Here is a 115,343-nt window from a genome sequence, read left to right as displayed (position 1 = left end):
ATTAAGTAAATCAGGTAAGGTTGTTCATAAATGGGCGAGATACTGGTTTTTACAATCACCTAATGGCAACGTTGACCCTCATTGGGAAAGTGAGGTTCGAGAGATCTGGCCTTCCTATTTTTTGATTAGAACAACCGATTTGTAAATAAAGGCGTCTCGTTTCTCGTCATTGATGTTACTTTTTGGCTGATCAACGACTAGTATTCATTAAATGCTCTTTGATAAACTAATTTATACTCATTAACCCGATTCCTCATCATAAAATAAAGCAAACTATTAAGGTTAATGATTTAAGCTTTTAATTTTTAAAAGAGATACTTACGCTTTTTACTTTGTTATTGGCGGTGTAAGTATTCATTTATTGATAACGCCCCCTTTTTTTAGGCTAAAAAACATTCTGTTTTATTTAAACAGATATTTAAAAAGCATTAAAGTATCGTGACAGTGGAACCAATATATATATACTTGATAAATCTATTATTCGTTATGGGTACATTTATTTAGCCTTTATTCGATAATATGCACTAAGATTTAACGAGTAACATTAACGAGTTATTGATTGGATCCCTTCTAATGTAATTCTGTTAAAAATATGAGGTACAACGATTAATGAGCAGTGTCATAAGTCCTCACTTAAAAAGATTTGAAAAGCAAATATTAAGCTTAGTTCCTTATGCCAGCAACGACAGATTAGAGTATCTTGTTAAAAAACTCCTACCTGAAGAAGATGCTAGTCGACACCTCGCTGTTAAGGATGAAATCAAAAAGCTTGCCAAACAAGCAACTAAATCTATTGATTTACGGTTGATTTTTTCTGACTGCGAAATGTTTGAACATAATAAAGTCAAACACTATCTTGACTGTGCAGGCTGGGAGTTATTCAACCAAAAACTTGTTGAATACCAAAATCTTTATACGACAGCGATGTACTATGAAGTTTATGAAGATGCTCAACTTAGGGCATCGAATAAAGATAAAAGTGTCAGTGGAGGGGAGAATGAAAATGAAAGTAAATTTTCAGAGTTTAGAATAGATAAAACTGAACCTAAACCCTTAGTTAATAAAAATAGAATAATTAACGAGTTAAAGAAGCTTAACTCTTCTTGTAAAGTCTTTATCAATCCAATTATGGGGATGACAACGCAAGGAAAAAAAGAAGTTGGTATTACCGCTATTATTGAAAAGATGAATAACCAAAAGGTTATTATTCAAACGTCACATGAATTAAAAAATGTAGATGTTAATAAAGTCTATTTATGGCTATTTGACCATCATACAGAAATCGATTTTACGGATGAACTTGAGCTTGGTTTTTTAATTATTGATAGCCAAAAATCTAAAGTGAATGATAGTTTTGAATATTTGTTAAAATTTTCAAGCCCACTAACCGATCAACAAATGCGTGTTTTATTCGCTCATTATTTACGACAAAAAAAACTTGCCATCGTAGGGCCGACAGAGCGCTTTATCACCCCATTATTTGATTCGGTAACGTCTAAAGGTTACGAGCAACTTTACTTAAATAAAACTCATGATATTCCGTTACTTTGCTATAAAAAAGATAAGATATGGCATGCTAAAGTAGCAATGAAAACCTCAGGTAATGACGAATTATGGAATTTTTTTAGCGATATAAAGCAGAATTTTCATTTACCTGTGCTGCTTGGGAATCAAGATATTCAGCAGGCGTTAAACGAAAGAAATACGGTTGATAAGTATGCTTTATTATTAAAATCTAGTCATAAAGGTAGTTTTACGTATTCACTTATTTGGTACGACGACTTTGTGAATAATAGAAGTGCTAAGTCTGTTTTTAATAATTTTTTCAAAAAAGGTCTTTTTAGGGTAGTCAAAATATCGTCGTCGTTTATTAATTCCGAAGAAGATGCTTATGTACCCTCTGCGTTACCCTGTCATGTTCATCCTAAAATGGCGGTATTAAATAGGGCGATCCCTAAAGCGGCTTTAGATATGATCAGTGATTGTGATCATATGATCACAATTTCAGATATTACCAGCCTTTATGAAACGATATATCAACCAGTGAATGGCAATATTACTGAATTAGAGGATTTATTACCCCTGCGTTATCAACTCAGCGCGATTGACTCACTTGATGACACTGAAATAGTAACGGCTGAAAATGATGACTTAAGAAGTGAGGATCGCTTCGTCTTAGCTTTTAAAATGGCAATTACACGTAGTAATAATGTCGTTACAAATATTCCGGGCATAACTAAAAATATTTCTGTACAAGGGCTATTAGTTAACTTGGTAAAAAAAACTAAATTTAAAGCAGGTGAAGAAATTGAAATTGAATTAATCGTACCTTTTAACGAACAAGAACGTTCATTTAAAAAACAAAAGTATGTTGTCCTAGGTTATGACAGTCATGGCGCAGTCAGGTTATTAATGAACACTATAGAGAGTAAGCATTTAGCCTGTAGAGCAATAAGAAAGTATATTTATCAGCATGTTGATACCCTTGAAGCCTGCGGAAAGCGTGGTAGTCGTATTTATGGCTTGCAAAAAGCGATGAGAAACATATATGCACATAATCACTTCTCTATTCCCTTTTACTTAAAAGCGACGAAGCACCAACAATATATCAATGCGGCGAGCTTTAGTGGTAACTCAGCACTCAAACATCTTATTTATAAAAACGAAAATAGTGAGGAGATTATCCTTAACTTGTTAAGTAATCAAAAATTTAGAGAGTCTTGTTTATCGATTATTGCGGTACTTGCTTATAAAAATTTATCAGCTCGCGCTTTTTATATCCTTGTGTTGCCTAAAGATAAAAATGAAAATGAAGAGTACTCATTCTGGTATCGTGATTTATCTGTATTAAAGAAGTCTAATCAACTAAAAGAATATACCAATAAAGTTTCTAGTCATGGTAAACCTGCAATTTTAAAAGTAGAACTGAAAAAAAGTGATAAAGTACAAAATATGTATTATCGTGACGAAATAAGTTACCTAAAAAGTTTAGATAAAGATTTGGCTCATGACCTTGAAATTCAGTTAGAAAGTACTATTGGTATAGGAGAAGTAACTGATTTAACTGACATCGCCATCAAAATGATCAGCAATACAAAATAAAATAATTATAACCCACCAGTATATGTCTCCTGCTTTTTATGACAATAAATTTCCTGTGTTTAGCTTGTTCACTTCATTACTATTACTTTTAGTCATTGCTTATTATCTTGCAGGTAATAAAGCACAGATGTATTTAAATTGTACTTATATATTGATTGAAGTCTGCTATTAGCAGATGTTTGACCTCAAGCAACCTAAAAGGTTATGGTCTGTCTATAGCGAATAACGTGCTGTAATATTTAAAAATGTGTTTATTAATAGCGACACCTAATAAAGAAGACCCTGAGGTAAAAAAGTGAATATAGATAAATTTAATATCCCAACGAAAACACTCATAACGGTAGCGATTGCAGCAAGCCTATTTTTTAGTTCTGTATATACAGTAAATGAAGGTCACATCGGTATTGTTAAACGATTTAGTGAAGCCAAAGAGCAAGTTAACCCGGGTCTGCATTTCAAAGTTCCTTTTATTGATAGTGTTGAAGAAATAGAAGTCAGAACACGTAAAAACGAAGAAAAAATGGCATCAAGCACCAAAGAGCAAATGCCGGTAACAGTTATTGTTTCTGTTAACTGGACGGTAGATAAAACAGCTGCTCTTGAGCTTTTTCGTCAATATGGTGGTTTAAAGCAATTTGAGAATAGAATTCTTGATCCGCGCTTTAGATCCGCTACCAAAGACGTTATCCCTCAGTATGATGCAGAAAAATTAATACAAGATAGAGCGAGTGCAATACAGGCAATTGAAGCGAGTTTTATCGAAGAAATGAAAGATTTCCCCGTTACTGTTGATAACATTCAAATTGAAAATATTCAATTACCGACTAAGTACTTAACCTCTATTGAAACTAAGCAAACAGAAAAAAATCTAGCTGATGCGGAAAAACATAAACTAGCTCGTCAAAACTTAGAAGCGCAACGTGATGTAAACACGGCTAAAGCTAAAGCTGATGGTATCAAATTAGTTGCTATAGCAGAGGCTGAATCAATTCGAATTAAAGGTTTAGCTGAGGCAGAAGCGATTACCGCTAAAGCTAAAGCGTTGGGTAATAATCCTTTAATTGTTAAACTCACCGAAGCGCAAAACTGGGATGGAAAGCTTCCAGCGACAATTCTAGGCAGCAGTAATATGCCAATATTGGACATGAGAGCAAAATAAAGGTGATGTCAGTATAATATAAGCCGCTTAATTGCGGCTTTTTTTATCCTGTCAGAGTTACTTTTCAAAGGTTAGTGAACAGGTAAATAATGGCCTCAGTTTACCACCTAACGAAGGATAAAATTATGTTACTTCAAAAATGAAATCGCTACTTTGTATTGATGTTTTGTAAAAAATGAGACAATTTCGAGTTTTGAGTGAGCCCTGCAAAAATCGCTTATCAGTCCTTGAAGACGCTGATGGCTAATAACACATAAATTGGATGCCTTTACTGATCTAGGATTGATGGTTGAGGCGTATAGAACGTAAATAATTATTAAATTAACAAGGTTATTATGGATTCATTAACACAAGTTGTCTTGGGTGGCGCGGTCGGTTATGCGGTATTAGGCAACAAAGTTGGCCATAAAGCTGCTATTTATGGCGCTATTTTAGGGACTTTACCTGACTTAGACGTGTTTCTCCCATACAGTGGTGAAGTAGAAGCCTTTACCTACCATCGAGGGTTTAGCCATTCGCTATTAGTACATTTGCTAATCAGCCCTTTTATTGCCTGGTTACTCATTAAATATCATCAAACTACTGCCATTTACAAAAATAAATGGTTCTGCTTGGTTTTCCTTTGTTTATCTACCCATGGGATTTTAGATAGCTTTACCGTTTATGGTACACAATTGTTGTGGCCAATTACTGAGTATCCCTTTGCGGTTTCTAATTTGTTTATTATTGACCCCATGTATACCTTGCCACTATTGTTGTCGTTTATTGTTATTTTTCTGCCTAGTGTTAAGCCTACAAGTGCCTCAAAAATTAATCATTGTGCACTAGTCATAAGCAGCCTTTATATTTGTTGGTCTTTGATGGCAAAATTTTATATAGACGAGAAAGTAGCAGTAGCCCTAAACGATAAGCAAATAAAAGCAGATCATTATTTGAGTACACCAGCACCTTTTTCCACCTTACTTTGGCGAATATTGGTGATGTCGGATGGTCAATATTACGAGGGTTATGTCTCGGTGTTTGACTCGGCATCGGATGTGAGTTTAGTGGCCTATAATTCTTCAGATCTTTTGCTTATAAATCTTCAAGACGACTGGAATGTACAGAGGCTTCAATGGTTCACTAAAGGCTTCTATTCTGTGAAAGAAGAAGATCACAATATTGTTTTATCTGATTTACGTATGGGGGCAGAGTGTAGCTATGTATTCAATTTTATTGTCGGCGCACAAACAAGTACTGGAATTGTTAAGAGTGATATTGAAAAAGTAAGTGATAGACCTGATTTAAGTATGCTTGGCCGTGTTTGGGATAGAATTTTGGATCCTTCAGTATCATTGGCTCCCGTAAAGAAAAACGGTGTGTGTGCCAATAGGGAAAGTTAATTTTATAAGGAAGTTTATAATACGGGAATGTTTAATTATCTATATACCCGTTCCATACTTTATAAAGTCATTACCATCATATAATTATGATTTTAAACATATATTTATTAATAAAATGAATATTTACTTGGAATAGAATTATTGATATTTAACATGTGATTTTTTAAGAGGGAAATTACGAACTTCGGTAAAATGTTTTTATACTTAAACGTAGTTGGTTGTTGGAGCCCATATCTTTAAGAGGGAACTGACGAACTGATATTATACTTATATCTTAAATTGGTTGCGGGAGCCAGATTTGAACTGACGACCTTCGGGTTATGAGCCCGACGAGCTACCAGACTGCTCCATCCCGCGTCCGAATGACCTACAATAAGTAGGAAGCCCTAAAGGTTTTAATTCTCTTTAGAAGAATTGGTTGTGGCAGCCCATATCTTTGAAGAGTGAACTGACGACCTGATTTTATACTTATATCTTAAGTTGGTTGCGGGAGCCAGATTTGAACTGACGACCTTCGGGTTATGAGCCCGACGAGCTACCAGACTGCTCCATCCCGCGTCCGAATGGTTTAAATACTTCCGATAAAGGATTTACTTAAACAAGCCATAACTGTTTTAATTCGTGTTATTAACGAATGCATTTCAAAAACATCTGCCCTTGAAAGCGAGGCGTATCTTAAGGATAGTTACATCATATTGCAAGGCGTTTCTTTAACATTTTTACATCTATCAAAAAACGCCTTTAAATTGCCCTAATTGTAGACTAAAAGCTGCTTTAATGACCTTTTATTACAGGTCAACACCGTTATTGAAAATATTTTAAAATATATATCGGAGAATATGAGTGTTTTATACATGTCTCTATATAAGTAGTTAACGTCTTTGTTTATAATCGCGGTCATAAATCGGTCTGGAAAACACTCATGCAGCAATTTTTAGCATTAACATCTCCTGGTATAGAAATTTTATTAGCCCAAGAGCTAAAAGATTTAAAAGCATCACAAGTCGTGCAAAAGCCTGAAGGCGTATATTTTACAGCGACAATTGAAGAAGCGTACAAAATTTGCCTTTATTGTCGTTTATCAACGCGAATTTTATTAAAGCTTGCCGAAGGCGATGCTATGAATAAAGACCAGTTGTTTGCAACAGCAACAACCGTTAATTGGTCAGAGCAATTTTCGAGTAACCATACCTTTGCTATTGATTTTGTCGGTTCAAGTGATGAAATTAGAAATACACAATTTGGCGCACTGACTATAAAAGATGCTTTAGTTGATCATTTTCGTGATCAAGGCATGGACAGACCTTCTGTTGATAAAAGCGCTCCGGATATTAGTTTCCAAGCACGTTTGTTAAGAGATAACGTCGTTATTTATCTCGATTTTTCAGGGCGTAGTTTATTTAAGCGAGGTTATCGTGAACATTCTGGTGCAGCACCATTAAAAGAACATTTAGCTGCTGCTATTATTACCCGTTCAGGTTGGTTAGACGATACATCTAAGCCGCTTGTTGATCCAATGTGTGGCTCAGGAACTATTTTAATTGAAGCGATAATGATGGCAGCTGACTATGCACCAGGTATCGACAGAGTAAAGTGGGGCTTTGATTGTTGGTTAGGTCATCAACTTTACCCGTGGCAAGCACAGTTGACACAAGCTAAACAAAAATCACATTTAGGCCTTGAGCAATTAAAGACGAAGGTTTTTGGTATAGATATTGACAGTCGAGTGATAAATACCGCACAAGTTAATGCGCGAAATGCTGGTGTACAGAAATTTATTGAGTTTTCATGTAAAGATATTAATGCGCTTAATAATGGTTTTGGTCACAACGGAACGTTTTTACTTAACCCTCCTTATGGCGAACGTATTGGTGAATTACCTGAGCTTGTAGAAAACTTTGTTTTATTAGGTCGTAAACTTAAAGCACAGTTTGTTGACTGGCGTATTGCAATTTTAACAGCGAATGTTGAATTGCTTTCTATGATGAAACTTGCCAGTCATAAACGCTATAAATTTAAAAATGGTCCTTTAGATTGTCAGTTAGCACTTTATAACGTTGATGAAAAACAAGCTTCAGGGCAAAGCAATGATGCCGAGTTTGAAGATAAAGATTCAGATTTTGGCAACCGTTTATTGAAAAATAAAAAGAATTTAAAAAGTTGGCTTAAAAAAGAGCATATTGAATGTTACCGCTTATACGACGCTGATATTCCAGAATATAATGTTGCGGTTGATGTTTACGGTGACTACTTAGTTATCCAAGAATATTCAGCACCTAAGATTATTGAAGAAAGTAAAGTAGCTAAACGTTTGCAAGAAGTTATTTATTTTGCACCTAAGGTACTTGGCGTACCTACCGATAAAGTCATATTAAAAACCCGTGCTAAGCAAAAGGGTAGCGACCAATATCAGCGTGTTGATCAAAGTAAGCAGTCAATGATTATTACTGAACATGGCGCAAAATTAAAAATAAACCTGTGGGATTATCTCGATACCGGCTTATTTTTAGATCACCGTAAAACAAGACAAATTGTTGCTCAAAAATCAAAGAATAAAACATTACTCAATTTGTTTGCCTATACCGGTTCTGTTTCCTTACAAGCAGCACTTCATGGTGCAGCAACAGTTACAACTGTTGATATGTCGAATACTTATTTGAATTGGGCACAAGAAAACTTTGCGCTAAACAAATTGTCTGGTCATAAGTACCAATTTATTCAAGCAGATTGTTTAACGTGGTTAAAAGAACACAGAAGCACTTACGATGTTGTTTTTGTTGATCCGCCAACTTTCTCAAATTCAAAACGTATGGAAGACAGCTTCGACGTACAAAGCGATCATGTTTCACTTATCACTGACGCGATGAAATGTGTTGCTGAAAATGGTGAGCTGATTTTTACCAATAATAAGCGAAACTTTAAAATGGATTTCGACGCAGTAGCCGCTTTAAACTTTGAGGTTAAATCAATCTCTGAGTTAACGCGTGATAAAGATTTTCAGCGCAATAAGCATATTCATAACAGTTGGTTAATTACCCGTAAAAAAGTTAATAAATAATGACCGTATTATTTCACTTATATAGTAGTGAAGGTTGCCACCTTTGTGAGCAAGCTTTAGCACTAATCGCTAATATCATTCCCGAACACCAACTTAGGGTAGTAGATATTATTGATGGCGATGAAGGAAGTGAAAATAACTTAGTAAAATTATACGGTGTTCATATTCCCGTATTAGAGCGTCTGAGTGACAATACAACGTTATTCTGGCCTTTCGAACAATCACAAGTAGTAGAGTTGAGATAGCCCATGGAATTAATCCGAATAGCTCAAGGCGAATTAGCCTTTGGTGAAGACAGTATTTTAGACAAATCAGACTTGACCGTAAAAACGGGTGAAAGAGTGTGTTTAGTTGGTAAAAATGGCGCAGGTAAGTCGTCATTAATGAAAGTGTTAATGGGTAAGCAAAACCTTGACGATGGTCAAATACTGATGTCGAGCAATATTAAGTTAGCGATGTTAGAACAAGATCCACCAGAGTCATCTGACATGAGCGTTTTTGATTATGTTGCTCAAGGTGTTGCAGAAAATGCAGAATTGATTAAGCAATATCATCATATCATTCATATTATTGGCGAAGACCCTTCAGAGAAAAATCTGAATAAGTTATCGAATGTTCAACAACAGCTTGACCAAGCTAATGCTTGGCAAGACGAACAGCGTATCGATAAAGTATTAACCACGTTAGCGTTAGAAGCTGACAAAATGATTTGCGACCTTTCGGGTGGTTGGTTAAGAAAACTTGCACTCGCTAAAGCTTTAGTCAGTGAACCTGATGTGTTATTACTCGATGAGCCTACTAACCATTTAGATATTAGTAGTGTGTTGTGGTTAGAGCAGTTCTTGAAAGACTTTAAGGGCACGATCATATTTATTAGCCACGATAGAGCATTTATTCGTGGTTTAGCAACCCGTATTTTAGACTTAGACCGCGGTCAATTAGTGAGCTACCCAGGTAACTATGATCTTTATATCGAACAAAAAGCCCATGACTTAGAAGTTGAGTCTACACAAAATGCGCTTTTTGATAAGCGCTTAGCTGAAGAAGAAGTATGGATAAGACAGGGTGTTAAGGCGCGTAGAACCCGAAATGAAGGTCGAGTTCGCTCTCTAGAAAAATTACGTGTTGAACGCCAAGAGCGTCGTGAAGTTAAAAAGCAGGGTGATATTAATATATCAACAGGCGATCGCTCAGGTAAGTTAGTGTTTGAATGTGAAAACTTACATATGGCTTTTGGCGATAAAACCATTTTCAATGATTTAGATTTATTGATTACTCGTGGTGATCGTTTAGCACTTATTGGCGCAAACGGCACGGGTAAGTCAACATTAATTAAATTAATCATGGAACAGCAGCAACCATCGTCTGGAAAAATGCGAGTAGGTGTTAATTTAGATGTTGCCTATTTTGATCAACATCGTGATGCATTAGACTTGAATATGACTGTTCAAGATACTGTTGCTGAAGGTAAACAAGAAGTGACTGTTAATGGCGTAACACGTCATGTATTGGGGTACTTGCAAGATTTCTTATTTAGTCCAAAACGTGCTCGAACTCCTGTAAGAGCATTATCAGGTGGTGAGAAAAACCGCCTGTTATTAGCCCGTTTATTTTTAAGACCCAGCAACTTACTTATTCTCGATGAGCCAACTAACGATCTAGATATAGAAACTTTAGAATTATTAGAAGAAGTCGTTGCAAATTATGCAGGAACCGTTATTTTAGTTAGCCATGATCGTGATTTTGTTAATAATTGTGTAAACACTTGCCTTTACTTTGATGGAAGTGGTCAAATAACAAATATTGTCGGTGGTTATGACGATGTTGATAGTTATTTAGTTTACAAAGCTGAGCAGCGTAAGCAGTTAGCAGACGGTGTAAAAACAGCACCGACTTCAGCTAATGAAAGTAAGCCAGCTGTTAATGTGTCAGCTAAAAAAAAAATGTCGTTCAAAGAAAGTCGTGAATTAGAAGCGCTACCTGAACAAGTTGATGAGCTTGAATTATTAATTAGTTCACTGCAAGAACAGGTAAATGATGCTAACTTTTTTGCCCAAGATAGTGATAAAACAAAAAAAATATTGAACCAGCTTGAAGAAAGCGAGTCAAAACTCGAAATCGCTTTCGCAAGATGGCAAGAGCTAGATGAATTATAACAAGAAATGAGAGTTAAGTAGTTATATGAACAAATTTGTAAAATCGGTATTAGTGTTAGGCATTAGCAGTACTTTAAGTGTATCAATGACACATGCAGCTAAATATGAAGTTATCGATAAAGGTGGCATTAACATAGTTAAATATAGTTATGCTCAGCAAGAAAACAACCAAAGTCAAATGGCTATTTCTGGCTCAGATCTTTATAATTTCCCTGTGCAATTTCAATATTTCGATGAAGTAGATTTTGACAATATTGTAAGGCTAGCGGATCTGCAGTATGAAAATGTTTACGCCTTAAATAATATTGAAGATGAAATTGCTTTAAGAGCGGGCACGCCTACTGCAAACGATTTATCTTGGGTTGTTCAATTTTTAAATAGCCAAGCCAGTAGTAGCTTGTATCAAAAAATTGGGGGCATTGTAGCGATGCGCAACTTAACAGGTAATGCCGGTGATACTGAAGATTTTGTTGTATTTGACCAAAACTTTCCTGATACCACAACGTTAACACGCTCAACGGTTAATTTTGTTAATGGTATTACTAATGACGGATGGATTTACGGTAATGGCTCTGCGCCATATATCCCAGTAGATTTTACTGAGAGCGATGGTGATGAAGTTGTGCATTGGGTGCGTGATTTCACTACTCGTGCTTTCTTTTCTCCTGATGCGGGTGAAACTATTATTGAATTAAAGCCACCTACGGAAGATGATAGTATTGCTGAAAACTTACGTTTTGGTGGGGAGTCTGCGATATTAGATATTAGTGAATCTTTATTTGCTGTCGGCTATGCAAGTACCAGCATTGATCAAAATGCCATTGATTTTATCACTGATGAAACAGGTGGTTGTGCTGATCCTAACATACTTGACGATGTTCCTTTTAAGGTGTGTATTCAAGGTGCTATTGATAGCATGTACAATACTGAAGCTATTTTGTGGACACTCAGTGCCGATGGTCCTACCTCGTCAAAAACTTTAGGCCACTTAGTTACTCCAAACCTCGAGGATGAACGTGAATTTGTTAATTACGCCCAAGCGATAAACAATCAAGGTGTCGCTGTAGGTTTTGCTCACGGATGGTGGGATGAAACTGAAACCGAACCAAGTACTAATGAACAACGTCAACTTTATGCAGTTGTTTATAAAAATGGTCAAGTAAAAGATTTTACTGAAGACCATAGCGAATTTTTTGATTCTCGCGCATACGGTATAAATAACGCAGGTATTGCTATTGGCCATGTTAAAACGTTTGTAAATGGTAGTTTACGGACTAAATTTTTCCATGTAGACACCAACGATTTTGATGGTGTTATGGCAATGATAAGACCGGATGATTTCTTTAAAGGTTCATCAAGCACTGCTCGTGCGATTAATGAAAACGGTATTATTGTTGGTGAAGGTGAAGTTGAAACGCATAATGACAGTGCAAATGCTCCTCGTCGTAAACATGCTTTTATGTATGATATTGGCAGTAAAAAGTTTACTGATCTTAATGATTTCTTAACCTGTGCGTCTGATTACACGATTATTGAAGCCCGTGATATTAACGACAACAATGAAATAGCAGCTTCTGCTTTGATTAAAGTTCCGCGTCTTGATTCTAAAGGTCAACCGGTAATTGATACAACAACAGGCGAACAGCTTGTCGAAGATGTGGTTCGTGCTGTTACGTTGAAACCTATAGCGGGTGAGATTGAAGACTGTTCAGCCGTTGAAGAGAAAGTAGAAAGAGAAGGCGCCAGTTTAGGTTTTTTTAGCTTTTTTGCTTTATTAACTTTTGGCTTTACACGTAGGTTTTTTACAAAAAACTAAGTTTAGCTTTAAAATATCTTATGAGGTCTAGATTAGTGATTAATCTAGACCTTTTTTATGCGACACTATTAACTAAAATTTTTACCTTAATCGAAAAATTCACATGAATATCTCTGAAGAAGAAAGAAATGCTGTTTATAAAACTATCTTTTCCCGTCGTGATGTTCGAAGCGACTTTATCAACGAAACAATTCCTGAAGATGTTTTAAAGCGCGTATTAACGGCTGCTCATCATGCTCCTAGTGTTGGTTTTATGCAACCGTGGGACTTTATTGTTATAAATGACAATGAGACAAAACAGCAGATTAAAAATGGCTTTGATCAAGCAAACTTAGCTTCAAAAGCAATGTTTACTGATAATAAGCAAAGGCAGTATCAAAAATTTAAACTTGAAGGTATTTTAGAAGCACCGATTGGTATTTGTGTCACTTGCGATAGAGAACGAAATGGTCCGGTAGTTTTGGGGAAAACCATCAAACCTGAAATGGACTTATACAGTGCGGTTTGTGCAATACAGAATTTATGGCTTGCCGCCAGAGCTGAAAATTTAGGTATGGGCTGGGTAAGTATTATCGAAGACAACATTCTAAGAGACGCTTTAAATATACCTGAAAAAATCGAAATTATTGCCTATTTATGTATTGGCTATGTCACACATTTTAAGGATAAACCTGAGCTAGAAAGTGCAGGGTGGTTGCCAAGACGTACAGTCGATAAAGCAATACACTATAATAAATGGTCAGCCGAAAAAATTTAACATTAAAAATTGGAGCACATCATGGCAGAAGAAACTATATTTTCAAAAATAGTCAGACAAGAAATACCAACCAACTTACTCTATCAAGATGACCTTGTTACTGCATTTAGAGATATAACACCAAAAACAAGTACACATGTTCTTATTATTCCCAATAAATTAATTCCTACGATTAATGATGTAACCGAAGATGATGAACTCACTTTAGGTCGAATGATCACTGTAGCCAAAAAAATTGCCAAAGAAGAAGGCATTGCAGAAGATGGTTACCGTCTTATTATTAATTGTAACGAACATGGTGGCCAAGAGGTTTACCATATTCATATGCATTTAGTGGGTGGGCAGCATTTGGGTAAAATGTTAGCAATATAAACACTCTCTTTATTTTATTTAAAATAAATGAGATAAGTCGCTGAAATGCTACGCTCAATGGCAATGCGTGAAATGCAAAGCTACCCCATAATTATCGTAATATATTCTATTGGTTATACTGTGTGAATTGGAAAGAATTATTAGAAAACAAAAATCGACTGTTTTGGCTGGTACATAGCTCAAGTTGGTTTGGTTTTGCTTTAGTACATTATTTAGGGTCATTGTTACATGATCCTCGCGATATCTTTGTCGTTATTATTTTTTTAAATGCTTATGCCGGCTGGCTCTTTACTGTACCTCTACGGTATCTTTATCGGAAAGTTTGGAATTTTAGCCCCGCAAAAATAGCGGTTATTGTTATCGTTGCGTCTTATCTGGTGGGTGTTCTTTGGCAAGTTGTTAAAAATATTAATCATTGGGAAATATATAAACACGGTTACCGCCCTGATTTTTGGCTGTATTACACAACAAACAGTGTTTATTCATTTTTTATTATTTTGAGCTGGAGTGGTTTATATTTCGGTACCAAATATTATCAAATGCTACAAAAAGAAAAACAAAATGTATTAGAAGCGAATAGTGTTGCTCATCAAGCTCAGCTTAAAATGCTACGCTATCAATTAAATCCACACTTTCTCTTTAATACCCTTAACGCAATTTCGACCCTTATTCTGGTGCAAGAAAATAAAATAGCGAATGGTATGGTGACTAAATTAAGTGAATTTTTACGTTACTCTCTTGATAAAGACCCAATGAAAAAAGTCACTTTAAATAGCGAATTACAAGCACTTAAATTGTATTTAGATATAGAAAAAGTACGCTTTGAAGACCGATTGTGCGTAGAATTTATTGTTGCTGTCGACTGTGAAAGTGCATTAGTACCTAGTATGATATTACAACCGATTGCTGAAAATTCGATTAAATATGCTATTGCTTCTCAAGAAGATGGTGGCACAATTAAAGTAACCGTAACGCGCTTTGCTAATGACTTGCTATTAGAACTTGCAGACAATGGGCCCGGTGCTGAAATTAAAAATGGTAATTTATACCGTGAAAATGGCGTTGGCCTTGCTAACAGTCGTGAAAGATTATCAGCATTGTATGGTAATGATTTTTCTTTGGTTGTTGCCAATAATAAACCAAAAGGTGTTAAAGTGAGCATCCGAATGCCCTATGAACTAGAGACAAAGACATGACAATGCTTCTTTCAACAATCATTGTTGATGATGAACCTTTAGCAAGAAAAGGTCTTGCAGTAAGATTAGCTGATCACAAAGACGTTGATATTGTTGCACAATGCCATAATGGTCGTGAGGCACTCGAAGCAGTCCGTGCCTATGAGCCTGACTTAATGTTTCTTGATATTCAAATGCCTGGGCTCAATGGTTTTGAAGTTGTACAAGCTATTATTGAACAAGGTTTAAAATTACCAATAGTTATTTTCGTTACCGCATTTGATCAATATGCATTAAAAGCATTTGAAGTTCATGCACAAGACTACCTGTTAAAGCCTGCTGACGAAGCTCGCTTAGCTGAGTCGATGAACAAGGTACGACAGAGACTTATCAGTACAGAAAATGCGGTACATAAATCTAAACTTATTCAGTTAGTGAGTGATGTCACCGGTAATGACTGTGAAAAAATTCTAGAAGAGTTAGCAAACAATCAGCCCGTAAGCTTATCGTCTTATTCTGATATTTTGGCTATTAAAGATGCTGGAGAAGTTAGCCGAGTTCCCGTCAAAGATATCTTATGGATTGATGCTGCAGGTGACTACATGTGTGTTCACACGGATACTACCACGCATATTTTACGTAAAACAATGAAACAGCTTGAAGAAATTTTAGACCCTAAACAATTTGTTCGTAGTCATCGCTCTACCATTGTTAATAAAAATTATGTGGATAAATTTTGTAGCCAACTTAATGGCGAATATTATTTAGTGATGAGTAACGGTAAAGAATTAAAAGTGAGCAGAAGTTACAAAGAAAAGGTTAAATACGCGGTAGGGATATAAGCTCAACAATAAAATATAGCCTCGACTTCCCCTAAAAAAAGGCCCTTCATTTTAAAAGGGCCCGATAACAAAACCTGATGTTAACACCAAATTATTTATACTTACTGATGTTTTATAGCACTTGTTGGGTAGCCAAAGAGTACCTTCATTTTAGCTTTGAAGCCTTTAGCATTAAGTGTAGTTTTAATTAAGTAACGCCATTGATGAAAGGTGATCGTCAACGGGTTATTACTCTTCAATTGTCCGACAATGCCATATTTACAAGGTTTTAATGGCTCTTCTTCAGCATAAGTACCAAATAATTTATCCCAAATAATAAGCACGCCTGCAAAGTTTTTGTCTAGGTAACCTTTGTTTATTGCATGGTGAACCCGGTGATGGGATGGGGTATTAAATATTTCTTCAAACCAACCTAACTTATTTACTATTTGTGTATGAACAAAAAATTGATAAGCCAAATTAAGTGCGACGACGGTAAATACCGTAATAGGGTCAAAACCTATTAGTATCATTGGCAGCCAAAATAACCACATGCCTGCAAGTGGGTACATCAAGCTCTGCCTAAAGGCGGTGGAAAAGTTCATTTTGGTAGAACTATGATGCACTACATGTGCTGCCCATAACCAATGAATATGGTGTGATGCTTTATGAAACCAATAATATAAAAAATCTTGTAATATAAATGCAGAAAATACACTCAAGACTGTAAGTTCTATGTCGAATACCCGATAGGTATAAAGCCAATAAAAAAAAGGCATTAATACCAGTAAGGCAACGGCATCCGCACCTTGATGCATAAGGGCGAGAACGGTATTGGCTAAGCTGTCTTTTATATCGTAATAGCGGCGATATTTAATAAATTCAAAACTAACAAAAACAATAAAAATCGGACTCAGTGCAAGCAAAATAATTTCTATTGTCATAGGGTCTTGCCTTTGAAGTGAAGCGCTATTTTTTTAAGAGCTTGAGTGACATCTTTTTTAATAAAAAAGCTCAGCACAAAACTCGGTAGCCACCAGGGAGCTTTACAACTTATATGGTAGGTAACTTCAGTTGTTGGGATAGCCGTTACCTTATTTAAGCAAAAATAAATATCGCCACGGTGGTCGCTAACCGGTTTATTTCCGACTATTTTGTAGTGAATATGTTGGTTATCAGCACTCATTATCTCTTCTTTAAATTTAACACCGAGCATACTTATCTGTCTAATAGCGCCTTTTCCACCTTTTATTTCGCCATTATTTTGGTTTTTTATCAGTGAGAAGTCCGCATCAAAAAAACGATTCAACTGATCATGTTCCAGCAAGATAGTACTTACTTGTGAAGGCGAAGCGATAACGTTCTGTTTTAAGGTTATTGATATCATTTTTATAACGACAACTATCTATAGTTTTCACTAGTATATAAAAAACTTCCGTGGCAGACTTGCTTTTACACGACCATTTTTTAGCTTTAGGCGACAAATGAACACACTTGCCGATCATTACTTTTCAAGAGCCTAGATTACCTTGAAACTCTAGGGCTGAAAAGTCAGCGTGTTTTGCTCGCTATTAATTTTACAGAATACTCCAATAAACAGACACATCAGCTAGCCCCGCGTATTAGTTTAGCGAGCTATAATGCACTTCTTGAGTATGCCCAACAGACCTTAGGTGAGCCATTATTTGGTTTCATGCTAGGTCAACAAATTCGGACTGCTGATTTTGGTGTACTGGGCTATCTAATAGAATCGAGTAATAACTTAGCGAGCGCAATTACAGCGCTTCTTAATTATGACAGTTTGGTTGCAGACATAGGAAAAGCACAATTTGAACAGCAAGAAGATTTTGCTGTTATTCGTTGGTTGCCTGACCCAAATTGTAACCCACAGGTGGTGCTTCGTAATATGACCGCTTGGGTAGGTGTTATTCGTCAATTACTTAACCTGCAGTTATCACCCAGTTGTATTTTTTTTACGCACGCTTGGCATGGTACTGAGCAATTAAGACTCTCTAATTGGTTTAAATGCCCGGTTGAAACGAATGCTCAATACAATCAAATAACATTCCCTAGCAGTTATTTAGCGTTGCCCTTTAAAACTGACAATACACACATTAACCAAGCGCTCAAACAAGTATCGGCACAGCAACTTTCGCGCTTTAAAAGCCAACAACGATTAACTGAAAAAATCAACCATTTACTGATGGCCAAACATGATTTAGACGACTGTAGCTTATTACGTACAGCAAGTGCATTAAACATGACTTCTAGAACAGTTCAGCGCTACTTAAAACAAGAAGAAACCTCTTTCGTTAATTTACTTGAATACGAACGAAAAAGACGACTGTTGCTGTACATAGGAAAATACCCCTTAAGCATCATCGCAAATAAACTAGGCTTTAACGACCAAAGTTCTTTTAATCGTGCATTTCAACGTTGGTATGGGTGTAGCCCATTGTATTATCTTAAGCATAAATTAATAGTGTAGCTAATGCTTAGCTGTTAAAAAAACCTTTGAGATAATAAGAGTTAAACATCACTCTAAGGAACCGCTTGTCTTAGATACCGGCTTGGACCTTATATTAAAAATATTACTTTTTGTTACATGTTGACTAGTTGATTAAGACTCTCTAAATTAGTGACGTATCAAATTTGCACGTAAATAGTGTCGGTTTTTTCGGGTTTTATTACGGAGCATTAAACATTATGGAAGATATAGGGAGGTTTATCATTATTCAATAAAACGTAAGGTATATAAATGAATTATAAAAATAATATGGCAGCTTTATTACTCTGCACTGTTAGTCACTATGCTACGGCAGATGTTACTAATGGTAGTTTTGAAACATGGCTCACTGGCTCTCCTTCGGGCTGGACCACTATTGATTCTGGTATAGGTGTCAACAAGAATACCCGTATCGTTCAAGAAGGTTTGAGCTCCGCTGAAATCACGGTCAATACAAGCACTCAAGGTTCAACCGACATGCAACAGCTTGTTAGTGTTGTTTCAGGTCAAAGTTATGACTTTTCTGTTTGGATATACCACACAGAAGGCAGCATTAAAGCGCGTTTGTACATTGATGGCTATCAGGCCTATTCTGATGAAAGTTTGGTTAATCAATGGCAAAAAATCACCTATAACTACACTGCAAGTGCCACGTCAGATATTGCTGTTGGCCTACGCTTCTATGACCTTGCTGGTTTTGATGGCTCTGAAATTGTTTATGTTGACTATTTTCAACCAACCCAAGCATCAGGTAGTAACAGTTGTAGTAGCAACGATGTTGTTTTTAGTTTAACGACAGACAACTACGGCTATGAAACTAGCTGGTCCTTAACCAACAAGAGTAACCAACAAGTTGCGAGTGGTAATAATTACGAAAGCTCAACAAGCTATAATGAAAGTTATTGTTTAGTTGATGGTGATTATACCTTCATTATTGATGACAGTTACGGTGATGGCATCTGTTGCACCTATGGCAATGGCTCTTATGAATTTTCTCTTGCGGGTACCTCATTAATAAGTGGTAGTGACTTTAGTTCGAGCGAAACTAAAAGCTTCAGTTTAGGCAATACGGGTAGTGTAACGGGCAACTATGTTGGTACTTATTATGATGGTATTACAGCATCAGCCGGTTATCCCTTAAAAACACAGCTTTATAATCTAATTAAAGACCACGCAAACCAAGGTTATTCAGCACTATGGACCTTCTATGAAAACCATTCACTGGATGTTTATTTTGAAAATGATGGTTCAATTTTAGATATCTATTCTGAGGATCCTCTGTCAGCCGACAATTATAGCTTTACTAAGATTACTGATCAGTGTGGTAACTATAGTGGTGAGGGGGGCTGTTATAACCGAGAACATACGTTCCCTAAAAGTTGGTTTGGTGGCAAGGTTGAACCGATGAATTCTGATGTCCATCACATTTATGCAACCGACGGTTTTGTTAACTCAAAACGTGGTGGTTTTCCTTTTGGTGAAGTGGCATCGGCATCTTTTACTTCAACTAATAACAGTAAACTTGGCTCTTCAACAACAACGTTAGGCTATAACGGTACTGTCTTTGAACCGATTGACGAATTTAAAGGTGATTTAGCGCGCGCACAATTTTATATGGCAACGCGATATGAAAATTTGATTAGTAGCTGGCAGAATAATTCAGTTTATGGTGATGCTATTTTAGATGGTAGCAGTAACAGAGTATTTGAATTGTGGCAATTAGACATGTTAATGCGCTGGCATACCAATGACCCTGTCAGCCAAAAAGAAATCGACCGTAATGAGGCTGCACTTGGGCATCAAGGAAATCGTAACCCTTTTGTTGACCATCCTGAGTATGTTGACCGTATTTGGGGAAGTAATTAAAAGGTTTTCTCTATGAAATATTCGACTTAGAAAATAACATAAGGCATTTTATCAAACGGTGAAATGCCTTCCTATTTAGTGATGCCACAACCTTTAAGAATGATCTGAGTGAGGGTTTTGGCCACTTGTTCAAAATCTTCATTGGTTAATTTATCTTTATTCATTGCAGCAGTAACCTGTGGAGAAAAGTCAGCATAATGTTGGGTTGCACCCCATATAGTAAAGAGTAAATAAAGTGGGTCAACGTTATCCATTTTTCCTAACTTAATCCAGCCTTCAATCGTCGCTTTAACTTCATCTACCCAAGTCTTAAAACTCGTTTGTAAGTAGTGTTGTAATCTAGGTGCGCCATGAATAAATTCACTAGCGAAAATACGAGAAGCTTCAGGATTGGTCTTTGAATACATGACCTTAGCAAGAATGTAATCACCTAAAACTTTAGCCGGTTCTTCAGTCGATGTAATAATAGATGAGTCCCATAACGAGAGTATTTCTAATAAAATATCAGAATAAATAGCTTCTTTATTTTTATAATAGTAGTGAACATTTGCGCGAGGGATCCCCGCACGTTCTGCAATACCTTTTATAGATGCTCCCTTAAAACCATGTGCTAAGAAATCTTGTTCGGCGGCTTTTAAAATGATGGATTGATTTTTTTTTCTTACTCGCCCTGCAGATGAAGTGTTTTGGTCTTTATTTTTTATTATTGGCATATTAATCAATCATTTTTGCTCAATCTATTCAATGTGGCAAATATAAGCTATTTCAGCAATAAAGTTAATACTCAATAGGCGGTTTAATTTTATCAAAATCATTTATTACTTGACACTGGTGTCAGCTTATTTCTATTATGTAAATTAAAATAGCTAAAATTTAGTGAAGCTATTGGTAAAAAATGAATGAAAATAAGTAAATAGGCGATATTCTTCTACAAATTAATTCTATGTGCCAGAGTCTTTGTCGTTGAAGTTCTTAAAAATAATAAATTATATCCGCATAAACCTAAGCTTACAGGCTTTATGGTTGCAGTGCTGAGTGAGTTTAAAGGCACATTTTTACTTACTGTGAGGCGCGCTTAAAATGCGCGAAAATATTAGCAGTAAACCGTCAGTTAAAATTTGGTTAAAGAACTAAAGTTACAATAGAAAGTTTGATTAAATTTTGTAATGCATACTTGTAAAGGTTAAAGCACTATGTCAGAAAATAACATTCAATTTTTGCTAAATAACGAGCTTACCGTCATAGAAAATTGTGACCCTAATATGACAGTGCTCAATTATTTAAGACAAGAGTTAAGTCGAAAAGGAACTAAAGAGGGGTGTGCCTCAGGCGATTGTGGTGCTTGTACCGCTGTGCTTGTCGAAGTTGCGACGAAAGAGAATAATCAGTCAACGACCGAAAACCTTAGTTACCAATCTATTAATACGTGTATTACTTTTTTATCGGCGCTTCATGGCAAACAATTACTAACCGTTGAAGATTTACAACAAGGTAATAAATTACATGTTGTTCAGCAAGCGATGGTTGATTGTCATGGTTCTCAGTGCGGCTTTTGCACCCCCGGTTTTGTTATGTCACTTTTCTCATTAAAGAAAAACTTAGCGCAAACTTCCTTTACCGATGCTACTACTGAATCTTCATCGTCTGATCTCAACCTAAGCTTAGACAATGACATAGAGCATGGATTAGCGGGTAATTTATGTCGCTGTACAGGATACCGTTCAATTACTGATGCAGCAAAGCAAGCTTGTAATAATGATGAGGTTGATCAATTCGACCAAGATAAATTAGTCACTATCAAGACACTGAAAGATATTGCAAAGCAGCAAAAAACAGTCGTACTTCACAATAACAATAAAAGTCTTTACCTGCCCAATACCCTTGATAAATTAACCCAACTCGTTGAAAAATTTCCGCAAGCAAAATTATTAGCGGGTGGCACTGATTTAGCGTTAAGTGTTACTCAAAACATGGCGCAAATTCAAACTATGATTGCGATGGGTAATGTTAGCGAATTGGCTCAAATCAAAGAAACTGAAGATATGCTGTCTATTGGTGCAATGGTCAGTTATCAAGACAGTCATGCTTTATTAACCAAGCACTATCCTGAATTTGGTCAAATGCTTTATCGACTTGGTTCTACGCAAGTCAGAAACTCTGGCACGTTAGGGGGGAATGTCGGTAATGCTTCTCCTATCGGTGATACGCCACCGGTTTTGATCGCCTTAGGGGCAAAACTCGTGCTGAGAAAAGGACAACGTACTCGCGTAGTATCTGTTGAAGATTATTTTGTTGATTATAAAGTCACTAAGCTTGAAAGCGGAGAGTTTATTCAACGTATTGAAATCCCTAAAGCGGTGAATAAAAAACACTTAAAAGTATTTAAAATTTCCAAACGTTTAGATGATGATATTTCAACCGTGCTCGCTTGTTTTTATATCGAATTTTCTCACCAAAAAGTGTCAGACATTAAAATTGCTTTTGGCGGTATGGCGGGAATTCCTAAACGTGCTTTTACTTGTGAACAAGCATTAATGGGCAAAATGCCAAACGACCAAAATATTGCTTTAGCCATGGAGGCGTTAGCAACAGACTTCTCTCCTTTATCTGATGTTAGAGCGAGTAGTGAATATCGTTTACAAGTGGCAAAAAATTTAGTCAGAAAATGTTTTTATGAATTAGCGCAAACACATGCGTCGACGCGGATTGAAACGTTTGAAACTGACACCTTGCAAGTTAATGGAGTTACTCATGCGTAAATTGACTGATGCAGATAAGCAAAAAAATAAGAAAAGCAATACAGGTGCAGTAGGGCGCTCTACTAAGCATGAAAGCGCTGAAATGCACGTGACCGGCAAAGCTGTTTACACTGACGATAAGTTAGAGTCGTTAGGACAATTGCACGCAGCCATAGGTATGGCAACCATTGCCAGTGGTAATATTACGGCGATAGATTTGACCGCAGTACGTACCGCAAAAGGTGTTATGGCGGTTATTACGCTTGATGACATTGTCGGCCATACAGACATTGGCCCTGTTTTTCCGGGTGATCCGATATTAACAAACGATGTTGTCGAATTTTATGGTCAAGCTATTTTTGCAGTGGCAGCAACAAGTCATGATCTCGCTAAACAAGCAGTAGCGCTTGCGAAAATTGAGTATAAAGAAACTAAGCCTGTGCTTAGTATTGATGAAGCGTTAGCGGCCAAAAGTTTTGTTAGACCGCCACATAGTATGAAAAGAGGAAATAGCGCCATCGCAATTAAGCAAGCTAAGCATAAACTTAGTGGTAAAATTGCTATTGGTGGACAAGAACATTTTTATCTTGAAGGTCAAGTTGCGAGTGTTATTCCAACCGAAGATGGCGGTATGACCGTTTATTCATCAAGCCAACATCCCGCTGAAGTACAAAAGCTTGTTGCTGAAGTTTTAGGTATTCCCTTTAATCGTGTCGTTGTCGATATGAAACGTATGGGTGGCGGCTTTGGTGGCAAAGAAACTCAAGCGGCTGGTTGGGCTTGTTTAGCGGCTGTGCTAGCGAATAAAACGCAAAAAGCAGTAAAAGTTCGCCTAAACCGTTCAGACGATATGATGATGACAGGTAAGCGACACCCCTTTGAAAATCACTATCAAGTGGGCTTTAACGATCAAGGTATTATTGAAGGAATTGATTTAACCGTTAACGGTAATTGTGGTTACTCGCCTGATTTATCAGACGCTATTGTTGACAGAGCGATGTTTCATGCCGATAACGGGTATTACTTGGACCAAGTGAGTATTACCGGCAATCGTTGTAAAACAAATACCGCGTCTAATACGGCTTTTCGAGGTTTTGGTGGACCACAAGGCATGATGATCATTGAATGCGTAATGGACGACATTGCCTATTCTCTAGGATTAGATCCTTTAACCGTTCGTAAAGCGAATCTTTATGGCACCGATGATCGCAATATTACGCCGTATCATCAGCAAGTTGAACACAATAATTTAAGCGCGATGATATCAAAACTTGAAGCAAACGCTCGATATACTGAACGTCTTCAAGAAATAGTGGATTTTAATGCTAGTAGTAAATTTCTTAAAAAAGGCCTTTCACTTACGCCCGTTAAATTTGGTATTTCGTTTACTGCGCAGCATCTCAACCAAGCGGGCGCTTTAATCAATATCTATACCGATGGTAGTGTTGACGTAACGCACGGCGGCACAGAAATGGGCCAAGGGTTACATACTAAAATCGCCCAGATAGTTGCTCAGGTTTTTGGTATTGATGTTGATAACGTAAAGGTCTCAGCAACCCGAACCGACAAAGTACCGAATGCTTCACCAACTGCTGCCTCTTCAGGGACAGATCTTAATGGTAAAGCCGCTCAAAACGCCGCTCAAACGATTAAGCAAAGATTAATTGATTTTGCGGTTGAGCATTTTAAAGTAAACAACAACGATATTACTTTTAGTGAAGATGCTGTTGAAGCAGGTAAAGACAAAGTCAGTTTTGTTGAACTGGTTCAAAAAGCGTATTTTGCTCGTGTTTCCTTATCATCAACCGGTTTTTACCGTACACCTAAAATTCATTACGATAGAGAGAATGCAACAGGTAGGCCTTTCTTCTATTTTGCGATGGGTGCCTCAGTATCTGAAGTCATAATCGATACGCTAACGGGTGAATACAAATTATTGCAAACCGATATTTTACATGATGTTGGAGATTCTTTAAATCCCGTCATCGATATTGGCCAAATTGAAGGCGGTTACATTCAAGGTGTCGGCTGGTTAACCTCAGAAGAATTGCATTGGAATGATAAAGGACGTTTGTTAACAACGGGACCTGCAACATATAAGATTCCTGCGATTAGTGATGCTCCTAAAGTATTTAATGTTGAGTTGTTGAAAGATTCGCCTAATCGTGAAGCAACAATTTACCACTCTAAAGCGGTTGGCGAACCTCCGTTTATGTTGGCTATTTCGGTATGGTCAGCATTGCGAGCAGCCATTGCTAATTCCGTTGATGTCAAAGACAGAGTTAAAGGCGTTATTCCATCTCTTGATACACCTGCTACACCAGAGCGAGTTTTGAAAGCTGTACAATTGATCACAGCGCAACAGCGGATTGTTGAAAATGGATAATCGTCAACGTTGGTCTGAAGCTATTAGCTTATTAAAGGGGAAAGGTGAAGCCTTTGTACTGCTTACTATTATTGGTGTTCATGGCTCTGCGCCAAGAAATTCGGGTACAAAAATGGTTGTCACTGCTAATGCTACCTATGACACGATCGGAGGTGGCCACTTAGAATTTAAGTCAATCGCTAAAGCGCATCAATTATTAGCAATTGAGGATAAAAATCAGCATATTGAACATTTTTCATTAGGTGCGACATTAGGACAATGTTGTGGTGGTGATTGTACGGTTTTGTTTGAAAGCTTTGCGGCGTGTAAAACTCAAATAATGCTCTTTGGTGCAGGACATGTGGGTAAAGCACTAACGACGATTCTTGCAGACCTCCCTTGTCAGGTAAAATGGGTAGATAACCGTGAAGCACAATTTCCTCCGCAAATGCTTGTTAATCCACTTCATAATGTTGAATGTGTTGTCAGTGATAGCCCTGTTGACGAAATTGCAATTATGCCAGCAGGCAGCTTTTTTATCATCATGACGCATAATCACCAATTAGATTTCGAACTTTGTCAGGCGCTATTAAAGCGAGGTGACTTTGCATACACGGGTCTTATTGGTTCTGAGACAAAATGGAAGCGCTTTCAGCACCGTTTAAAACACAGAGAATTCAGCGAAGAAGCAATAGAGCAACTCAAGTGTCCTATTGGCTTAAGTGAAGTACCGGGAAAACGACCTATGGAAGTTGCCGTATCTATTGCGGCAGAAGTTATCGGTTTATATCAAAAAGATGACAATGCTATTCATCACTCAAGTAAGGCTCAAGGCATTAGTTTTAAAGCGTTAACACCGCTACTCAATAGCGAGTCTTCGCTTCAGCGTGCAGGCCTTAAAAGCACCAATGTTAAAAGTACTAGCCAAAACAATAATGAACCTATACTCAGTAAATCGGTTACGGAGAAGATAAATGAATAATTTTGCATTGCGCTCAAAACGTGTGATCACACCAAACGGTGTAAAAGCTGCGACCATCATTATTATTAACGGCTTAATTGATACCTTACTACCTTACGAATGTGAAGTTGAATGCGAGTTAATAGATCATGGTAATTTAGTGATTATGCCGGGTTTAGTCGATACTCATGTACACATAAATGAACCTGGACGTACCGACTGGGAAGGCTTTAACACAGCTACACAAGCAGCCGCAGCTGGCGGTATTACAACATTAGTTGATATGCCACTTAATTGTATTCCAGCAACCGTTACAAAAGAAGCCTTAGATATTAAACTGCAAGCGCTTAAAGGAAAACTTTGGGTAGATTGTGGGTTTTGGGGCGGCGTTATCCCCCAAAGTCTTGAGAACAATGGCGCACAATTAGATGAATTGTTGAGTGCTGGCGTTTTAGGCGCAAAAAGTTTCTTAATACATTCTGGTGTAGATGAATTCCCAAATGTGAGTGGTGAAGACGTTAAAAAAGCACTACCGATTATGGCAAAACATCAGGTGCCATATTTGATCCATGCTGAATTAGATAAAGCGCATAACGAACCACAGGAAATTGGCGATAAATACCAAAGTTTTCTCGACTCTAGACCAAGGTCATGGGAGAACGACGCTATTGATCTAATGGTATCGTTGGGCGAAGAAGCTAAAGCGGAAGGGGTTGATGCTCACATCCATATTGTGCATTTATCATCAAGTGATGCATTAGAAAAAATTATTTATGCCAAAAACGCAGGCCTGAAGTTTACCGCGGAAACGTGCCCTCATTATTTGACGCTGTTTTCTGAAGAAATTCCTGATGGAAAAACCCTTTTCAAGTGTTGTCCGCCGATACGCGAAGATGAAAATAGACAAAAACTTTGGCAAGCCTTAAAGGCCGGTGATATTGATTTTATTGTCTCTGACCATTCTCCTTGTACACCTGAGCTGAAAAAAATTGATTCTGGTGACCTAGAAAATGCGTGGGGAGGCATATCAGCACTACAATTTGGTTTACCTTTAATTTGGACAGAAGCAAAGCAGCGCGGTTTTACGTTATCTGACATTAGTCATTTAATGTCGACAGCAACGGCTCAATTCGTTGGTTTAGATGACAAAAAAGGAAAAATCGCTGTAGGCGCTTATGCAGACATTTTAGTATTCGATGATGAAAAAGAAGTCATTATTAGTCGTGATATGATCAAACATAAACATAAAATCACCCCTTATGTTGGTAAAAAAGTAACGGGCGAAGTCAGCAAAACTTATCTCCGTGGCCAACTGGTTTATAGCGAGCAAGACATTATCGGTCAACCTCAAGGCAATACTTTGTTGAAACATAACTACTAATACGCGCGTTAAATAAAAGCTAAATTTAATAATAAAAGCATTAATGAAAGAGAATTTAAATGAATGATTTAACCGTAAACACTTCAGATACAAAAAGTATTGATACTTTATTGGACACTATAACCAGTAACTATGTTGATTTAGCGTCAAAACGTATTGGTGGAGAGACTATCGCGTGTAGTGATGATTTCTTTGCAGAAATGGAAAACTTACTTAAGCCTGGTCGTGGCATTTTTATTGATGATAAATATACTGACCGTGGTAAATGGATGGACGGTTGGGAATCACGCAGAAGCTATGGTCGTGACAATGGTCGAGCATTCGATTGGTGCGTTATCCGTTTAGGTACGCCAGGAATTATTAAAGGCGTAGACGTGGATACTAATTTTTTCCGTGGTAACGCACCCGCACAAATTAGCATTGAAGGCTGTATTTCAATAGATAACCCTGATGACAGCACGCAATGGACAGAAATATTAACGAAGCATGAAACTCATGCGCATAGCCAAAATTTATTTGCCCTGCAAAGCGAACAAGTTTGGACACATGTACGTTTAAATATATTCCCAGACGGTGGTGTTGCAAGATTCCGCGTTTATGGTGAAGTTGTCGCTGATTGGCCGCAATTTTTAACAGGCGAGTTAATTGATGTTGCTGCTATTACCAATGGTGGTAAAGCCCTGTTATGTAGCGATATGTTTTTTAGTGATAAAAACAATTTAATCATGCCGGGTCGTGGTAAAGATATGGGGGATGGTTGGGAAACTAAACGTCGCCGAGACCCAGGACCTGACTGGATCATTATTGAATTGGCTAAAGTCGCTCAAATCAAAAAAGTACTTATTGATACCTGCCACTTCAAAGGTAACTTCCCTGACACCTTCAAGTTAGAAGCCGCTAATGCTGAAGACAATTCAACGGTTTTAGAAGATATGAAATGGCAAACGATTATCGACCAAACAAAGCTTTATGCTGATAGAGAGCAGTGGTTTGTTATCGAAGATAAAGAGCAATCTTTTACTCATGTTAGATTGAACATTTACCCAGATGGTGGTGTTAGTCGAATGCGCATTATGGGCTACGTAGGGTAACTAAAGCATATGGAAATTTCTGCGTTAAATAAATTACAACCTAAAGCGGCACAACTTGAATTTATGCAGTGCTGTACGGCTAATGTCTGGGTTGAACGAATGGTTGCAGCCATGCCATTTAGCAGTTTCGATACTCTGTCTGCGCAAGCAGATATCAATTGGCAAGGCTTAACAGAAGCTGATTATTTGCAAGCTTTTGAAGGGCATCCCAAAATTGGTGATGTATCAAGTTTAAGAGAAAAATATCGCTCAACAGAAAAAATAGCAGCGGGTGAGCAATCGGGTGTGAACACAGCAACAGAAAAAACGTTAACTCAGTTAAAGCAATTAAATGATGACTATCAAGAAAAATTTGCTTTCATTTTTATTGTTTGCGCCACCGGTAAAACAGCGTCGCAGATGTTAGAAATATTGAGTCAACGTATTGTTAATGAAAGATCCGATGAAATTATTAACGCTGCAGAAGAGCAAAGAAAGATATTGCAGATCAGAATTGAAAAAATGATCGCATTGCCTGCGACTATAAACACTGCTTCAAACGTAAAAGAGATATAAAACGATGAGTCAAATAACTTCGCATGTACTAGACACAAGTCGCGGTAAACCCGCCGCAGGTATTACCATTTCACTGTTTGAACGTAATAATGAAGGAGAATGGTTGCTATCAGCACAAGGTAAAACAAATGCTGATGGGCGAGTACCTGCTTTACTTGAAAAAAATCGGGTATTGCCTGCTGGGAGTTACCGCGTTCATTTTGCTATTAGTGATTACTTTAGCGCGCTGAACGAGCAAGCCTTTTACCCTTACGTTGATATTGTTTTTAATATTAGTGGCGATGGTGACCATTACCATATTCCCTTATTACTGACGGCTTTTGGTTACTCAACCTATCGTGGTAGCTAGTATGGAGTTACATGCTAAGCCACTTACTCGAGAGGCATTTGAACCTTTTGGCGATGTTATTGAAGTCAGTGATGATGCTGAAAAAATATCGATTAATTATGGTCTAACCGAAAGGTTTCATGCATTAACTTCCCTTGATGTTACCGATGAAGCAGGACAAGGCATTATCAGTGTTTTTCGTTCATCGCCAAAAGCATGTTGTGACATTAATGATAAAAAAGGGCAGTTAACGATTGATTGTATGGAGCGTCATCCCTTATCTAGTCAAGCATTCTATCCTTTGTCTGCTAACGCTTACCTTGTTGTGGTTGCACCAAAGGGCGAATTTGACGTGACCAAGCTTCAGATCTTTATTGCCCAAGGAAACCAAGGTGTTAATTACCATAAAGGTACGTGGCATCACTATAGTTTAGCCTTAGGTAAAACGTCTGACTTCTTAGTTGTTGACCGACAAGGTGTCGGTAAAAACTGCGATGAAGTTACGTTAGAAAATACAATTACCATTCATTTTAATTTAGACAACAGGAACTATTAAGTCGATGTCAGTAAAAGCTTTTCGTGGTGAAATTTTACACTTCACAGAAGACCCTGCCTTAACGTCTTGCCAAAATACTGAGCAAAACGAACCGTACGGCTATCAGTATTTTGAAGATGGCCTTTTGCTTATAGAAAATGGCAAAGTTAAACAACTCGGTACTGCAAAAGCTATTTTAGTTAATTTAGACAGTGCTATCGTCGTTACACACATTAAAAATGGCCTAATCGTTCCTGGGTTTATTGATACCCATATCCATTACCCTCAAACTGAAATGATAGGAAGTTATGGTGAGCAATTACTACAGTGGTTAGAAGATTATACCTTTCCTACCGAAAAAAAGTTTGCTGATAAAGCGTACGCGAGCAAAATCAGCGAGTTTTTCTTAAATGAATTACTTAGCAGTGGTACAACAACAGCACTTGTCTTTGGTACCGTGCATCCTGAATCAGTCGATGCTTTTTTTGAAGTGGCTTTACGTAAAAATCTACGAATGATTGCTGGCAAAGTGATGATGGACAGAAATGCACCGATAGATTTAATTGATACCGCGCAAAGTAGTTATGATGACTCCAAACAGCTTATCGAAAATTGGCATGGTAGAGGCCGCTTGCAATATGCAGTAACGCCTAGGTTTGCGCCAACCAGCAGTGATCAACAGTTAAGTTTGGCAGGACAATTGTTAAAAGAACATCCAGGTGTTTATATGCAAACTCATTTGTCTGAAAACTTGAAAGAAATGGAATGGGTTAAATCACTCAACCCAGATTGTGAAAACTATCTGGATGTCTATAAAAAACATGAGTTACTCGGTGAACGCAGTATTTTTGCTCACGGCATACATTTATGTGATGCTGAATATAAAGACTTAGCCCAGTCTAATTCTGCTTTATCCTTTTGTCCAAGTTCAAACTTATTTTTAGGCAGCGGACTCTTTAAACTTGATGTTGCACAGCAACACAATATTAAAGTGGGTTTAGGGACTGATATTGGCGCAGGAACAAGCTTTTCAATATTAGAAACATTAAAAGATGCCTACAAAACACAACAGCTTAGAGGTAAAAAGCTTGATTCGCTGCAGTCGTTCTACTTGGCAACATTAGGCGGCGCGAGGGCATTAGATTTAGAAGGTACGATAGGTAATTTTTTACCGGGCTGTGAAGCTGATTTTATCGTACTTGATTATCATGCAACGCCATTAATTAAGTTGAGATTAGAGCAGTGCCAAACACTGGCAGAAAAACTATTCTCTTTTACTATATTAGGCGATGACCGTGCGGTTAAGGCTACTTATATACAGGGCGAGTTAGCCAATATTCATTACGATTAGCGCACACAATAATTATAAGAATTAATAAGTAGGAAAAAATATGGATCCATATATTGCTGAATGGCTTAACTTAATTTTACGCTTTCTACATTTAGTCACGGGCGTTGCTTGGATTGGCGCGTCATTTTATTTTGTGTGGTTAGACAATCACCTTGAAACACCACCACAGTGGAAAGCAGACAAAGGCATTAAAGGCGACCTTTGGGCTATTCATGGTGGTGGTTTTTATGAAGTTGCTAAATATCAACTTGCACCAGAAAAAATGCCAACGACGTTACATTGGTTTAAATGGGAAGCTTACAGTACGTGGTTAACCGGTTTTGCACTGCTAATTGTAATGTATTATGTTGGCGCAGAATCCTATCTTATTGACCCTCGTGTTGCCGATATTAGTCAAATGCAGGCGATAATTATCGGCTTGTCAGTAATATTTGGTAGCTGGTTAGCTTATGAATTGATGTGTATGACTAGACTGGCTAACCATTCAGTGCTTTTTGCGCTGGTATTATTGCTTATGGGCGTAGGTTTAGCGTATGGATTAACCCAAGTTTTTAGTGCTCGAGGTGCCTTTATTCATGTTGGTGCTGTAATAGGTACCATTATGGCGGGTAATGTATTTCGCGGTATTATGCCTGCACAACGTGCTTTAGTTGCGGCTGTTGAAAGCGGCGAAGCCCCTGATCCAAAATATGCACAAAAAGCGAAATTACGGTCAACTTTTAATACCTATACCACCTTGCCAGTCTTGTTCATTATGATCTCTAATCATTATCCCATTACTTATAACCAACCTTATAACTGGGCGGTATTAGTGGCGATAATTATTATTACGGGTGCAGCGAGACAATATTTTATTCTTCGCCACTTTGGTAAGCAAAAACCGATGATACTTATTGCTGCAGGCTTGGCTACGATAGCCCTCGCTATTGTCATAGCGCCAAAATCAGCTGATAGTAGCGCTGACAAATTAGCAGCGGTTAATGCCAGTACTGCAATGAGTATTGTGCAGCAACGTTGCACGACATGTCATTCAGCAACCCCCACTGATGATGTGTTTAGCTCAGCTCCTGCAGGTGTAATGCTTGATACTCAAGCACAACTTAAGCAGTGGGCACCTCGGATAAAAGCACGGGTAATTGATAGTCAAGATATGCCTTTACTCAATAAAACTAATATAACTGACAAAGAAAGAGCGCAACTAGCACATTGGATTAAAGCTGGAGCGATTATTGATGATTCAAATAAAGGCGAAAGTGATAAGCAAAAGTATTGAATATATGAAGGTATTTTGCTTTAACCTTACCTTTATTTTATCGAACATCATTTTGTGACCTAGGCTTAAGCGCTGATCATTCTTGGTCAGCACTGAGCAACTCTAACCAAAAAATATGACCAGCGCTTAAAATACCGACTTCATTATGCTACAGGACTCATATAACCGTTTCTGAACAATTTACTGTCTTTAGTGTCTATTGGCGGCATATATCTCTTCGCTCTTTTGGGTTATCTACAACGGTGTCAAATTCATTGAGAACAACTGTTCTGCCAAAGATAATCACCTCCTATAACATCAAATGTTAAATGCAATATAAATTAACCAGGTGGTCAGGTTTTTATATAGTCGCATTAATATTCTTTCGTTTCAGCTCGGCAATAAAACTATAAAGACTTATTTTAAAAGACTGTATAGCCTTTTCAATGCAAATATCTTATTGACCTTAATAGCTTCTTAGTTTAGATTTAAACTTGACTATACAGTCAGGTTTATTCAAATAATAATAATAAATTTTTAATGTCGCTGTAATTTATATCGGTAGCTAGTGTCATCAGAAATAATAAAGGAATAACATGGATACAAATATATTACGCAGTATCTTAGGGGTATTCATCCTCTTAGCTGTTGCCTATTTAGCTTCGTCAGATCGAAAAAATATTAACTGGCGTACCATCATCGGTGCCTTAGTGTTGCAAGTAACTTTGGGGGCATTTGTCTTGTATATGCCCGCAGGAAAAGACATTTTACTGGGTGTTGCCAGCGGTGTGTCTAGTGTTATTGGCTATGCTAATGACGGTATTAGTTTTATCTTTGGTGAGCAAATTGGGCAAAAAAGTTTAGGCTTTATGTTTGCGTTCCATGTTTTACCGGTTATTGTTTTTTTCTCAGCCTTGATTGCCGTGCTTTACTACATTGGCGTGATGGAGTTAGTGATTAAATTTATAGGTGGTGGCCTACAAAAACTTCTTAAAACCAGCCAAGCAGAATCGATGTCAGCAACCGCAAACATTTTTGTTGGCCAAACAGAAGCGCCGTTAGTGATTAAGCCCTTTCTTCCTAAAATGACACGCTCGGAGCTTTTTGCGGTAATGGTTGGCGGGCTCGCTTCAGTAGCTGGATCTGTTGTTGCCGGTTATGCAGGCATTGGTATTGACTTAAAATATTTAATTGCTGCAAGCTTTATGGCCGCACCAGGCGGTTTGCTTATGGCAAAGATGTTAGTGCCTGAAACAGAACAACCCAATGATAATTTAGACGATATGAAAACCGATGCTAAAGAAGCGGTTAATGTGATTGACGCAGCAGCAACCGGGGCATCTAACGGCATGATGCTCGCGTTAAATGTTGGTGCAATGCTGTTAGCTTTTGTTGCTTTATTAGCCATGGTAAATGGTTTATTAGGCGGATTTGGAGAATGGTTCGGCCTACAAAACCTTAGTTTGCAACTGATTTTAGGTTATGTTTTTCAACCTGTCGCTTACCTTATTGGTATTCCTTGGCATGAAGCAAACATGGCAGGGAGCTTTTTAGGACAAAAAATTATCATCAATGAATTTGTTGCTTATCTAGATTTTATTACGGTTGCTGATCAATTAACGACAAGAACCCAAGCCATTATTACTTTTGCGCTGTGCGGTTTTGCCAACCTTTCATCGGTGGCTATTTTATTAGGCGGTATGGGGAATATGGCACCGACACGTCGACCTGATATTGCTAAGCTTGGCATGAAAGCGGTTCTCGCTGGCGCTATGGCTAACCTGATGAGCGCAACTATTGCAGGCATTTTTATCTAATTTACCTCATTAATTTAAACAAATAAATAAACAGAAACTTTTTTACAGGAATTATTATGCAAGCACAACTATCTCAACTCGAACAATTAAAAACCATGACAACAGTCGTTGCTGATACCGGCGATATTGAAGCCATAGCAAAATTTTCACCAATGGATGCGACGACTAATCCTTCATTATTATTAAAAGCTGCTGCTATACCTGCTTATCAAAACTTACTGACAGAAGCTGTTAATTGGGCAAAAAGTCAGACTAAAGACAAAGCCATTGAAGTCAATCTTGCGGTTGATAAATTATCAGTATTAATTGGCTTAGAAATTTTAGCGATAGTACCTGGGCGTATTTCTACAGAAGTTGACGCACGTTTATCTTTTGATAAAGAGGCCAGTATGGTTAAGGCCCGTCAACTTATCGCTATGTATCAAGAAGCCGGTATTGGGAAAGAGCGTATATTAATCAAAATGGCATCTACTTGGGAAGGTATTCAAGCCGCTAAACAACTCGAGCAAGAGGGCATTCAATGTAATTTAACGTTGTTATTTAGCTTTGCTCAAGCAAAAGCTTGTGCCGAAGCACAAGTGTATTTAATTTCACCCTTTGTGGGTCGAATTCTTGATTGGCACAAAAAAGATACCGGTCGTGATAGCTATTTAGCCGCTGAAGATCCTGGGGTGATTTCAGTGACAGAAATTTATAATTATTACAAACAGCATAATTATAACACTGTAGTGATGGGCGCAAGTTTTCGTAATATTGATGAGGTTATTGCATTAGCGGGCTGTGACAGACTAACAATCAGTCCACCATTAATGAGCGAATTATCAGAAAATTATCAGCAGATCACACAACAATTAATGCCAGCAACAAATATTCAAGAAAAGCCAGCATCATTAACCGAAGCGCAATTTCGCTGGGAGATGAATCAAGATGCTATGGCAACAGAAAAATTAGCAGAAGGTATTCGTAACTTTGCCATTGACCAATGCAAGCTCGAAAGTCAACTAAGTCAATTATTTTAAGATAACGTCAGGAAACCGTTCATGCTAATAGATACGTTTAAGATAACGTTAGGACACCGCTCATGTTAATGGATACTTTTAACGATAAGTGGCGAGCACTGCAACAACACTTAGTTGAGGTAGAAAGTAGCCATTTGCGTGACTTGTTTGCTAGTGATTTCAAACGAGCAGAAAATTTATCAGTGAGCGCTTGTGGCTTAAATCTCGATTACTCAAAAAACCGTATTACCTTAAAAACGCGTGCTTTATTAATGGCATTAGCAGATTCAGCACAATTAGCCGCAAAACGTGATGCGATGTTTGCAGGTGCGCCGATTAATAATACTGAGAACAGGTCAGTATTACATACCGCTTTACGACAACAAGATGATAAGCCAATTCTCGTTGACGGAGTTGATATAGTGCCTCAAATCAAAGCGGTACGAATTAAGGTAGAAGCAGTCGTGAACCAAGTGCGCGACAAGCAATGGTTGGGGTATAGTGGCAAATGTATTACTGATGTTTTAAATCTAGGCATTGGTGGTTCTTTTTTGGGACCAAAAATAGTAACGACTTCATTAAAACCTTATGTTCAAGGAGGGCCTAAACAGCATTTTGTTGCTAATATTGATGGTAATCATCTCCATGATGTCTTAAGTGATTTAAACCCTGAAACGACTTTGGTGCTGATTGCTTCAAAGTCGTTTAATACCCAAGAAACCTTAACGAATGCTGAATCTACTCGCCAATGGTTTTATGATAACAACGTGGCTTTTGAGCAATTGAGTCGTCACTTTATTGCTATTTCATCCAATGTTACTAAAGCCGTCGCATTTGGCATTAGTGGAGAGAATGTTTTTCCTATGTGGGATTGGGTTGGAGGTAGATATTCATTATGGTCAGCGATTGGTATGCCCATTGCAATGGCTATTGGTAATCAGGGTTTTACTGAATTACTTAAAGGTGCGGCGGATCTTGACCAGCATTTTAAAGAGGCACCGCTTGAGCAAAACTTACCCGTATTAATGGGGATGTTAGGGGTTTGGAACCATAACTTCTTTGGCTGCCAAACCCATGCTTTATTACCATATAGTCATTATTTACGCGGTTTCCCCGCGTATGTACAACAGATGGATATGGAATCTAATGGCAAAAGCTGTCAGCTTAACAATGAAATTGTCAGTAGTACCACAGGCCCTGTAATTTGGGGTGCAGAAGGTACAAATGGCCAGCATGCATTTCATCAGTTGTTACACCAAGGGACTTCGGTTGTCCCCGTTGATTTTATTCAACCTCTTGTCGCAGAACATAAGATGAATGGCCATCAAGATATGCTTGTGGCCAATTGTTTTGCGCAAAGTAAAACACTAATGCAAGGAAAAACCCATCAACAAGCCTATGATGAACTTGTTGGTTCAGGCATGGAAGAAGCGTTAGCTAAAGTGATTGCTAAACATAAAGAAATGCCGGGAAATCGACCTTCAAATACCTTGACCTTTAACAGACTCACGCCTTATCAACTGGGAACGTTAATTGCCTTATATGAGCATAAAGTCTTTGTACAGGGGGTTATTTGGAATTTGAATTCTTTTGACCAATGGGGTGTAGAGCTTGGGAAAATATTAGGGGATGATATATTATCCCGTATAGGACAACCCAATAATACTGAGCTTTCAGATAGCTCTACCGAATTATTGCTTGCTCAATATCGTTATGCTAATCAACCTTAAGTGAGCGATAATGTTATTGATTGAGTGAGCTTCAATAAGCTGTTTTATCTCTGGGAATGCAGCAGTCTTCGCGCGTTATTTTAAGGGATAATATAATAACAGCCATAAAAAACCGAGCTTATTATCGCTCGGTTTTTTATTATTAAAGATAAAGCATCATTGCGCCTTATTATCTCAAATAGGTATTATGTAATGAGTTCATGGATAACCGGTTCAACAACAACTTGCATCGTTGAAATTTCAATTGCACTTAAGTATTGTTTAATTGCTTGGCTTGCTTGAGCCTCATCTTTCGCGTGTACAATAGCAATGACGTCACCTTCCGCCACTTTCGTGCCTTTGGGTTTTATATCACTAAAGCCAACACTATAATCTAAGCTTTGATTATGATCGACACGACCACCACCCATTTCTACTAGCGCCATACCAATAGCGCGAGTGTCCATTGTGCCAATATAACCGGCTGTTGGTGCCTTGATGTTTTTAATGATCTTAGCTTTAGGCAGTCTATTTTCACTGTTAGTTAATAAATCCGCTGGGCCGCCCATTGCCGTGATCATTTTTCCAAATATTTCAGCCGCTTTGCCTGACGTTAGTGCCTCTTCGGCTAAAATGGTTGCTTGTTCAATACTGGTCGCTATCTTACTGGTTAATAACATGCGAGCAGCAAGGGCGATTGTTACTTCATGTAACCTTGGCTCACGGTACTTTCCGGTTAAATAATCAATAGTCTCTTGTATTTCAAGTGCGTTACCTACCGTTGTACCTAAAGGTTGATTCATATCAGTAATTAATGCTTGAGTGGGTGTTCCAGCACCATTGGCAACAGAGACTATTGAGTGAGCTAAGGCTCGAGCTGATTCTATATCAGCCATCATAGCGCCATTGCCAACCTTGACATCCATCACTAATGATTCAAGGCCCGCTGCTAATTTTTTTGACAAAATAGAGGCGGTTATTAAAGGAATAGATTCAACCGTACTGGTAACATCTCTAATTGAGTAAAGACGTTTGTCAGCAGGGGCTAAGTCTTTTGTCTGTGAGATAATAGCGGTACCTTGAACTTGCACTGTCGCTTGGAACTCTGACAGACTAGGACGTACATTAAAGCCTGGAATAGACTCTAATTTATCAACTGTGCCACCAGTATGACCTAAACCTTGACCAGCAATCATCGGGACATTTGCACCACAAGCCGCCACTATTGGTGCTAACATTAAGCTCACTTTATCACCAACACCACCAGTTGAATGCTTATCAACAATGGGTTTATCTAACATACTATGCCAATTTACAACAGTGCCTGAGTCACGCATAGCCATGGTTAGGTTTACAACTTCATCGGTTGTCATGCCGTTAAGCCAAATTGCCATTGCCATAGAACCTACTTGTGCATCGGTAAAATCACCCGTTTTAAGGCCATCAACAAAGCATTGAATTTCATCTACGGTTAAGGCTTGTTTGTTACGTTTTTGACGAATAATATTTTGAGGTAAGTGCATAAAAATCCTTTAGATAATAATTGTGTTATAAAAGCTTTAGGTATTCACTGAACAGCAATCCGTAGGGTAATTGTTCCGTGGGTTAGTTATAGCGATTATGGCATCTTGCCTTGAGCTGTTAGCGTGACTAATTGCTCAATTTATATTGCTTTACTTAGTTTTTATTTGTGTCATAACTGACTGTTATCTACAGTTAATGAGGATATATTGTGTTTTCCTGACTGCTGTGTCAAGATAAAACCTATTTTTTCTGACCAAATGGTCAGAAAATTGTTTTTCATTTAATTTTTTATTAAAAGAGTGATGTGATGTCCTTGTTAGAAGTCTTTGGTTATATTGCTAGTGTGCTAATCGCGTTGTCGTTAATGATGTCGAATATCAAACGATTGCGTTGGATAAATTTATTTGGAGCTGCTGCCTTTAGTGCTTATGGCTACTTTATTGATGCTTATCCTGTTTTTATTTTAAATGGTTGGATAACTTTAGTAGATATTTACTACTTAGTGCGTATTTATAAAGAAAAAGATCAGTTTGATTTAGTTAAATTAAAGTCAGTACAAACGCCACTGTTTAGCTTGTTAAAAGAGCGCTACGGTAAAGATATCAAGCAGTTATGTACAAAATTTCAGTGGCAACAACTCGATGATGCACATGTTCTATTAGTGTTTAGAAACATGAAGCCCGTGGGTTTCTTTGCTTATCGACAATTGAATGATATGGGGAAGGTTGAAGTACTACTTGATTATATTATTCCAGAAGACCGAGATTTTAAAGCGGCTAAATTTATGTTTTCCCACCAAGATAACAAACTAAAATTAGAGGGTATTAAGCACTTGGTGGTAGAGGCATCAGATGAAAACCATGGGATATATTTAAAGCGTGTTGGATTTACCAAACAAGAACATTATTTCGAGTTAGTATTACACTGAGATTAAGAAGCGGAATATATAATGTTTAACAATATTACTTTCCGCTTCAATCTACTTACGAACGATTATTTTTTTGAACGTTCTAGTTCTAATTCTTGTATTTGAACCGCTATTTTTTCAGCTTCAGCGGTGATCATTGAATACGACTTAATATCGCCATTTCTTTGCGAGAACATCGCTTGCTCGAGCTTAGCTTCATAGAGTTTATTTAATTTTTTGATCGGGTCTTTTTTAAATATTCCAAACATTTTATTTACCGTTGAGTTGGTTATAGGTTGTTATACGTATATAAACCGATTTTAGTTTCATTATTGTCACTTTTAGATAAAAACTTATTAAGTCCTTTAATAGGATGGCAAATGTCATTTTAAATATAGACGTAAACGATATTAATATACAGATAAATGTGATGATTGTGTTATTTTATCAAGCTTAATTGATTGATTGATTGATTGACTGATGATGATTAAAGCCTCATTTAATAATGTAATGGCGTTTACATTATAGTCAACCTAAGGGGAGGCACATTAAAATCAACAATAAAAGATGGAGATACGCCAGTAAATATTGTTGTAAAGGTGAGATAACATCAGCTAGTAGTTTTTTTTCACTTCGTTTAACATTATAATTAATGACAATGAGTTGTTTAATACAGCGCTATATATCTTTTGGGACCCTACTATGAATTTAGATAAATCAACAAAACGTATAGAAAAAAGAGTTAAAAAAGGATTTCAAGGTTACCCTCAAATATCACTGGCATATTTTGGCGAATCAGCTGATTACGCAAGTGAAGTTGTGGTTGGTTTTATCGCTGGCGAAGGTGAGGCGGCTCAAGAGCAAAAATTTACCAGTAAAGTTGATGCTAGAAAAGACGAAACCATTCAAACCACATTACTAAAAGTTATTGAACGAGCGGATGCAAAAACAGTTGTAGAAGTTGCGGGTGTTTCAATTATTAAATAACGCCAATTAAACTTGGCAAATATCCCTATCCCTGGACTGTAAATAATATGAGTGCTCTTGCTATCCCGTGGTAACAAACTATTCCTCTTCGTCAACGCGTTATATGGCCAAGTAAATCTCTAAGTATTGCTATGTAGGTGGCGTTATTGAAGGCCTATATTACAGCGCATTTATTCGTGAAGTGCTTGTTTGCGTTACTTCTGTTTATTTCACGGTTAACAAAGCTCTGTTACTCATAAGCTTTCTCTATGAGAAAGCTTATTTATCAAAATATTGACGTTGATGGTTGATTTTTCTTTATATATAGGTTTTAATTCGCTTGTGAAATATTAGACTAAATACTCAAATTGACTTGTTTAGTATTTACACCAGAAGAGGAGCTGTAGCTAGGTAAATAACACGAGGAACCACCATTCTTTTGACTGTTATTGAGGGAGACTGCAGCCGAGAATAGTTAGCGAGTGGCGTTATTTATTCGGTTACTAGGGCTGAATCCCTGGGATTGTCACCTCTAATTAGTGCTTTTAAAAGCCTAATTATTTTATGGTGGAGAGCTTCTGGCTGAAAAGTTAAGTGGCTCTACTCATGAACACTTTCTCTTCAGTCATGCTCTTCCTTACAGTTTACAAGTTATTTGATATTTATATATCAGGACTTAATTAGGGAGACCTTAATGTCATTATCACCTCTTACCGTTGCTAAATTTGGTGGCACCAGTGTTGCTGATCACCAAGCGATGTTGCGTTGCGCTCACATCATAAAAAACGATCCAAGTAATAAACTGGTTGTCGTTTCCGCAAGCTCGGGCGTAACAAACTTATTGGTTCGTTTAAGTCAAAAAAATGTGCCAGAACATGAACAAACAGACATTATTACCAATATTCGCGCTATTCAATTAAATATCACCCAACATTTAGCACAAGAGCAAATGCTTAATGACCAAATTGCTGAATTACTTCAGCAGCTAAGTGAGTTTTCTAATGCCCAATCACTAAATTATTGCCCACGTATATCAGATGCTATTTTGTCCTTTGGCGAGCAAATGAGTTCACGTATATTTGCACAAGTCCTGCAATCAGTGGGTGTTAATGGTGAAATGTTTGATGTTCGCCAAGTCATGAAAACCAACGCTCAATATGGAAAAGCGGTAGTCGATCTTGAGCAATTATCTGCACATGCAAAGCAATCCCTTACTCTGCTACTTGCTGATAAAGTGGTTGTTACACAGGGTTTTATCGGGCAAGACGAAGATGCCTATACCACGACATTAGGTCGTGGTGGCTCTGATTACAGTGCTGCACTATTAGCTGAAGCATTACACGCTGATAATCTTTCTATTTGGACTGATGTTGTAGGTATTTTTACCACGGATCCACGCATAACCGATCAGGCCCGTGCGATTAAAGAAATTAGTTTTGGTGAAGCGGCTGAAATGGCAACGTTTGGCGCGAAAATTCTTCATCCTGCGACGTTAATTCCTGCGATGAGACAGAATATTCCAGTGTTTGTCGGTTCAAGCAAAGAGCCAGAAAAGGGCGGGACTCGTATTCAGCAATTTGTTGAATCAAGTCCGATTTATCGCTCAATAGCACTGCGACGAGAACAAACCTTAGTGACCGTAAAAAGCCCTGCAATGTTGCACGCAAGCGGTTTTCTTGCGCAAGTCTTTGGTATTTTGGCCAAGCATGAGCTGAGTGTTGATTTAATTACCACGAGTGAGATAAGTGTCGCGCTTACTTTCGATAATCCAACGGGGTCAACGCAAGCCCTGTTAAATTCAACCGTTGTTGAAGAACTTGAGCAACTTTGTGAAGTCACGGTAGAGCATGGTTTATCGTTAGTTGCTGTTATTGGTAACAAAATGCATCGCAGTAATGGCGTAGGAACCAGTATTTTTGAGACAATTTCAGGCATAAATGTTCGGATGATTTGTCATGGCGCCAGTGAACATAATTTATGTTTTTTGGTGGATGAGAAGCAAGCGAACGAAACTGTTGAAAAGCTACATACGGCTTTGTTTGCTTAAATATAAGCTGTGATTAGCCAAGTTAATGCTATAAAAAAAGATAAAACACATTTATGTGTCTTATCTTTATGTACATAATAGGTTGTCATGAATGAGTACTAGAAAATAACAAGGCCTACATCCATGCACGTCGATGTTTGTAAACGATGAATGAAAGCATGTTCAACCCGTTGTGGTTATTCGTAATTTAGTGGATCGGTCATATTATTATCACTGAAAGCTTCTAATCGCTCTTGGCAAGCACCACATTGCCCACAGGCTTTTTCACGACCGTTATAACATGTCCAAGTATTGTCATACTTCAAGCCCATTTTTAATCCATCCGTTAAAATATCACTTTTAGTGACAGTAAGATAAGGGCTGAATATTTCTACGGACTCATAGTTGGCTATTTTACATACTTCATTCATTTTCATCACAAATTCAGGACGACAATCAGGGTATATCGCATGGTCGCCAGAATGTGCACCGTAATAAACTTGGCTAGCACCGACTGAAACCGCATAACCAACTGCAAGTGACAATAAAATCATGTTACGGTTAGGAACAACCGTTGATTTCATACTTTCAGCTTCGTAATGCCCTTGTGGAATATCAATATCGTCAGTTAATGAAGAACCGGCAAGTAGCTGATTAATTGATGAAATATCAATAACTTTATGGTTTACGTTGAGTGACTGACAAACGGTGCTTGCATACTCAATTTCTTTGACATGACGCTGGCCATAGTCAAATGTTAAGGCAAATACTTCTTTTCCATCGTGCAAGGCGCGATTAAGTACAGTGAATGAGTCCATGCCACCAGAATAAATAACAACAACTTTGTTTGTCATTTCTAAAGTCTCTTAGGGTATAATTAATGTCGCACATTTTACTTCAATTCACACCAGCAATAAACAGGCAAAAACCCCAATGACCGTAAAATATAAAATTAATGAATTATTTGAAACTATTCAAGGAGAAGGCGCTTTTACTGGCCAACCTTCGATTTTTATCCGTTTACAAGGTTGCCCCGTTGCCTGTTCGTGGTGTGATACCAAACATACTTGGGACATCAATCTTGATGATGAGGTAAACGCATCCGCAATGTTAACAAAAAAAGTAGAGTCTCAAACGTGGTCTGCACTCTCTGTAGAAGCTATTTTAGCGGTGATAAGCGAGAAAGGTTATCAAGCAAAACATATTGTGATCACGGGTGGAGAACCAGCTATGGTTGATTTACTCCCCCTTTGTCAAGCACTCGAAAAAAAGGGGTTTAGCTGTCAGTTAGAAACATCAGGGACTTTCGAACTTAAAGTCTCTGAGCAGTGTTGGGTGACCGTTTCACCGAAAGTAAATATGAAAGGGGGCTACAAAATATTAAATTCAGCCATGCTACGTGCTAATGAAATAAAGCATCCCGTTGCAACCGAGCAACACATTGATGATTTAAAAGCGTTATTAACAGAGCATAGTATTGTTGATACCCAAGTTTATTTACAGCCCATTAGTCAAAAAGAACGAGCAACAGCGCTAGCGATCAAAAGTTGTATTGAAAACAACTGGCGTTTATCAGTCCAAGTTCACAAATATCTAGGCATTGAATAAATACTTCGCTATACAATAGCCCTCATTCACTATTTTTTCTGTAGTGGTAAAGTGATCGAAACCGTAACACCTTGCGGGTTATGATGGTTACTTGCCACTATTTTGCCATGATGAAATTCACAAATTAACCGTGCGATATATAACCCCAAGCCTAAATGAGGTGTTTTATCTTCTTTGGTTTGAGGTGTTTCACGCATCGACACCATTGAATCAAACAATCGCTGTTCCATCGTTTCAGGTAATAGTATGCCGTTATTACTAATGTGAATAGTTATCGCTTTACTTTTTGTTTCTGTGGTTATAAATAACGTATTGTCTTGGCTAAATTCCACGGCATTCGTCACTACTTTGTCGAGTAATTGCGCGATATGCTCAGGAGAACCCGCCAAAATAACTTTTTTATCTGATGCGATATATTCAATCTCAAAATGAGGATAAATTTGCTGGTAACCTTGAACACAGCCATTTAATACATCGAATACATTAAAACTAACATTGTCAGTTTGATTCAACATTTGCTCAAGACGCGTCGCTTCACTCATGTTGGTTAAAATATTGTTTAAGCGATTAATGCCACTCTGGGCACGGTCAATATAAGCTGAACTGCTGTCAGGTAATGCCTGTAAAGATAAATTCTCCAAAGATGTTCTAACAATGGCTATCGGTGTGCGTAATTCGTGAGAGAGTCGCGACGACATGTTTTCTAAGTAATGATTGTATTGGCTTAACCGATTTACTGCTGTTGAAAAGCTACGCGATAAATCACCAATTTCGTCATTTGCCTTTGATATTTGCATGTTTTGTGCAATATCATTATTAATTCTACCGTGTTCATCAATAGCGACTTCAGCTTGATTACGCAGTTGGCGAATACGGTTTGAAATACGTGACGCGAAAAAGAAAAAAGCTAACGCTCCCAATAACATAATCGCAAGTATCGACGTGAATAATTTCTCTAAGGCTTTATTTCGTACACTGAGAATACCATTGGTCGTTTCCTCAACGATCACCGCTCCGTTGACTTTGTCGCTGATGTAAATAGGGTAGGCGGCAGATATTATGACTGCTTTTTTATCGGTGGTTAACCGCCATTGCGATTTAGGTGTACCGGCGAGTGCGGCTTCAATATGTTCACCAGTCAGATTTTGTGTGTCATATAACTGGTCAATAAAATCATTTTGCGGTTTATTTAGTAAATGTTGAAAGACAGGGGCTAAATATTTCTGTGTCCAAGCATACCAAGAGTCATCTTTATCAGAGGTATTGATATTTTTCTGCCATAACCCACTGGCTTTTGTTATGTCACCGCTTTTTGCCAACACACGATGATGTTGGTCAACAACCCAAATACGCGATTGTGTGTAACTCATGCCTTTTACTATACGTTCAATTTCAGGCGATGGTACTAAAATAGTACCTAAGGTGTCAGCAGTACTAGGGTCAGCACTTCCTATGATGGTGATTGCAGCACTTAATGGTGCATCAACATCATGAAGCGCAAAAGCTAAACGGTCACTGATTTTGGTTAATGGAATACGAAATTCAATATTATAGCCTTGGTCTGTATCGCGCCATTGTCCTTGAATAAAGCTTATTGATGCTGGAAATTCAAGTATTTCATTGCTTTGTATATCATTAATACGATAAGCGGAAAGCCAACCTTGACGCTTATTGCTAATAATAAAACGTTGAAAATTACCATTAACATCATTGAATGCTAATTCAAGATGGTCATTTCTGTTTATTGCCCGAGCATTTTCGTCGCGATAAATAACCTTGTCGTCAACCACTTGTATAAAAAAATATAAGTATTTATCGTATTTTCCAACGGCGGCGCTGAAATGATGGGTTAATTGCTCAACCGACAAAGGTGTCCCTAGTTGATTGTTAACACCATAATAATGCGATTTTTCTTGAAAGCTTGGCCAGTCGTTGGGTAAGCCGTCAAGGTTTACCGCTTGAGATAACTGGTAACCATATAAGTCTTTACCTTTTTCAACATCAGGTAAAAAACTCGCTTGGTTATTAAACAGGTTGGGGCGCTCATGTAAAGAAGTCGCCAGTGCTCTTGCGGTACCTATTATTGTTTGCTCTTGCCCAAAACGTAAGTACTTTTCCATCTCCCATACGTATTGATAACCAAACCACGGAATAGCAAATAAGAAACTTGATAAGAGTAATAATTTTGCCCGCAAACCAAAGCGAATATGGAGCTTATTTTTCATCTTTATTCCAACGGTAGCCCATGCCATAGACTGTTTCAATGCAGTTAAAGTCTTTATCAATTTGGTTGAATTTTTTACGGATACGTTTGACATGAGAAGTAATCGTGCTGTCATCAACGTAGATGTTGGAATCTTTCATCAGTTGCTGACGGTTTTTAACATGTCCGGGGTGTTTAGCTAAAGCAAAGACCATCCAAAACTCAGTAATGGTTAAATCAACACTGTGCTGTTGCCAGACAATAGTCATACGCTGATTATCGATAGTTAAGGACCCTAATGTTAGCAAGCTACTTTCTGGGGTAGGTTGTTTAAGCGCTTCTTGGCGACGAAAAAGTGCGGCTATACGCGCTGACAAATGTGGCAGGCTAATATCTTTAGTTAAATAGTCGTCTGCGCCGATGCGCAAACCTGAGACGGTATCAACATCATTATCACGAGCAGTTAAAAATATAATAGGCAATGTGGTTGATATATTTCTAAGCCATTGGCAAAGGGTAAAACCGCCGTCATATTCTTGTTCTAAACCAATATCAAGGATAACCAAATGAGGCAAGCTTATCGCAAATGCTTGGCAGGCGCTTTCTCGGTTGGCAAAGGTTTGAACTTGATAACCTTGTGTGCGAAGCACATCAGCATAGTTTTCTCTAATAGCGGCTTCATCTTCAACTATGGCAATTCGTTTTAACAATGTCTAGCAACTCTATTTATTGACTTATTTTAGGCACTATATAAGAGTTTTTTTATAAAAGCGCGCAATTATTGTAATTGCCATATTGTTGCCACATTTGCTCATTACTTTGCCTTTTTTATGTCGTTTCAACGCCTATTTTTCTTGTTTTAATTACCTCGTCAACAACAAACAACTTATTACTTTAGGAACTCACATGAAAACTATTAATATCAAAACAACGAATAACAGTAAATTAAGCCCAGCAAAATTATTTTTAATCGCTTCCCTTATTGCCGCGCCGACGTTAAGCCAGTCTGCTTATGCTTTTGACAATAACACCGCTACTGATAATGAATCACTACAACTTACTGATAGTGATAAAGAAGGCATTGGTTTTGGTGCTGGTATGGTCATTGGCGCTATTTTCGGTGGGCCGGTTGGCGCTATTCTTGTTGGTGTTACTGGCTCACTAGTAGCAAAAACTGCAAACGACAAAGAAAATTTAAATGAGTTGCAGGCGTCAATAAATAAGCAAGAAAGCGATTATTCGATTGCCGTACAACAATTTCGTCAAAAATTAGCACGCGCTGAGCAAAATCACCAATTAGAACTTTCTGTTTTAGAGCAAAACGTTGATAAAAAATATCAACGTGCCAGTCAGTTACAAGCAGAAAACTTATTGATGAGTTTACAGTTTCCAACCGGCTCTAGTGACTTACAACCGCATTATCACAGTCAAATTGTTGCTCTGTCTGAAATGTTGCAGCAATCGCCTACATTATTTATCGATTTATCAGGTTATACCGATATGCAAGGCAATAAAAAGGTAAATCAGGCGCTTTCTATTGCCCGTGTTAATACGGTTAAGCATGCGTTAATCGACCAAGGTGTTAAAGCTGAGCGTATCCAGTTATTTGCTTTTGGTGAGCAAGCGCCTGTAGTGGCAAATAGTGAAAAGGAAGTGAGTTTTTACGATCGACGTGTCGTTATTAAGCTACACAGTAATAGTAAACAAATGGCAAATAATTATTAAGTGTTGTTTAGGTTTGTTGATTCATTAATTTATCTAAGGAGGTGAAACATCAGTGATAGAAATAGAGTTAAATGAATAAAGACTAAAAGATTAAAAACCAAGGACACTCCCATACTTCCTTGGTTTTTCTTTATCTGTAATGTTTATCTATAAAACTGGCTATTTAATTTTATAAATAGCAAAGCTCAACGCAGGCACACTTAATGAATCAGGGTTCACTTCATCATATTTAGACGCGGGATAAACTTTTTTCGCGCCAGATAGTGCTAGCTTGATTGGCTGGACTGTTTTTTCGGTATTAAAGACAACGACCATTGTGTCGCTGTCTTTTAGCGTACGTGATATTGCAAACACACCGGGTGTATCTTGAGCGTATAAGGTTTTTTGTTCACCAAATCTTAGTGCAGGATACTGATAATAAACATCGGCATATTTAGCAAATGTTTTATAAAGTAGGTGATTTTCATCAAAATTGTCATCAGCAGTGGTTTTCGTATTTGCAAGCAAGTCATCATCGTTGTAGCTATTAACCAATGAAGGCATCATGTCTTGACGAGCTCCTTTGTCACCAACATCTCCAACAAAACCTTGTTCGTCGCCATAATAGACAATTGGCACACCACGTAGAAAGTAAACCATCGCGAGGGGCTAATAAGGTGCGTTGAATTATTGCTGCTTCGCTGTAATTAAGAACACTGTCTTTTAACATGCTAGCAAAGCGCCCCATATCGTGATTACCGGTAAAATTAAGTAACTGATTGGCATTGCTGTCGCTGTCATTATAATAATGGTCGCGCTCAAATAACTCGACGAGTTTATCTGTCCCTTGTTGTTTAATTAGGGTGTCTTGCAAAGCAAACTGCATTGAAAAGTCGAGTACAGATTGCATTTTTCCTTCAGTGGTAAATGATCTTAATTCTTCACTGTCACCACTATAAACTTCACCAAACATGACGAATTCTGGAATACCAAGCTCTTGAGCATGATTAACCAGTGCAGGTGCAAATTCTGCCCAGAACGCCATATTGACGTGTTTTATGGTATCAATTCTAAAACCGTCAGGTTTAAATTCACTTGTCACGTTTTTGAATATATCGATCATACCTTGAACAACTTCTGGTGAATCTGTATCAATATCGTCTAAACCACTGAAGTCACCGTATATTGAATTTTCTCCTTCGTAAGTGGTATCACCTTGGTTGTGGTAGTACTTTTTGTCATTTAACCAAGCAGGAGATTTAAGACTTTCTTGTCCTTTAGGAATAATAGGCTAATAGGCATCTCCAACAGCGATTTGAGCAAGCGACTTATAAAGGCAACCGTCATTTTCTTTCATCAGATATTGCAAGCCATCTTCGCCACGACATTCAACGTACTTAATGACGTCAGCGGTATGGTAAGTAATAATGTCAAAAAATACTTTTATATTTTCTTTATGTGCTGCATCAATGAAGCGCTTTAAATCTTCATTGTTGCCTAAGTGCGGGTCAATCTCATTGAAATATAAAAAGAGAAAAAGTGATTTTAAATGAATAATATACTGACTTTCAGCTAAAAAGCTGTTTTTTTAGTTACCTTGCTGGTTTATTGAACATAAAGATAAAATAATAAAATTAGTGCTTTACAAATGTTATTGCAGGTCTTAATATCTGCACCGTCTTCAAGCAAGCAATTGTTTTAAGACATTCAGGTGAGATGGCTGAGTGGTCGAAAGCACTGGTCTTGAAAACCAGCAAGGGTTTATAGCCCTTCTAGAGTTCAAATCTCTATCTCACCGCCAAACAAAGAAAAACCCGTTAATCGAAAGATTAGCGGGTTTTTTGCATTTTGAACTGAAAACATTACGTTAAAGATAAATAAGGGGTTATAGCATTAAACCTTCGAGTAGCTTTCAAATCTCTATCTCACCGCCAAACAAAGAAAAGCCCGTCAATCGAAAGATTAGCGGGTTTTTTGCATTTCTGGAATATAGGTTTTTAGGTTTACTTTAAAGGGGCTCATCAAATTCACTTTTATGTGAAGACTTTAAATCAGAATATATAAGAATCTATCAATAATATTAAGATGTACTTAGTGCGCTAAACTGAAGTTAGCAGCTCGTTAATCTTAACAGCTGCTTAAAGTTTATAACGGCCGTTTATATTTCATCTCAGAACGCTATTTTCGCTGCCACTGAAAGTCATAATTTAGGCATGAACTGATCTTAATAAAGAACCTCCTTGCCTTTATTTCAGTTTACTGTGCGTTCCGTATAGAAAGAACAACACAACTTAAGATTAATGGATTATGGAATTAACTGTCGATGTTCGTTTATCAAAGCTAAAGGTTTACTATGAACTAGTGGTAGGACCCTTTTTAAAGAATGCATGTTTTTCTGATTTTTATCGAAGCATAAAACCGCAATCTCACTTGAGTTAGACCCTGACTTATCTTTCACTGCCTTACCAAATGACAAACCAGATGTTTCAATTTCTACTTCAGAAAATCATTTTTTATAAATGCCCAGTCGCTCTATTTTTTAGGTATACTAGTGTTGTTAATTACAGCATATTGCCTAATAGATAAGCTGTAATCATATCCACCGATAGATTTATTTTTCCTTTTTTCAAATCGGTAAAAACACTTTCATTTTTCTTTTTGTCATAAAATCTTTTAGAAAAATAAATCGATACAGTGTCGAAGGTCGCCCACTACTTGTCCCATGAGTTATTGCTATCTCACCTATGGTTTTAGGGCACTATTTTGATATATATTTTATTAATTCGTCTTGAAAAAAATCAAATTTAAGTTTTTTATAACCTTCTTTTTCAGTTAATTGACTAATGATTTCATCGTGATTGTCTTTTATTTTCGAAATGTAATATCTATATGATGTAAATATTACATTATCAGTAGCCATACCAGTAAGGAAATCATATATGGCATAACAATTAAGGATTCCATAATGATATTTTTTTCTTTCTTCTCTTTTTTGCTCATCTATTACAAAATTAACGTATTTTTAAAGCTGGTTTGAATGTGGGAATGTATTTGTTATATCTTCGATAATAAATGCTGATCTTTTAGCACCAATTTCAATAGCGAAAAACACATCTATTTTCCTATATTGCTGTAAAACTTTCCCTTTCCCTGTTAATAACAACTTACCAATAGATTCTAAAGTTACTTTATCTGCACGAGGGTGATTTTTCTTACACAGTAATAAAATGAACTCTTTTGCTGCATTTTTTAACTCATGCACTTCTGTATAATCTAGCCAATTAAGCAACCAACAAATAAATAAATAAAAGTATCTTGTGAAAGTTCACCAGTGACGTAATCAAAAAAATTAGGCTCTTTGCTCATCTTATTATTTAATCCTATTGTAGTTTTTAGTCATTGTTTGGTTCTTAACATTATTTTAGTATTCATAATTACTTAATGAGCTCTTTAAGGCTTTTACGACTTCAACTTTAAGATAAGTTGGTAACTCGCACACTACATCCGCACCATATTTTAATATCCACGCAACCAAGTCATAGGTTGGGATACAGCTAAATTGTACATGCGTCCATTGAGTTGAAGTCTGTAAAATTTGTTGGTCATCTGCTAATTGATTGTTGGTAAGTGTATCTAGTGCAAAGCCCTTTACTTTTAGTGCAACGATTTCTCTTTTGTTACCTGCTTTTAATAACCAACCAGAAGGGTTTTTGGCGAAATATTCTTGCAGAGTAAAAGAAAGTGGAGCATCCATTTTTGTATGGTTTTTGTCAGCGTTTGTAATACGATGAAATAAAAATAACATCGGTTTTTCAGGACTATCCTTTTTAGTTGCCACTAGATAATGGCTTTGTCCTCGAATGATAATTCCTAAAGGGTTTAAGCAATAATTTACCGCAGTATTTTTATCTTTTGCTTGATAATCGATTTGTATTTGGTTTTCGTAAAGCACACACTCGTAAATAATTTCACGATCACTTTCAGATATAAATCTACTATTATTTATTAATGGATAGCCCTCTGAAATTACCTGTAATTTTTCCTGCCATTTGCTAAATGCATTGTCTGAGTTGAGTGTGCATTTAGCGTCAGCTATTCGTGCTTCTGCTCGAAGGGTATATTCACTAGGCATTGCTTTGAGTAGCAGCTTTTCTGATAAAATCAACATCAGCGCTTCAGTTGGTTGAATGCCTTTAAATTTGCTCGCGTTATTTTGAATACAGCCCCAACCGCGACCTTCTGCGGTGTCTTCTAAATAAAGCCCACCTATATCGGTCAGTTTCACTAAGTCTCTTTCAACAGTGCGTTTACTCACATTAAACCCTTCATCTGTAAGGTGTTGATGTAAGGCAATGGTCGTTATGGGTTTGCCTGGAGATAAAGGGATTTTTCTTAACATCTCTAAATGACGTAATGTAGTACTTTTAGACATAACAAGGTGCTACCTAGGAGATAAATTTATTGATTTTTTAGTGGTTATAAACTTTATAGTGACTGTCTTTTTTCCAGATTATTTTACAATTAGTAAAATCAAAATAACTTTTTAATTGCTCTTTATATACGTTAGCAAATAATGAGCTATCCATATAAATGGTTATTGTGTTTGCTAACGTAGAATACACGACCCTTCCTCGTGGAAGTTCCTGGTATTCGCTAGCGATAAGTTCTTTAAAATGGGGTAAGTAAATGTGTTTATTTTCCCATTCTGTTATATGTTGAAAGGGACTATCAACCATGCCTATATCATCAGGGGCCAAAGTTTCAATCGCTATTTTTTTAGCAATTAAGTTGTTTTTATAAAACCAAAATATACCGACGTTAATAGTGAACTCCTTTTTATAATATTAATAAAAAATCATTTAATTTAATAGCTTAGATAATATGTTTTTTACCATAACACATAATAATGACTCTCGCGACAACCGGTGTCGCTTAAAAAATATTTTATTGCGACACTCTTTGTCGCACAGCGAGTTAAGATGTTTTCATGGTAGGCAATTAGTTAAAAATTATGTTTAACGAAAGTGATATGAGTATTGAATACAGTAGAATACGGCAATTATTAGAGCAGTTTACTCTTTATGGGGAAGCTGAGTTCACTATTGTCTTTGGCGCTATAGCGGAAGATGCTGACTATAGCACTTGGTCAACGCCTGATGATGATTTTAGTAAGTATAAAGCGTCTGGTTTTTTTAATCTCATGCAGCATTTATTAAGTGCATTCATTGAGTATAAAAGTCAGATCATATTACTTGAAAACTGCCACGGCATAATTAAAATTAAGCAACGCGTTATTGCTATTGAATGGGTGAATAAAAAAGTTGCCGACGATGCTATTGCTTCAATTCATGAGAAAGATAATGTTGATTACTAATAAAAAAATAAAAATCATAGAGTTAAGTGATGTGCTTACTGAGCATCGAGAATATCACCAAATGAAATTAGGTTGCTACCTAACAGCATTAAATTGTGATCAAAATAAAATACAAAGCAAGAGCGTAAGAGAAGGAAATGTAATTACGTTTCCTGAAAGCTCCCATGATTATGTCATTCGTATTTCAGGAGAAGCATATAATTGTTTTGAGAATCATCCTATAAGCATATATGTGACGTTCAACCAAGACAGGCAGGCTTGGGGGAAATACGCGAGTAGGATACAACATTTAATTGATTGTCAAAAAGCTGTTTTGGTTAGTTCCGATGTTTATAACGTACTAGATGCTGAAATTAACTTTTATAATCCAACTATTATTTGTTCAACGGGTTAACGCCTATTCTAGTTAGGATCGTACCGGATAGGTGAAATTGTTAATACCCTCTTTGAGATCAATAGCAGACAGGAAAAGAAGCGATTTACTCACTTACGCACTGCGTTTAATGACGAATGATCGCTGTGGTGCATCAGGAGCCAGTCAAGGTGATATTCAATCGGGTTTAGTTGCTATTCTCACCGCTAAAAACAGACGTCAGCCTTTGAGTTACTAACGGTGATTTTTCGCCTAAATTATTTGTGTTTAGTCTTGTAAATATTATCTTATTGAAAATTGACAGGGATATAGTCATGAGCAGGGTGGTTTTATTTATATTATCAATGATATTGGTTGATAAAACGTTAGCTGGAACAGTATATAAATGTACTGTTGATAGGGATAATTAAATATAGTCAAATGCCTTGCGGCGATGGCGAACCTGAAAAGTTAATAATATTAGATGTAATGTCTAAATCTATCACGTCAGCCCAAAAGCAACCTCAATCTACAACCTGTAATAATGACTACATTATCAAATCACATATTATCAGCAATAAGATAAAACGCTCTGAAGCTAATATTAAGCAATACTAAAAGAAAATCGTAAGAGAATTAAATCTGCTTAAGGCTCGCACGTACAGTGCTAACAATAACTTAGCTGGAGCTATTTACCAAGATGCTTGAGTATTGAGATGCTTGCGGTAACAAATAAATCAGTCATTGATAGATAGTTCAACTACAAATATCAATAAATTAAAGTCAAAAAAATAATTATTATCTTATTTTAACATTTACTAGCGCTGTTATTGAGATTAAAAATACAACAGCAAAAAATCTATATGACCGCTATGGTGGTTAAGCTGACTATTTATGAAGATACATTTACGCCTAAATTAGGACGGGTTTTTGGCAAAAATAACGGTTAGTTCTAACTCGTTGTGGGGCAGAAAGTGAGATATTTTTATCCCTAAAAGTAGAATGAAAAATTTAAAGTTGATTGAGAACTAAAGTATGCAATATTTGAAATAGTCTTAAAGTATCAGGTAAACTTAGCTATTTATTCTCTAGTCTTATTAATAAATTCTGTTATCATTTTTTTGTAAGTTTGCCCAATAGGGATAGTTTCATCGGAAATTTCTAGCTGTGAAGAACTGACACAGTTAACTTTATTTTTAGCAATGATAAAAGATTTATGTACGCGCATAAACAAACATGGGGGTAACTCTTTTTCGAACTGTGATATTTTTTGATGAGTAACTATTTTGCTATCACTAGAGTAAACCAAACAATAGTTACCGCAAGCTTCAATATAAAGAATGTCATTCAGGGCTATTTGGTGACGAGCTTTATCCCCCTTGATAAATATTCTCTGCTCTAAGGCATTAGTCTTATCTTGCGAATTTGAAGTAGTCCGGTATTCCCCCACAGGTAACTTATTTTTAGGGTGTATTTTATTTACTGCTTTTAAAAATCGTTCAAAACTGAAAGGTTTTAACAGGTAATCACTGACATTTAATTCAAAGCCTTCTAAGGCAAACTCTTGATAAGCCGTAGTAACAATTACCTGAGGTTTGACGGTTAACGTTTTGAGAAAATCAAAGCCGCTTAATTTTGGCATATTGATATCAAGAAACATTAAATCAACACTGTCGGTCGCGAGAAATTGCATGGCTTCCAGCGCGTTATAACTATGATTAACCAGCTTAAAATGTGGCAAGTTTGTACAATATTCTTCTATGATACGATGCGCGATAGGCTCATCATCAATGACCATGAAGCGAATCTCTTTGTTATTCATAATTATGTTGGCTCTTTAATTGTACTTCTAGTCGAACACAATGCACACCATGTCTTGAGGTGACATCGATCTGATGTGAATCAGGATAAATCAGCTTTAATCGTTGTGTTAAATTCTGTAGCCCGATACCCGTATGGCAACTTTGTTCACTCTCATCGAAATTATTTTCTATTTCAAATACCATGCTTTGTTCTGTAGCCTCAAGCTTGATAAGTATAAAAGCTTCATCAGTGAGTTTTTCAACGCCATGCTTATATGCATTTTCTACCAGTATTAATAATAATAAGGGTGAAATAGCTAAACCAGCATCTGCTATCTCATGAGCAAACGTTATATTTACTGGCTTATGGTATCTTATTTGCTGTAACTCAATAAAATCATTAAGGTAATTGATCTCATCCTTGAGTAGTACCTGATCTTTTTTACCTTGATAAATAGTATAACGCAACATGTCTGAAAGTTTGAGGATCAAACCCGGAGTTTGATCAGACTTTTCTAACGCCAAACCGTATAAATTGTTCATAGTATTAAAGAGAAAATGTGGATTTACCTGACTTTTTAAGTGCATTAACTCGGCATCAGTACGTTCGTTTTGTAGTTGTTTAACTAACTTCCATTGACCTATAACCCAATGAGAAAACAAGTGAAAAAGCATCAGCCAGCTCAATATGGTTAATTGGAACTTAGTGCCGTATTCACTATTATCGACAGTGTTCGATGCAAAGAAACATACGGCAATAAAGCTCGCATAAAGGATATAAATTTTTTGGGTTTTCAAATCAAGTGATTGAGGCTGGCTTTGTGACTTTTTTTTAATAAAAAGTACGATGTGATAAAGCATAAGCGCGTAACAAAAAGCTATGGTCAAATTATAGAATAGATCAATGATATGTACTTCTTCAAAGACTAATAAAGTATTCAATGCCAATAAATAACTGCACGCGATGTTATGGTTATTAAGCCAAATTAAAAACATCCTTAATTTTGTAGTATTACTTTCTTTTTGGGAGATATTTACCCCTATTATTGACTTTAACATTGGGCTATGAGCGATTATCAATAGGATCAAAACGAGATAATTTAAACAAAGTAGTGTAATGGCAAAAGGTAAGCGATTTTCTCGCGCATCTAATATCAACATAAACATGGTTAAGGCCAGAAACGTAGTTGAAACCAATAATATGCTCACTCGATTTTTTTTACATTGAGTGAACAAGGCTAGTTTAGCTTTCACTAGGTTTTCTTTAAGTGAATAATTTTTTGGCTCTATTAATTTACAAATGAATTTGTCGATAATAAAAAGTCCCACCAATAAAAACACCAAAAATAAACTGTTCATACAACACCCCGCATACCTTATCAAAGAGCGCTAAAAATACACGTATTTAGTAATACAAGCGAGCACTTTACTGTCGAAAATCTCTGTAAAATCACGCTATTTGACCAATCCTATCATTATGATGTCCAATTAAGTCTTTTTCGATACAAACGGTATTACGCCTTTTAAACTGGTGTTTGGCCAAGAAAATCTAGGGTACGTCACATAGTTTATTTATCACTAGGGAATAGTTATTGGCTTGGTTATAACTGTTGCAAATAAATTTACCTTTCTCTTGTGGAGTAACACTATGGAAGCAGTAGCAATAACATCAGGCTTGAATATCGATTCAAATAAGCACAGTAGTATTGAGAATCAGCTTAAAATTTCTGGATTAAGTAAAACCTATCATAATGGTTTTAGAGCCCTAAATAATGTCAATCTAACATTAGCTAACGGTATGTTCGGTTTACTTGGTCCAAATGGTGCGGGTAAGTCGAGCTTTATGCGGAGTTTGGCAACGTTACAAACTTTCGACAATGGCAATATTATTTTCAATGGTGAGGACAGCCAAGCTAACCCTGACGCGATTCGGAAATACCTTGGTTATTTACCACAAGAATTTGGTGTGTATCCTAAAATGTCTGCTGTGCAACTACTTGATTACTTAGCGGTATTAAAAGGTGTAATAGACAAAACAACGAGAAAAAAACAAATAGACTATCTACTGGAGTTAACCAATCTCACCGAGCACAAAAATAAAGCGGTTGCCAACTATTCAGGTGGTATGAAACAAAGATTTGGTATCGCTCAAGCATTGCTCGGCTCGCCTCAATTGTTAATTATTGATGAACCTACAGCAGGCTTAGACCCCGCTGAGCGTAATAGTTTTCATAATATTTTATCTGATATTGCAGATAAAATGATCATACTTTTATCAACTCATATTGTTGAAGATATCAATAATTTATGTCCAAAAATGGCGATTTTAAATGCAGGGGAAATATGTTTTCAGGGGAAACCACAAGCCTTAATAAGCACTTTACAAAACAGGCTTTGGAGAAAAACTATCTCAAAAAATAAATTAGAGCAGGTTCAGCAACAATATGAATTGTTGTCTGTGCGATTGAAGAGTGGTTGTTATCAAATCAGGCTGGTATCCGACATTAATCCTGGGCATGGTTTTACACCTGTGGAAGCCGATTTAGAAGATGCTTATTTCCATACCTTAAAGCAACAACAGCGCTAACTAAAGAGTAGCTAAGGAGCTAAATATGTTGACTCAATTATTACGTTTCGAGAGTTTATATCAAATTAAACAACCGTCTTTCATTATATTTTTACTTGCTTTACTGAGTTATGGTGTTGTTATTAACGCAGATGTTTTAGGTCAGGGGATGGAATTACTCCACATTAACTCGCCTTATCGTTTAAGTTATTTTATCGCACTAACTTCGGTACTTAGCATTTTCGCCGCGATGATATTTTGTGTTAATAGTTTACTTAGAGACAAAGATCATCATTTTGACGGTATTGTCGGTATGTTGGCGATAAAGCAACGATTTACCAGTTGTACCATCGCAGTATTAATGAGTACCTTATGTGTTGTTTCTATTTTATCCATTGGGCTAATGTTGGGAATATTATCTCCTAGTCTTGACCAAGAAAAAATTAGCCAATTTACATTGAGCCACTATTTATGGCCTTGGTTAGTCTTTGTTTTACCAAATACCCTTATTGCCACAAGTATATTAGTGGCAGTGACTTTAAAAAAACAAAATGCTTTTGCCACTTACATCACGGCAATTTCACTGTTTATCTTTTTTTGGGTATCAATGATGTTTATCGGTGCGCCGGTAACTGGAAGCATGGTGTTTAAAGATCCAAGCATGGTCAGCATCTTTGCTTTGTTAGACCCTTTTGGTACGAGTGCTTTCTTTGAACAAAGTCAATTCTGGACACCGGCACAAAAAAACGAGCAGTTATTTAGTTTGTCGGGTTCGTTATTGTTAAATCGGGTTATTTGGTTATCGATAGCATTAGCTGTATTTGTATATCTTGGGAAAGTTGTTATTCAACATTTTCAACCAAGTGAAAACACGTCTAGTGATAAACGAAAAAATTCACGTAATAAATCTAAAATAATCAATGCTATACCTAGCTTTGTTCCAGCTCAATTTAAAAAACATCTTGCAGCACCTTTAGTCATTACTGATACTAAAGGACTTAAATTTCAACTTTTAGCCTTGTTAACATTGTCAGTCATTGAAATTAAACAAATCGTCGGTCAATGGGCATTTAGAGGTTTAGTTATATTTGTTACTGGCTTGGCCATTGTGGGTATGTTGATGGCAGTGGGGGTCTTTAGTAGTGGTGTTTTCTCTGGACGTTATCCCACAACAGTGCTTTTAGTTAGCTATAGCACCGAAGCTTTTACTCCATTAGTTACTGCGATTATTATTTTTTATAGTGCAGAAAAAATCTGGCAAGAAAAGCTCCTTAAAGCCGACAGTTTTATTGACAGCTCACCTGTTGCTAATGCCACTATTTATGGTGCAAAGCTATTATCATTATTTTTTATTCCATTGTTTCTCGTGGCGATGAATATTGTTGCATCGATTATTTTTCAAATATCCAATGATTATTACCGCTTCGAATTTTCTCATTATCTTTCACTGTTTTATTTCGTCGCCCTGCCGGTGTTAATTCAAACGGTATTAATTTTCTTTATACAAACGCGTATTGCCAATAGTCGTTTTGCCAATAAATATTTAGGCATGATGATTAGTGCGATTGTTATTGTACTGTTAGCAATATCAAATGGACTCTTTGGCTTTGAACATCCTTTCTTAAACATCAATAAACTGCCTAGTTTATTACGTATTGATTCCGATTTAGTAGGGTATGGAGAGTTTGCCATTAAGTTCCATTACTTAGCTGGATTTTGGGGGATATTTGCACTTATCGTTGCTGGACTGACTGTACTTAAATGGAATAGGGGCGAGTGGTATAAAACAAGTGATTTTTCAGGTAAAACAAAATCACCATCGTATAACAATGATACAAAGAAACAGACAAAGTCCAACTTAACACAGGTGTATTTACCTGCATCATTAGCCGGTCTTTTGGCCTTCGGTTTTTTTATTCAAGTCAATATTCCTGTAAAGAGTGATTACCAAGCAAGGGATAAAAGTTTTGAAGACCAAGCGATTTATGAGCATAAATATAAGCAATATCAAAGCTTAGTTATTCCACAAGTGAGCGAAATGAAGCTTGCTGTTGATTTTTATCCCAATCTGAAAAGTTACTCAGTTAAAGCGGATTACCTTTTGGTTAATACGGGTAATGAAGCAATGCATGAAATATTTGTGACCGCACGTGTACCGCTACAAAGTATAGAAATTTCGGGGGCAACGGTATTACTTAACGATTCAACTGCAAACTGGAGTGTATATTTATTTCAATTAACAAAGCCATTATTATCAGGAGAAAGCTTAGCAATGAGTTATCAATTATCGCAATCATCGTCGCCTTTCGCTATTAATAAAGGCATAGTGAATAACGGCTCTTATCTTAATCACAGTGGATTTGAACCCTTGATGGGCTATATCGAACGTATTGAAATAAATGATGAATTTGAACGTGAAAATCGTGGTTTAACTGCCAAAGCCACCAGTATTTCAGACAGAAAAAAACTCACAGATAAAGGCAAGTTCATCACCCAAAAAAGGACGTTTGAAGCGGTACTATCAACGTCAATTGAGCAAACAGCCGTAACTTCAGGGCAATTGATAAAAACGTGGCAACAAGATGGCCGAAACTATTTCCATTACAAAATGCAAAAAGCCATATATCCACTAGTAGACTACATCTCAGCAATCTATGAAACGAAGAGCATTGAGCACAATGGACTTGTTGTTGAGATGTATTTTCATCCTGAACATGGGATAAATATCGATGAAATGTTACGTGCAACTAAAGCAACACTTGACTACGCAACAGCAAACCTTGGGCCTTATGCGTTTGACAGTTTACGTATCCTTGAAGTACCTGAATATCATCCTTTTGGTGGCAAAGCTACATCGGGCATTGTCGCTTTGTCGGAAAGTTTATACATCGAAGATTATAATGATGGTGCGGACATTAATAACACAGCTCGAAATACCATTCATGAAGTGATGCATCAGTGGTGGGGAGAAAAATTAGCCCCTAAAATCACCCAAGGTGAAGGTGTATTAGTTGAATCGTTAACCAAGTATATGGAAGCGGTGATATTAGAAAAAATGTATGGAAATAACATGGCTCGCCAATTAACAAAATATACTCAACGTCGTTATTTTTCAGGACGTGCTTATGCTCGTACTGCTGAAGTTGGCGTAATCGATGCAGACCATGAACGTTATCTTACTTATGGTAAAGGACCGGTGGTATTTACAGCCTTAAAAGAATTGTTAGGAGAGCAAAAACTTAATACTGCCTTTAAACAGTTAATCGATAGTCACAAATTAACTTTAAGTGCCACAACTGATGATTTACTCAGCGCAATATTAGATATCGCCAATAACTTGCAAAAAGGCCTTATTCAAGATTGGTTAACTAAGGTTATTGAATACGATTTAGCTATTAATAAAGCGGTTGTTAGCGAGCTTCCTGATGGCCGTTATGAGGTTGTGATCGATGTTAAAGCATTACGATTATCAACAGATAAGGATGGACTGGTCAGTGAGATAGGCATAGATGAGTCAATACAAATTGCATTATACCGCGCATACCCAGGACGTAGGAGTGCAAAGGCATTATCTATTACAAACCAGTTAATTAATCAAACTAACTCGACTATCACCTTGATTGTCGAAGATAAACCTGGCTATGTAATGATTGATCCAGATTACACTAGATTAGATAAAAACTTGTCTGATAATATTTCAAAAATTGAAGATAAATAATGGCTATTATTATCATTTTTTTATTAGGGAATTTAATCGTACTGATCCTGTATAAGCCTTGCCAGCTAACGCTGAATTAGCATTTTAGGTAAAATGTTATTTATAAGAAATAAGCTTATTTGAAAGTAATTGGAGCAAAATTGAAATGATGCTTCAACTCACTGTTTTTAGATACAATTATTGTTAAAATTTTCAATTTGACATAGCTCATCAGCATATATATAAACTTACAAACATCTCCCGTTAGCTATTCTTGAAGATAATGGACACAGTATGGACGATAAATGACATCAAAATCAGGACCGTTTTTTCGCATTAGTATCGTTAGCTATCAGCTGCTCTTTAGGTCAATTCAACGCTATAAGCGAGCATTTATCGCTGATTTACAAAAAGCAAACTTTGTGAAAAGGAAGGTTGTCTTTAATTATTTGATGCTATTGTCTGTGTGACGTAAATATAATAATCTACAGACTTCATCATTTAATGGATTAAAATCGTGATAAATTCAAAAAATATTTCTCTATCTATGACAACTTTTTTATTAATTATTCTAGCGGGCTGTAGTTTAAAGTCTGATTTGAATTCAGAGTCTTTATCTTTGTCTACTGCTCGATATGGCCATGCTGCTGTAAATGATGGTAGTAAGATATATGTGCTGGCTGGTGCGAACAAATCAGGTTTTCTTTCAGATATTGAGATTATTGAACCCTTATTAGGAAAAAAAGAGATTCTAAAAAATAGGTTAATACCAAGGCGATATTTTTCAGCAGTTTGGGATGGAAAGCATTCAATTTATATATTAGGTGGAGTAAGTATTGAGGACAAAAAATTTAGATATGAAAAGAGAGTCGAAGTATTTAATACGATCACACATGAAGTTAGCTTTGCACAACCGCTTCCCGGACCAACACGTATCAATAGTGCAGTATTTTTAAATGGAAGTGTTTTTGTTTTTGGTGGCGGATATCCTAGTAAAGAGCAGATAACAGCTAGTCCGATTGTAGCCGTCTTAAACATAGCTCAAAAAAAGTGGGTACGAGCTGCTGATATGCCAACAGCGAAAACGACAAGAGCGGTGGTTAGAGACGGTTTAATATATGTTGTTGGAGGGTATGATCGAACTTCTTCGCTTGATGTTTTTGAACGATTTGATCCACAGTTGAATAAATGGGAATCGCTTCCTACTATGCCTGAAGGAATTAGCGCTCACTCTCTCACTATTGTCAAAGATAAATTATTTGTTTTTGGGAATTACAATAATTTGAATTCTACTTATTCTTATGATTTTCTAACGTATGAGTGGGAGTTGATTGATATTGGTTATAAGGCCAGTAGGCATAATGCAACAACAACATTAGGTGATACTACTTATGTGATAGGCGGAAACACTGGTACAAAAGGATCTTTTCTTGATTACATACAAGAATTTAGCTTGTGATATGTAACTATAACAGTAAATATAATTCAAACTACTGCTATATTTTTAGTTCGTAATGTTAGTCAATTATACAGAATAGTATTTCCGTTAATCTTTTGGATATCAAGCAGAGTAAAGGGCCTGCTAGCAGCATTATAAAAACTCTCGTGACTAATTTATTACTGGTTAATCTGATATGTCCGCTCTCAACTCCTAAGTTATCGTTAGCAGAAATAATCTATAAACCATAAAAAAGGACGGCTTTTTTGGCAAATTTGATCATTAGAAGCCAGTTTCATTTAGTGGTTGGGAGTCTCAAACATTATGCGTCGTTACATAAATGAGAATATCGTGAATATTATTAGTTCTAACGAGATTAACCAGTAAACAACCTTAACTTATTTTATCGACTGTTTAATGCATACGTTTTAGTTTTTATAAAATATACTGTCTGGTTTTCATTAATGCAGTCATTAGCATATTAATGTAAATTGCTCAGAATTTGTTGTCACAACAGGTCTTTTGCCCAAAAAAATGTCGATTACCTTCAATGATAATCGACATTAGCATATGTTCTGTAACGTGTCAGAGGCCCTATAACAAGATAGAAAGCTAAGACGTATAAATTTTTATTTCTCGCTTAAATATTAATATTATTACTGATTAAAAGTTTTCTTATATTTTAAATCGTTCGACTAAGCTATCTAGCTTCATTGCCATTGCTGTTAGTGACTCACTTGCAGAGGCTATACGAGTTGATATTTGTGCACTGTTTTCTGTGCTATCACTGATTGCGTGTACATGAATATTAATTTCCCCAACAACGGTTGCTTGCTCTTCCGTTGAAGTGGCAACCTGAGTATTTAGATCTGAAATTTGTTGAATGTTTGCAACAATATCTTCGAGAGCCTCTGTTGTCTGCTGAGCATCATTTACGGCAATATCGGCGGTTTCTTTACTTTCTCTTACACTGTCAACTGCTCGCTTAGATTCTGACTGCAAAAGGTTGATCATTTTATTAATCTCATCTGTTGATTCGCTGGTACGCTTCGCCAAGTTGCGTACTTCATCAGCGACAACAGCAAAACCACGACCTTGTTCACCCGCACGTGCAGCTTCAATCGCAGCATTTAATGCAAGTAAATTTGTTTGTTCTGAAATACCACGAATAACCTCAAGCACACTACTAATGGCATTACTCTTATCCGCTAAAGATTCAATGGTTGTTGATGCCGAGTCCATTTTCTGCGCCATTTGGTAAATATTTTCAGTTGATTCTTTAACAATATCTTGTGCATTTTTAGCTTGAGTTGTCGCATCATTCGTCGAATCTGCTGCATGTACAGCGTTTGCTGCAATTTCTGTGATCGTTGAACCCATTTCACTAATGGCCGCGGCTACTTGTATTGCGATATCACGCTGCCCCTGAGCATCTACCTTTGACTGTTCTGCATCTTGGGAAACTTTTATAGATGCTTGACGAACATCTTTCGATGTTGCTGACACATCACTCACCACCGTGTGTATCTTAATAATAAAGGCGTTGAAACCATGCGCCAGACGCGATACTTCGTCACCACCGCTTTCATTTAGTCGGTAACTAAGATCACTATCTCCATCACCCAGCTCTTTGAATATGACCGCAAGATCATTAATCGGTCTGGTTAAACTTTTTGCTAAAATAATACTGACACAGATAAAGACAGCAACAATAATGGCAAACCACATAAGCATATAATTTCGAGACTCGTTTAGCGCGAGGTAAAGCTCTTCTTTTGGAACTTCGGCAACTACATACCAGCCAAGGCTTGAGATGTAGCTTGTCGCAATAATTAATTTGTCAGTTTCTTGGAATGCAAAGTCTTTTTGAGTTAACAGTGTTTGCGCATTTATATCGCTATAAAGATCAGTGATTTTTGTTTTTTCACTTTTTTCTTTATCTTTATGAATTTTTACCAACCCGGTATGATCAACAAGATAAACAAAGCCAGATTCTTCAATTTTAAAGCTATTTAAGTAATTAACCATGTCATTAAAAGACTTTGATAATCCAGATACGCCTCGACCGTTTATCTGCTGATAATTGATAAATACATCGACATTGCCATTAGGATATCCATAGGTACTTGCCGACTCTGCTTCCCCCCCATTGGTGAACGCAAAAAACCAGCCATCAAGCTCATCATTTTTCAGCACTCGCAGAAACCCATCCTGATTCCAGTAATTAGCTGTTTTTCGATCGGCAAAAGACGCATTACTTAAATTGTTATCTTTAGCTATTTTATTCAGCATTTTTATAACATTAGCTTCATTTTCTTTGTTCGCACCAGACTCAATCCAATCAAGAAGAAAGGGGTTTGTCGCAATTGATTTGGTTAGCACTTTCATTTCAGAAATTTCTCCATTCACCGCATTACGAACACGCAAAAGCAGGTTAGGTAAATCTGATTGTTGCAGCCTTGAAATGAGTAGCTCTTTTGCTTTTGAGTGGCCAACAAATCCGACGATGCTGGTTGAAATAATAACAGCCATTAACATGGCAATGACCAGTTTTGATCGGATAGAAAGGGTGTTTAAAAATTGCATCAAATAGATCCCATGTGTAAGTTTTTTATATTTTGTTGTTACGTCAATTCAATCATAAAACCAGTCTAATTGGTGTTTATAAGGTGCATACGCTCTCAATTTGGTTGAGCTTAACATATACCCGTAATCACACCATTTAAAAAATGTTACTGCTATAAATTTTGCTAACATAATACTAATTTTATCTAGGCTAAATTAATAAGATATTGAAAGACCTTTTATTAACCTTATTTTGCGAAAATATAAAGAAATAGAATAAAATAATTTAAATAGAAGACATCATCTTTTAATTATTCATCTCAATTATGTAAAAATAAGTTATATAAAGTGAATAGTAAAATTAGCTTCAGTATCTTTTTTAACGGTCGTTAGGATTACTTTTATTAAATTAATCCCGAAAGCCAATGCATGACATTCAGTAAAAACTGCTCATTTTGTTCTGCGCCTTTAGATAGTAAACCGTATTTTTTACCTGTTTTAACCGTTAGTTGTGAGGAAAACATCATACCTTCAGCAAACACAGCGACTCGGCCTTTGCCTATTTCTAAAACAGCTCCTTGACTCCACCCTGGAATCGCAATCCTAGGTGTTTCAGCATTTACCTGAAAAGGAATGTCTGGCATCACGGAAACAGCTGTATAACTAAGAACCAAAAGTGATTTTGCAGTCTCAGGAGCTTTAAAAGCAGATCCTCCAAATGTTTTAACTTGAATTATTTGTTCTGAATTGGGCTTTCCTTGTAAGATTGGAGAAGTATCATTTTCTAATGGCAGGTCAGTTTGAGTTGAACTCCCTTTGGTTATTGCGTGATCAACAAGCGTATTATCATTAATGCGAAATATTGCCTTTCCGACATGACCATTACTAAATTGAATGCCTAGTGCACTTGAGAGTGTTTCAATAACTTTTGGAAAAGGCGTATGATCGGCAACTAAAAATAGAGAGCCACCTTGAGATATCCATTGCATAAGGGCTTCAATTTCTTCTGTTTCAAACGCATCTCCATATGGTGGGTTATAATCCCGTCTGCTGTTATCTAGTGCATTTGCAACAACTAAAATGTCAGCTTGTTGTAAATACTCTAAAGTAAACTTTTCTTTTCCCGCTTCAACAGTATAACCATCGCTCGACAACACTTGTGAAAAGGGTTTGTATCTACCTTGAGTCGTGTGAAAATTATGATGTGCTTCATCAATTAACACTACGGGGCTAGTTAAGCCAGAAAAGCTATTTTGTGTGTTTTTTGGGATGAAATCGGGATCAGCCTTTTGAGCACTATCAGAACACGACGCTACACTTGATAACAAAAGTCCTAAAAAAATATGGTTATGTCTTAATTTCATTTAATATTTACTCATAGATAACTACACAGCTAATCAAGATATATAACCGCCGCAAATAAGTGGCAACTTATGCAGGGGCACAATAGTGAGAACAAAAAGTAAATCTTTTTTTGTCCTTTTGTGTTCGCTCCTTAGATACAGGTTACACGATATCCTTTGACATAAACATACTGTATTGATCTAGTTGATAATGACCAAATGGCTCGCACTCTTTAAAGCCAAACTGTTTATAAAGTAAGTTTGCGGATAAAAGAGCATTCATCGTTCAAGTCTCAAGGTACAATTTTTTATACGAGCGAATACTCGCTTGATGAATAATATGTTCTAATAATTTGCGAACTATGTTTTTGTGTAAAAGTTAGTTGATTTGCGCATGAGTATTGGTATCTGGAGGCGACATTAATAAAATAATCGGAGGAAATAACAAATAATTAAAAAATTAAATGAAAATTGGTTTTGATCTGTTGCTTTCAATGGTAACGGCAATAGGAAGTGTTTAAGATATAACATTTGGCATTGGCCACTCATCATTGATTACTTAACGCGGAACTTACATGAATTTAGAACAAGCTTTATTGGTAATAGCTCATTCACATGGCAACGAACTACCTGTTGAAGCGCTCGAAACCGTTAAATCGAATTGGTCGATATTTTATCCTGATTTAGCGCGATTAATAGATCAATTTATTACTGATGATACCTCGCTAACCGATGAGCAACAGGCCATTTTATTTTTTGGCACGTTATTATTAGCAGAATTAAAATATGCTCCTGCATTGTCAAAATGTTTACAGCTCTTTTCGCGCAGTGATACGTTTTCAACCCCGCTTGAAGGGGTATTTGGAGATGCCCTTACTGAATTAACACCGACCTTATTTTATAATGTAGCAAATGGTAATAGCCAAGTATTATCTGATTACATTGTTGATGTTCATCAAGCGATGTACTGTAAAGCGTCTGCTATTGAAGCGGTATTTGCTCAATATGAAGTGGGCACTATCGATAAGGTTGAATTAGGTGAGCACGTAACTCGATGGTTATCAGTCTTTTTAGCTTTGCCAAGTTCAATCAGTAGTTTCTTGATGAGTGCATTAGCAGATTCTTGTATTGAATATCAACTTGATGACTTTAAAAATCAGTTTATTGAATTATGTGATAAAGATGTATTTGATGAAGATCGCTTTAAACAATGTGAAGTAAAAGCATGGGGTAGGGGAGATGCACCTAAGCTGATTGAGGCTGGTATTATTCAAACAGAGTTTAATGTTGTTGATACCTTAAGTGCTTGGATTGATGATGATTCAAACGATAAAGAACTCGATAATATACCAGACGAAGACCTTGATATATTTGATTCGTTAATGGGAGAAGGCGGCTTACTGGCTAATATTTTGTATGACGAAAATACAATTTTAGAAAACAGTGTGCCGGTTAGTTCATTAGCGACGGCTGGCCGAAATGATCCTTGCCCGTGTGGCAGTGGAAAGAAATATAAAAAATGTTGTTTACAGTAAAACAGTAAGTTGAGACATGCTTTATTGGTTAAAGTAATATGTTGAACACTAAAGCTATGAATAAAAGGTAATACAAAGCTATATTTACACCTCAATTCAGTATTTGCTGCATTGAGGTGCGACTAAAAAGGGATCGTTTTATGCTTTATCAGCAAGCTTTGTTATTTCAAACTGAATGATTTGATCGCTCAATTGAATATCTTTACCTTTTTTAGGATGGGGTTCGACGCTTAATAAAAGTAAACGATAACCAAAAGCATGAGCAATTTCTGGTTCGCGCTTACGTGTCAATTTTACCTCTATTTTTTCTTCAAACTCATTTAAAACTTCAAGTGTTACAATCAATTGACCTGCCCAAATACATGCCATACCAATGGGGCATCTAGAATCTTCTAAAGAGATCAAACGTAATTTCAAATTTTGATATTTTATAACTTCTTCAGCGTATATCGTAATGACAGAGCTTAGCTCTTGATTGGTTAGTGCAAAATCGTACTCTATTTTAGCCAACGTTTCTGTGGTTTTTGCTGTTTCAGCGACAGTTGAACTACCAGCTAAACAGCCAGATAAAGCGATGATTACAATATAAATTAATCTGAACATTAATAATTTTTCCTTAGTCTAAACGTATCTCTGTTGTGAAAAAAAGCTCGGCTTATGCCGAGATTTTTTAGTTTATAACTATTATTTATTACTACGGTTGAGGTGCACAACGCGGTAAAGTACACAGCTGAACACACTGAAGTGCATCTGATACGGTAATAATACCGTCGCCATCATTATCATGTGGACTAACAGGTGCAGTGGGTTGATTACGCGCAGCCGCGATTAATCTTATATCGCTACGGTCAACAAAACCATCCAAATTTACATTACACTGTATAGCTTGCGGTACATTTTCAAAGACTAATGAAACAACATCTATTTGTGCATACCAATCCCAATCTGCAGCGTTGAGATCGAAATAATGCCAGCGTAATTTAACATCAGATTCACCAACATAATTAGATAAATCTAAAAAACAGCTTCCCCTCTATTATCTTCACTTAAATATTCTTTAATAGAGTAAACATTTGGTCGATCATCGGTTGTGCTAACTCATCAATTCCGGGGCGATTCAAATAACCGCGTAATCCCGTAAACTGTATTTGAAAAAATTGAGCATATTCGAGCGCAGTACGATTATTGTTTAATTCACCATTTTTAATGGCTTGGTTAAATAACACACATAAATATTGTTCAAACACCCTGAGCAGTTTTAAGTTGAGTTCACGCAAGGTATCTTCTTTTTCTGTAAACTCGCTGTTGGCTTTTATCAGCATGCAAATAGCGCTAGGGTAGTCTTGGCGAGTCAAAATTACATTGTTAACAAATGCACGTAAGCCACTTAGTATGGCGTCGGAGTGATTTAAAAAACCTTCAATTTGAGCTTGTATTTGCGCCGTGTAATCTTTTAGCGATTCACTATAAAGCCCTTCTTTCGAGCCAAATGCAGCATAAATACTACCGGGACGCATATTTATCACCTCTTGTAAGTCTCGTGTTGAGGTGGCATGGAACCCTTTTTCCCAAAATAATTGGCTTGCTTGACGAATTACATCGTCGCGTTCAAATTTAACCTTGTTAACCATAATTTATAACCAAGATGAACAGTCGCTCAATTATAACTTGACCGATCGCTCAAAAACAAGCACCATAGCATCGAATCACCTAAAGACTATTTTTATTGGAGCAAAACATGACAGAATTTACTTTATACACAGCAGACAATGCATCAGAAGCGGCAAAACCTTTATTAGCTAATTCAGTAGCGGCATTTGGTATGTTACCAAACCTACATGCAGTAATGGCTGAAGCGCCAACATTACTTGAAGGTTACCAAGTATTACATGAGCTTTTTCAAAAAACGTCATTTAATGCAGAAGAGCTCACTGTTGTATGGCAATCAATTAATGTCGAACATAACTGTCATTATTGTGTGCCTGCCCACAGTGGCATTGCAGAAGCAATGAAAGTTGATCAAAGCATTGTTGATGCACTTGTTAACAATACGGCACTTGCAAACCCTAAGCTTGAAGCTCTACGTGAGACAACCCTCGCTATGGCACGTGAACGTGGCGTGATCAGCGATGCACAAATTGAAACGTTTTTTGCTGCAGGTTATGGCAAACAACAATTGCTCGAAATTATTTTAGGTTTATCACAAAAAGTGATGAGTAACTACACGAATCATTTAGCCAATACGCCAGTAGATAACGCTTTTAAGAAATACGTAAAATAAATTACGGTTAGTTAAAATAACGTTACTGATTTACGATACCCTACCTTTTGGGCTGCAAAACGGTAGAGTATCAAAGTTTGATTTAGACTTATTTTAAATGCTTTATTACGCGAGCCACCCCATGATAATTCTAATAAAAGTGAGACAATTTGGACCAAAGATTGACTCTGAACGTATAGGCATTTATGACAAGCACTTGAAACCTAGATAAACATCTCAATATGAGGTAAACAAGTGGTAATATTTAAGGGGCCAATAACGGCACCTTTGCTAATTTATAAAGAAGCCCATGAACGAAATACGTGCAAGAATTAATCTAAAAGTTGGTTTACATAGTGATATAGATGCAGAGATAGCAACCTTTAATATGTTTGATGAAAACCATGAGCACATTGCGTTAATTTTTCAACAAGCCGATAAAAATCAGCAAGCACCCCTAGTGCGCATGCATTCAGAATGTTTAACCGGTGATGTTTTTCACTCTTCCCGTTGTGATTGTGGTGAACAGTTAGATGAAACTATTAATCTAATGAAAGATAAAGGGGGAATTATCCTTTATCTTCGTCAAGAAGGTCGCGGTATTGGTTTATACAATAAAATGGATGCTTATGTATTACAAAGTCAAGGCATGGATACCTATCAAGCCAATAAACATTTAGGTTTTGAAGAAGATGAACGCAGTTTTGAAGACGCCGTTGCGATGTTGCAAGCCTTAGCGGTTACTGATTTACGTTTGATCACCAATAACCCTAAAAAATTAAATGCCTTAAAAGATTGTTTTAATATCGTAGAGCAAGTGAATACGAGTTTGCATTTAAAAGATGACAATAATAATTATCTACGTACTAAAAAAAATCACGGTAAGCATGATTTGAAAATAGATTAACAGTTGAGTACTTTCTTGTGAGGTTATCAACTTCTTGCTCTGTAAATACACCAGCGGAGTATTGGCAGGTATTCGGGGGTTAATTCGAGGAATACACCTTAAATTTGTTCTTTCCCGATTTTTTAGCTTTATACATAGATAGATCAGCAAGTTTAATTATTTCTTCAGGCTTTGATGAATGTACGGGATAAATAGCAACACCGATACTTGCCCCAATACTAATGACACTATTGTTGAAGCTAATAGGTTGAGAAATGGCTGCTATGAGTTTATTTGCAATGAGTGGTGCGTCTTCGATACTTTTAATACAATCCAATATGACAACAAATTCATCTCCCCCCAATCGTGCGGCAGTGTCAACATTACGAATTGACTTGTTTAACTTGCTTGAAACAACTTTAAGGACGAAATCACCCGCATGGTGACCATGTGTGTCGTTCACCAATTTAAAACCATCTAAATCGATAAACAACATAGCAGCTCTGGAATCTTCCCTGTCAGCTCTACTTACCGCGTTGTCCCACCTTTCGTGCAAAAGCCTCAGTTCTGGCAAACCGGTTAACGTATCATGAGTTGCTTGATATTCGATGATTTCTTTTTGTTCTTTTATCTGCTCAAGACTGAGTGTTAATCTTCGATTAATACCTAAAATATACACTGCAATGGAGGTGATTAGGGTCATTATAAGTAAACTTGCCACTAATAAATTATACACCCATGTCGGAAGGGGCTCTTTATTCTCAAACAAAAAACCATCAACAGTATAGTCCTGTTTTAGCGTTTCTGATTTTACAAAAGCACTGCCTATTTCATGCCAACGTCTGTGGCTCATAAACCCTATATCAACTATATCAGATGCAAAGAGAGGAATTATAGCTTGGGATTCGTAGCTGAGGGCTAATCGATCTTTTTTTGGGTAGTATTTTGCTAATATTATTGATACGAGTTCATCTGAATTTTTAAGGGCATATTGCCAACCTTTAATAAGACTACTACGCATTGCTACAACGGTTTCTGGATGGAGGTCTGCAAAATGACTAGAGGTAAATAACGTATCACCATAAAAATCAATATTAAGATCCCTAGGATTAAATATATGATGGGGGATGTTAAGTTGTGTGGCTAAGAAAGGCTCAGTAGAAAGGTAAGCCGTGGTCGCATCTATACCACTTTCATTGGGGCGCTTTAAACTTTCAACTGTGCCAGTGTGAGGGACTAATTTAATTTTTTTAAGTCTACACCAGCCACTTTAAGATAGGTCATTAATTCAGCAGTATATAACTTTCCCATTATGGTTCGTCCTTCCAAATCCTTTACTGTGCGAATCGTTTCGTCACGTCTGGCAAGTATAATCGATGGAGAGTGTTGAAATAGGGTGGCGACAGCCACTATTTTTGAGCCGTTATTGTAATCAATTAACAGTGATGAGTTACCGATACCAAATTCTGCTTTACCACTTGTCACTGACTCTGTGACTTTTATGGTTGGTCCTCCTTCAATTAATATAACATTGAGTCCAGCTTCGGTAAAATAGCCTTGCTCTATAGCGGCGTAAAAGCCAGCAAATTGAAATTGATGAAACCATTTGAGTTGTACGCTAACTTCCTTAAGCTTCGGTACTACGTCAGCAGCGAATGCTTGCATTGAAATAGCTAATAAGGCTATTAACACAAAGTTGAAAATGAAGTTATAACGTTTGTCCATGCGGTTAACACGCAAAGATTATTAGGATTGAATAATAAACTAGAATTAAATAATGCAATGTTAAGCCAATTATAATCACTTTTTAATATTATAGTTCAAGCAATGGTTTTTAGCCTAAATTAGTATTCTTTGTAAGCAAGCTATTAATAAAATCAAGTTGAAACTTCATTGACATGAGAAATTATATGCTAAAAAGTTTTTATGTTTTCATTGTTTTTATGTTTTCATTGTTATTACGGTTGAATAATAGCTTAACATCTATAAATATCAACGATATCTATAAATAAACGAATGAGTTATTAGCAATCATGGGTGATTTGAAGGTTAATCATTGGCTTTTTATCGTTAGGTGACCCGTTCAAAGGAACGGGTCACTTTTTAGGGTGATTTTATTTCTATTATCGACAATGTTAACCAAACAAACATGTAAATAACAACCTTGCACGTTTAGTCAGGCAATAAAGAGATAAAAAAGCTCATTTCGAGCGCTTTCTCTTTTAAACTTTTAAAGCGTCCTGATGCACCACCATGGCCTGCGTCCATATCTGTTTTAAAGAGCAATAAGTTATCATCAGTTTTAAGGGATCTCATTTTTGCTACCCATTTCATCGGTTCAAAATACTGTACTTGTGAATCGTGTAATCCAGTAGTAACAAGTATGTTAGGGTAGTGTTGAGCACTGATATTATCAATAGGCGAATAAGCTAAAATATCTTTATAGGCTTGGGCTTCGTTTGGGTTACCCCATTCGTCATATTCATTGGTAGTTAGCGGTATACTTTCATCGAGCATTGTCGTTAACACGTCTAAAAATGGTACATGAGCGCCAATACCTAAATAGAGCTCAGGCGCTTGATTAACTACGGCCCCCATCAACAAACCACCGGCACTACCACCCGAGGCAAATATTTTATCCTTAGCGCCATAACCTTGAGCAACCAATGCCTTAGTAACATCAATAAAGTCATTAAAGGTATTTTTTTTATGTTCTTTTTTCCCTGTTTCATACCATTGTCTACCTAACATTTCTGAGCCACGAACATGGGCAATAACGTAAACAAAACCTCGGTCGAGTAAACTTAACGTTTGACTCGAAAAGTCTGGATCTATGGTGATCCCATAGGCACCATAACCGTATTGAAGTAGAGGGTTCTTGCCATCTTTTTTAAATGTATCGCATCGATATACAATAGATACCGGAACTTCTGCACCATCGCGAGCGGTAATAAATAAACGCTCTGATTGATAATCTTCTTTTTCAAAATCACCCAATACTTGTTGCTGTTTTAGCAGCTTTCGCTGGCCTGTTGCTAAATCAAACTCAAATAAAGAATCGGGTGTTGTTAAACTAGAGTAATATAACCTTGCGATAGTACTGTTTGGCTCTGGATTTTCATCAAGGCAAGCGAAATAGCATGGGTCGTCAAAAGATAACGGATAGTGATGACCTGCATTTTCTCCCTGGGTTGTGTGTACAATAAAGCGAATTTGACCCTGTTCTCTTTCGGTAACAACAATGAAGTTATTAAACACTTCAAAGCCTTCTATTAGCACCGCTTCTCTGTGTGGGACCACTTCTTGCCAGTTACTGATATCATCAATTTGATCAATAGAAGCTTTCATTAACCTAAAGTTTTTAGCTTGATAGTTGGTGACAATATAAAAATATTCACCCAATTTATCAGCGTGATATTCATGCTGTTCTTGATAGGGAAATAGTGCTAAAAATTCACCGTTAGGTTCGTCTGCACTGAGTGCTAGATAATGTGTTGATTGGGTTGCGTGTAAACAAATATAAATTTGAGATTCATCTCTACTCTTGTCTAAACTCATATAAAATCGATGATCTTCTTCTTCATAAACAAGAATGTCATCTGATTGTGGTGACCCTAATTTATGACGATAAACCTGCGTACCTAATAAGGTTTCTAGATCTTTTTTTACATAATATACCGTTTGATTGTCATTAGACCAAACAATTTGTCCTTCAGTTTCAACGAGTGTATCAGTTAAATAAGCTTCTTTAGCATCAGTAGATTCAACTAAGTTTTTAAAGTTAATGGTGTAAATTCGGCGGCTATCGGTGTCTTCAGATATCGACATTATTGCATCATTTGGGCTTATCGATAAATCACCCAAATCATAAAATTCATGGTCTTTAGCTCGCTCATTTACCTCCAATAACAGCACTTTATTGTCGCCAGTAAAGCTTGTTGCGCGATAATAGTTTGAAAATTCTTGCTCACCATTAATTTCACTGTGATACCAATACTTACCGTCTTTTGCGGGGACCGTATTGTCGTCTTTTACGATCCGGTCTTTGAGCTCTTGAAAAAGTTTTTCTTGTAACGGTTTTTGGCTCGCTAACATGGCATCAGCATAGTTGTTTTCAGCTTTAAGGTGGGCTAAAACACTTTCATCGCTACGCTGATCGTCGCGCATCCAATAATAATTATCCACACGTTGATGATTATGCACTTCCATTTTATGTGGAATTTTCTTTGCTATTGGCGCGTCAATACTTTTGTTCGTCGTCGCTGATATAAGTGGAGATGTTGGCACTAAGTGCTCCTATTTAAATGTTATTTTAATGAGGTTATAATCATGCAATTAATTATTGATGCGATGCTATTTTTTTATCTTGACGATTAGGTTGTCTTCAACAAACGTTAACTTTTCAAGTAAGATCTCACGTGAATCGCCAGCCATAATAATATGCCCAATTTCACTGCTGGTACTGTTATATTCGGGAACTTCAAATCTGGGTTCGATTTTAAATTTAAATTGTTCTATTTCTTTCAGCGCTTTGCACTTTTCTAAGCCAGAAATTTCGTCAACAATACCCGCTCCAGGATGAATCATAAGTACACATGCGTATTTATTAGCCTTTGCGGGTAAAGGCGCTGGTGTAGCGCCTGTTTCTAGTTGAACGTAGGTTTTCCATGGATTAAAACCATAGGCAGACTCAATCAGTTCCATATAATAGCCACCAGGCGGTCGAACGGCCATTTCCCCAAACACAGGGCCCTTCTTAGTGAGATAGAATTCTGAGTGGGTCATACCATTTACAACGCCAAAACCTTTAATGACACGATCATTTATTTTGATGATCTCTTGTGTTAAGTCTTGCTCTAATGTTGCGGGTAATATTGACTTTTTCCACTGATGAAGGTAGTCAGTAATATTATGAAAAATAGGAATTCCGTTATGAATTAACGTTTCTACACTGACTTCGCAGCCCTCAACAAAGGCTTCTGCTAGAAGACCTGGTTTTGCATGTTTACTAACATCTTCAAGGCTTTTTAATACCCTAACTCCTCTTGCACCTGATTCAGCGACAGGTTTAACAACAAGTGGCAATCCTAACCTTTCTACCAACGCCTCGGGCGTATCTTCTTCATTAATATGATGAAACTTCGTAATAGGTATATCGTGTTTTAAGGCTTCGAGTTTCATGGCATTTTTATTGTGTAAAATGCTGGTGATTTTCAGTGGCGTACCTGAAAGTTTGAATGTTTCGCGGACCCTCGCAGCGATGTCAACACTTGATTCAGTCGCTGCAATAACAAATTCTATATTGAATTTACTGATCGCCTGTATATCTGATGTTAAAATATTTTTTTCACAATATGAAAAAGGTGTTTCAATGCAACCCGCCAACTTTTCTTTTCGACTTTCGTGTAAGGGGCCATCGCTCCAAAGAAAGACCTTATGCCCCATTTTTAATGCAGCGCGATAACAACGACTTCTTCTACCAACGATCAACACATTAGCCATTAAGCAACTCTTATAAGCTTAGATTATTCGGCCCTGAGTCTAGACAATCTCTATACATTAATATACAAGAATATGGGCACTCTTTACTTTAAAACGAGGGAATAGGGCATTTTATTGTTAATAGGGGCTAATCATACTAGGTTTATTTATTTAAGTTAAGCTATGGGCTTGGTTTTTAGTTAAAAGCATTTAAAGCTAAAGGTGCTAATATAATACGCAATTCTATTGCGGGTAAACTTGGTCACTTGTTATCTTAATTATATCATCGGTCCAATTAGACTAAAGGCGTTTGAGGAGCAAGTTATGAAACGTAGGCAGTTTGTTAAAGCTTCACTGGCAAGTGGAGCAGGAATTATAGGTATAGGCGCAGGGACATTTTTGCTCATTGAAGAGAGCAGTAAAGATAGCCTTACTGTAGATGTAGCTTTAAGAAAACTCGATAAATTGTCCCATGATAACTTTTTAAATATAGGAGAGTGGGATCCATATCAAATATTTACACATTGCGCACAAAGTGTAGAGTTTTCGATGTCTGAGTTTCCAGAACATAAATCGAGTTTCTTTAAGCGAACTGTTGGCAAATTAGCCTTCTCAATTTTTGCATCTAAAGGCAAGATGACTCACGGTTTAAACGAGCCTATTCCAAGCGCGCCTAAACTGACTAAAGGTTTAGACGCTATGATAGCGTTAAATCGCTTGAAAAAATCATTAATTGAGTTTGACCGTTATCAGGGAGCTCTTGCCCCGCACTTTGCATATGGTGAACTAACAAAAGATGAATATGAAATTGCGCATGTGATGCATTTATATAATCATCTTCAAGAAATAAAGAGCTAACAAGCCATCTAATAGATAATAATTACAGCTGGCGGTGTCTTTTCATCACAACTTTTATATTAAGTTCAAATAATAAAACGAGGCGTATAACTAATGAATAATTCAGGGAAAGAAATAGCAAAGTATGGGGTTACCTTTGGAACAGCACTCTCTATTGCGATTTCATGGGGTGTAAATGAGTCGGTCTTATGGGCAATTCTACATGGTTTCTTGTCTTGGTTTTATGTTATCTGGCATGTCGTTACACGGTGAAGGTAGTTGGGTGCTTTGAGTATACTTAACGCTCTCAATGCTCTCTGTATTTAAATTATTTACTAAAATCAATAAAAAACAGTGGGTAACGTTCGCGATGCACCGGTTTTATCCAACTGTTTATCGCCGTTAAGTATGGGGTTAGCAGTACAAAAGTTGAGATTAACATATTGGTATGAATTTATATTAAGTTAAATTTCTTTTGTTTTGGTATATAAGAAAGCTATAAAACTGTCTTAAGGTTACTCCTAATCCGCATCGTTAAATGATAGGAGTTGCGATGACTATAATAACGAATGTTCAACAGGTCAATCATATGACCTGTTTATGCTTTATGCTAAAAAAGTTAACCTTCAAAATTAAGTAAGAAGGGTAACAATATTAGTCTGTCGACGCTAAATTTCGTAGCACATAATGTAATATGCCACCATGTTGGAAGTATTTGAATTCGTTGGGTGTATCAATACGAATTTTCACTTCAAAGGAACGTTCATTACCCTCTTCAGTTTTAACGGATACTTTCACCGTTTTCTGCCCAATACTCACGGCAGGAATACTAAATTGCTCTTCACCGGTCAGCTTTCGTGACTCGGCATCATCATCTGGCATAAACTGCAATGGTAATATCCCCATGCCGACTAAATTAGATCGATGAATACGTTCGTAACTTTGTGCAATTACCGCTTTAACGCCTAATAAGGCAGGCCCTTTGGCGGCCCAATCACGAGAACTGCCCGTACCATATTCTTTTCCAGCTAAGACAATCGAAGCAATTTTTTGTTGTTGGTATTGCATCGCCGCATCAAAAACACTCATTTTTTCACCCGATGGCATCAGTGTCGTCCAACAGCCCTCAGTGCCTGGTGCTAATAAATTACGTAAACGAACATTCGCAAAAGTACCGCGCATCATCACTTCATGATTACCGCGTCTAGAGCCATAAGAGTTAAAGCCTTTAGGCGAGACGCCTTCACTTTGTAAATACTGAGCCGCGGGGCTATCTAGTGCAATTGAGCCGGCAGGTGAAATATGGTCAGTAGTGACACTATCACCCAGTTTTAACAAACATCGGGCATCTTTAATCGGGCTAATACTTGGTATTTTTGCGGTAATATTGTTAAAAAATGGTGGTAATTTGACGTAAGTAGAATCTGGCCAATCATATTTCTGGCTTTGTACTATATCCAGTGCCTGCCAGTCTTTATTGCCACTATACACATCTTCATATCGGGAAATAAACATTGAACTGTCGATAACTTTTTCGATAACTTGCTTAATTTCCTGACTATCTGGCCAGATGTCATGTAAATAAACCGGTTTACCTGTAGGGTCATCACCTAGTGAGCCCGTGGTAATATCTATCTTCATATTACCCGCTAAAGCATAAGCAACGACCAAAGGAGGAGAGGCTAAATAATTAGCTTGGACTTCTGGATGAATACGCCCTTCAAAGTTACGGTTACCCGATAAAACAGAGGTAACAGATAAATCGCCTTGATGAATAGCGTCGCTAATTTCGGTAGGTAAAGGGCCTGAATTACCAATACAGGTCGTACAACCGTATCCGACTAACTGAAAACCAAGGGCATCTAAATCTTCATTTAAGCCAGATTTAAGCAGATAATCAGTGACCACTTGAGAACCAGGTGCAAAACTGGTTTTCACCCAAGGTTTAACCGTTAATCCTCGCTGACGCGCATTTCTGGCTAATAAACCAGCGGCAATTAATACCGATGGATTTGAAGTGTTAGTGCAACTAGTGATTGCCGCTATCACTACAGCACCGTGTTTTAATATAAAATCTTCATCAGCATACTGACAGGGAACGCCTGAATCTTCATTATTAGCAGGTAATAGCACCGAAGGTTGTCCGCCTTCACTTTCAAAGCCACTTTCACTTTCGCTCAAGCCTGCTTGTTTAATACCGTGTTGTAAAGCTAACCAGTCACGATAAGCAAGACCGGCACGGTCCAGTGAAATTCTGTCTTGTGGACGTTTGGGCCCAGCAATAGAAGGCACTACTTCATCTAGTTTTAATGATAATCGGCTATGATAAACAGCATGCTGTTGAGACTGCGTTCCCCACATATCCATCGTTTTTAAATAGGACTCTACACGTTCAATGTGGTCACTGTCACGGCCGGTTAGTTGCAGATAATCGGTAGTTTGATGATCGATGGGGAAAATTCCACACGTTGCCCCATATTCTGGCGCCATATTGGCTATGGTCGCTCGGTCGGCCAAGGTCAGTTCATTCACGCCAGTTCCAAAGAATTCGACAAACTTACCTACCACACCTGCAGCACGTAATTGTTCGGTCACCGTTAAGACTAAGTCAGTTGCTGTAGTGCCTGCCGGTAATTTCCCCGTTAATTCAAAACCAACAATCTCAGGTATTAGCATAGTAACGGGTTGTCCCAGCATCGCCGCTTCAGCTTCGATACCGCCGACTCCCCAACCCAACACACCTAAACCATTAATCATGGTGGTATGTGAATCGGTGCCGACCAAAGTATCAGGATAAAGTAAATTATTTTCGTCGGGATTTTTGAATACCACTCGAGCTAAATATTCTAGATTTACCTGATGCACAATACCGCGACCTGGTGGAACCACCTTAAAATTATCAAAGCTTTGCTGGCCCCAGCGTAAAAACTGATAACGTTCACGATTACGTTGAAACTCAATCGCGGTATTTTTTTCCATCGCATCAGCTTGACCGAACACATCGACCATTACAGAATGGTCGATGACTAATTCTACTGGATTTAACGGATTTATTTGTTTGGCTTTTCCACCCATTTTTACTATCGCATCACGCATAGCCGCTAAATCAACTACGGCGGGTACTCCCGTAAAATCTTGCAAAATTACGCGAGCAGGAACAAAGGCAATTTCAGTATCTTGCCAGTTGTCTACATCCCAATTGGCTAAGGTTTCAATATCCGCTTGTTGAACAAAATCACTATCAGCATGACGTAATAGATTTTCTAAGAGAATTTTAGCGGCAAAAGGCAAACGTGAAAGGTCATACTTATCTGTTAAACCATCAAAACTGTGGTAGTGACAAATTTCACCATTAATTTCAAGCTGCTTCAAACGTTGTATAGAGTTGGCCATTGTCGTTATCTCCATTAAAAGTAGTAATCTGATTGGTACACGCATTATGATAAACGTAGTCAATATACCCTAGCATACATGGACGAAAACATAATGTGGCAGCCAAAATAAAGGGCTGGTGACATGTTTAATTATATAGCAATCAGTAGGGGGTTTATTAAAAATGAGACTCGAGTCAAATAATTTATCATGATAGGTCGATTTGATAAGACAGGATAAATTAGTGATACGAGCCGCGATGAACACCTGTTATGAAAAGGTAAGCCTAGCGGCAACCGATAGATAATTGACGATGTTCTATTAATTACCGACTCAATTGATTGGGTCGCTCACAGCAGGTTCGTTACCATCATAATATTCAAGGCAATATATTTATTGCTTAAATCAATGCTTATTGCTCTTTAAAACGCACCGCCAAGACATCACATATTGCGCCGTGTAAAATGGCATTTGTGGTAGAGCCTAACAATAATTGTAAACCATGAACGCCATGGCTGCCTGTTATAATTAAATCGACATGTTCGTGCTCTGCAAAAGCCAATATTTATTCGTTAATATATCCGACCGATATACACAATCGTTGTTCGTTGATATTTAGCCTTTTAGCTAATGGTTGAAGTACCTCTTTGGCTTGTTCTTTTCGTTTTTCTGTATTACCAAAACTGCCAACTGGGTCTGGACCCGGAACAACACCGAGTGCTCCTCCATAATTAGGTATCGGCTCTACCACATGAATAATACTGATCTTAGCTTTGGTGAACTGTTGTAATTGCGCGACTTTATCTTCAATATAACTTTTTTAATCATTAAGTTTTCTGGCAAATAAAATATGTTTATACATAAATTTTCCTTTCTTAAATTACAATATTTCTTGATTGGTGGCTGGCAAAGCTTAAATTTTTGTCTTTAAATATTATTGTTGTTTGTTATGTTGTTATCTGAACTTAAGGGCATGTACTGCTAGTGGCATAGAATTTTGATTACAGCGAAAGATACTTTTTGTTTACTTACTACCTAAATTAAAGAGAATTGTGTACGGTATCGAACTGAACAGCGAGTTTGTTTTTGTTAACGTATCATTATAACCTTTAGCTGCTTCATTCAATTATTAAGAAGGGACGCATATACGATGCAAAAAATAATCAACACCCAAATTACTCCCTTACAAAATCACTTACTAGCTGTCTTACCTGATGAAGTAAAAGAACGACTTTTTCCTTTTGTTGAGTTAGTAAAATTAGAGTTAGGAGAGGTGATGTACGAAGCAGGTGATAAACTCGCTAATGTGTACTTTCCCGTTGACTCCATTGTGTCTTTATTATACGTAATGGAGAGTGGCGCTTCGGCAGAAATCTCTGTGGTAGGTAATGAAGGCGTCGTTGGTATTGCGCTGTTTATGGGCGGAGAAAGTACGTCAAGTCGAGCCGTAGTTCAAAGTGCGGGTTATGCATATCGACTTAAAGGAAAACGCTTAACCGAAGAGTTCCACCGGCATGGAAAATTGTTAGGTTTAATGCTTCGTTATACCCAATCACTCATTACTCAAATGTCACAGACCGCAGTATGTAATCGCCACCATACTATTGATCAGCAATTGTGCCGTTTTCTTCTACTGTCGCTTGACCGTTTACCGGATAACAACCTAACGATGACTCAGGAACTTATTGCTAATATGCTAGGGGTACGCCGTGAAGGTGTGACCGAAGCTGCGGGGAAACTTCAGAAATTGGGTGTGATTGATTATCATCGCGGTCATATCACTGTGTTAAATAGGCAGAAACTTGAAGACTTAAGTTGTGAATGCTACGCGGTTGTAAAAAAAGAAACCGACCGATTACTCCCTCATGAAAACGAAAAATTTTATTATACCTCACAAAATGTTACTAATCTTTAATCAACGTTATTTATTCAAGTGAGTAACATTGTCTTTTATCTCCATAAACTGATGCTTTTTATGAATATAAAAATTTATTTTTAATCAATTTATGATGGTCGGCACAATATCAGCTACTGTGCTGAATAAGGCGCCACTCTATTTACTTTTATAAAACTCTTCCTTCAATATCCACGTAAAACGTTATGACTTTAGCGCTGACATTGAATAAATCCTCGCGACATTTTAGACACCGCTATTGCTTAGAACTTAATTATTTTAAATAATTAAGTTCTAAGCTCATATAATTAGCAATGTTTGCCAGCGCACAGAACCCATATTTTATAAGGCTTACACTTGATTATTGCTGCTATAAAGTTCAATTATTTAACGCAATATCATTTTTTCTGTATCAGAGAGCAAACATATGCGATCAAAAGAAAAACAAGAAGTCACCAATAAGCTGTTAGATGGGCTACCAAGTAAACTAAGAAAAACTATTTTAGCGCAATGCGAGCAGGTCCATTTAACCTCTGGTGATATATTACATGAGCGTGGGCAAGGTATTGACTACATATTCTATCCATTAACAGGGTATATTTCACTGGTCACTACCGGAACTAGACACCCACCGCTTGAGTTGTGCATTATTGGTAATGAAGGCATGTTGGGTATTTCCAATATTTCAGGAGTAAAATCGGCACCAGATAGAGCTGTTGTCCAGGGTTCTGGAACGGCGCTGCGCTTATCTGTTAAGCAATTCCAGTATCAACTGAAAAACTTTCCATTACTGTTAAAAAGGTTGAATGATTACCTTTATATTTTGTTTGTGCAAGGTTCTCAATCATTAGTCTGCATGCGATTTCATCCCATAGCATCTCGTCTTGCTCGTTGGTTACTCATGACTGATGATAGGGCACATTCTACTCATTTAAATCTAACACATCAATTTCTTGCTGATATGCTTGGCGTTCGAAGAAGCGGTATAACAGTAGCCGCTTGCCTATTAAAAGATAAAAAGTTAATTAGCTATAAACGAGGTACCATTCAGATACTTAATCGTAAGGGCTTAGAGCTAGAAGCTTGTGAGTGTTATCAGCTGATAAAAGGTAATTATACCAATATGTTAAACTAGACCACTTTAGCCATACATTTTTTGAATCTATTCTTTTATTGGGCTCTCCTCAATAAGTTTTATTATAGTAGAATTTTTTTTTAGTATTGCTAAATCAATAAGATAGCTTTTCTCAAGTGCTTGTATTGGCTGTTTTTCTAATAGCTCTCTTACTGATTCTACTTCTCCATTTGCGATGCAAGTTGTTAAAGCCGCAAAAGTAGCGATACTGCGTTCGTTTTGATTACTCATATTAAATCCCAATAGTTACGATCTGTTAAACTAGTTAAGTTATAGGTTACGACTATTATTTTGCACTGCATGTGAAAACAAATATGTACGCCATCACACACAACTTAACGGTTTTCTTATTTAGAAAGCTTACTACCCTCTGTATGCGCTATATTCTCAGTAGTATAGGTTATATTTAAATATGTATGTTGGCGGTATAAGCAATATCCCCCTTTAGGCTTTTATAACGCTAAAAATTGATTTTTGTTCTGATACATCAATATTTAAGTATGTGCGCTAGCGCACATCTAACAGGCTGATATTTTGTTACTTTGAGATGTGAAATAAATCCTACATGAAGAAATCATTCATGAATCAAAAAAATTCAAGCCGTGTTGTGCAATTTATAAGTTGATTGTTAGGTTCTTGGAAAATAGGATTATAAATCTAAAAATAGGCACACAGAAATTCAGAATAGAAAGGAAAGTTATGCGTTATCACCAATTAAGTGAAGTATTTGAACACCTAATAACATTGAATACCGCAACGTTAGCGTTTTATGAGAGAAGTCTTAAAGTGACAGAGCAAGAACGCGCTAGCATGTTTTTACATTATTTAACAGACAAGCAAAAAATCAGAAACCAATATTTAATCAGCTCATTGATAGAGGCGCCTATTAAAATATTTGAAATGTGGTTTGATGATGATATTGACGAGCAGTTATTAGTTTATATAAAAACACTAGCGTTAGCTCCTGATGCAAACAGTGAAAAAATAATCGCTGTAATGTTAGAGGTAAATGAGAAGATAGAAATGTGGCTAATATCTATTTTACCCCTGATAATCAACGATTATAGTAAAGAGTATCTTCAAGACTTGATCAATAATTTACATCAAAAAAATCAGCAAATAATGCATGGCATCCAAAGGATGAATGATGTGTGACCCTACCTTTTTCATTCTTAATATCGACGATGTAGTGATTTTCTCAAAGCGATAATAAGTTAAATTGGCCTGTTTTATAACAATCACGATGACTATTTGTGACCAAATATGTGAACAAAAAATATGATGTATTTAAATGAAACGGACAGAAAATGCAAATCTTAGCTTATTACTTGCCTTAACGCCGGTTGTGTTGACTCTGCTTATTATTGGGACACAAATCTTTTACGTTATTCACGTCGCTTTACCTTTAGTGTCTTTGTTAATAACGGTTGGGATGATTATTGGGGTCTGGATTGCTAGCGGTACGGGTGGTTTGGCCTTAATGGGCATTGGTGGGGGCTTCAACATTCCTGCATATTGGACCGCTGGCACTTTAGTTTCGGGTGCATTTTTTGGTGATGAAATTTCACCACTTTCCGACACCACTAATTTGGCCCCTGCAGTGACTTGAACCTATGTGTTTTCTCATATAAAAAATATGATGGCAACGATTATCCCAGATATGCTCGTCGCTATTATCATTTATTTGTTGGTTAGATTTTTCGTTATGGGTTTAGCGATAAAAAAATATCCCCCCATGCCCTCATTATTCGCTGGCGTTGTTGCGGGTGGTGCAACGGCAATGATTGTTCAGGGGCAGAGCGGGCAATCAATTTTTGATTTTGCCAATAATGGCTACTCAATAAGTACCGGGATTGAAGAAATTGACAGCTTGTTAAATCGGGGGGGATACAATCGATGATGTGGACTATTTCTTTGATATTAATTGCGCTGGGGTTTGGCGGTGCGATTGAAAAAACAGGTTGTGTGAAGTTAATTATTAATGCTATCAAGAGTAAAGTCAGTAGTTTTCTGGCATTCAAACCGCGGCGATTGGCACTGTTTTTCTACTAACCTAGTTGCCAGCGACCATTACTTATCGATTGTTTTACCAGAGCGAATGTACTCGCCTGTTTATCGTGTATGGGTTATTCAACCTTAAATCTATCACGTGGAATCGAAGAAGGTGGAACATTAATGTCTCCGCTAATTCCATGGAATGTGGGTGGTGTATTTGTAATTTCAGGGCTCGGTCTTGCTCATGGCAATATAGAAAACCTTTTGTATATCCCCCTTGTTTTGCCTGCTGGATGGCACCGATTATTGGAGTTTTCTATGCTTTTACTGGGTTATTCTCGCCAAAGCAACCGAAGAAAAAAGAGAACATTGGGGATCTTCTGGTGAAGCGATAGCAGAATTTAATGCTGATGGTACACCAAAAGTCGAAGATACTGAAAAAGACAATGTAGTGAATAAGTAAAATAACATTGGCCAGAGTGGTAGCTTATAATTTAGGTGTGAACAAATTGTAAGCTCGGTTTAGCGCATTAAAATTAATAGCACGACAACAAAGTGAGTCTCCCTTCAATGACTTTATCGTAAAGTGAATGTTGTTTTTTTAATCATTTATATAGCAAATACTCACAATTTCAGTCGTTTTATTGTTCTATGTCGTAGTTTTATAAAATGTGGGGATTATACTATTATTTTACACATTATTATCGTTAAGGGATTTACGTAATGAAAGCAGCCGTGATTCATCAGTTTAAAGAGAAGCTTGAGATTAAACAGCTTGATAAACCTACTATTTCTAGTAAAGAAGTGTTGGTAAAAATCCATGCTTGTGGTGTTTGTCATACAGATTTACATGCGTGTCATGGAGATTGGCCGGTAAAACCTAAAATGCCACTCGTACCTGGTCATGAAGGCGTAGGAGAAATTGTTGAGGTAGGGGAACAAGTAACACACCTTAAACTTGGCGATCGCGTGGGCATACCTTGGCTTTATAGTGCTTGTGGATATTGTGACTACTGTTTAACCGGAGATGAAAATTTATGTTTATCTCAGCAAAATGCGGGTTACTCTGTTGACGGTAGTTATGCTGAATATTGTAAAGCAGACGCGAGCTATGTTGTAAAAATACCCGATGGTATTAATTATGTTGATGCAGCCCCTTTATTCTGTGCGGGCGTGACCACTTATAAAGCCTTGAAAGTTTCTACTGCTAAGCCTGGTGAATGGGTCGCCATTTTTGGTATTGGTGGTTTAGGACATTTGGCGGTGCAATATGCAGTCGCTATGGGATTAAATGTTATTGCCATTGATACAGGAACAGATAAATTAACCCTTGCTAAAGACCTTGGTGCTGCAATTTGTTTAGACTTTAAATGTGATGATGTTGTTGCACAAGTGCTCGCTAAAACAGGTGGTGTTCACGCCAGTATATGCACCGCTGTTAGTAAAAGCGTATTTGAACAAAGTTATAACGTTATTCGCCGTGGCGGTAAGTGTGTTTTAGTTGGCTTGCCTGCTGAAGATATGCCATTACCGATATTTGACACGGTATTAAATGGTGTGAGCGTTGTGGGCTCTATTGTAGGGACACGTAAAGATTTAATTGAGTGCTTAGACTTTGCCGCCCGTGGAAAAGTTAAGGCTATTACCATTGAAAAGTCACTGGAAGATATCAATGATATTTTTGACGATATGGTTAAAGGGAAAATTGTAGGTCGAGTGGTGATGAAATTTTAATGATCCTCCTGGTTGCTAAAGACTTTGTTACTGTCACGTAGATAGCTTTTTTTGGTGGGGTGGGGACGATAAGAATAAAAATGATTAAATCATCAGTTAAACTCATTATTAGTTAAGCGGGTCATAAGGTTAATTGAGTGATAAGTAAAGCAGCTAACCGCCACTGGCGGTTAGCTGCTTTACTTAAAGCGTTATTAAGCTTATTTCAAGTCAAATCGGTCTAATTGCATGACTTTAACCCATGCTTTGACAAAGTCGTTAACAAAATTTTTATCCGCATCGTCAGAGGCATAAACTTCAGCAATCGCTCTTAATTCAGAATTTGAGCCAAAGATAAGATCAACAGGTGTTGCTTGCCATTTAACTTCACCTGAAACACGGTCATGACCAACATAAACACCTTCAGTAGACTTATCTTTAGTCCACACGGTAGACATATCAAGTAAGTTTACAAAGAAATCATTGGTTAACACACCGGGTTTATTCGTGAATACGCCATAAGACGAACCATCATAGTTTGCATCAAGCGCACGCATACCTCCTACAAGTACGGTCATTTCAGGCACATTTAACCCCAAAGTATTTGCTTTATCTACTAACATTTCTGTTGGTGACATATAGCTTTCTGTCGAGTAAAAATTACGAAATCCGTCAGCATTAGGTGCTAAATAATTAAATGACTTTACGCTTGTTTGTGCTTGTGTCGCATCGGCGCGGCCAGGTACAAAAGGTACAGATACTGATTTACCTCCTTTTTCGGCTGCGTTTTCAATGGCGGTAGCACCACCTAATACGATCAAGTCAGCTAACGATACTTGCTGCTTAGTTGATTGCTTGTTGTATTTTTCTTGAATCGCTTCGAGTGTCATTAAGATTTTATTTAACGCTTTGGGACTATTGACCGGCCAACTATTTTGAGGTTCAAGGTTAATTCGTGCACCATTGGCGCCGCCGCGCATATCAGTTACACGGTGGCTTGACGCTGAAGCCCAAGCCGTTCTGATTAATTCAGCCGTGGTTAAGCCCGACTGTGTTATTTGCTTTTTAAGCGCAGCAATATCTTGAGCGTTAATCGCTTGGTAGCTTATAGCTGGAATGGGGTCTTGCCACGTTAGCACTTCGCTTGGCACTTCTGTACCCACGTATCTTGCGCGAGGTCCCATATCACGGTGAGTTAACTTAAACCAAGCCCTAGCAAAGGCTTTTTCAAACTCAGCAGGCTCTGCTCTAAAGCGTTCAACAATTTTACGAAATTCAGGATCTTCTTTTAACGCAATATCGGTGGTAAACATAATAGGGGCATTACGTTTATTAGGAATATGCGCGTCAGGTACTAAATTAACGGCTGCTTTATTTTCGGGTGTCCATTGTTTACCACCAGCAGGGCTTTTAGTGAGTACCCAATTGAAGTTCATTAAGTTATCAAGATAGTTTGTTGACCATTGTGTAGGGGTTGTTGTCCAAGCGCCTTCTAGGCCGCTTGTTATAGTGTCAGCGCCAACACCGCTGTCGCATTTGTTTTTCCAACCTAAGCCTTGTTCTTCAATGTCAGCTGCCGCAGGTTCGGCACCTACACATCCACTTGGTTTTTTAGCGCCGTGCGCCTTACCAAAGGTATGTCCACCAGCACTTAAAGCGACAATTTCTTCGTCATTCATCGCCATACGTCTAAATGACATTCTAATGTCTTGAGCCGCTAGAAGTGGATCAGGTTTACCATGAGGGCCTTCGGGGTTAACATAGATCAAGCCCATTTCTACAGCAGCAAGTGGGCCTTTAAGTTTGCCTTTTTTATCGCGACGTTTATCAGTAAGCATCGCAGTTTCAGCTCCCCAGTAAACTAAGTCAGGTTCCCAATCGTCCGTTCTACCACCAGCAAAACCAAAGGTTTTAAAGCCCATAGACTCAAGCGCTACATTACCTGAAAGCACCATTAGATCAGCCCAGGAAATACTACGACCGTACTTTTGTTTAACAGGCCACAATAATCGACGTGCTTTATCTAAGTTAGCGTTATCTGGCCAACTATTGAGGGGCTCAAAACGTTGTTGCCCACCAGATGAACCGCCACGACCGTCATGCACACGATACACACCAGCGCTATGCCAAGCCATACGGATCATTAATGGGCCATAATGTCCCCAATCTGCTGGCCACCAGGCTTTTGAGTCAGTCAAAGTGGTTTGAATATCTTTTTTAAGCTGAGTTAAATCAACATTGCTAAATTCTTTCGCATAATTAAATTGCTCGCCATAAGGGTTTGATTCAGCACTATGTTGACGTAATGGGCTTAAACTTAACGTTTCTGGCCACCAAAATTCATTCGTTTTTATCTGATTGCCTGCTAAGGCTTTTGACGGCATTACCATTGCACATAAGGCAACTGAAATTACCGCTGCAATAGGGAGTATTTTGTTAAACATTGTTTATTCCTTGCTTTTAATAAGTGGGTTATAAGAGCCACATAAAGCATAGAAACAAAAAGGTAATTTGAATAATTGATTTTATTGAAGATAATGTTCTATTTTTACAGACCATTAATTTAAATAACCGCAAAAAAAACCTTGCTACAAGGACTATGCTGCTTGGTAATAGAGGCTTAACCTATCACTTACATCACCTTTATTTAGGCAATAAAGCGACTAACAGTTGAATGCTATTTAAGCATCTAATTGCGTATAATATGATTATGATCAGTATATCGTACGATTTATTAATTTATAATATAGCCTTTAAAAATTGTGTTTTATCTTCAATGATTTACCCATGCTCAAAGGTAAGCCCTTGAAATTACTATTGTATTATATTGTATTGTTATAGTTGGTCATTAATAGTAAAAAGACCTATTAGGGACACTCATGTTTCAAATGTTTACAGATATAGCCACATGGTTAGTTGTTGATGTGTTTGGTTTATCAAAAGCAACAAAGCTAGGTGATGCTCTTCATTTTTTTATAGAAGATACCACTAAGATATTCTTTTTATTGCTTGTCATGATTTACGCGATTGCCTTGTTAAGAGCGTCAATGAATGTCGAGCGTGTTCGTGACTATTTAGCGGGTAAACACAAAGGGGTAGGTTATATATTAGGCTCTAGTTTTGGTGCAATAACACCATTTTGCTCTTGCTCAAGTATTCCGGTATTTTTGGGCTTCACCTCTGCTGGTATTCCTGTTGGGATAACAATGTCGTTTCTAATCACCTCTCCACTTATCAACGAAGTGGCTGTTTTATTATTACTGAGTTTATTAGGGTGGAAATTTACACTGTTTTACGTGGTGGTTGGCATGTCGGTTGGAATACTCGGTGGTGTTTTTCTTGATGCTATTAAAGCTGAACGTTGGTTGGAGTCTTTTGCGGCAAAAGCATTAGAACGAGGTAAAAATACAGTGAATACAACAACAACAGCACAACACACTCAATCGTTATCTTTAGAAGAAAGACATGCTTTTGCAAAAGAAGAAACCTTAGAAATATTTAGTCGAGTATGGAAGTGGGTCATCATTGGTGTTGGCTTAGGTGCCACTTTACATGGATTTGTTCCTGACGGTTGGATCCAAGAACATCTAGGTGATGGACAATGGTGGTCGGTTCCTTCAGCGGTATTACTTGGCATACCATTATATTCTAATGCTACGGGTGTTATTCCGGTGATGGAAAGTTTAATTAAACAAGGACTTCCTATAGGCACAACACTCGCTTTTTGTATGAGTACGGTTGCAGCGAGTTTTCCTGAGTTTATTCTATTAAAGCAAGTGATGCAGTGGCGATTATTAGCCATACTTTTTATTTTATTGCTGGTTGCCTTTACACTCATTGGTTGGATTTTTAACTTTTTAAGCCCTTTTATCTAAGGAATATTATAATGAAAGAAGTCAAAGTATTAGGTACAGGATGTACTAAATGTATAAAAACAGTCGAGATAATTTCAAAAATAGCAGATGAACTCAACGTTGAAGTTCAAATAAGTAAAGTGACAGACCCAGAAACTATTATGGGTTATGGTGTAATGACCACGCCAGTAATCATTATTAATGACGTTAATGTTCACAGCGGCTCGATTCCACATAGAAACGAAATTGAGACTTGGTTGCGAGATGATTAATATTTAGCGCTACACTTAATAGTTAAAATATTTAATAGTAAATAACAAGAAATACGGCTGCTAAACAGGCACTTTAAACATGACTTTAAAATTATTAATTCTATATTTTGTATTACTTATCTGGGTTAATAATAAGTGATTCTTTGCACGCTTTCACCAGGTAAAACACGATAAAAATTTTTTCTTTATAAACCACTGAAAATAATGGTTTTAATGCTTGATATACCATTAAAACAAAGGCTCCTATATTATAAATAAAGTAGAACGTTAATCTCCTTTAGAACAAAAGGTTCTTGCGCGTCTAACAGACTGTTATGAGCAAAGGAATGCTAATGATGTATTGGAAGACTTATAATTATATCAAAGCGCTAGCTTTAATTGCCCTCATTACTATAAATTACGAATATTGGGACGCTGGGCTTTTTAGCGTATTGATAGTGTCAGCTTCGTATTTTATAATTTTTACTATTGCTAATGAAAATAGGTACAAAAGCGGCTTAAGTCATTTATTTAGATCATTAGCGGGTATTATTGTTTTTATATTAGCTTTAGGGTTGTTTTTTGGTGAAGGTTGAGAGCCTCAATGAGCCATCGGAGCTATGTTTGCAATGGTAATTTAGTACGGTGTTATTTTCGCGAGTGAAGCATTAATTGCTTTACTGACCTACAGAGAAGATTCCACATAATAAGTTATTGTAACTGACAATAAACAGTTAGCTAGCACTCGTTACTTGTCTATTTTAGCCAACTATTTATTATCACTTAAACAGGGTTATAACTTCTAGGTGAAATTATGTATCAAGAGCATGGTAAAAATGTCATTTCAGTTGAAGGTGATGTAATAATATCTAAAATTATAGGGGCATTTAATGTAGAAGGAGTTAATAAATCAATTGCAAATCTAAAAGTTGTCGTTGATAGTTTTTGTCAAAATGCATTTAAATTGTTGATTAATTATACTGATACTGAGGGAGGTACACCCGAAGTGTATGAGAAAATAAATGAGTGTAATATCTGGTTGAATAGTCAAAATATGGTAGCAAAAGCATTAGTCATAAATTCTAATGTAGCGCTTAACATTTTAGAAAGTAGAACGCCTGCAAGAAGTTCGTTAAACGAGAAAGTTTTTGACGACGAGGTTAATGCAATGAGTTGGCTTAAGTCGCAGACATAACAGGCGGCTCAATACGGACAATAAACAATGGGCTATGTTCGTTTTAGGAAAATTATAACGAACTTTTATACTTAAGGATTAAGTCTATTTGAAATGTATCTTTTTTGTTTTATTACTTTATTGCAGTGGCAGAGTTCAAGCAAGTGACCATTACATCATATTGCAAAATACTGATTTTACGTTGGTTACCGACGTTATTTTAGTCAGTATTTAGTTTTTAATGCGTTACCTTAAAACAAAGTGGTGAACTTAACTTATTGGGGCAGCAGACCAAAAGCTGAGATTAACGACACTGGCAAAAGCTTATTGATTACCGGCCATAATAACGAAATCGAAAGAGTATATTTAACGCTCGGTCAAAAAGTAAAAATGATTTCATTCAATATACAGATTGAACCGGCGCATTATAATAAAGAATATATTTAACAATATCCTGGAAACGTCAGTACCGAGCCCCCCAAATTTTCGAACTGAGTAACATTATATTAGCGTTGTCTGACAAATTTTATTAAACGAATTATAGGAAGCACTCAATAGAAAAATATTACGCCGATGTTTTAAAGTGGTTTGCCCCTTTTAAAAACCATGAGATTTTTCAGAAGCTCAATCAGGTTGACTGTTATGCTTTTGTTGAAAATGGCCTCGCGTATTTTTTTAAAGGAGACAAAATAGAAAAGTCATCTGTCTATTAAGGATCTCGAGTCGTTGATGCGATTAAAGACCATATAGTATTGTTAGAATATTTTGCCAAAAATAGTGATTGTCAAAAATTTTATAAACAACATCAATATTACCTACAGTTGAGTAATATATTTCAATTAGGTGCTCAACCAAAATATATTGGGTAGTGGTTAGAGTCGCACTTTCCTGCAAGGTATCAACGTTATAAGGTTTTCTTTTCTCCATTAGGTCCTGGCAACAATAGTGCTCGAATGTATGCCAATAATGATTTTAATTAAGTCAGAGTATCGTGAGATATAACATGCCGTTTAAGTGCGAAAAAATTTCACCCAATCGAAATCATTCCTTTTTCTATGGCATCTTATGTCAGCAACCTGACAGTAAAGGCCATACGCAAAATTTATTTTAAAGCATCTAGACAAATACCAATGTGGCAACACATTAAATTTCTCATCAGGTTATTCACGGGCAATATTCATGACATAACAATATGTTACTGAAGACTAACCCGCTTCTTAATGACATTTATATTAATAAAAGTGACATGTTTTCTTAACCTAAACGTCATTACTTTGAACATATGTAGTCATAGTTCAAAGGCATGCTATCGGCATTATAAATACTCAAAAATGTCCTAAAGGGAAAACAATGTCTAACTCTCATAAAAAAAGTTTAATTGCTTTAGCTATATCATCAACATTTGCGTTTAATGTTTTAGCAGAAGAAGTGAAAACCCAAGAAAGTACCATGGAAGAAGTGTCTGTTGTTGCTAAAAAATCATCTCATGCCAACCATGAAATTGACGTGAAAATGGTGCAACAACAGTCGAGCATAACCAGTGTCTTAGCGTTAATGGACAACTTGCCCGGTATCAGCATTAACGAAGGCGATGCTTTTGGTGGTGATGATTGGTCTACTTCCATAACGATGCGTGGCTTTAGTATTGATGGTAATCAACAACAATTAGGCATGACTATTGATGGAATTCCTAATGGTGGCTCTAACTATGGCGGTGGTGCAAAGGCCAACCGTTATCTTGATTCAGAAAACATGGAGACTATACAAGTATCACAAGGTACTTCAGATATTTCTTCGGCCTCATTAGATGCCTTAGGGGGAACATTTAACTTTGTCAGTGCGATGCCCGCTTTTGAAAAAACAACGAAATTTGCCTTAACTAAAGGTGATCATGATGCGACAAGATATTTTGTTCGCCACGACACTGGCCTATTGTTTGACAATACGTACGCCTACGCTAGCTATTCATCAACATCAACCAGTCGTTGGGTTGGCGAAGGTTCAAATGGTGGAATGGCAAGAGAGCATGCTGAATTTAAATTTGTTACCGAATTAGGCCAATTAAATATTACTGGGCGTTTGTCTTACGATGATGCCGATGAAGACAATTATAACTCAGTCAGTAAGACCCAATTTGATCAATCACCTGGCTGGGACCAATTAACGTGGAATTGGACGGGTGTTCCTCATTTTGATCAAATGTTTGCTGAAGGCTGGTCAACCTTGCGTGAAAATACGTTAGGTTATTTAAAATTTGAATACGATATTTCATCAACGATGGGTTTTCAAATCTCACCTTATATGCACAACAATACCGGACGCGGTGATTGGATCCCACCTTATTTAGTGTCTGCAGTTAATGCTCAAGGTGAGCCAACCACAGAAGGTGGTTCTATCGACAGCCAATATGGCTTTACTGATCAACTAGGTAACCCTTTAGCACCTTCGGCTGGGTGTACCGACAATTTAGCTTATCCTTGGGACTCAGGCCCAGAGTTAGCGCCTTCTTGTTACGACCGAAGCGCCGTTCCTGTTATGTCATATCGTCATACTCACTACAAAAAAAGCCGTTTAGGTATGACCGCTAATTTTGATTGGTCAATTGGCATCAATGATATTTCTCTGGGTTTATGGACTGAAACTACAGACCGTGACGAGTCACGTGACTGGCATAAAGTTATAGACGCTCGTGTTTATCATCACTTTGATGAAACGCCTTATTGGACACAATATAGTAATAGTTTTCAAACAGACACCTTAAAGCTCTACGCCCAAGACACGCTAGATTTTGGTGATCTTACGGTTAACCTAGGCATGCAAAAATACTTTGTTGATGTAGAAAAATACGATAACTTTGCAAAAGGTGTTACGGGTGAAGTAAACAGTGACTCTGAAGTTTTATTAAGTACGGGTGTTATTTATAGCGTGAATGACACGACTGAAGTCTTTGCGGGTTACAGTGAAAACTTCTCAGCAATTAAAGATGGTGTTTTAGAGCGAGATTCATCAACACTTAATGAAATTGAGCCTGAAACAGCTGAAAACATTGATGTTGGTGTACGTTATAACAATGAAAACATTGATTTTTCTGCAACTTACTATTCAATCTCATTTGATAACCGCATCACGTTTATCTCTCCAGGTAGCGATACCTCAGGTATTGATTACAGCATAGGTACCAATGGTACTTATCTTAATGTAGGTGGCATCGACTCTACAGGGTTTGAAATAAGTGCCAGTTACCGTTTTAACGAGAATTGGGATATTTATTCGTCGTACACGAACAACGATTCAACATATGTCGGTAATGCCCCTGGGTTTGAATCAGGTAGTAAAGTGATTGATTCGGTTGACGATATGTTTGTTTTATCGACTAACTACACACTTGAAAGTTTTCGATTGGGGCTTTCTGCCAAGTATACCGGTGAACGTGGCGATGCAGATTCCTATACGGTTGTTGACTTTAACGCAGGTTATGGCGCAAGTATTGATAGCAATGTCCTTAAGTCTTTTGACTTAGCATTCGTGGTTAATAATTTAACCGATGAAAGTTTCTTGTCGACAGGGACAGGTAATGGCACTGCTTTCTTTATTGGTGCACCTCGTACAGCATCAATGACCTTAACGGTAAGCTTTTAATCTTAGCGTTGGGTGAATGAGCGTTATATTTAATAAAAACCAAGTAAATTTTATTTACTTGGTTTTATCTATTTTTAACCCCTTTAAATGGGCTACAAAAATGTCTAAACATTTATTTTTTACTTTACTATTTCTCAGCATTTCTTCTTTCGCTGAAACAACGTCCTTAGCGCCGAATACTCCTTTAGTGAAAGACAGCGCTAAAAACTTAATATTAATTACGATAGACGGATTACGCTGGCAAGAACTCTTTGGCGGCGCTGATAAAAAATTACTCAACGATGAAAATTTTGTTCGAGAATCAAACCACATTACTGAAAAATTTTGGCATGAAAAAGAAGAAAAACGTCGTGAACTTCTTATGCCTTTTTTTTGGAATACCATTGTTAAAGAAGGTATTGTTATTGGTAATCGAAAGTTAGGCTCTACGATGTCTGTTGCTAATAACTGGCATTTTTCGTATCCGGGTTACAGTGAAATATTTACAGGTATTACCGATCCAAAGATAAATAGTAATAAAAAGGTGCCTAATCCGCATGTTTCATTTATTGAATGGCTAAATAATAAAGAGTCATATGTTAATAAACTTGCCGCTTTTGGCAGTTGGGATGTTTTTCCGGCAATCTTCAATGTTGAACGTAATAACATGCATATTAATGCTGGGTTTACGCCAGCACACGGGTATCCCTTGTCTGATGAGATGACGTTACTTAATGCCATGCAACAAGAAATCCCTAGCCCTTGGCATAACGTAAGGCTCGATAGTTTTACCTATCGCTTTGCTAAAGATTACTTATTAAGCCAGAAACCAAGAGTGATGACTATTTCGTTTGGCGAGACTGACGATTTTGCCCACGACGGTCAATACGACAGTTATTTGAGTTCTGCTCATCAAACCGATAAATTTATTGAAGATTTATGGCAGACTATTCAAACAACTCCTGAATATAAAAACAAAACGGTTTTATTAATTACTACCGACCATGGGCGTGGCAGTAACGCTGATGATTGGCAACATCATGCGTCTGAAAATGCGGTAAAAGAATACATGAAAAATTTAGAGGCTTTTCCTCAAGGCATTGTTGGCTCAGAAAATATTTGGTTTGCGGCAATAGGAACGGGCATCAAAGCAAAAGGACAAGTGATCACTCAAAATGAGGTTAAGCAAAGTCAAATTGCTGCAACGGCCTTAACGTTATTAGGTGAAAACCCACAAAAATTTAATGCTGATATAGCGTCAGCAATTAAGGACGTATTTTAATGAAAAAAGTTAAGTTAATCGCGTTACTGTTCGTTAGCACTTCGTGCATGGTGCTAACGGCACAAGCAAAAGTAGAAAAAATACTGTTTGGCTCTTGTAGCCACCAAGATAAAAGTATGCCGATTTTAGAGGCAATAAACAAAGAACAAGCCGATTTATTTATTTTCCTTGGTGACAATGTCTATGGCGACACTGAAAATATGCAAGCACTCGCCGATAAATACACACGTTTGGGGAATATACCTGGTATTAAAGCCTTGCGTGCAAGTACAGAAACAATCGCGATATGGGACGACCATGATTACGGTGAAAATGATGCTGGTGCTGAGTATCCTGAAAAGGAAACCTCACGAAAGTTAATGCTAGATTTTTGGCAAGAGCCTAAAGACTCTGACCGTTATTCTCAAAAACATGGTATTTATACTTCCTATATCTATGGCACAGGTCAAGAAAAAGTACATGTTATTTTACCTGATTTACGCTGGAACAGAGCAGCGCTAAACCCCGTATCAATCATTGACTACAAGCTTGAACGCAAACCTAACCATATGGGACCATATTCACCGAGTACAGTTGAAAATGCGTCAATGTTAGGGGAAGAACAATGGCAATGGTTGGAAAGCGAACTTAAAAAACCTGCTGCAATTAAAATTATTGGCTCAAGCTTACAGTTACTGTCTGAATTTACCGGCTGGGAATCATGGGCTAATTTTCCGAGTGACCGAAAGCGACTGTTCGCTTTGATTAAAAAGCATAAGGTTAATGGCGTACTGATTATTAGTGGGGATACACATTGGGGAGAAGTATCCAAAGTTTCTACCGATGTTGATTATCCGCTCTGGGAAGTAACAAGCTCTGGATTAACGCAAGAATGGAAAAACGTTAGCCCGAATAAACATCGCGTCGGTGATTTTACCAACAAAGTAAATTATGGTGAAGTACTTATAGACTGGGCACGTAAAGATCCAACCATTACGCTGCGCTTAAAAAATGTAACAGGTGATGTTTTTACTCAGCACGTTATTAACTTGTCAGATATTAGTACTTATTAATGTATAGCTAAGGGTTGTCCTTGGTTTTATCTTTAGAGAGGGCGTTTTCAGCGACTTCTTTAAAGATAATATTATCAACAACAGATAAAATAAACCAAGATGACTCTTGGTTTAATAGCGCTTCAGTTCATCAGTCAACCGTTAAGGGGTCTTGAAGCGGAGCTTGGTTTATCTGTATTATAACAATATATCAACTATTAACAGGTAAATAACCAGACCAGACGTTCAAATTGTTTGTGCGACTAATTATGGAAGCAGTAGACATCAATTAATGTATTGTACGTGCTTGTTTGTCCCAGATACTTTCTCGCCAATTTGATATGGTTCCGGTCGCTTCGCAGGTGTCACAATGCCACTCAATATTATCAAGCTCAATAGACTTTGCCTTAATCTCACCCTCACAAATAAGTCCACTCGCTCGGGTGTCACATTTGACTTGAACATCGATGAGGGGCTGTTCAATATTTTCAGACACTGACGATACAATTTTTATTAAAAATTTGAAAATCGTTTTAGCTTGTTCAGTCAATGCGAGTACATGACCTTGCTCGTCGAGAAATTGTCTTAAATCTACTTTTAATATCATCAGGTTTTTAATCAAAGGGTGTTATTACGCCTAACATATAGTACTTGAAGCTACGGGTATATCATTTCTAATGTAAATCAGTTTGAAGTTTTGCAAATTATTCGTTCCATATCGCTTAATGGGCTTTAATAAAAGTATAAACGTAACAATAAGAACAAAAAATAGTTGGTTTTTGTCTCTTCATCGCTTATTTTAGTCAGGTATTATTTTTACGTTATCTGGCTTTAAAACCCCAGGAGCAGTTCCGGTATGGATGCCACTATAGATTATTCAACATATACGCTTGATGAACTTTTCGACGAGCATTCCTACCATATTTGTTTATACGCCAGAGATGGAATAATAAATACCAAAGATGACAAACTACCATCCCAATAAAAAGGTGGGATTAATCGCTGATCACTCGGTGGAAGGGCACTTACAACAATATAATAAAACTCACTAAAAAGCGGTTGGCTCATGTCTTTTCTCCATATTAGCCAACTATTTACCGCGTTAAACCTACATTATTATATGATGTAAGTTTCAGATAGAAGTGTTCATAATGAAAAGTAGAAAAATACATAAAATTATAGGTTTGATCTTAGTATTGCCAATGCTAGGTTGGACATTAACTGGATTAATCTTTTTTATAAAACCAGGTTACAGTGAAGCCTACGAACAGCTAAGTTTAAAAACTTATCCGCTTGAGAAGTCATTGCTCGTCTCTGCTCCTGATTGGCAGGAGGCAAAGTTGATTAATACCATTTTAGGGCATCATTTATTAGTAAAAACAAAAGGAAAAGTTGAACATTTAGACCCTGTTTCTCTTTTACCTAAAAAATTTCCCACTCAGTTGCAATACGAAGCGCTTTTAGAGGATGCTTTTTTAAACCATAAAGAACGGTACGGAAAAATAATTAAGATTAATGGTGATCATGCCCTTACAAGTACAGGTGTTGAAATTAAGCTTAATTGGGATCGCTTAACCCTTAATCAAAAAGGTAATGATACTAGGCTTATAAACTTGTTATATAAAATACATTATTTGCAATGGACACCCTTTAATGGTTTTAACCAGTTAGTAGGCATTTTAGGGTTATTTTTACTGTTCACCTTAACGCTCTTTGGTGTGAGAATATATATAACAAGTAGAAAGTAAGATATGTATAAAACCCATGAAGTTATGCTATTGGAGGAAGCCCATTGAATGTGTTTAAATTTATCTTAATTTTGTTATCCATCTATTCATTAAATGTTTTTGCTTCAACCCAAGAAGATGAAATTAATCATCTGCTACGTTTTATAGCATCAACAGATTGCCAGTATGAACGAAATGGCAACCTGTATAATGGCAGAGAAGCCGTTGAACATATAAAAAAGAAATACCAATATTACTCAGATGATATTGAATCTAGTGAAGACTTCATTAAATATTCAGCGACCAAGAGTAAAATTTCAGGCAAATATTATAAAATTCATTGCACTGATAAAGCCGTTGTTAAAAGTAAAAATTGGCTTTTAACGGAGTTAACCGTTTACAGAGAAACACAAAAGTAGTGCTTAGTTTGGAGGGTTTTGTCAGCATCATTGATACCAAATGGCGAAATACCGCATCAGTGGTGATTAATACCGTATTGAACCCATAAATATCATCTCATTGATAAATGGGGTAAATTAGGCATGTTGAAAATATATGAGGATATTTAAAATGACGTTAGCGCAAAAGTTTTACTGGTTAGTTTTGACTGTTGGTAACATCAGTAGCTTTATACTGGTTTACCGTATAGGCGGATGGTTTCCCGATTTTGTTATGTGGCTTACGCTTGCCTATTCGGTAATTGGCGCTTATGACCTTACCCTTAGCAAGCATACCTTAAATAAATTATACCCCGTCATTGCCTATTTTCGTTATTTTTTTGAGTCGATACGCACTGAAATTCAACAGTATTTTATTGCTAATAACACAGAAGAAATGCCCTTTAATCGTGAGCAAAGAGATTTAGTTTATCGACGGGCCAAGTCTGTAACTGACACTATTCCCTTTGGTACTCAGCGAGACTTAATGCAAACTAACTATCAAAGTATATGGCATTCGTTAGCACCCAAAACAATAAAAGAAGCATCTAAGCACGTTATTATTGGTGGAGATCAATGCGGGCAGCCCTATAAAGCTTCAAGACTCAATATATCTGCACTGAGTTATGGGGCATTAAGTGCAGAGGCCATTGAAGCCATGAATATAGGCGCTCAAGCAGGTGGGTTTTACCATAATACGGGAGAAGGTGGCGTTAGCCCTTATCATTTAAAGCACGGTGGTGACTTAGTGTGGCAAATTGGTACGGGTCTTTTTGGCTGTAGAAATGAAGAGGGGAGATTTAATCCTGCTGCTTTTACCAAAACAGCCCAATTACAACAGATTAAGATGATTGAAATTAAGCTTTCGCAAGGTGCTAAACCAGGTCATGGTGGTGTGCTTCCTAAAGCAAAAATAACAGATGAAATCGCACAGATAAGAGGGGTTAGCAAAGATAAAGACTGTGTTTCTCCTGCGATTAACCCAGAATGTAAAACCCCGTTTGAATTACTTTCATTTGTAAATCAACTGAGAGAGTTAAGTGGCGGGAAGCCTATTGGTATTAAACTCTGTGTAGGCAACCCCGCTGAGTTTTTATGTTTGGCGAAAGCGATGATTGAAAGCAACATATACCTTGATTTTATTACTGTTGATGGCGCGGAAGGTGGAACGGGCGCGGCGCCTGTAGAGTTTAGTAATAGACTGGGCATGACTTGTTTAGAGGGTACATACTTTGTCCATCAAGCACTGGTTGGTTTAGGTCTTAGAGAGAAAATAAGTATAATTTCAGCGGGTAAGACAGCGTCGGGTTTTGACATACTGAACAAGGTTGCCTTTGGTGCAGATGCCGTTAACGCCGCCCGAACGTTTATGATGTCTTTAGGGTGTATTCAATCTAGGCAATGCGATACTAATATGTGTCCGACGGGGGTTGCCACTCAAAATAAAAATCGCTCTAAAGCGATAGATGTTGATGTCAAAGCCAAGCGAGTAACCTCATTTCATCATCACACTTTGAATAGCTTTTTTGAGTTACTGGGGAGCATGGGGTTAGATGATGTTAGCCAACTGACTTACAACATGATTAAACGTAGAACACCTAATGGCATGTTAGAATCAAGTACTCATACAGTGCCTGAATTAACAGACCATCAATTGATGCAAGGAAACCTTGATGGAATATGGTTAACTTGGTGGGATCAAGCATCGAGTGATTCTTTTTATGTCAACGATATTGTCCCTTTGGTACCACCCGAATTAGTGGTAAAACAGGTTTGTTAATATACAGCTTTATTTATAAGGTTATATTAGAGTTCTGTTAGCTTGATTTTTTTCTAAGTTGAAATCATGAAAACCCTCAGCATATGTGATTGTGTATAGTGTTTTATATTGGTCTCATATACCACAGTAGGTTTTTAAATGGCTGTAGTTATATTTACTCATTTTAGGAAATAGCGTTTTATTCATAATGTATGAGATTCAGCCTACAACTTAAATGATCACTTTGTGCGCTCATTACTTTGATGATCCCCTTATTGCTTTCGATGAGCTTTAGCATACATGCTGACAATACTAATTGGAGGTTGTTATGACTACGTTTAATGGTAATTATTCTGTTTATGTTGGAATAGATTGGGCTAACGACAAACATGATCTATGCATTCAGCAAGCTAATTCAGATAAACGACAATTTAAGGTAATAAAGCACTCATCGAATACGGTAAATGATTGGATAATCAAGTTGCATAAGCAATATAAGGGGCAGATTGCCATGGCCTTAGAATTATATAAAGGCCCTATTTTTTATGCTCTTCAGAAGTCTAAATTTGTCACTATTCATCTCGTTAATCCTTCGATGTTAGCCCAGTATCGTAAAGCCTTTTCTCCTAGTGGAGCCAAAGACGACCCAACGGACGCTGAGTTAGCACTTGATTTAATGCTGAATTATCCAAAAAAGATTAAAGCCTTGAAGATGGAAAATCAACCTGTTCGAAAACTTGGGTATTTAGTCGAACAATGCCGAAGACTGGTAGGAGATAGAAGGCGATTTAGTAATCGATTAATTAATACGCTCAAGCAATATTACCCAAAATTACTTGATTGGTTTTCACATTGTGGCTTAGGTATGTTTTATGACTTCATCACACCCTGGCCGAACCTACAAAAATTAAAAAGAGCGAAAGTGGACACCATAAAAAGTCTTTTCATGCCTATTCAGGTCGTATTGTAAGTTGCACAGAAAAACGCCTTGTGCTCATTAGTCAAGCAGAACCACTTACCTTAGATAATGCGATTATTGAGTCACACCAACTCTTAGCTGTTGCTCTGGCTAATCAAATGCTAGTGGTCGTCGAGCCAATTAAAGTATTTGATAAAGAAATTAATGCCTTGTTTGAGACATTGCCTGATGCTGAATTTTATAAATCATTACCAGGTACAGGGTCTTATTTGGCACCAAGATTGTTAGTTGCCATAGGTGGACATCCTCGTCGCTTTACTCGTGCGTCAGAAATTCAAATGTATACGGGTATAGCACCTGTGACGGAGCGCAGTGGTCAAAAGTGTTGGGTTCATTGGCGATACCAGTACTCTAAATTCAATCGACAGTCATTTGTTGAATGGGCAGCTAAAAGCGTTCATCAATCTTATTGAGCAGGTCTTTATTATCAACAACAACGGTCAAAAGGTAACACCCCTCAATCATCTGTAAGATCGCTAGCATTTAAGTGAATACGGGTTTTATACCGTTGTTGGAAGACCAAAGAACCATATGATGAGTCAAAGTATTTAAAAGCATTAAGGGATCAAAATTTTCCATTACTTTTTAAAGAAAAAGCTTGCTAAAGGTCTCAGGGCGTAGTGTTAACGTTAACTAGTAGCTAATCTTTAGGTCAGCTGATCGGCTAAAACTGACATGAATTTGTGTACCCATAACAGACATTCGTTAACAAATGATATTACTCCGTTAGTATGCATTATTAATCATTCTTACCATGTTTTATATTAATTAGCCCTTTACAGGGAGTTATATTTTTTACTTTAAATCCTATCAAATGTCAGCTATCGTATCTTTGTTAACATTGGCAAGTGACTATCCGAGATTTCTTCATTTAGCCAATTGCGGACATTAAGCCTTTACAAATTCAGGAGCATATTTAGGGCAATATTAGCCAAAATTTACTGCTCACTTGTAGGGCAAGTTTAAGCTCATACCTGCCTGTGGAATTTTATCTCAGAACGCTAACTTTTGCCACATTAGAGTCTTTAACAACGATACAATTTTTAGGTTGTTTTTAGTCACTATTGGTATGGAAGCAGTCATAAATATTTTAAACACTATGTTCGCAATATGGTCGTCATACAATTTCAAAACAACAATTAGTAATAGTGTAAAAACAACTAGCGTTGAGATTGAAACCACTTATATTTTTATATTAATAACATAATCTTTTTCTCTTTCGCCTTTCTACTTCTTTTTTTACACCGTCTAGATCTGGTTGAATAGTCGTCCAATTAATATTTATGAGATCCAAATATCTTGTTATCTCTCTTTCACCACAGTGTGAAAGTGTAAAGAGCATTGGTTTACCAATCCTTTCATCCACTATTTGTCTTTGATTATCAGACAAGTCAGATAACAAATATTGGTCAAGAGTCTTAATTTTATCATCAACATACAAGTTTGGTTCCGCACCTCTCTTTTCGATGTAATTTATAAATAGCCCCTTTTGAGCGACCATATTTCTATTTTGAAAACCATTAACAAATATCCGTTCAACAAATTTTTTTTCATTAACGACTTCAATTAACTTCTCTGGAATAACCCATATCCCAATATTTCCTTTGCTTTTAGAACCTGTTTCTATACCTTCCGTTGCAAAAAATAATGCAACTAAAGGATTTAAAGTAAAATCAAGTAAGCGTGTGGGCACTCCATAGTGTTGTGCTAGAGCTAAATCTTTAAGCATTTTTCCATGTGCGTAATCACCAAATTTAGCAGAGCTATATCCCTTTTTTTCATCAGATAATTGGTTTATATATTCAAAGGATTCTGGTTCTATGTGAAGACCTATCGCATTCATTCCTTCAATGAAACTGATAAAACCATCTGATTCTATTCCCACATAGTTACCTTGCCCAGCTTTATGTGCACTGATGCTATTAGCACTTAAATCCCTAAAAGCACTTGGTAACAATTTGTATCTTTTTTTCTCGTGACCTCTAAAAAGTAGTGGAGGAATATTCTTCTGGTTATTAGTTTCGAACAGTTCAGAGCGGTTGGTGTCTAGAGCATTCATGAACCCCTCCCAATCTTTACCAAAATTATATTCAAAGTGAGTATCGAACTTTTTTGGTCTAACCCCAATAATTTTTTTTCCGTTTGGGTTAATCTCAGCAATGGATCTTAATTTCTGTTCTAAAGATGCTTCTTCATCGTTCATACTAAATTCCTTTTACTACACATCAGCTAGATAGAGTAATGCTCCACCTTTTGACCAACAAGGTTATATTGAAATGGTACTTAATCACATAATTAATCAACTATTTTTAAAAACTCTTGGGAAATCACTCTACATATCTAGCATCGGGACTTTTAAGCCAATAATTAACAATGTAACTCTAACCAAAAGGGCAGTTATTGAGTCAATTAAGGGCGTTAATATTAACGAGTTGCTAGAGTCAGCAATGCGCACATTTTTGACATAGAAGGTGAACGCTGAATGACTGCTATGGTGGCTTTGTTGTCTATCAAGATGAAGGTAGCTCAACGTCTAATAAACACTAAAAATAGCTCGAAAACCCATTGGTGTTAATGTCCGGTTTCGTATCAAACTGAACACAAAACAGGGATATTTTGACCAGTGAATTAGGTCAGGTTTCTGGCAAAAGTGACCATTAAGAACCAATTTCATTTGCTGATTTATAATCTCACACATATAGGCAAATGTAGAATATGGATAAGTGTGGTTTTCGTTAATAGTGGTCAACTACCTTTGACCACTATCATAAATATAAATGTTGTTACTGAGCTGTCGATATTTATTGAATACTAAGAACGGGTGACAATTAACCTTTAATGATATTTAAGTTAATTATATTATCTCTTTATCTGATAACCACTCTTAAATATCCAAGTGACCGCGAGTAAACAAAAAGCTAAAAAACCACTCATTACAAAAAAACTTGTCACTAAACTTACGTCAGCGACTTCATAAAAACTCCACCTGAAGCCACTAATCAAATAAAATACGGGGTTAAATTGGGTCACCGTTTGCCAGAACGGTGGCAACATACTAACAGAATAAAAAGTGCCTCCTAAGAAAACAAGTGGGGTAATAACTATAAGCGGGATCACTTGGAGTTTTTCAAAATTGTCAGCCCATATGCCAATAATAAAACCAAATAAACTAAAGGTGATGGCTGTCATGACTAAAAAAAACAACATCCAAAAAGGATGCGCTATTTCAAGCGGGACAAAGAAATGTGCGGTTGCCAAAATAATTAACGCTAATATAATCGATTTAGTCGCAGCGGCCCCCACATACCCTAATAACACTTCAAAAGACGAGACTGGAGCCGATAGTAATTCATAAATAGTGCCGGTAAATTTAGGAAAATAAATACCAAACGACGCATTAGAAATACTTTGTGTTAATAGCGATAACATTATTAACCCAGGTACAATAAAAGCACCGTAGCTAACACCGTCTATTTCAGTGATACGAGACCCAATTGCAGAGCCAAAAACAACAAAATAAAGTGAGGTTGAAATGACCGGAGAAATAATACTTTGAAAAATAGTGCGTTTAGTACGAGCCATTTCAAATTTGTAAATAGCCGCTACAGCGTAACGATTCATGTTGATTCCTTTACTAACGAGACAAATATATCTTCCAACGAGCTTTGGTCTGTTTTAATATCTTTAAACCCAATGGACGCGGCAGATAAGTGCTGAAGTAACGCAGAAATGCCAGTGTGCTCTTTGGTTGTGTCATAACTATAAATTAATTGCATTCCCTCATTTTGAATCTGTAAATTAAAATCAGCCAAATCCGAAGGTATGTCAGTTAAGGGGTCTTTTAAATCAAGGATCAATTGCTTTTTACCTAACTGATTCATTAACGCTACTTTATCTTCAACTAAAATAAGTTGACCATTTTTAATTACGCCAATACGGTCTGCTATTTCTTCTGCTTCTTCAATGTAATGGGTAGTTAAAATAATAGTCACGCCATCGTTACGTAGTTGCCGTACCAATTCCCACATGTCTTTGCGCAGTTCTACATCAACACCAGCGGTGGGTTCATCTAAAAATAAAATAGCAGGTTCATGAGACAGTGCTTTAGCAATCATCACACGGCGTTTCATGCCACCAGATAATTCTATCATTTTACTGTCTTTTTTATCCCAAAGTGACAATGACCTCAGTGTTTTCTCAATAAACGCTGGATTTGGTTTTTTGCCAAATAAGCCTCGACTAAATGAAACTGTCGTCCAAACTGTTTCAAAGGCATCAGTGGTTAACTCTTGTGGAACTAAGCCTATAAGTCTGCGAGTGTGCCGATAATCAGAGACAATATCTTTACCTGCAACGGTAATTTGTCCTGATGTTGCATTAACAATGCCGCAAATAGCGCTAATGAGTGTCGTTTTACCTGCGCCATTAGGGCCTAGTAAGGCAAAAACTTCAGCAGGTTTTATGGCTAAGTTAATATTATCAAGTGCTTTAAAACCACTGGCATAAACCTTATTAACATCTGTAATTTGAATAATGGGGTGCAAGGTATTTTTCCATCAATATTTGAATAGTACTAAGGTATACGAGATGCCCTATTGATGGCTAGGGAAATCATTGAATTAACGGTTAAATCTTTCTACGTCTTAGGTAATGGAGACGTTTTTTTACTAAAATAAAATGAATTTACATAATTTTTTATTTCTATGAATGAATGAATCCAGCCAGCACAGTGTTGTGAAATAATGCAAGCCCAACCTATATTAATTTTAACACTTTAAAAATATTGATATTTTTTACTATAGATAATAATGTAATATGAAGAGTTATGGTCACTGTTAGACGGGGAGGGTTATTAACTAAGGTAAATAGTTTCTAATTTATAAGTGAGCGCACATACAGGATATTCATGTGGTTAAATGGCGTTGATCATTCAAAAACACACCGAAATTTTGCCCATTTTTTAACACTGATTAGCATCTTACTGTAGTCTACAACCACTTGCTTCTTAAAGAGGCGTTAAGTTTTTAGGGAAATATGAAAAAAAATTCTATTCCACTTTTTATTGGTGTACTTGTTAGTTTTATGGCCATTTGGTTAGTTAATGATTATCTCTTAGTAGACCAATGCCTAGATAATGGTGGTAGTTTTAATTACAGTAAAGGCTTGTGCTTACTGGCTAATGGTGAAATTAAAACATCAGCGCTAGGGAAGTATTTAATTGCTATATATTTTTTTATGGGAATATTGATTTCGTTATTTGTTTCATTTTCTATTCGAAAAATATTTAAAATAGCGCAATAAAAGCTTAAGGGGTTACCCAAACGTGTGCTTGAAAATGTAGGTGTATCTCATCACAGCGATAGGTTATTAATGATGTGTCTGAGTATGGTCATGATCGTTAGTCCGACTTATTGGTTAAATAAAATAATAGGCTTTAGTAAAAATATTACTTTCATTGGTTGATGTTATTAGCCGGATAATCATCGGACTTTTTAATGAGTCGACACTGTATTCACTCTTTTCTCTACTTATATCACTACTATTGGTGTAAACAGCCATCAATGATACATTGAAGCACCTAATCGTTGGCTGTTTAACTCTTTACTTCTTTTAGCCAACAATTTTATCGTTTAATGTGGCGTTATATCGCAAGGCAAGCTATGTTTCGTTATCACCAGACTAAAAGTGCACAAACATGCAAATGCATGAAGTGTGGTTTGGAATATAAAAAGAGTGATTTACATTGCCCTTATTGTGTCGGCAAGTCGAATGCTCAAATTATTACCTATATTCATATTCCTTATTCAGAGCAACTTAAAAACACATCATGTCTTGGTCGGCAATTTATTTATTTAGCCATTATTATTGCTTGCCTGTTATTCGTTAATTTAGGCTTATCAGTAATATAAAAAGCAGTTTAAGAGGAGGAATTAACCCATGGCTATTTTTACTGCATTCCACATTCAAGTAACAATTTTTAGCCTCTAGCGGGGCATTATAATTTATTACCATTCTAAACAAGAGGAAATAAAATGACAGATATAGATATTGGCATAAATAAAGTAGATAGAACTGAAATATCAGACGGTTTGAAGCGTCTTTTAGCTGACTCTTACACGCTATATTTACAAACACATAATTTTCACTGGAATGTTACAGGGTTACAGTTTCGTGAATTACACTTAATGTTTGAGGAACATTACACTGAGTTGGCGATTGCTGTTGACGATATTGCTGAACGTATTAGAACACTTGATGTTCCAGCACCAGGGACTTATAAAGAGTTTTCAAAACTGAGCTCTATAAAAGAGGTTGACGGTGTTCCAAGTTCAGCAGAAATGGTTACGTTGCTCACCAAAGGCCATGAACAAGTTATTAAGACGTCTCGTGAAGTGTTAAAAATTGCACAAAATGCTGACGATGAATCAACCGCTTCACTCGTATCAGATCGTATGCGTATACATGAGAAAACAGCTTGGATGTTGAGAGCGACTACAAAGTCATAATCGATTATTCAAACTGACACTAAAAATAAGCTAACGTCACTTAATATGGCGTTATTTTATCCCCCTTTATGGAGAATTATTATGTCTACACCCGTACGTGCATCTGATACACCTTTTGCAGTTGACGTTGAAGAAGGTAAAAAATACGCTTGGTGTTCTTGTGGTCAAAGCGAGAAACAACCTTTTTGTGATGGTTCTCACAAAGGATCTGAATTCTCACCCGTAAGGTTTACCGCGACCGAGTCTAAAAAAGTGTTCTTTTGTGGCTGTAAGTTAACAGCATCACAACCACTGTGTGATGGTAGCCATAAACAAGCATAATTAGGTATTAACGTGGGTGAAAAGGTTGAGCGGCTCATTTTCAATTTTTATTACCCGCATCTATGCCTGCTAGTGTATATCGATACGATACTTGATAAATCTAAATTGAGACGTGTTTTTGGCCAATAAAAATTATCGTGATGAATTCGAGTCTCTTGTAGTGAAGGGACTCATTCCTGCGAGCTATAAAATAACGAAAGGTGTAACGTTAGACCCACTCTCTGAAAGCTCAAAATATGCAGGGTTAGTTTTTTCTATAGATGAAAAAAAAATTGTTTATCGTAAAGGGAAGGTTACTACCGATAGGCCAGGTGCATTTCTCGCCATTTGGCAACGCCCATTTGTTGACTCTCTCAATGATAATAACCCTATCCCATTAACGTCGAATGATCTTGATTACTTATTTGTGCAAGTCACGAGTCAACCAAGCGTTAAAGCTATAGAAAGATCGGTAAAGAGTACTCAGCATGGAATGTTTATTTTTCCCATTGCTCTATTGCTTGAAAAAGGCATTGTTTCTTCCACAAAAAATAAGGGTAAAACCGGATTGCGAGTATTTCCTCCGTGGAGTCAAAATAGAGGTGAAATTGGCACAAAAGTATTTTCTGAATCGGGTAAAAAAACACAACGTTGGCAATTGCCATATTTTGTAGATATTGATAAAAATGGTTTAATTAAACCTGACCAATTAGATAAAATTCTCTGCCATAAAAACTTCTAACCTAGAATATTTGACAGGCGAGGGTATATTTGATGATAAAGCATAAGTGGCAACCAACACTGAATATTTTATATCGAAAAAAGGTTTTTTATTAAAAAATCGACTGTCGAATTTAGAAGACTAACGAAGCGTTTTAGGCCTCTTTTGTTGTCTTCCTTTAACACTTAAGCGTATTTGCTTTATTTTACGTTCACTGTTCGCTGCAATGATAGCGAGCAGCTTAGACAAAACAGGATCGTGTCTTGAGGTTCAACCAGCCAATGAGCAGGTTGAACATGATGTTTAATTTGTTTACCAAAACCAATAAATCCCTAAAAACACTCCAGTTAACACACAAGATAAAAAGATTTTATGATTCCTGAGCTATTTGTTTTAATGCCTGGATAAAAGTGGCCTTGGTTTGCCCTCCAGAGATAGAATACTTATGATTAAAAATGAACGTAGGTACCGAGTTGATCCCTTTGTCTATGCTTATTTTTTGCTCTGCTCGTACTTGTTCAGCATAAGCCTCTGAGTTGAGTACTTCTTTCGCTGCAATAACATCGAGACCGAGATCACGGACTATTCTTATTAAATTTTCATGCTCATTTAAGGGGGTGTTTTGGGTGAAATGCTCAGTAAAAAATGCCATTTGCAATTCATGCTGCTTACCCTGATTTTTAGCCCACGCTAATAATCGATGTAAATCAAAACTGTTGATCATGCGCATTTGCTGTGAAAAGTTAACGTCAAAATTAACCTCTTTGCCGCGCTGAGTGATCATCTCTGTGTTTTGTGCACTTTGTTGTTCAGTAATGCCATATTTTTCAATCAAATGTTCTTTAATGTCTTGGCCTTCAATGGGCATTGTTGGATTGAGTTCAAAAGGAAGCCAGTTGACTGTTACTTCTAGATCAAATTCAAGCGCGTTGAGTGCTGACTCAAGGCCTTTGTATCCGACAATACACCAAGGGCACATTACATCTGAAACGATATCAATGTGTAATTTATTCATGTGAGTTCCCATTAAATAAGTCATTAACGATTAGACGTTTACACCATTATCTACGTCTAATAAAACAAGTTTATAATCGATGTGGTACTGACAAATAATGAATATAAGGCTTAGGGTAAAGTAAGCACCAAAAGCCTTATAATTATTATAGTTTTACAATCAACTTACCTTTATTTTCGCCTTTAAAAAATAAGTTTAAACCATCTATAGCTGATTCTAGTCCTTCTAATACATGTGTTCTGTGTTTTATTTTACCGGCCATAACGTAAGGCGTCAGTTTTTCAAGTAATGCAGGGACCTCATGAAAATGATCTGGCATAGTGAAACCTTGAATGTTGAGACGACGTTTAATGACATTTATCCAGCTTGGGCCAGGGGTTGCCACTTGTTTGTTGTAATCAGCTATAAGTCCACATACGATTACGCGACCATGTGCGTTCATACGTTCAAAAATTAAATGTTGAATCGGTCCACCTGTATTTTCAAAATACAAATCGATACCATCAACGGCGTGTTTAGCTAGTTGAGCATCTAAATCGTCACTCTTGTAATTAATCGCCGCATCAAAACCTAATTCATTGACAATCCAATCAGCTTTTTCTTCACTCCCGACAACACCAATGACCTTTAAACCATCTGCTTTAGCTAATTGACCTACAATCGAGCCAACCGAACCTGCGGCACCTGTAACAATAATTGTTTCGCCTTTCTTAGGCTTACCTACGTTAAATAAGCCTTGTGTTGCGGTTAATCCAGGTAAAGCGAAAACCGATAACACGGCTTCATCGGGTAATGGAGCCGTTACTTTATTGAGACCCTGTCCGTTGCTCAGAAAATATTCTTGCCAACCCATCATACCCATTACACGGTCACCCACACTAAAATCAGGGTGGTTACTTTCAACAATTTCTCCGATACCCGAACTACGCATGACATCACCTAAAGCTACCGGTGGAATATAGCTGGATGTATCAGGGCTCATCCAGCCGAACATGGCTGGGTCAAGTGACATATAATTTTGTTTAACTAAAAACTCACCTGTGCCTAACGTTGGCATATCTTTTTGGACAACGTCAAATAGTTCGGCATTAATGGGTCCGCCAGTTGGGCGTTTAATAAGATTGATCGCAGTATATGTTTTCATGCGTTTTCTTCCTGTCGGTAATATTTGTTGGTGGTTATTAAGTAGGGTTATTATTCCTCTATTTTACGATAAGATATAGGGGCTAATTAACCAATGTTTATTGTCATAAAGACAATAGTGGCAGAAGAGGGTATATGGATCAGTTAAGAGCACTAAAATATTTTGTAAAGGTGGTTGAGAATGGTAGCTTTAGTAAAGCCGCTGAGCTTTTTTCAGTGCCCCCTTCGTCACTCTCACGCAGAATAGCTGATTTAGAGCAGAGTTTGGGTGCGACACTTTTAAAACGTACCACAAGGTCTGTAAGTTTAACCGAAATCGGACAAACCTATTATCAGCAGGTTAGCGAAGTACTGTCTTTATTAGCCTACAGTGATGAAACCGTGAAAAACTATCAGTCTACGCCGATGGGGGTGCTCAATATTAGTTCGATGGTGGGTTTTGGAGAACGAATACTATTACCACTGTTAGACGAATTTAGTGAGCTGTATCCGAAAATAACATTAAATGTAAGCCTCAGTGATGATCTGTCAACATTGGGTCGCGATCAAGTTGATTTGGCTATTCGCGGTGGTTATGCACCTGACGAACGCGTTATAGCGATAAAATTAATGGAGAATAACTTTATTGCTGTCGCGGCACCTCGCTATTTAGAGAAATTTGGGGTGCCTGTTAATGCCTTAGCCTTAAAACAGCATAAAGGGCTTTACTTTAAAACGCCTAATGGACCTACACCTTGGCTTTGCGAAATAGATAATCAATGGCAAGATGTTTCAGCCGAGCAGGTGTTAATTAGTAATAATGGTAAGTGGTTAGTCAACAAGGCTATCGAGGGTTTAGGCATCTTAATGATGCCACGTTGGGCATTAAAACCTTATATTGCCTCGGGTGAACTCACCGAACTGACTATAAAACCAAGTATTGATATAACACAACAGGCAAATCTTGGCGTTTTTTTATTGTATCAAAAGCAGCGCTACCAAATACCTAAAATAAAAGCTGCCGTTGATTTCTTAGTGGAAAGGGTGAGTGGGGTTTATTAAATCAACACAAAATTAAAAATGAGTAGCTCTTTGCCCTTATGAATAAGAGCTACTCATTTTTAATTTTGTGT

The 115,343-nt window shown here is 37.1% G+C and carries 100 protein-coding genes, 3 tRNA genes, 3 pseudogenes and 1 riboswitch (1 of these 107 running past the window's edge); of the genes and pseudogenes, 68 read left to right on the top strand and 38 right to left on the bottom strand.

The features are described from left to right. From H4J52_RS05335 to H4J52_RS05320, 4 genes are all read left to right on the top strand, one after another. Positions 1 to 145, top strand: the final stretch of a protein-coding gene (locus tag H4J52_RS05335) for a hypothetical protein (protein WP_310649661.1). It extends 320 nt beyond the left edge of the window; the window shows 145 of its 465 coding nt (coding positions 321–465); the start codon falls outside the window, past its left edge; the stop codon is at positions 143 to 145. A 464-nt stretch (positions 146 to 609) separates the two neighbouring features. Then, positions 610 to 3,102, top strand: a complete 2,493-nt coding sequence (locus tag H4J52_RS05330) for a hypothetical protein (RefSeq protein WP_182181056.1) — start codon at positions 610 to 612, stop codon at positions 3,100 to 3,102. A 295-nt stretch (positions 3,103 to 3,397) separates the two neighbouring features. Then, entirely contained in the window at positions 3,398 to 4,261 is an 864-nt protein-coding gene (locus H4J52_RS05325; RefSeq protein WP_182181055.1) for a prohibitin family protein, read from the top strand. Between the two features lie 335 nt (positions 4,262 to 4,596). Continuing rightward, positions 4,597 to 5,643, top strand: a complete 1,047-nt coding sequence (locus H4J52_RS05320; protein WP_182181054.1) for a metal-dependent hydrolase — start codon at positions 4,597 to 4,599, stop codon at positions 5,641 to 5,643. Positions 5,644 to 5,923: 280 nt separating this feature from the next. On the opposite strand, the gene H4J52_RS05315 is transcribed toward H4J52_RS05320, so the two are convergent. Beyond that, positions 5,924 to 6,000 (bottom strand) — tRNA-Met (locus H4J52_RS05315). Between the two features lie 124 nt (positions 6,001 to 6,124). Further along, positions 6,125 to 6,201: transfer RNA gene (locus tag H4J52_RS05310), tRNA-Met, on the bottom strand. A gap of 364 nt (positions 6,202 to 6,565) precedes the next feature. Between H4J52_RS05310 and rlmKL the strand changes: the two genes are divergently transcribed. The 8 genes from rlmKL (at position 6,566) to H4J52_RS05270 (ending at position 15,819) form a co-directional block, all read left to right on the top strand. Continuing rightward, complete coding sequence (gene rlmKL, locus H4J52_RS05305) at positions 6,566 to 8,701, top strand: bifunctional 23S rRNA (guanine(2069)-N(7))-methyltransferase RlmK/23S rRNA (guanine(2445)-N(2))-methyltransferase RlmL (RefSeq protein WP_182224333.1); 2,136 nt, start codon at positions 6,566 to 6,568, stop codon at positions 8,699 to 8,701. After that, the gene (locus H4J52_RS05300) at positions 8,701 to 8,946 is read left to right on the top strand and encodes a glutaredoxin family protein (protein WP_182181052.1); all 246 of its coding nucleotides are present in this window, start codon (positions 8,701 to 8,703) and stop codon (positions 8,944 to 8,946) included. The genes rlmKL and H4J52_RS05300 overlap by 1 nt, the downstream gene beginning before the upstream one ends. A gap of 3 nt (positions 8,947 to 8,949) precedes the next feature. Then, positions 8,950 to 10,857 (top strand): ABC transporter ATP-binding protein, encoded by a 1,908-nt coding sequence (locus tag H4J52_RS05295; RefSeq protein ID WP_182181051.1) that lies wholly within the window; start codon positions 8,950 to 8,952, stop codon positions 10,855 to 10,857. A gap of 25 nt (positions 10,858 to 10,882) precedes the next feature. Continuing rightward, entirely contained in the window at positions 10,883 to 12,673 is a 1,791-nt protein-coding gene (locus H4J52_RS05290; protein ID WP_182181050.1) for a DUF3466 family protein, read from the top strand. A gap of 103 nt (positions 12,674 to 12,776) precedes the next feature. Continuing rightward, on the top strand, positions 12,777 to 13,430 hold the full coding sequence (gene bluB / locus H4J52_RS05285; RefSeq protein ID WP_182181049.1) for a 5,6-dimethylbenzimidazole synthase: 654 nt from the start codon (positions 12,777 to 12,779) through the stop codon (positions 13,428 to 13,430). A gap of 21 nt (positions 13,431 to 13,451) precedes the next feature. Further along, positions 13,452 to 13,802: a purine nucleoside phosphoramidase gene (hinT, locus tag H4J52_RS05280; protein ID WP_182181048.1), complete on the top strand. Its 351-nt coding sequence runs from the start codon at positions 13,452 to 13,454 to the stop codon at positions 13,800 to 13,802. A 122-nt stretch (positions 13,803 to 13,924) separates the two neighbouring features. After that, positions 13,925 to 14,998, top strand: a complete 1,074-nt coding sequence (locus H4J52_RS05275; protein WP_182181047.1) for a sensor histidine kinase — start codon at positions 13,925 to 13,927, stop codon at positions 14,996 to 14,998. 2 nt (positions 14,999 to 15,000) lie between these two features. Then, entirely contained in the window at positions 15,001 to 15,819 is an 819-nt protein-coding gene (locus tag H4J52_RS05270) for a LytTR family DNA-binding domain-containing protein (protein WP_182181157.1), read from the top strand. A gap of 101 nt (positions 15,820 to 15,920) precedes the next feature. Here H4J52_RS05270 and H4J52_RS05265 read toward each other — a convergent pair whose 3' ends face one another. Together H4J52_RS05265 and H4J52_RS05260 are read right to left on the bottom strand one after the other, a co-directional pair. Beyond that, positions 15,921 to 16,742: a sterol desaturase family protein gene (locus H4J52_RS05265; RefSeq protein WP_182181046.1), complete on the bottom strand. Its 822-nt coding sequence runs from the start codon at positions 16,740 to 16,742 to the stop codon at positions 15,921 to 15,923. Then, entirely contained in the window at positions 16,739 to 17,185 is a 447-nt protein-coding gene (locus H4J52_RS05260; protein ID WP_182181045.1) for an SRPBCC family protein, read from the bottom strand. Before H4J52_RS05260 ends, H4J52_RS05265 begins: the two co-directional genes overlap by 4 nt. Before the next feature lie 97 nt (positions 17,186 to 17,282). Here H4J52_RS05260 and H4J52_RS05255 point away from each other — a divergent pair. Further along, a pseudogene (locus H4J52_RS05255) lies at positions 17,283 to 18,286 on the top strand (AraC family transcriptional regulator ligand-binding domain-containing protein). A gap of 270 nt (positions 18,287 to 18,556) precedes the next feature. Continuing rightward, positions 18,557 to 20,170 carry an endonuclease gene (locus tag H4J52_RS05250; RefSeq protein WP_182181043.1) on the top strand — a complete coding sequence of 538 codons (1,614 nt, stop codon included), beginning with the start codon at positions 18,557 to 18,559 and terminating at the stop codon, positions 20,168 to 20,170. Between the two features lie 71 nt (positions 20,171 to 20,241). Here the strand turns inward: H4J52_RS05250 and H4J52_RS05245 are convergent, their stop codons facing one another. Then, a complete protein-coding gene (locus H4J52_RS05245) occupies positions 20,242 to 20,883 on the bottom strand; it encodes a TetR/AcrR family transcriptional regulator (protein ID WP_182224332.1) in 642 nt (213 codons plus the stop codon). A 480-nt stretch (positions 20,884 to 21,363) separates the two neighbouring features. Between H4J52_RS05245 and xdhA the strand changes: the two genes are divergently transcribed. From xdhA to pgi, 13 genes are all read left to right on the top strand, one after another. After that, on the top strand, positions 21,364 to 22,929 hold the full coding sequence (gene xdhA, locus H4J52_RS05240; RefSeq protein WP_182224331.1) for a xanthine dehydrogenase small subunit: 1,566 nt from the start codon (positions 21,364 to 21,366) through the stop codon (positions 22,927 to 22,929). Continuing rightward, the gene (xdhB, locus tag H4J52_RS05235) at positions 22,922 to 25,294 is read left to right on the top strand and encodes a xanthine dehydrogenase molybdopterin binding subunit (RefSeq protein ID WP_182224330.1); all 2,373 of its coding nucleotides are present in this window, start codon (positions 22,922 to 22,924) and stop codon (positions 25,292 to 25,294) included. Before xdhA ends, xdhB begins: the two co-directional genes overlap by 8 nt. Beyond that, a complete protein-coding gene (gene xdhC, locus H4J52_RS05230) occupies positions 25,287 to 26,255 on the top strand; it encodes a xanthine dehydrogenase accessory protein XdhC (RefSeq protein ID WP_182224329.1) in 969 nt (322 codons plus the stop codon). Before xdhB ends, xdhC begins: the two co-directional genes overlap by 8 nt. After that, positions 26,248 to 27,615, top strand: coding sequence for an allantoinase AllB (allB, locus tag H4J52_RS05225; RefSeq protein WP_182224328.1), 1,368 nt, complete (start codon positions 26,248 to 26,250; stop codon positions 27,613 to 27,615). The genes xdhC and allB overlap by 8 nt, the downstream gene beginning before the upstream one ends. Positions 27,616 to 27,674: 59 nt before the next feature. Then, complete coding sequence (gene alc, locus H4J52_RS05220; RefSeq protein WP_182224327.1) at positions 27,675 to 28,706, top strand: allantoicase; 1,032 nt, start codon at positions 27,675 to 27,677, stop codon at positions 28,704 to 28,706. Between the two features lie 9 nt (positions 28,707 to 28,715). Then, positions 28,716 to 29,261: a 2-oxo-4-hydroxy-4-carboxy-5-ureidoimidazoline decarboxylase gene (gene uraD, locus H4J52_RS05215; RefSeq protein ID WP_182224326.1), complete on the top strand. Its 546-nt coding sequence runs from the start codon at positions 28,716 to 28,718 to the stop codon at positions 29,259 to 29,261. Between the two features lie 4 nt (positions 29,262 to 29,265). Continuing rightward, entirely contained in the window at positions 29,266 to 29,610 is a 345-nt protein-coding gene (uraH, locus tag H4J52_RS05210; RefSeq protein ID WP_182224325.1) for a hydroxyisourate hydrolase, read from the top strand. Between the two features lies 1 nt (position 29,611). Beyond that, positions 29,612 to 30,145, top strand: coding sequence for an ureidoglycolate lyase (locus H4J52_RS05205; protein ID WP_182224324.1), 534 nt, complete (start codon positions 29,612 to 29,614; stop codon positions 30,143 to 30,145). Between the two features lie 4 nt (positions 30,146 to 30,149). Next, positions 30,150 to 31,475: a guanine deaminase gene (gene guaD / locus H4J52_RS05200; protein ID WP_182224323.1), complete on the top strand. Its 1,326-nt coding sequence runs from the start codon at positions 30,150 to 30,152 to the stop codon at positions 31,473 to 31,475. Between the two features lie 40 nt (positions 31,476 to 31,515). Beyond that, complete coding sequence (locus H4J52_RS05195) at positions 31,516 to 32,748, top strand: urate hydroxylase PuuD (protein ID WP_182224322.1); 1,233 nt, start codon at positions 31,516 to 31,518, stop codon at positions 32,746 to 32,748. A 575-nt stretch (positions 32,749 to 33,323) separates the two neighbouring features. Continuing rightward, positions 33,324 to 34,544, top strand: a complete 1,221-nt coding sequence (locus H4J52_RS05190) for a NupC/NupG family nucleoside CNT transporter (protein ID WP_182181031.1) — start codon at positions 33,324 to 33,326, stop codon at positions 34,542 to 34,544. 56 nt (positions 34,545 to 34,600) lie between these two features. After that, positions 34,601 to 35,563 (top strand): transaldolase, encoded by a 963-nt coding sequence (gene tal, locus H4J52_RS05185; RefSeq protein ID WP_182224321.1) that lies wholly within the window; start codon positions 34,601 to 34,603, stop codon positions 35,561 to 35,563. A 62-nt stretch (positions 35,564 to 35,625) separates the two neighbouring features. Next, positions 35,626 to 37,272, top strand: a complete 1,647-nt coding sequence (gene pgi, locus H4J52_RS05180) for a glucose-6-phosphate isomerase (RefSeq protein WP_182224320.1) — start codon at positions 35,626 to 35,628, stop codon at positions 37,270 to 37,272. Positions 37,273 to 37,457: 185 nt separating this feature from the next. Here the strand turns inward: pgi and deoA are convergent, their stop codons facing one another. Further along, a complete protein-coding gene (gene deoA / locus H4J52_RS05175) occupies positions 37,458 to 38,774 on the bottom strand; it encodes a thymidine phosphorylase (RefSeq protein ID WP_182181028.1) in 1,317 nt (438 codons plus the stop codon). 308 nt (positions 38,775 to 39,082) lie between these two features. Between deoA and H4J52_RS05170 the strand changes: the two genes are divergently transcribed. Beyond that, positions 39,083 to 39,703 carry a hypothetical protein gene (locus H4J52_RS05170; RefSeq protein ID WP_182224319.1) on the top strand — a complete coding sequence of 207 codons (621 nt, stop codon included), beginning with the start codon at positions 39,083 to 39,085 and terminating at the stop codon, positions 39,701 to 39,703. A 65-nt stretch (positions 39,704 to 39,768) separates the two neighbouring features. Here the strand turns inward: H4J52_RS05170 and H4J52_RS05165 are convergent, their stop codons facing one another. Continuing rightward, on the bottom strand, positions 39,769 to 39,951 hold the full coding sequence (locus H4J52_RS05165; protein ID WP_182181026.1) for a DUF6435 family protein: 183 nt from the start codon (positions 39,949 to 39,951) through the stop codon (positions 39,769 to 39,771). A gap of 433 nt (positions 39,952 to 40,384) precedes the next feature. On the opposite strand from H4J52_RS05165, the gene H4J52_RS05160 reads away from it, so the two are divergent. Continuing rightward, entirely contained in the window at positions 40,385 to 40,669 is a 285-nt protein-coding gene (locus H4J52_RS05160) for a hypothetical protein (protein WP_182181025.1), read from the top strand. A gap of 364 nt (positions 40,670 to 41,033) precedes the next feature. Beyond that, positions 41,034 to 41,234: riboswitch (Lysine riboswitch) on the top strand. A 108-nt stretch (positions 41,235 to 41,342) separates the two neighbouring features. Next, positions 41,343 to 42,695 (top strand): lysine-sensitive aspartokinase 3, encoded by a 1,353-nt coding sequence (gene lysC / locus H4J52_RS05155; RefSeq protein WP_182224318.1) that lies wholly within the window; start codon positions 41,343 to 41,345, stop codon positions 42,693 to 42,695. Positions 42,696 to 42,871: 176 nt separating this feature from the next. On the opposite strand, the gene queC is transcribed toward lysC, so the two are convergent. Further along, entirely contained in the window at positions 42,872 to 43,528 is a 657-nt protein-coding gene (gene queC, locus H4J52_RS05150; protein WP_182181023.1) for a 7-cyano-7-deazaguanine synthase QueC, read from the bottom strand. 79 nt (positions 43,529 to 43,607) lie between these two features. On the opposite strand from queC, the gene queE reads away from it, so the two are divergent. Beyond that, positions 43,608 to 44,282: a 7-carboxy-7-deazaguanine synthase QueE gene (gene queE / locus H4J52_RS05145; protein ID WP_182224317.1), complete on the top strand. Its 675-nt coding sequence runs from the start codon at positions 43,608 to 43,610 to the stop codon at positions 44,280 to 44,282. A gap of 29 nt (positions 44,283 to 44,311) precedes the next feature. On the opposite strand, the gene pdsS is transcribed toward queE, so the two are convergent. Both pdsS and pdsR read right to left on the bottom strand, forming a co-directional pair. Further along, positions 44,312 to 46,507, bottom strand: a complete 2,196-nt coding sequence (pdsS, locus tag H4J52_RS05140; protein ID WP_182181021.1) for a proteobacterial dedicated sortase system histidine kinase — start codon at positions 46,505 to 46,507, stop codon at positions 44,312 to 44,314. After that, complete coding sequence (gene pdsR / locus H4J52_RS05135) at positions 46,497 to 47,195, bottom strand: proteobacterial dedicated sortase system response regulator (RefSeq protein WP_182181020.1); 699 nt, start codon at positions 47,193 to 47,195, stop codon at positions 46,497 to 46,499. The genes pdsS and pdsR overlap by 11 nt, the downstream gene beginning before the upstream one ends. A gap of 196 nt (positions 47,196 to 47,391) precedes the next feature. Between pdsR and pdsO the strand changes: the two genes are divergently transcribed. Then, a complete protein-coding gene (gene pdsO / locus H4J52_RS05130; protein ID WP_182181019.1) occupies positions 47,392 to 48,210 on the top strand; it encodes a sortase-associated OmpA-like protein PdsO in 819 nt (272 codons plus the stop codon). A 159-nt stretch (positions 48,211 to 48,369) separates the two neighbouring features. Here the strand turns inward: pdsO and H4J52_RS19905 are convergent, their stop codons facing one another. Genes H4J52_RS19905 through H4J52_RS20400 form a run of 3 tightly spaced genes read right to left on the bottom strand, consistent with a single transcriptional unit; the run spans position 48,370 to position 49,702 of the window. Further along, positions 48,370 to 48,849 (bottom strand): hypothetical protein, encoded by a 480-nt coding sequence (locus H4J52_RS19905; RefSeq protein WP_259366725.1) that lies wholly within the window; start codon positions 48,847 to 48,849, stop codon positions 48,370 to 48,372. Further along, positions 48,776 to 49,474 carry an alpha-amylase family glycosyl hydrolase gene (locus tag H4J52_RS19900; RefSeq protein ID WP_404851855.1) on the bottom strand — a complete coding sequence of 233 codons (699 nt, stop codon included), beginning with the start codon at positions 49,472 to 49,474 and terminating at the stop codon, positions 48,776 to 48,778. The genes H4J52_RS19905 and H4J52_RS19900 overlap by 74 nt, the downstream gene beginning before the upstream one ends. A 6-nt stretch (positions 49,475 to 49,480) precedes the next feature. Next, the gene (locus H4J52_RS20400; RefSeq protein WP_404851854.1) at positions 49,481 to 49,702 is read right to left on the bottom strand and encodes an alpha-amylase family glycosyl hydrolase; all 222 of its coding nucleotides are present in this window, start codon (positions 49,700 to 49,702) and stop codon (positions 49,481 to 49,483) included. Between the two features lie 197 nt (positions 49,703 to 49,899). Between H4J52_RS20400 and H4J52_RS05120 the strand changes: the two genes are divergently transcribed. Then, positions 49,900 to 49,990 (top strand) — tRNA-Ser (locus tag H4J52_RS05120). 1,221 nt (positions 49,991 to 51,211) lie between these two features. Here H4J52_RS05120 and H4J52_RS05115 read toward each other — a convergent pair. Both H4J52_RS05115 and H4J52_RS05110 read right to left on the bottom strand, forming a co-directional pair. After that, positions 51,212 to 51,451: a hypothetical protein gene (locus H4J52_RS05115; RefSeq protein WP_182181018.1), complete on the bottom strand. Its 240-nt coding sequence runs from the start codon at positions 51,449 to 51,451 to the stop codon at positions 51,212 to 51,214. A gap of 159 nt (positions 51,452 to 51,610) precedes the next feature. After that, positions 51,611 to 52,621 (bottom strand): YafY family protein, encoded by a 1,011-nt coding sequence (locus H4J52_RS05110; RefSeq protein ID WP_182181017.1) that lies wholly within the window; start codon positions 52,619 to 52,621, stop codon positions 51,611 to 51,613. 579 nt (positions 52,622 to 53,200) lie between these two features. Between H4J52_RS05110 and H4J52_RS05105 the strand changes: the two genes are divergently transcribed. Genes H4J52_RS05105 through H4J52_RS05095 form a run of 3 tightly spaced genes read left to right on the top strand, consistent with a single transcriptional unit; the run spans position 53,201 to position 54,174 of the window. Further along, positions 53,201 to 53,563, top strand: coding sequence for a hypothetical protein (locus tag H4J52_RS05105; RefSeq protein WP_182207790.1), 363 nt, complete (start codon positions 53,201 to 53,203; stop codon positions 53,561 to 53,563). After that, positions 53,550 to 53,957 (top strand): hypothetical protein, encoded by a 408-nt coding sequence (locus H4J52_RS05100; RefSeq protein WP_182181015.1) that lies wholly within the window; start codon positions 53,550 to 53,552, stop codon positions 53,955 to 53,957. Before H4J52_RS05105 ends, H4J52_RS05100 begins: the two co-directional genes overlap by 14 nt. Before the next feature lie 31 nt (positions 53,958 to 53,988). Beyond that, the gene (locus H4J52_RS05095) at positions 53,989 to 54,174 is read left to right on the top strand and encodes a hypothetical protein (RefSeq protein WP_182181014.1); all 186 of its coding nucleotides are present in this window, start codon (positions 53,989 to 53,991) and stop codon (positions 54,172 to 54,174) included. A gap of 822 nt (positions 54,175 to 54,996) precedes the next feature. Here H4J52_RS05095 and H4J52_RS05090 read toward each other — a convergent pair. Together H4J52_RS05090 and H4J52_RS05085 are read right to left on the bottom strand one after the other, a co-directional pair. Further along, on the bottom strand, positions 54,997 to 55,737 hold the full coding sequence (locus tag H4J52_RS05090) for a LytTR family DNA-binding domain-containing protein (protein ID WP_182224316.1): 741 nt from the start codon (positions 55,735 to 55,737) through the stop codon (positions 54,997 to 54,999). Continuing rightward, positions 55,730 to 57,076, bottom strand: a complete 1,347-nt coding sequence (locus tag H4J52_RS05085) for a sensor histidine kinase (protein ID WP_182224315.1) — start codon at positions 57,074 to 57,076, stop codon at positions 55,730 to 55,732. The genes H4J52_RS05090 and H4J52_RS05085 overlap by 8 nt, the downstream gene beginning before the upstream one ends. A gap of 289 nt (positions 57,077 to 57,365) precedes the next feature. Here H4J52_RS05085 and H4J52_RS05080 point away from each other — a divergent pair, with 289 nt between their 5' ends. The 3 genes from H4J52_RS05080 to H4J52_RS20250 all read left to right on the top strand — a co-directional run bounded on the left by H4J52_RS05080 (position 57,366) and on the right by H4J52_RS20250 (position 63,439). Then, a complete protein-coding gene (locus tag H4J52_RS05080) occupies positions 57,366 to 58,304 on the top strand; it encodes an ABC transporter ATP-binding protein (protein ID WP_182181011.1) in 939 nt (312 codons plus the stop codon). Between the two features lie 25 nt (positions 58,305 to 58,329). Further along, positions 58,330 to 62,001 (top strand): M1 family aminopeptidase, encoded by a 3,672-nt coding sequence (locus H4J52_RS05075; protein WP_182224314.1) that lies wholly within the window; start codon positions 58,330 to 58,332, stop codon positions 61,999 to 62,001. Between the two features lie 496 nt (positions 62,002 to 62,497). Beyond that, a complete protein-coding gene (locus tag H4J52_RS20250) occupies positions 62,498 to 63,439 on the top strand; it encodes a kelch repeat-containing protein (protein ID WP_182224313.1) in 942 nt (313 codons plus the stop codon). 654 nt (positions 63,440 to 64,093) lie between these two features. Here H4J52_RS20250 and H4J52_RS05065 read toward each other — a convergent pair. Beyond that, complete coding sequence (locus tag H4J52_RS05065) at positions 64,094 to 66,004, bottom strand: methyl-accepting chemotaxis protein (protein WP_182181008.1); 1,911 nt, start codon at positions 66,002 to 66,004, stop codon at positions 64,094 to 64,096. 383 nt (positions 66,005 to 66,387) lie between these two features. Next, on the bottom strand, positions 66,388 to 67,347 hold the full coding sequence (locus tag H4J52_RS05060; RefSeq protein ID WP_182224312.1) for a DUF4350 domain-containing protein: 960 nt from the start codon (positions 67,345 to 67,347) through the stop codon (positions 66,388 to 66,390). A gap of 554 nt (positions 67,348 to 67,901) precedes the next feature. Between H4J52_RS05060 and H4J52_RS05055 the strand changes: the two genes are divergently transcribed. Further along, positions 67,902 to 68,861 (top strand): DUF1186 domain-containing protein, encoded by a 960-nt coding sequence (locus tag H4J52_RS05055; protein ID WP_182181006.1) that lies wholly within the window; start codon positions 67,902 to 67,904, stop codon positions 68,859 to 68,861. Positions 68,862 to 68,999: 138 nt separating this feature from the next. Here the strand turns inward: H4J52_RS05055 and H4J52_RS05050 are convergent, their stop codons facing one another. The 3 genes from H4J52_RS05050 to H4J52_RS05040 all read right to left on the bottom strand — a co-directional run bounded on the left by H4J52_RS05050 (position 69,000) and on the right by H4J52_RS05040 (position 70,492). Continuing rightward, the gene (locus tag H4J52_RS05050; RefSeq protein WP_182181005.1) at positions 69,000 to 69,464 is read right to left on the bottom strand and encodes a hypothetical protein; all 465 of its coding nucleotides are present in this window, start codon (positions 69,462 to 69,464) and stop codon (positions 69,000 to 69,002) included. A gap of 91 nt (positions 69,465 to 69,555) precedes the next feature. Next, entirely contained in the window at positions 69,556 to 69,726 is a 171-nt protein-coding gene (locus H4J52_RS05045) for a hypothetical protein (RefSeq protein ID WP_182224311.1), read from the bottom strand. 181 nt (positions 69,727 to 69,907) lie between these two features. Next, positions 69,908 to 70,492: a TetR/AcrR family transcriptional regulator gene (locus tag H4J52_RS05040; RefSeq protein WP_182181003.1), complete on the bottom strand. Its 585-nt coding sequence runs from the start codon at positions 70,490 to 70,492 to the stop codon at positions 69,908 to 69,910. Between the two features lie 107 nt (positions 70,493 to 70,599). On the opposite strand from H4J52_RS05040, the gene H4J52_RS05035 reads away from it, so the two are divergent. Together H4J52_RS05035 and ribA are read left to right on the top strand one after the other, a co-directional pair. Next, the gene (locus tag H4J52_RS05035) at positions 70,600 to 71,142 is read left to right on the top strand and encodes a carboxymuconolactone decarboxylase family protein (RefSeq protein WP_182181002.1); all 543 of its coding nucleotides are present in this window, start codon (positions 70,600 to 70,602) and stop codon (positions 71,140 to 71,142) included. A gap of 289 nt (positions 71,143 to 71,431) precedes the next feature. After that, the gene (gene ribA, locus H4J52_RS05030; RefSeq protein ID WP_182181001.1) at positions 71,432 to 72,028 is read left to right on the top strand and encodes a GTP cyclohydrolase II RibA; all 597 of its coding nucleotides are present in this window, start codon (positions 71,432 to 71,434) and stop codon (positions 72,026 to 72,028) included. 79 nt (positions 72,029 to 72,107) lie between these two features. Here ribA and H4J52_RS20245 read toward each other — a convergent pair whose 3' ends face one another. From H4J52_RS20245 to H4J52_RS05010, 4 genes are all read right to left on the bottom strand, one after another. After that, positions 72,108 to 73,253, bottom strand: a complete 1,146-nt coding sequence (locus H4J52_RS20245; protein ID WP_404851971.1) for a diguanylate cyclase — start codon at positions 73,251 to 73,253, stop codon at positions 72,108 to 72,110. Beyond that, positions 73,244 to 73,732, bottom strand: a complete 489-nt coding sequence (locus tag H4J52_RS05020; RefSeq protein ID WP_182224309.1) for an ABC transporter substrate-binding protein — start codon at positions 73,730 to 73,732, stop codon at positions 73,244 to 73,246. The genes H4J52_RS20245 and H4J52_RS05020 overlap by 10 nt, the downstream gene beginning before the upstream one ends. A gap of 447 nt (positions 73,733 to 74,179) precedes the next feature. Beyond that, positions 74,180 to 76,294, bottom strand: coding sequence for a S9 family peptidase (locus H4J52_RS05015; RefSeq protein WP_182224308.1), 2,115 nt, complete (start codon positions 76,292 to 76,294; stop codon positions 74,180 to 74,182). Positions 76,295 to 76,360: 66 nt separating this feature from the next. Then, positions 76,361 to 77,509, bottom strand: a complete 1,149-nt coding sequence (locus H4J52_RS05010) for an ATP-grasp domain-containing protein (RefSeq protein WP_182180998.1) — start codon at positions 77,507 to 77,509, stop codon at positions 76,361 to 76,363. Positions 77,510 to 77,812: 303 nt separating this feature from the next. On the opposite strand from H4J52_RS05010, the gene H4J52_RS05005 reads away from it, so the two are divergent. Together H4J52_RS05005 and H4J52_RS05000 are read left to right on the top strand one after the other, a co-directional pair. After that, a complete protein-coding gene (locus tag H4J52_RS05005) occupies positions 77,813 to 78,346 on the top strand; it encodes a DUF1569 domain-containing protein (RefSeq protein WP_182180997.1) in 534 nt (177 codons plus the stop codon). A 93-nt stretch (positions 78,347 to 78,439) separates the two neighbouring features. Then, the gene (locus tag H4J52_RS05000; protein ID WP_182180996.1) at positions 78,440 to 78,598 is read left to right on the top strand and encodes a hypothetical protein; all 159 of its coding nucleotides are present in this window, start codon (positions 78,440 to 78,442) and stop codon (positions 78,596 to 78,598) included. Between the two features lie 381 nt (positions 78,599 to 78,979). On the opposite strand, the gene acnA is transcribed toward H4J52_RS05000, so the two are convergent. The 3 genes from acnA to H4J52_RS04985 all read right to left on the bottom strand — a co-directional run bounded on the left by acnA (position 78,980) and on the right by H4J52_RS04985 (position 82,448). Continuing rightward, complete coding sequence (acnA, locus tag H4J52_RS04995; RefSeq protein WP_182180995.1) at positions 78,980 to 81,718, bottom strand: aconitate hydratase AcnA; 2,739 nt, start codon at positions 81,716 to 81,718, stop codon at positions 78,980 to 78,982. A gap of 391 nt (positions 81,719 to 82,109) precedes the next feature. After that, on the bottom strand, positions 82,110 to 82,259 hold the full coding sequence (locus H4J52_RS04990) for a universal stress protein (RefSeq protein WP_220460082.1): 150 nt from the start codon (positions 82,257 to 82,259) through the stop codon (positions 82,110 to 82,112). A 3-nt stretch (positions 82,260 to 82,262) separates the two neighbouring features. Next, the gene (locus tag H4J52_RS04985) at positions 82,263 to 82,448 is read right to left on the bottom strand and encodes a hypothetical protein (protein ID WP_182180994.1); all 186 of its coding nucleotides are present in this window, start codon (positions 82,446 to 82,448) and stop codon (positions 82,263 to 82,265) included. A gap of 399 nt (positions 82,449 to 82,847) precedes the next feature. On the opposite strand from H4J52_RS04985, the gene H4J52_RS04980 reads away from it, so the two are divergent. Both H4J52_RS04980 and H4J52_RS04975 read left to right on the top strand, forming a co-directional pair. Continuing rightward, positions 82,848 to 83,612: a Crp/Fnr family transcriptional regulator gene (locus H4J52_RS04980; protein ID WP_182180993.1), complete on the top strand. Its 765-nt coding sequence runs from the start codon at positions 82,848 to 82,850 to the stop codon at positions 83,610 to 83,612. A gap of 406 nt (positions 83,613 to 84,018) precedes the next feature. Then, positions 84,019 to 84,726 carry a Crp/Fnr family transcriptional regulator gene (locus H4J52_RS04975; RefSeq protein ID WP_182224307.1) on the top strand — a complete coding sequence of 236 codons (708 nt, stop codon included), beginning with the start codon at positions 84,019 to 84,021 and terminating at the stop codon, positions 84,724 to 84,726. 27 nt (positions 84,727 to 84,753) lie between these two features. On the opposite strand, the gene H4J52_RS04970 is transcribed toward H4J52_RS04975, so the two are convergent. Beyond that, positions 84,754 to 84,957, bottom strand: coding sequence for a hypothetical protein (locus H4J52_RS04970; RefSeq protein ID WP_182180992.1), 204 nt, complete (start codon positions 84,955 to 84,957; stop codon positions 84,754 to 84,756). Positions 84,958 to 85,425: 468 nt separating this feature from the next. Between H4J52_RS04970 and H4J52_RS04965 the strand changes: the two genes are divergently transcribed. The 6 genes and pseudogenes from H4J52_RS04965 (at position 85,426) to adhP (ending at position 88,455) form a co-directional block, all read left to right on the top strand. Further along, complete coding sequence (locus H4J52_RS04965) at positions 85,426 to 85,881, top strand: hypothetical protein (RefSeq protein WP_182180991.1); 456 nt, start codon at positions 85,426 to 85,428, stop codon at positions 85,879 to 85,881. Positions 85,882 to 86,017: 136 nt separating this feature from the next. Further along, entirely contained in the window at positions 86,018 to 86,335 is a 318-nt protein-coding gene (locus tag H4J52_RS19880) for a hypothetical protein (protein WP_259366691.1), read from the top strand. Positions 86,336 to 86,341: 6 nt separating this feature from the next. Next, entirely contained in the window at positions 86,342 to 86,626 is a 285-nt protein-coding gene (locus H4J52_RS19875) for a hypothetical protein (RefSeq protein ID WP_259366690.1), read from the top strand. Continuing rightward, a pseudogene (locus tag H4J52_RS19870) lies at positions 86,623 to 86,907 on the top strand (Na+/H+ antiporter NhaC family protein); the annotation flags it as partial. The gene H4J52_RS19875 and the pseudogene H4J52_RS19870, both read left to right, overlap by 4 nt. 91 nt (positions 86,908 to 86,998) lie before the next feature. Then, a complete protein-coding gene (locus H4J52_RS19865) occupies positions 86,999 to 87,184 on the top strand; it encodes a hypothetical protein (RefSeq protein WP_259366695.1) in 186 nt (61 codons plus the stop codon). A gap of 260 nt (positions 87,185 to 87,444) precedes the next feature. After that, on the top strand, positions 87,445 to 88,455 hold the full coding sequence (gene adhP / locus H4J52_RS04955) for an alcohol dehydrogenase AdhP (RefSeq protein ID WP_182180990.1): 1,011 nt from the start codon (positions 87,445 to 87,447) through the stop codon (positions 88,453 to 88,455). Between the two features lie 200 nt (positions 88,456 to 88,655). Here the strand turns inward: adhP and katG are convergent, their stop codons facing one another. Further along, positions 88,656 to 90,878: a catalase/peroxidase HPI gene (gene katG / locus H4J52_RS04950; RefSeq protein ID WP_182224306.1), complete on the bottom strand. Its 2,223-nt coding sequence runs from the start codon at positions 90,876 to 90,878 to the stop codon at positions 88,656 to 88,658. A gap of 435 nt (positions 90,879 to 91,313) precedes the next feature. Between katG and H4J52_RS04945 the strand changes: the two genes are divergently transcribed. The 6 genes from H4J52_RS04945 to H4J52_RS04920 all read left to right on the top strand — a co-directional run bounded on the left by H4J52_RS04945 (position 91,314) and on the right by H4J52_RS04920 (position 99,665). Then, positions 91,314 to 92,309 carry a permease gene (locus H4J52_RS04945; RefSeq protein ID WP_182180988.1) on the top strand — a complete coding sequence of 332 codons (996 nt, stop codon included), beginning with the start codon at positions 91,314 to 91,316 and terminating at the stop codon, positions 92,307 to 92,309. 11 nt (positions 92,310 to 92,320) lie between these two features. Then, complete coding sequence (locus H4J52_RS04940; RefSeq protein WP_182180987.1) at positions 92,321 to 92,560, top strand: thioredoxin family protein; 240 nt, start codon at positions 92,321 to 92,323, stop codon at positions 92,558 to 92,560. A 793-nt stretch (positions 92,561 to 93,353) separates the two neighbouring features. Beyond that, positions 93,354 to 93,734: a hypothetical protein gene (locus H4J52_RS04935; RefSeq protein WP_182180986.1), complete on the top strand. Its 381-nt coding sequence runs from the start codon at positions 93,354 to 93,356 to the stop codon at positions 93,732 to 93,734. Between the two features lie 1,329 nt (positions 93,735 to 95,063). Beyond that, the gene (locus tag H4J52_RS04930; RefSeq protein ID WP_182224305.1) at positions 95,064 to 97,352 is read left to right on the top strand and encodes a TonB-dependent receptor domain-containing protein; all 2,289 of its coding nucleotides are present in this window, start codon (positions 95,064 to 95,066) and stop codon (positions 97,350 to 97,352) included. Positions 97,353 to 97,452: 100 nt separating this feature from the next. Further along, positions 97,453 to 98,613: an alkaline phosphatase family protein gene (locus H4J52_RS04925; RefSeq protein WP_182224304.1), complete on the top strand. Its 1,161-nt coding sequence runs from the start codon at positions 97,453 to 97,455 to the stop codon at positions 98,611 to 98,613. Then, entirely contained in the window at positions 98,613 to 99,665 is a 1,053-nt protein-coding gene (locus tag H4J52_RS04920; RefSeq protein WP_182223556.1) for an alkaline phosphatase D family protein, read from the top strand. Before H4J52_RS04925 ends, H4J52_RS04920 begins: the two co-directional genes overlap by 1 nt. A gap of 268 nt (positions 99,666 to 99,933) precedes the next feature. Here H4J52_RS04920 and H4J52_RS04915 read toward each other — a convergent pair whose 3' ends face one another. Beyond that, positions 99,934 to 100,266, bottom strand: a complete 333-nt coding sequence (locus tag H4J52_RS04915) for a hypothetical protein (protein WP_259367818.1) — start codon at positions 100,264 to 100,266, stop codon at positions 99,934 to 99,936. A 293-nt stretch (positions 100,267 to 100,559) separates the two neighbouring features. Beyond that, complete coding sequence (locus H4J52_RS04910) at positions 100,560 to 100,712, bottom strand: hypothetical protein (protein ID WP_182224303.1); 153 nt, start codon at positions 100,710 to 100,712, stop codon at positions 100,560 to 100,562. Between the two features lie 83 nt (positions 100,713 to 100,795). Here H4J52_RS04910 and H4J52_RS04905 point away from each other — a divergent pair, with 83 nt between their 5' ends. From H4J52_RS04905 to H4J52_RS04890, 4 genes and pseudogenes are all read left to right on the top strand, one after another. Further along, on the top strand, positions 100,796 to 101,392 hold the full coding sequence (locus H4J52_RS04905; protein WP_182223553.1) for a hypothetical protein: 597 nt from the start codon (positions 100,796 to 100,798) through the stop codon (positions 101,390 to 101,392). Between the two features lie 50 nt (positions 101,393 to 101,442). After that, complete coding sequence (locus H4J52_RS04900) at positions 101,443 to 101,790, top strand: DUF5329 family protein (RefSeq protein ID WP_182223552.1); 348 nt, start codon at positions 101,443 to 101,445, stop codon at positions 101,788 to 101,790. 151 nt (positions 101,791 to 101,941) lie between these two features. Beyond that, positions 101,942 to 103,588 (top strand): FMN-binding glutamate synthase family protein, encoded by a 1,647-nt coding sequence (locus H4J52_RS04895; protein WP_182223551.1) that lies wholly within the window; start codon positions 101,942 to 101,944, stop codon positions 103,586 to 103,588. Between the two features lie 307 nt (positions 103,589 to 103,895). Continuing rightward, positions 103,896 to 105,151, top strand: a pseudogene (locus tag H4J52_RS04890) (IS110 family transposase). A 590-nt stretch (positions 105,152 to 105,741) separates the two neighbouring features. Here the strand turns inward: H4J52_RS04890 and H4J52_RS04885 are convergent. The 3 genes from H4J52_RS04885 to H4J52_RS04875 all read right to left on the bottom strand — a co-directional run bounded on the left by H4J52_RS04885 (position 105,742) and on the right by H4J52_RS04875 (position 109,090). Continuing rightward, positions 105,742 to 106,749, bottom strand: coding sequence for an FRG domain-containing protein (locus H4J52_RS04885; RefSeq protein ID WP_182223550.1), 1,008 nt, complete (start codon positions 106,747 to 106,749; stop codon positions 105,742 to 105,744). A 656-nt stretch (positions 106,750 to 107,405) separates the two neighbouring features. Beyond that, the gene (locus H4J52_RS04880) at positions 107,406 to 108,167 is read right to left on the bottom strand and encodes an ABC transporter permease (protein ID WP_182180978.1); all 762 of its coding nucleotides are present in this window, start codon (positions 108,165 to 108,167) and stop codon (positions 107,406 to 107,408) included. After that, complete coding sequence (locus tag H4J52_RS04875) at positions 108,164 to 109,090, bottom strand: ABC transporter ATP-binding protein (protein ID WP_182180977.1); 927 nt, start codon at positions 109,088 to 109,090, stop codon at positions 108,164 to 108,166. Before H4J52_RS04875 ends, H4J52_RS04880 begins: the two co-directional genes overlap by 4 nt. Positions 109,091 to 109,580: 490 nt before the next feature. Here H4J52_RS04875 and H4J52_RS04870 point away from each other — a divergent pair, with 490 nt between their 5' ends. From H4J52_RS04870 to H4J52_RS04850, 5 genes are all read left to right on the top strand, one after another. Beyond that, a complete protein-coding gene (locus H4J52_RS04870) occupies positions 109,581 to 109,847 on the top strand; it encodes a hypothetical protein (RefSeq protein WP_182180976.1) in 267 nt (88 codons plus the stop codon). Positions 109,848 to 110,206: 359 nt separating this feature from the next. Further along, complete coding sequence (locus tag H4J52_RS04865) at positions 110,207 to 110,455, top strand: hypothetical protein (RefSeq protein ID WP_182180975.1); 249 nt, start codon at positions 110,207 to 110,209, stop codon at positions 110,453 to 110,455. Positions 110,456 to 110,578: 123 nt separating this feature from the next. Then, on the top strand, positions 110,579 to 111,052 hold the full coding sequence (locus H4J52_RS04860; RefSeq protein ID WP_182180974.1) for a Dps family protein: 474 nt from the start codon (positions 110,579 to 110,581) through the stop codon (positions 111,050 to 111,052). 81 nt (positions 111,053 to 111,133) lie between these two features. Next, positions 111,134 to 111,373, top strand: coding sequence for a CDGSH iron-sulfur domain-containing protein (locus tag H4J52_RS04855; RefSeq protein ID WP_182180973.1), 240 nt, complete (start codon positions 111,134 to 111,136; stop codon positions 111,371 to 111,373). A gap of 118 nt (positions 111,374 to 111,491) precedes the next feature. Beyond that, positions 111,492 to 112,094, top strand: a complete 603-nt coding sequence (locus tag H4J52_RS04850) for a MepB family protein (RefSeq protein WP_182224302.1) — start codon at positions 111,492 to 111,494, stop codon at positions 112,092 to 112,094. A 349-nt stretch (positions 112,095 to 112,443) separates the two neighbouring features. On the opposite strand, the gene H4J52_RS04845 is transcribed toward H4J52_RS04850, so the two are convergent. Together H4J52_RS04845 and H4J52_RS04840 are read right to left on the bottom strand one after the other, a co-directional pair. Beyond that, complete coding sequence (locus H4J52_RS04845) at positions 112,444 to 113,088, bottom strand: DsbA family oxidoreductase (RefSeq protein WP_182224301.1); 645 nt, start codon at positions 113,086 to 113,088, stop codon at positions 112,444 to 112,446. 145 nt (positions 113,089 to 113,233) lie between these two features. Then, on the bottom strand, positions 113,234 to 114,232 hold the full coding sequence (locus H4J52_RS04840; RefSeq protein WP_182223547.1) for an NADP-dependent oxidoreductase: 999 nt from the start codon (positions 114,230 to 114,232) through the stop codon (positions 113,234 to 113,236). Between the two features lie 134 nt (positions 114,233 to 114,366). On the opposite strand from H4J52_RS04840, the gene H4J52_RS04835 reads away from it, so the two are divergent. Then, positions 114,367 to 115,272, top strand: coding sequence for a LysR family transcriptional regulator (locus tag H4J52_RS04835; protein WP_182224300.1), 906 nt, complete (start codon positions 114,367 to 114,369; stop codon positions 115,270 to 115,272). The last annotated feature ends 71 nt before the right edge of the window (positions 115,273 to 115,343 follow it).

It is taken from the genome of Colwellia sp. MB02u-14 (genome assembly GCF_014076915.1).
Taxonomy (GTDB): Bacteria; Pseudomonadota; Gammaproteobacteria; order Enterobacterales; family Alteromonadaceae; genus Colwellia_A.
The sequence above is the reverse complement of the archived record's forward strand: the minus strand, read 5'-3'. Positions and strand labels throughout refer to the sequence as shown.

Coding starts and splice junctions, on each gene's coding strand:
- H4J52_RS05330 (WP_182181056.1), top strand. CDS start 610: ATGAGCAGTGTCATAAGTCCTCACTTAAAAAGATTTGAAAAGCAAATA.
- H4J52_RS05320 (WP_182181054.1), top strand. CDS start 4,597: ATGGATTCATTAACACAAGTTGTCTTGGGTGGCGCGGTCGGTTATGCG.
- rlmKL (WP_182224333.1), top strand. CDS start 6,566: ATGCAGCAATTTTTAGCATTAACATCTCCTGGTATAGAAATTTTATTA.
- H4J52_RS05300 (WP_182181052.1), top strand. CDS start 8,701: ATGACCGTATTATTTCACTTATATAGTAGTGAAGGTTGCCACCTTTGT.
- H4J52_RS05295 (WP_182181051.1), top strand. CDS start 8,950: ATGGAATTAATCCGAATAGCTCAAGGCGAATTAGCCTTTGGTGAAGAC.
- H4J52_RS05290 (WP_182181050.1), top strand. CDS start 10,883: ATGAACAAATTTGTAAAATCGGTATTAGTGTTAGGCATTAGCAGTACT.
- bluB (WP_182181049.1), top strand. CDS start 12,777: ATGAATATCTCTGAAGAAGAAAGAAATGCTGTTTATAAAACTATCTTT.
- hinT (WP_182181048.1), top strand. CDS start 13,452: ATGGCAGAAGAAACTATATTTTCAAAAATAGTCAGACAAGAAATACCA.
- H4J52_RS05270 (WP_182181157.1), top strand. CDS start 15,001: ATGCTTCTTTCAACAATCATTGTTGATGATGAACCTTTAGCAAGAAAA.
- H4J52_RS05265 (WP_182181046.1), bottom strand. CDS start 16,742: ATGACAATAGAAATTATTTTGCTTGCACTGAGTCCGATTTTTATTGTT.
- H4J52_RS05260 (WP_182181045.1), bottom strand. CDS start 17,185: ATGATATCAATAACCTTAAAACAGAACGTTATCGCTTCGCCTTCACAA.
- H4J52_RS05250 (WP_182181043.1), top strand. CDS start 18,557: ATGAATTATAAAAATAATATGGCAGCTTTATTACTCTGCACTGTTAGT.
- H4J52_RS05245 (WP_182224332.1), bottom strand. CDS start 20,883: ATGCCAATAATAAAAAATAAAGACCAAAACACTTCATCTGCAGGGCGA.
- xdhA (WP_182224331.1), top strand. CDS start 21,364: ATGTCAGAAAATAACATTCAATTTTTGCTAAATAACGAGCTTACCGTC.
- xdhB (WP_182224330.1), top strand. CDS start 22,922: ATGCGTAAATTGACTGATGCAGATAAGCAAAAAAATAAGAAAAGCAAT.
- xdhC (WP_182224329.1), top strand. CDS start 25,287: ATGGATAATCGTCAACGTTGGTCTGAAGCTATTAGCTTATTAAAGGGG.
- allB (WP_182224328.1), top strand. CDS start 26,248: ATGAATAATTTTGCATTGCGCTCAAAACGTGTGATCACACCAAACGGT.
- alc (WP_182224327.1), top strand. CDS start 27,675: ATGAATGATTTAACCGTAAACACTTCAGATACAAAAAGTATTGATACT.
- uraD (WP_182224326.1), top strand. CDS start 28,716: ATGGAAATTTCTGCGTTAAATAAATTACAACCTAAAGCGGCACAACTT.
- uraH (WP_182224325.1), top strand. CDS start 29,266: ATGAGTCAAATAACTTCGCATGTACTAGACACAAGTCGCGGTAAACCC.
- H4J52_RS05205 (WP_182224324.1), top strand. CDS start 29,612: ATGGAGTTACATGCTAAGCCACTTACTCGAGAGGCATTTGAACCTTTT.
- guaD (WP_182224323.1), top strand. CDS start 30,150: ATGTCAGTAAAAGCTTTTCGTGGTGAAATTTTACACTTCACAGAAGAC.
- H4J52_RS05195 (WP_182224322.1), top strand. CDS start 31,516: ATGGATCCATATATTGCTGAATGGCTTAACTTAATTTTACGCTTTCTA.
- H4J52_RS05190 (WP_182181031.1), top strand. CDS start 33,324: ATGGATACAAATATATTACGCAGTATCTTAGGGGTATTCATCCTCTTA.
- tal (WP_182224321.1), top strand. CDS start 34,601: ATGCAAGCACAACTATCTCAACTCGAACAATTAAAAACCATGACAACA.
- pgi (WP_182224320.1), top strand. CDS start 35,626: ATGTTAATGGATACTTTTAACGATAAGTGGCGAGCACTGCAACAACAC.
- deoA (WP_182181028.1), bottom strand. CDS start 38,774: ATGCACTTACCTCAAAATATTATTCGTCAAAAACGTAACAAACAAGCC.
- H4J52_RS05170 (WP_182224319.1), top strand. CDS start 39,083: ATGTCCTTGTTAGAAGTCTTTGGTTATATTGCTAGTGTGCTAATCGCG.
- H4J52_RS05165 (WP_182181026.1), bottom strand. CDS start 39,951: ATGTTTGGAATATTTAAAAAAGACCCGATCAAAAAATTAAATAAACTC.
- H4J52_RS05160 (WP_182181025.1), top strand. CDS start 40,385: ATGAATTTAGATAAATCAACAAAACGTATAGAAAAAAGAGTTAAAAAA.
- lysC (WP_182224318.1), top strand. CDS start 41,343: ATGTCATTATCACCTCTTACCGTTGCTAAATTTGGTGGCACCAGTGTT.
- queC (WP_182181023.1), bottom strand. CDS start 43,528: ATGACAAACAAAGTTGTTGTTATTTATTCTGGTGGCATGGACTCATTC.
- queE (WP_182224317.1), top strand. CDS start 43,608: ATGACCGTAAAATATAAAATTAATGAATTATTTGAAACTATTCAAGGA.
- pdsS (WP_182181021.1), bottom strand. CDS start 46,507: ATGAAAAATAAGCTCCATATTCGCTTTGGTTTGCGGGCAAAATTATTA.
- pdsO (WP_182181019.1), top strand. CDS start 47,392: ATGAAAACTATTAATATCAAAACAACGAATAACAGTAAATTAAGCCCA.
- H4J52_RS19905 (WP_259366725.1), bottom strand. CDS start 48,849: ATGGTTTACTTTCTACGTGGTGTGCCAATTGTCTATTATGGCGACGAA.
- H4J52_RS05110 (WP_182181017.1), bottom strand. CDS start 52,621: ATGTCTAAAAGTACTACATTACGTCATTTAGAGATGTTAAGAAAAATC.
- H4J52_RS05105 (WP_182207790.1), top strand. CDS start 53,201: ATGTTTAACGAAAGTGATATGAGTATTGAATACAGTAGAATACGGCAA.
- H4J52_RS05100 (WP_182181015.1), top strand. CDS start 53,550: ATGTTGATTACTAATAAAAAAATAAAAATCATAGAGTTAAGTGATGTG.
- H4J52_RS05090 (WP_182224316.1), bottom strand. CDS start 55,737: ATGAATAACAAAGAGATTCGCTTCATGGTCATTGATGATGAGCCTATC.
- H4J52_RS05085 (WP_182224315.1), bottom strand. CDS start 57,076: ATGAACAGTTTATTTTTGGTGTTTTTATTGGTGGGACTTTTTATTATC.
- H4J52_RS05080 (WP_182181011.1), top strand. CDS start 57,366: ATGGAAGCAGTAGCAATAACATCAGGCTTGAATATCGATTCAAATAAG.
- H4J52_RS05075 (WP_182224314.1), top strand. CDS start 58,330: ATGTTGACTCAATTATTACGTTTCGAGAGTTTATATCAAATTAAACAA.
- H4J52_RS05065 (WP_182181008.1), bottom strand. CDS start 66,004: ATGCAATTTTTAAACACCCTTTCTATCCGATCAAAACTGGTCATTGCC.
- H4J52_RS05060 (WP_182224312.1), bottom strand. CDS start 67,347: ATGAAATTAAGACATAACCATATTTTTTTAGGACTTTTGTTATCAAGT.
- H4J52_RS05055 (WP_182181006.1), top strand. CDS start 67,902: ATGAATTTAGAACAAGCTTTATTGGTAATAGCTCATTCACATGGCAAC.
- H4J52_RS05050 (WP_182181005.1), bottom strand. CDS start 69,464: ATGTTCAGATTAATTTATATTGTAATCATCGCTTTATCTGGCTGTTTA.
- H4J52_RS05040 (WP_182181003.1), bottom strand. CDS start 70,492: ATGGTTAACAAGGTTAAATTTGAACGCGACGATGTAATTCGTCAAGCA.
- H4J52_RS05035 (WP_182181002.1), top strand. CDS start 70,600: ATGACAGAATTTACTTTATACACAGCAGACAATGCATCAGAAGCGGCA.
- ribA (WP_182181001.1), top strand. CDS start 71,432: ATGAACGAAATACGTGCAAGAATTAATCTAAAAGTTGGTTTACATAGT.
- H4J52_RS05020 (WP_182224309.1), bottom strand. CDS start 73,732: ATGGACAAACGTTATAACTTCATTTTCAACTTTGTGTTAATAGCCTTA.
- H4J52_RS05010 (WP_182180998.1), bottom strand. CDS start 77,509: ATGGCTAATGTGTTGATCGTTGGTAGAAGAAGTCGTTGTTATCGCGCT.
- H4J52_RS05005 (WP_182180997.1), top strand. CDS start 77,813: ATGAAACGTAGGCAGTTTGTTAAAGCTTCACTGGCAAGTGGAGCAGGA.
- H4J52_RS05000 (WP_182180996.1), top strand. CDS start 78,440: ATGAATAATTCAGGGAAAGAAATAGCAAAGTATGGGGTTACCTTTGGA.
- acnA (WP_182180995.1), bottom strand. CDS start 81,718: ATGGCCAACTCTATACAACGTTTGAAGCAGCTTGAAATTAATGGTGAA.
- H4J52_RS04980 (WP_182180993.1), top strand. CDS start 82,848: ATGCAAAAAATAATCAACACCCAAATTACTCCCTTACAAAATCACTTA.
- H4J52_RS04975 (WP_182224307.1), top strand. CDS start 84,019: ATGCGATCAAAAGAAAAACAAGAAGTCACCAATAAGCTGTTAGATGGG.
- H4J52_RS04970 (WP_182180992.1), bottom strand. CDS start 84,957: ATGAGTAATCAAAACGAACGCAGTATCGCTACTTTTGCGGCTTTAACA.
- H4J52_RS04965 (WP_182180991.1), top strand. CDS start 85,426: ATGCGTTATCACCAATTAAGTGAAGTATTTGAACACCTAATAACATTG.
- H4J52_RS19880 (WP_259366691.1), top strand. CDS start 86,018: ATGAAACGGACAGAAAATGCAAATCTTAGCTTATTACTTGCCTTAACG.
- adhP (WP_182180990.1), top strand. CDS start 87,445: ATGAAAGCAGCCGTGATTCATCAGTTTAAAGAGAAGCTTGAGATTAAA.
- katG (WP_182224306.1), bottom strand. CDS start 90,878: ATGTTTAACAAAATACTCCCTATTGCAGCGGTAATTTCAGTTGCCTTA.
- H4J52_RS04945 (WP_182180988.1), top strand. CDS start 91,314: ATGTTTCAAATGTTTACAGATATAGCCACATGGTTAGTTGTTGATGTG.
- H4J52_RS04940 (WP_182180987.1), top strand. CDS start 92,321: ATGAAAGAAGTCAAAGTATTAGGTACAGGATGTACTAAATGTATAAAA.
- H4J52_RS04935 (WP_182180986.1), top strand. CDS start 93,354: ATGTATCAAGAGCATGGTAAAAATGTCATTTCAGTTGAAGGTGATGTA.
- H4J52_RS04930 (WP_182224305.1), top strand. CDS start 95,064: ATGTCTAACTCTCATAAAAAAAGTTTAATTGCTTTAGCTATATCATCA.
- H4J52_RS04925 (WP_182224304.1), top strand. CDS start 97,453: ATGTCTAAACATTTATTTTTTACTTTACTATTTCTCAGCATTTCTTCT.
- H4J52_RS04920 (WP_182223556.1), top strand. CDS start 98,613: ATGAAAAAAGTTAAGTTAATCGCGTTACTGTTCGTTAGCACTTCGTGC.
- H4J52_RS04910 (WP_182224303.1), bottom strand. CDS start 100,712: ATGAGCCAACCGCTTTTTAGTGAGTTTTATTATATTGTTGTAAGTGCC.
- H4J52_RS04905 (WP_182223553.1), top strand. CDS start 100,796: ATGAAAAGTAGAAAAATACATAAAATTATAGGTTTGATCTTAGTATTG.
- H4J52_RS04895 (WP_182223551.1), top strand. CDS start 101,942: ATGACGTTAGCGCAAAAGTTTTACTGGTTAGTTTTGACTGTTGGTAAC.
- H4J52_RS04885 (WP_182223550.1), bottom strand. CDS start 106,749: ATGAACGATGAAGAAGCATCTTTAGAACAGAAATTAAGATCCATTGCT.
- H4J52_RS04880 (WP_182180978.1), bottom strand. CDS start 108,167: ATGAATCGTTACGCTGTAGCGGCTATTTACAAATTTGAAATGGCTCGT.
- H4J52_RS04870 (WP_182180976.1), top strand. CDS start 109,581: ATGAAAAAAAATTCTATTCCACTTTTTATTGGTGTACTTGTTAGTTTT.
- H4J52_RS04865 (WP_182180975.1), top strand. CDS start 110,207: ATGTTTCGTTATCACCAGACTAAAAGTGCACAAACATGCAAATGCATG.
- H4J52_RS04860 (WP_182180974.1), top strand. CDS start 110,579: ATGACAGATATAGATATTGGCATAAATAAAGTAGATAGAACTGAAATA.
- H4J52_RS04855 (WP_182180973.1), top strand. CDS start 111,134: ATGTCTACACCCGTACGTGCATCTGATACACCTTTTGCAGTTGACGTT.
- H4J52_RS04845 (WP_182224301.1), bottom strand. CDS start 113,088: ATGAATAAATTACACATTGATATCGTTTCAGATGTAATGTGCCCTTGG.
- H4J52_RS04840 (WP_182223547.1), bottom strand. CDS start 114,232: ATGAAAACATATACTGCGATCAATCTTATTAAACGCCCAACTGGCGGA.
- H4J52_RS04835 (WP_182224300.1), top strand. CDS start 114,367: ATGGATCAGTTAAGAGCACTAAAATATTTTGTAAAGGTGGTTGAGAAT.